The 108,306-nt window shown below is 71.5% G+C and carries 123 protein-coding genes and 1 pseudogene (2 of these 124 only partly in view); 65 read left to right on the top strand and 59 right to left on the bottom strand.

Going from position 1 to position 108,306, the window contains the following annotated elements:
• Window positions 1-440 carry the start of a sensor histidine kinase gene (locus G401_RS0109685; protein WP_027342347.1) on the bottom strand. It extends 1,075 nt beyond the left edge of the window, so 440 of the gene's 1,515 nt are visible here — the first part of the coding sequence; its start codon is at window positions 438-440; its stop codon lies off the left edge, out of view.
• Window positions 437-1,111, bottom strand: coding sequence for a response regulator transcription factor (locus G401_RS0109680; protein ID WP_027342346.1), 675 nt, complete (start codon window positions 1,109-1,111; stop codon window positions 437-439). Before G401_RS0109680 ends, G401_RS0109685 begins: the two co-directional genes overlap by 4 nt.
• A gap of 165 nt (window positions 1,112-1,276) precedes the next feature.
• Here G401_RS0109680 and G401_RS52535 point away from each other — a divergent pair, with 165 nt between their 5' ends.
• Both G401_RS52535 and G401_RS44615 read left to right on the top strand, forming a co-directional pair.
• Window positions 1,277-1,663, top strand: coding sequence for an STAS domain-containing protein (locus tag G401_RS52535; protein WP_051366415.1), 387 nt, complete (start codon window positions 1,277-1,279; stop codon window positions 1,661-1,663).
• Window positions 1,650-2,075: a hypothetical protein gene (locus G401_RS44615; protein ID WP_034591050.1), complete on the top strand. Its 426-nt coding sequence runs from the start codon at window positions 1,650-1,652 to the stop codon at window positions 2,073-2,075. The genes G401_RS52535 and G401_RS44615 overlap by 14 nt, the downstream gene beginning before the upstream one ends.
• A gap of 50 nt (window positions 2,076-2,125) precedes the next feature.
• On the opposite strand, the gene G401_RS0109670 is transcribed toward G401_RS44615, so the two are convergent.
• Window positions 2,126-2,572, bottom strand: coding sequence for a GNAT family N-acetyltransferase (locus G401_RS0109670; RefSeq protein ID WP_027342345.1), 447 nt, complete (start codon window positions 2,570-2,572; stop codon window positions 2,126-2,128).
• A gap of 161 nt (window positions 2,573-2,733) precedes the next feature.
• Between G401_RS0109670 and G401_RS0109665 the strand changes: the two genes are divergently transcribed.
• Window positions 2,734-3,216, top strand: a complete 483-nt coding sequence (locus G401_RS0109665; protein ID WP_027342344.1) for a cation:proton antiporter regulatory subunit — start codon at window positions 2,734-2,736, stop codon at window positions 3,214-3,216.
• 7 nt (window positions 3,217-3,223) lie between these two features.
• Window positions 3,224-4,411: a cation:proton antiporter gene (locus G401_RS0109660; protein ID WP_027342343.1), complete on the top strand. Its 1,188-nt coding sequence runs from the start codon at window positions 3,224-3,226 to the stop codon at window positions 4,409-4,411.
• Here the strand turns inward: G401_RS0109660 and G401_RS0109655 are convergent.
• A complete protein-coding gene (locus G401_RS0109655; protein WP_027342342.1) occupies window positions 4,391-4,804 on the bottom strand; it encodes a VOC family protein in 414 nt (137 codons plus the stop codon). The genes G401_RS0109660 and G401_RS0109655 overlap by 21 nt on opposite strands.
• 71 nt (window positions 4,805-4,875) lie before the next feature.
• On the opposite strand from G401_RS0109655, the gene G401_RS57605 reads away from it, so the two are divergent.
• A complete protein-coding gene (locus G401_RS57605; protein ID WP_245601669.1) occupies window positions 4,876-6,318 on the top strand; it encodes a prenyltransferase/squalene oxidase repeat-containing protein in 1,443 nt (480 codons plus the stop codon).
• Window positions 6,319-6,467: 149 nt separating this feature from the next.
• Here the strand turns inward: G401_RS57605 and G401_RS0109645 are convergent, their stop codons facing one another.
• The 3 genes from G401_RS0109645 to G401_RS0109635 all read right to left on the bottom strand — a co-directional run bounded on the left by G401_RS0109645 (window position 6,468) and on the right by G401_RS0109635 (window position 12,028).
• Window positions 6,468-8,897 (bottom strand): DEAD/DEAH box helicase, encoded by a 2,430-nt coding sequence (locus G401_RS0109645; RefSeq protein ID WP_051366440.1) that lies wholly within the window; start codon window positions 8,895-8,897, stop codon window positions 6,468-6,470.
• 100 nt (window positions 8,898-8,997) lie between these two features.
• On the bottom strand, window positions 8,998-10,854 hold the full coding sequence (locus tag G401_RS0109640; protein WP_027342339.1) for a beta-propeller domain-containing protein: 1,857 nt from the start codon (window positions 10,852-10,854) through the stop codon (window positions 8,998-9,000).
• Between the two features lie 46 nt (window positions 10,855-10,900).
• Window positions 10,901-12,028: a hypothetical protein gene (locus G401_RS0109635; RefSeq protein ID WP_027342338.1), complete on the bottom strand. Its 1,128-nt coding sequence runs from the start codon at window positions 12,026-12,028 to the stop codon at window positions 10,901-10,903.
• A 109-nt stretch (window positions 12,029-12,137) separates the two neighbouring features.
• Here G401_RS0109635 and G401_RS52530 point away from each other — a divergent pair, with 109 nt between their 5' ends.
• Window positions 12,138-15,062, top strand: coding sequence for a BTAD domain-containing putative transcriptional regulator (locus G401_RS52530; protein WP_027342337.1), 2,925 nt, complete (start codon window positions 12,138-12,140; stop codon window positions 15,060-15,062).
• 33 nt (window positions 15,063-15,095) lie between these two features.
• Here the strand turns inward: G401_RS52530 and G401_RS0109625 are convergent, their stop codons facing one another.
• Window positions 15,096-15,938 carry a hypothetical protein gene (locus G401_RS0109625; protein WP_027342336.1) on the bottom strand — a complete coding sequence of 281 codons (843 nt, stop codon included), beginning with the start codon at window positions 15,936-15,938 and terminating at the stop codon, window positions 15,096-15,098.
• 149 nt (window positions 15,939-16,087) lie between these two features.
• On the opposite strand from G401_RS0109625, the gene G401_RS0109620 reads away from it, so the two are divergent.
• Window positions 16,088-16,933, top strand: a complete 846-nt coding sequence (locus tag G401_RS0109620; protein ID WP_027342335.1) for a hypothetical protein — start codon at window positions 16,088-16,090, stop codon at window positions 16,931-16,933.
• Window positions 16,934-17,008: 75 nt separating this feature from the next.
• Entirely contained in the window at window positions 17,009-17,422 is a 414-nt protein-coding gene (locus tag G401_RS0109615; RefSeq protein ID WP_027342334.1) for an acyl-CoA thioesterase, read from the top strand.
• 22 nt (window positions 17,423-17,444) lie between these two features.
• Here G401_RS0109615 and G401_RS44605 read toward each other — a convergent pair whose 3' ends face one another.
• The 3 genes from G401_RS44605 to G401_RS0109600 all read right to left on the bottom strand — a co-directional run bounded on the left by G401_RS44605 (window position 17,445) and on the right by G401_RS0109600 (window position 20,016).
• Entirely contained in the window at window positions 17,445-18,056 is a 612-nt protein-coding gene (locus G401_RS44605; RefSeq protein ID WP_051366413.1) for a histidine phosphatase family protein, read from the bottom strand.
• Window positions 18,057-18,229: 173 nt separating this feature from the next.
• Window positions 18,230-18,895: a response regulator gene (locus G401_RS0109605; protein WP_027342333.1), complete on the bottom strand. Its 666-nt coding sequence runs from the start codon at window positions 18,893-18,895 to the stop codon at window positions 18,230-18,232.
• Entirely contained in the window at window positions 18,892-20,016 is a 1,125-nt protein-coding gene (locus G401_RS0109600; RefSeq protein WP_051366412.1) for a sensor histidine kinase, read from the bottom strand. Before G401_RS0109600 ends, G401_RS0109605 begins: the two co-directional genes overlap by 4 nt.
• A 156-nt stretch (window positions 20,017-20,172) precedes the next feature.
• On the opposite strand from G401_RS0109600, the gene G401_RS0109595 reads away from it, so the two are divergent.
• Window positions 20,173-20,604, top strand: a complete 432-nt coding sequence (locus tag G401_RS0109595; protein ID WP_157545526.1) for a hypothetical protein — start codon at window positions 20,173-20,175, stop codon at window positions 20,602-20,604.
• Window positions 20,601-22,106, top strand: coding sequence for a multicopper oxidase family protein (locus G401_RS0109590; protein ID WP_027342330.1), 1,506 nt, complete (start codon window positions 20,601-20,603; stop codon window positions 22,104-22,106). The genes G401_RS0109595 and G401_RS0109590 overlap by 4 nt, the downstream gene beginning before the upstream one ends.
• Before the next feature lie 39 nt (window positions 22,107-22,145).
• Here G401_RS0109590 and G401_RS0109585 read toward each other — a convergent pair whose 3' ends face one another.
• Window positions 22,146-23,081: a LysR family transcriptional regulator gene (locus G401_RS0109585; protein WP_027342329.1), complete on the bottom strand. Its 936-nt coding sequence runs from the start codon at window positions 23,079-23,081 to the stop codon at window positions 22,146-22,148.
• 136 nt (window positions 23,082-23,217) lie between these two features.
• Between G401_RS0109585 and G401_RS0109580 the strand changes: the two genes are divergently transcribed.
• Genes G401_RS0109580 through G401_RS0109570 form a run of 3 tightly spaced genes read left to right on the top strand, consistent with a single transcriptional unit; the run spans window position 23,218 to window position 26,566 of the window.
• Window positions 23,218-23,883 (top strand): succinate dehydrogenase cytochrome b subunit, encoded by a 666-nt coding sequence (locus G401_RS0109580; RefSeq protein ID WP_027342328.1) that lies wholly within the window; start codon window positions 23,218-23,220, stop codon window positions 23,881-23,883.
• Window positions 23,884-23,888: 5 nt separating this feature from the next.
• Window positions 23,889-25,823 (top strand): fumarate reductase/succinate dehydrogenase flavoprotein subunit, encoded by a 1,935-nt coding sequence (locus tag G401_RS0109575; RefSeq protein ID WP_027342327.1) that lies wholly within the window; start codon window positions 23,889-23,891, stop codon window positions 25,821-25,823.
• The gene (locus G401_RS0109570; protein ID WP_027342326.1) at window positions 25,820-26,566 is read left to right on the top strand and encodes a succinate dehydrogenase/fumarate reductase iron-sulfur subunit; all 747 of its coding nucleotides are present in this window, start codon (window positions 25,820-25,822) and stop codon (window positions 26,564-26,566) included. Before G401_RS0109575 ends, G401_RS0109570 begins: the two co-directional genes overlap by 4 nt.
• 66 nt (window positions 26,567-26,632) lie before the next feature.
• On the opposite strand, the gene G401_RS0109565 is transcribed toward G401_RS0109570, so the two are convergent.
• Window positions 26,633-27,760 (bottom strand): FAD-dependent oxidoreductase, encoded by a 1,128-nt coding sequence (locus G401_RS0109565; RefSeq protein WP_322787721.1) that lies wholly within the window; start codon window positions 27,758-27,760, stop codon window positions 26,633-26,635.
• Window positions 27,761-28,082: 322 nt separating this feature from the next.
• Here G401_RS0109565 and G401_RS0109560 point away from each other — a divergent pair, with 322 nt between their 5' ends.
• The 5 genes from G401_RS0109560 (at window position 28,083) to G401_RS0109540 (ending at window position 31,105) form a co-directional block, all read left to right on the top strand.
• Window positions 28,083-28,502 carry an organic hydroperoxide resistance protein gene (locus tag G401_RS0109560; RefSeq protein ID WP_027342324.1) on the top strand — a complete coding sequence of 140 codons (420 nt, stop codon included), beginning with the start codon at window positions 28,083-28,085 and terminating at the stop codon, window positions 28,500-28,502.
• A gap of 65 nt (window positions 28,503-28,567) precedes the next feature.
• Complete coding sequence (locus G401_RS0109555) at window positions 28,568-28,891, top strand: PadR family transcriptional regulator (RefSeq protein ID WP_034591049.1); 324 nt, start codon at window positions 28,568-28,570, stop codon at window positions 28,889-28,891.
• A complete protein-coding gene (locus G401_RS0109550; RefSeq protein WP_157545524.1) occupies window positions 28,888-29,643 on the top strand; it encodes a hypothetical protein in 756 nt (251 codons plus the stop codon). The genes G401_RS0109555 and G401_RS0109550 overlap by 4 nt, the downstream gene beginning before the upstream one ends.
• A complete protein-coding gene (locus G401_RS52525) occupies window positions 29,640-30,170 on the top strand; it encodes a PDDEXK family nuclease (protein ID WP_169734167.1) in 531 nt (176 codons plus the stop codon). Before G401_RS0109550 ends, G401_RS52525 begins: the two co-directional genes overlap by 4 nt.
• A gap of 17 nt (window positions 30,171-30,187) precedes the next feature.
• The gene (locus G401_RS0109540; protein ID WP_027342320.1) at window positions 30,188-31,105 is read left to right on the top strand and encodes a serine/threonine dehydratase; all 918 of its coding nucleotides are present in this window, start codon (window positions 30,188-30,190) and stop codon (window positions 31,103-31,105) included.
• 33 nt (window positions 31,106-31,138) lie between these two features.
• On the opposite strand, the gene G401_RS0109535 is transcribed toward G401_RS0109540, so the two are convergent.
• Complete coding sequence (locus tag G401_RS0109535) at window positions 31,139-31,831, bottom strand: NUDIX domain-containing protein (protein WP_157545520.1); 693 nt, start codon at window positions 31,829-31,831, stop codon at window positions 31,139-31,141.
• 73 nt (window positions 31,832-31,904) lie between these two features.
• Between G401_RS0109535 and G401_RS0109530 the strand changes: the two genes are divergently transcribed.
• A complete protein-coding gene (locus G401_RS0109530) occupies window positions 31,905-32,732 on the top strand; it encodes a class I SAM-dependent methyltransferase (protein WP_211240705.1) in 828 nt (275 codons plus the stop codon).
• A gap of 51 nt (window positions 32,733-32,783) precedes the next feature.
• On the top strand, window positions 32,784-33,542 hold the full coding sequence (locus G401_RS0109525; RefSeq protein WP_027342317.1) for a MerR family transcriptional regulator: 759 nt from the start codon (window positions 32,784-32,786) through the stop codon (window positions 33,540-33,542).
• A gap of 37 nt (window positions 33,543-33,579) precedes the next feature.
• Here the strand turns inward: G401_RS0109525 and G401_RS0109520 are convergent, their stop codons facing one another.
• Genes G401_RS0109520 through G401_RS52520 form a run of 3 tightly spaced genes read right to left on the bottom strand, consistent with a single transcriptional unit; the run spans window position 33,580 to window position 35,464 of the window.
• On the bottom strand, window positions 33,580-33,984 hold the full coding sequence (locus G401_RS0109520; RefSeq protein WP_027342316.1) for a hypothetical protein: 405 nt from the start codon (window positions 33,982-33,984) through the stop codon (window positions 33,580-33,582).
• Window positions 33,984-34,952 (bottom strand): quinone oxidoreductase family protein, encoded by a 969-nt coding sequence (locus G401_RS0109515; RefSeq protein WP_027342315.1) that lies wholly within the window; start codon window positions 34,950-34,952, stop codon window positions 33,984-33,986. The genes G401_RS0109520 and G401_RS0109515 overlap by 1 nt, the downstream gene beginning before the upstream one ends.
• Before the next feature lie 23 nt (window positions 34,953-34,975).
• Window positions 34,976-35,464 (bottom strand): NUDIX domain-containing protein, encoded by a 489-nt coding sequence (locus G401_RS52520; RefSeq protein ID WP_051366411.1) that lies wholly within the window; start codon window positions 35,462-35,464, stop codon window positions 34,976-34,978.
• A 19-nt stretch (window positions 35,465-35,483) separates the two neighbouring features.
• On the opposite strand from G401_RS52520, the gene G401_RS0109505 reads away from it, so the two are divergent.
• From G401_RS0109505 to G401_RS0109495, 3 genes are all read left to right on the top strand, one after another.
• Complete coding sequence (locus tag G401_RS0109505; protein ID WP_169734166.1) at window positions 35,484-35,921, top strand: DUF3592 domain-containing protein; 438 nt, start codon at window positions 35,484-35,486, stop codon at window positions 35,919-35,921.
• A gap of 64 nt (window positions 35,922-35,985) precedes the next feature.
• Entirely contained in the window at window positions 35,986-37,038 is a 1,053-nt protein-coding gene (locus tag G401_RS44590) for a hypothetical protein (protein ID WP_245601668.1), read from the top strand.
• Window positions 37,035-37,754 carry a hypothetical protein gene (locus G401_RS0109495; protein WP_157545518.1) on the top strand — a complete coding sequence of 240 codons (720 nt, stop codon included), beginning with the start codon at window positions 37,035-37,037 and terminating at the stop codon, window positions 37,752-37,754. Before G401_RS44590 ends, G401_RS0109495 begins: the two co-directional genes overlap by 4 nt.
• Window positions 37,755-37,772: 18 nt before the next feature.
• Here G401_RS0109495 and G401_RS0109490 read toward each other — a convergent pair whose 3' ends face one another.
• The 3 genes from G401_RS0109490 to G401_RS0109480 all read right to left on the bottom strand — a co-directional run bounded on the left by G401_RS0109490 (window position 37,773) and on the right by G401_RS0109480 (window position 40,307).
• Window positions 37,773-38,606, bottom strand: coding sequence for an aldo/keto reductase (locus G401_RS0109490; RefSeq protein ID WP_027342312.1), 834 nt, complete (start codon window positions 38,604-38,606; stop codon window positions 37,773-37,775).
• Window positions 38,607-38,671: 65 nt separating this feature from the next.
• Entirely contained in the window at window positions 38,672-39,955 is a 1,284-nt protein-coding gene (locus tag G401_RS0109485; protein WP_027342311.1) for an FAD-dependent oxidoreductase, read from the bottom strand.
• A gap of 43 nt (window positions 39,956-39,998) precedes the next feature.
• Complete coding sequence (locus G401_RS0109480; RefSeq protein ID WP_034591048.1) at window positions 39,999-40,307, bottom strand: ArsR/SmtB family transcription factor; 309 nt, start codon at window positions 40,305-40,307, stop codon at window positions 39,999-40,001.
• Between the two features lie 113 nt (window positions 40,308-40,420).
• Between G401_RS0109480 and G401_RS0109475 the strand changes: the two genes are divergently transcribed.
• Window positions 40,421-41,362, top strand: coding sequence for a DMT family transporter (locus G401_RS0109475; protein ID WP_027342309.1), 942 nt, complete (start codon window positions 40,421-40,423; stop codon window positions 41,360-41,362).
• A 4-nt stretch (window positions 41,363-41,366) separates the two neighbouring features.
• Window positions 41,367-42,092 carry a class I SAM-dependent methyltransferase gene (locus tag G401_RS0109470; protein WP_027342308.1) on the top strand — a complete coding sequence of 242 codons (726 nt, stop codon included), beginning with the start codon at window positions 41,367-41,369 and terminating at the stop codon, window positions 42,090-42,092.
• A gap of 124 nt (window positions 42,093-42,216) precedes the next feature.
• Here G401_RS0109470 and G401_RS0109465 read toward each other — a convergent pair whose 3' ends face one another.
• A complete protein-coding gene (locus G401_RS0109465; RefSeq protein WP_034591047.1) occupies window positions 42,217-42,762 on the bottom strand; it encodes a YbaK/EbsC family protein in 546 nt (181 codons plus the stop codon).
• Window positions 42,763-42,822: 60 nt separating this feature from the next.
• On the opposite strand from G401_RS0109465, the gene G401_RS0109460 reads away from it, so the two are divergent.
• Window positions 42,823-43,236 carry an HIT family protein gene (locus G401_RS0109460; protein WP_027342306.1) on the top strand — a complete coding sequence of 138 codons (414 nt, stop codon included), beginning with the start codon at window positions 42,823-42,825 and terminating at the stop codon, window positions 43,234-43,236.
• On the opposite strand, the gene G401_RS0109455 is transcribed toward G401_RS0109460, so the two are convergent.
• A complete protein-coding gene (locus tag G401_RS0109455; protein ID WP_157545516.1) occupies window positions 43,233-43,757 on the bottom strand; it encodes a hypothetical protein in 525 nt (174 codons plus the stop codon). The genes G401_RS0109460 and G401_RS0109455 overlap by 4 nt on opposite strands.
• Window positions 43,758-43,801: 44 nt before the next feature.
• A complete protein-coding gene (locus G401_RS0109450) occupies window positions 43,802-44,167 on the bottom strand; it encodes an Hsp70 family protein (RefSeq protein ID WP_027342304.1) in 366 nt (121 codons plus the stop codon).
• Window positions 44,168-44,248: 81 nt separating this feature from the next.
• Between G401_RS0109450 and G401_RS0109445 the strand changes: the two genes are divergently transcribed.
• The gene (locus tag G401_RS0109445) at window positions 44,249-45,064 is read left to right on the top strand and encodes a class I SAM-dependent methyltransferase (protein WP_027342303.1); all 816 of its coding nucleotides are present in this window, start codon (window positions 44,249-44,251) and stop codon (window positions 45,062-45,064) included.
• 20 nt (window positions 45,065-45,084) lie between these two features.
• Window positions 45,085-45,507: a hypothetical protein gene (locus G401_RS0109440; RefSeq protein WP_027342302.1), complete on the top strand. Its 423-nt coding sequence runs from the start codon at window positions 45,085-45,087 to the stop codon at window positions 45,505-45,507.
• On the opposite strand, the gene G401_RS0109435 is transcribed toward G401_RS0109440, so the two are convergent.
• From G401_RS0109435 to G401_RS0109425, 3 genes are read right to left on the bottom strand one after another with little or no spacing between them, the layout of a single operon-like run.
• Window positions 45,489-45,896 (bottom strand): GNAT family N-acetyltransferase, encoded by a 408-nt coding sequence (locus G401_RS0109435; protein ID WP_027342301.1) that lies wholly within the window; start codon window positions 45,894-45,896, stop codon window positions 45,489-45,491. The two genes, G401_RS0109440 and G401_RS0109435, sit on opposite strands and share 19 nt — an antisense overlap.
• 60 nt (window positions 45,897-45,956) lie before the next feature.
• Window positions 45,957-46,880, bottom strand: a complete 924-nt coding sequence (locus tag G401_RS55710; RefSeq protein WP_051366409.1) for a DUF4190 domain-containing protein — start codon at window positions 46,878-46,880, stop codon at window positions 45,957-45,959.
• Window positions 46,881-46,932: 52 nt separating this feature from the next.
• The gene (locus G401_RS0109425) at window positions 46,933-47,748 is read right to left on the bottom strand and encodes a phosphotransferase enzyme family protein (RefSeq protein WP_034591046.1); all 816 of its coding nucleotides are present in this window, start codon (window positions 47,746-47,748) and stop codon (window positions 46,933-46,935) included.
• Window positions 47,749-47,833: 85 nt separating this feature from the next.
• Here G401_RS0109425 and G401_RS0109420 point away from each other — a divergent pair, with 85 nt between their 5' ends.
• The gene (locus G401_RS0109420; RefSeq protein WP_027342299.1) at window positions 47,834-48,319 is read left to right on the top strand and encodes a MarR family transcriptional regulator; all 486 of its coding nucleotides are present in this window, start codon (window positions 47,834-47,836) and stop codon (window positions 48,317-48,319) included.
• A gap of 156 nt (window positions 48,320-48,475) precedes the next feature.
• Here the strand turns inward: G401_RS0109420 and G401_RS0109415 are convergent, their stop codons facing one another.
• Window positions 48,476-51,346: a beta-L-arabinofuranosidase domain-containing protein gene (locus G401_RS0109415; RefSeq protein ID WP_027342298.1), complete on the bottom strand. Its 2,871-nt coding sequence runs from the start codon at window positions 51,344-51,346 to the stop codon at window positions 48,476-48,478.
• 113 nt (window positions 51,347-51,459) lie between these two features.
• On the opposite strand from G401_RS0109415, the gene G401_RS44580 reads away from it, so the two are divergent.
• The 4 genes from G401_RS44580 (at window position 51,460) to G401_RS44575 (ending at window position 53,433) form a co-directional block, all read left to right on the top strand.
• Window positions 51,460-52,101 carry a M50 family metallopeptidase gene (locus G401_RS44580; protein WP_051366407.1) on the top strand — a complete coding sequence of 214 codons (642 nt, stop codon included), beginning with the start codon at window positions 51,460-51,462 and terminating at the stop codon, window positions 52,099-52,101.
• 112 nt (window positions 52,102-52,213) lie between these two features.
• The gene (locus G401_RS0109405; RefSeq protein WP_027342297.1) at window positions 52,214-52,486 is read left to right on the top strand and encodes a GlsB/YeaQ/YmgE family stress response membrane protein; all 273 of its coding nucleotides are present in this window, start codon (window positions 52,214-52,216) and stop codon (window positions 52,484-52,486) included.
• A 33-nt stretch (window positions 52,487-52,519) separates the two neighbouring features.
• On the top strand, window positions 52,520-53,092 hold the full coding sequence (locus tag G401_RS0109400) for a TetR/AcrR family transcriptional regulator (RefSeq protein ID WP_027342296.1): 573 nt from the start codon (window positions 52,520-52,522) through the stop codon (window positions 53,090-53,092).
• Window positions 53,089-53,433: a cupin domain-containing protein gene (locus tag G401_RS44575; protein WP_084556985.1), complete on the top strand. Its 345-nt coding sequence runs from the start codon at window positions 53,089-53,091 to the stop codon at window positions 53,431-53,433. The genes G401_RS0109400 and G401_RS44575 overlap by 4 nt, the downstream gene beginning before the upstream one ends.
• On the opposite strand, the gene G401_RS55705 is transcribed toward G401_RS44575, so the two are convergent.
• The 3 genes from G401_RS55705 to G401_RS0109380 all read right to left on the bottom strand — a co-directional run bounded on the left by G401_RS55705 (window position 53,430) and on the right by G401_RS0109380 (window position 55,112).
• A complete protein-coding gene (locus tag G401_RS55705; RefSeq protein ID WP_157545514.1) occupies window positions 53,430-53,579 on the bottom strand; it encodes a hypothetical protein in 150 nt (49 codons plus the stop codon). The two genes, G401_RS44575 and G401_RS55705, sit on opposite strands and share 4 nt — an antisense overlap.
• A gap of 95 nt (window positions 53,580-53,674) precedes the next feature.
• Entirely contained in the window at window positions 53,675-54,637 is a 963-nt protein-coding gene (gene pip, locus G401_RS0109385) for a prolyl aminopeptidase (protein WP_211240704.1), read from the bottom strand.
• A gap of 16 nt (window positions 54,638-54,653) precedes the next feature.
• Window positions 54,654-55,112, bottom strand: coding sequence for a MarR family winged helix-turn-helix transcriptional regulator (locus tag G401_RS0109380; RefSeq protein ID WP_027342294.1), 459 nt, complete (start codon window positions 55,110-55,112; stop codon window positions 54,654-54,656).
• A 102-nt stretch (window positions 55,113-55,214) separates the two neighbouring features.
• Between G401_RS0109380 and G401_RS0109375 the strand changes: the two genes are divergently transcribed.
• Window positions 55,215-55,631, top strand: coding sequence for a hypothetical protein (locus tag G401_RS0109375; RefSeq protein WP_027342293.1), 417 nt, complete (start codon window positions 55,215-55,217; stop codon window positions 55,629-55,631).
• Window positions 55,632-55,647: 16 nt separating this feature from the next.
• Here the strand turns inward: G401_RS0109375 and G401_RS0109370 are convergent, their stop codons facing one another.
• From G401_RS0109370 to G401_RS58265, 3 genes are all read right to left on the bottom strand, one after another.
• Entirely contained in the window at window positions 55,648-56,793 is a 1,146-nt protein-coding gene (locus tag G401_RS0109370) for an RNA polymerase sigma factor (RefSeq protein WP_027342292.1), read from the bottom strand.
• A 16-nt stretch (window positions 56,794-56,809) separates the two neighbouring features.
• Window positions 56,810-57,220, bottom strand: coding sequence for a YciI family protein (locus tag G401_RS0109365; RefSeq protein ID WP_027342291.1), 411 nt, complete (start codon window positions 57,218-57,220; stop codon window positions 56,810-56,812).
• 84 nt (window positions 57,221-57,304) lie between these two features.
• On the bottom strand, window positions 57,305-58,420 hold the full coding sequence (locus G401_RS58265) for an arginase family protein (RefSeq protein ID WP_084556983.1): 1,116 nt from the start codon (window positions 58,418-58,420) through the stop codon (window positions 57,305-57,307).
• A gap of 119 nt (window positions 58,421-58,539) precedes the next feature.
• Here G401_RS58265 and G401_RS44570 point away from each other — a divergent pair, with 119 nt between their 5' ends.
• The 3 genes from G401_RS44570 to G401_RS0109345 all read left to right on the top strand — a co-directional run bounded on the left by G401_RS44570 (window position 58,540) and on the right by G401_RS0109345 (window position 61,994).
• Complete coding sequence (locus G401_RS44570) at window positions 58,540-59,895, top strand: acyltransferase family protein (RefSeq protein ID WP_051366406.1); 1,356 nt, start codon at window positions 58,540-58,542, stop codon at window positions 59,893-59,895.
• Window positions 59,896-60,044: 149 nt separating this feature from the next.
• Window positions 60,045-60,578, top strand: a complete 534-nt coding sequence (locus tag G401_RS44565; RefSeq protein ID WP_051366405.1) for an HAD domain-containing protein — start codon at window positions 60,045-60,047, stop codon at window positions 60,576-60,578.
• A gap of 450 nt (window positions 60,579-61,028) precedes the next feature.
• On the top strand, window positions 61,029-61,994 hold the full coding sequence (locus G401_RS0109345) for an NAD-dependent epimerase/dehydratase family protein (protein ID WP_027342289.1): 966 nt from the start codon (window positions 61,029-61,031) through the stop codon (window positions 61,992-61,994).
• Between the two features lie 4 nt (window positions 61,995-61,998).
• On the opposite strand, the gene G401_RS0109340 is transcribed toward G401_RS0109345, so the two are convergent.
• The 3 genes from G401_RS0109340 to G401_RS44560 form a co-directional block, all read right to left on the bottom strand.
• Window positions 61,999-62,454, bottom strand: coding sequence for a DUF5990 family protein (locus G401_RS0109340; protein ID WP_027342403.1), 456 nt, complete (start codon window positions 62,452-62,454; stop codon window positions 61,999-62,001).
• A 20-nt stretch (window positions 62,455-62,474) separates the two neighbouring features.
• A complete protein-coding gene (locus G401_RS52515; RefSeq protein ID WP_051366404.1) occupies window positions 62,475-62,714 on the bottom strand; it encodes a hypothetical protein in 240 nt (79 codons plus the stop codon).
• Window positions 62,715-62,823: 109 nt separating this feature from the next.
• Window positions 62,824-63,225, bottom strand: a complete 402-nt coding sequence (locus tag G401_RS44560; RefSeq protein ID WP_051366403.1) for a nuclear transport factor 2 family protein — start codon at window positions 63,223-63,225, stop codon at window positions 62,824-62,826.
• A 102-nt stretch (window positions 63,226-63,327) separates the two neighbouring features.
• Here G401_RS44560 and G401_RS0109325 point away from each other — a divergent pair, with 102 nt between their 5' ends.
• Window positions 63,328-63,879 (top strand): TetR/AcrR family transcriptional regulator, encoded by a 552-nt coding sequence (locus G401_RS0109325; protein WP_211240703.1) that lies wholly within the window; start codon window positions 63,328-63,330, stop codon window positions 63,877-63,879.
• 25 nt (window positions 63,880-63,904) lie between these two features.
• Entirely contained in the window at window positions 63,905-64,426 is a 522-nt protein-coding gene (locus G401_RS0109320; RefSeq protein WP_034591044.1) for a GNAT family N-acetyltransferase, read from the top strand.
• A gap of 162 nt (window positions 64,427-64,588) precedes the next feature.
• Here G401_RS0109320 and G401_RS0109315 read toward each other — a convergent pair whose 3' ends face one another.
• Together G401_RS0109315 and G401_RS0109310 are read right to left on the bottom strand one after the other, a co-directional pair.
• On the bottom strand, window positions 64,589-65,335 hold the full coding sequence (locus G401_RS0109315) for a hypothetical protein (RefSeq protein WP_027342286.1): 747 nt from the start codon (window positions 65,333-65,335) through the stop codon (window positions 64,589-64,591).
• A gap of 123 nt (window positions 65,336-65,458) precedes the next feature.
• A complete protein-coding gene (locus tag G401_RS0109310; RefSeq protein ID WP_245601667.1) occupies window positions 65,459-65,749 on the bottom strand; it encodes a GNAT family N-acetyltransferase in 291 nt (96 codons plus the stop codon).
• A 75-nt stretch (window positions 65,750-65,824) separates the two neighbouring features.
• Between G401_RS0109310 and G401_RS0109305 the strand changes: the two genes are divergently transcribed.
• From G401_RS0109305 to G401_RS0109290, 4 genes are read left to right on the top strand one after another with little or no spacing between them, the layout of a single operon-like run.
• On the top strand, window positions 65,825-66,784 hold the full coding sequence (locus G401_RS0109305; protein ID WP_027342284.1) for a GNAT family N-acetyltransferase: 960 nt from the start codon (window positions 65,825-65,827) through the stop codon (window positions 66,782-66,784).
• A 39-nt stretch (window positions 66,785-66,823) separates the two neighbouring features.
• The gene (locus G401_RS0109300; RefSeq protein WP_027342283.1) at window positions 66,824-67,222 is read left to right on the top strand and encodes a hypothetical protein; all 399 of its coding nucleotides are present in this window, start codon (window positions 66,824-66,826) and stop codon (window positions 67,220-67,222) included.
• Window positions 67,219-67,998 carry an SDR family NAD(P)-dependent oxidoreductase gene (locus G401_RS0109295; RefSeq protein WP_027342282.1) on the top strand — a complete coding sequence of 260 codons (780 nt, stop codon included), beginning with the start codon at window positions 67,219-67,221 and terminating at the stop codon, window positions 67,996-67,998. Before G401_RS0109300 ends, G401_RS0109295 begins: the two co-directional genes overlap by 4 nt.
• The gene (locus G401_RS0109290) at window positions 67,995-68,360 is read left to right on the top strand and encodes an MmcQ/YjbR family DNA-binding protein (protein ID WP_157545512.1); all 366 of its coding nucleotides are present in this window, start codon (window positions 67,995-67,997) and stop codon (window positions 68,358-68,360) included. Before G401_RS0109295 ends, G401_RS0109290 begins: the two co-directional genes overlap by 4 nt.
• Here G401_RS0109290 and G401_RS44555 read toward each other — a convergent pair.
• A complete protein-coding gene (locus tag G401_RS44555) occupies window positions 68,357-68,590 on the bottom strand; it encodes a DUF6959 family protein (RefSeq protein WP_051366402.1) in 234 nt (77 codons plus the stop codon). The genes G401_RS0109290 and G401_RS44555 overlap by 4 nt on opposite strands.
• Window positions 68,591-68,605: 15 nt before the next feature.
• Window positions 68,606-68,794: pseudogene (locus G401_RS44550) on the bottom strand (IS5/IS1182 family transposase); the annotation flags it as partial.
• A gap of 201 nt (window positions 68,795-68,995) precedes the next feature.
• Here G401_RS44550 and G401_RS0109275 point away from each other — a divergent pair.
• Window positions 68,996-69,904: an alpha/beta hydrolase gene (locus tag G401_RS0109275; RefSeq protein ID WP_034591042.1), complete on the top strand. Its 909-nt coding sequence runs from the start codon at window positions 68,996-68,998 to the stop codon at window positions 69,902-69,904.
• A gap of 1,085 nt (window positions 69,905-70,989) precedes the next feature.
• A complete protein-coding gene (locus G401_RS44545) occupies window positions 70,990-71,559 on the top strand; it encodes a hypothetical protein (RefSeq protein WP_157545510.1) in 570 nt (189 codons plus the stop codon).
• 21 nt (window positions 71,560-71,580) lie between these two features.
• Here G401_RS44545 and G401_RS0109265 read toward each other — a convergent pair whose 3' ends face one another.
• From G401_RS0109265 to G401_RS44540, 3 genes are all read right to left on the bottom strand, one after another.
• Entirely contained in the window at window positions 71,581-72,420 is an 840-nt protein-coding gene (locus G401_RS0109265; RefSeq protein WP_027342279.1) for an IS5 family transposase, read from the bottom strand.
• Between the two features lie 259 nt (window positions 72,421-72,679).
• The gene (locus tag G401_RS55700; RefSeq protein WP_157545508.1) at window positions 72,680-72,841 is read right to left on the bottom strand and encodes a hypothetical protein; all 162 of its coding nucleotides are present in this window, start codon (window positions 72,839-72,841) and stop codon (window positions 72,680-72,682) included.
• Between the two features lie 30 nt (window positions 72,842-72,871).
• Entirely contained in the window at window positions 72,872-74,236 is a 1,365-nt protein-coding gene (locus tag G401_RS44540) for a S9 family peptidase (protein ID WP_157545506.1), read from the bottom strand.
• Window positions 74,237-74,404: 168 nt separating this feature from the next.
• Here G401_RS44540 and G401_RS55695 point away from each other — a divergent pair, with 168 nt between their 5' ends.
• Both G401_RS55695 and G401_RS55690 read left to right on the top strand, forming a co-directional pair.
• Window positions 74,405-74,734 (top strand): DUF6401 family natural product biosynthesis protein, encoded by a 330-nt coding sequence (locus G401_RS55695; RefSeq protein ID WP_157545504.1) that lies wholly within the window; start codon window positions 74,405-74,407, stop codon window positions 74,732-74,734.
• Between the two features lie 119 nt (window positions 74,735-74,853).
• Window positions 74,854-75,042 carry a hypothetical protein gene (locus tag G401_RS55690; protein ID WP_027342278.1) on the top strand — a complete coding sequence of 63 codons (189 nt, stop codon included), beginning with the start codon at window positions 74,854-74,856 and terminating at the stop codon, window positions 75,040-75,042.
• A 3-nt stretch (window positions 75,043-75,045) separates the two neighbouring features.
• Here the strand turns inward: G401_RS55690 and G401_RS44530 are convergent, their stop codons facing one another.
• Together G401_RS44530 and G401_RS0109235 are read right to left on the bottom strand one after the other, a co-directional pair.
• The gene (locus tag G401_RS44530) at window positions 75,046-75,837 is read right to left on the bottom strand and encodes a mechanosensitive ion channel family protein (RefSeq protein WP_245601666.1); all 792 of its coding nucleotides are present in this window, start codon (window positions 75,835-75,837) and stop codon (window positions 75,046-75,048) included.
• 91 nt (window positions 75,838-75,928) lie between these two features.
• A complete protein-coding gene (locus tag G401_RS0109235; protein WP_027342277.1) occupies window positions 75,929-77,182 on the bottom strand; it encodes an NAD(P)/FAD-dependent oxidoreductase in 1,254 nt (417 codons plus the stop codon).
• A gap of 68 nt (window positions 77,183-77,250) precedes the next feature.
• On the opposite strand from G401_RS0109235, the gene G401_RS0109230 reads away from it, so the two are divergent.
• Window positions 77,251-77,880 carry a nucleoside/nucleotide kinase family protein gene (locus G401_RS0109230; protein ID WP_027342276.1) on the top strand — a complete coding sequence of 210 codons (630 nt, stop codon included), beginning with the start codon at window positions 77,251-77,253 and terminating at the stop codon, window positions 77,878-77,880.
• 10 nt (window positions 77,881-77,890) lie between these two features.
• Here G401_RS0109230 and G401_RS0109225 read toward each other — a convergent pair whose 3' ends face one another.
• Window positions 77,891-78,946: a hypothetical protein gene (locus tag G401_RS0109225; protein WP_157545502.1), complete on the bottom strand. Its 1,056-nt coding sequence runs from the start codon at window positions 78,944-78,946 to the stop codon at window positions 77,891-77,893.
• 276 nt (window positions 78,947-79,222) lie between these two features.
• On the opposite strand from G401_RS0109225, the gene G401_RS55685 reads away from it, so the two are divergent.
• The gene (locus G401_RS55685) at window positions 79,223-79,531 is read left to right on the top strand and encodes a collagen-like protein (protein WP_027342274.1); all 309 of its coding nucleotides are present in this window, start codon (window positions 79,223-79,225) and stop codon (window positions 79,529-79,531) included.
• 6 nt (window positions 79,532-79,537) lie between these two features.
• Here the strand turns inward: G401_RS55685 and G401_RS0109215 are convergent, their stop codons facing one another.
• Window positions 79,538-79,912, bottom strand: coding sequence for a DUF1304 domain-containing protein (locus G401_RS0109215; protein ID WP_027342273.1), 375 nt, complete (start codon window positions 79,910-79,912; stop codon window positions 79,538-79,540).
• Window positions 79,913-79,967: 55 nt separating this feature from the next.
• On the opposite strand from G401_RS0109215, the gene G401_RS0109210 reads away from it, so the two are divergent.
• The gene (locus G401_RS0109210) at window positions 79,968-80,765 is read left to right on the top strand and encodes a Bax inhibitor-1/YccA family protein (protein WP_027342272.1); all 798 of its coding nucleotides are present in this window, start codon (window positions 79,968-79,970) and stop codon (window positions 80,763-80,765) included.
• Between the two features lie 12 nt (window positions 80,766-80,777).
• Here G401_RS0109210 and G401_RS0109205 read toward each other — a convergent pair whose 3' ends face one another.
• Window positions 80,778-81,566, bottom strand: coding sequence for an SDR family NAD(P)-dependent oxidoreductase (locus tag G401_RS0109205; RefSeq protein WP_245601677.1), 789 nt, complete (start codon window positions 81,564-81,566; stop codon window positions 80,778-80,780).
• Entirely contained in the window at window positions 81,448-82,686 is a 1,239-nt protein-coding gene (locus G401_RS57590) for an MFS transporter (protein WP_027342270.1), read from the bottom strand. The genes G401_RS0109205 and G401_RS57590 overlap by 119 nt, the downstream gene beginning before the upstream one ends.
• Before the next feature lie 45 nt (window positions 82,687-82,731).
• Between G401_RS57590 and G401_RS56680 the strand changes: the two genes are divergently transcribed.
• The 6 genes from G401_RS56680 to G401_RS0109170 all read left to right on the top strand — a co-directional run bounded on the left by G401_RS56680 (window position 82,732) and on the right by G401_RS0109170 (window position 89,390).
• The gene (locus G401_RS56680; RefSeq protein ID WP_034591040.1) at window positions 82,732-83,127 is read left to right on the top strand and encodes a helix-turn-helix domain-containing protein; all 396 of its coding nucleotides are present in this window, start codon (window positions 82,732-82,734) and stop codon (window positions 83,125-83,127) included.
• A gap of 229 nt (window positions 83,128-83,356) precedes the next feature.
• On the top strand, window positions 83,357-83,848 hold the full coding sequence (locus tag G401_RS0109190) for a SigE family RNA polymerase sigma factor (RefSeq protein ID WP_027342269.1): 492 nt from the start codon (window positions 83,357-83,359) through the stop codon (window positions 83,846-83,848).
• Entirely contained in the window at window positions 83,845-85,152 is a 1,308-nt protein-coding gene (locus tag G401_RS0109185) for a TolB family protein (protein WP_027342268.1), read from the top strand. The genes G401_RS0109190 and G401_RS0109185 overlap by 4 nt, the downstream gene beginning before the upstream one ends.
• A 67-nt stretch (window positions 85,153-85,219) precedes the next feature.
• Window positions 85,220-87,577 (top strand): ricin-type beta-trefoil lectin domain protein, encoded by a 2,358-nt coding sequence (locus G401_RS0109180; RefSeq protein ID WP_051366398.1) that lies wholly within the window; start codon window positions 85,220-85,222, stop codon window positions 87,575-87,577.
• Window positions 87,578-87,756: 179 nt separating this feature from the next.
• Complete coding sequence (locus tag G401_RS44515) at window positions 87,757-88,680, top strand: DMT family transporter (RefSeq protein ID WP_051366397.1); 924 nt, start codon at window positions 87,757-87,759, stop codon at window positions 88,678-88,680.
• On the top strand, window positions 88,677-89,390 hold the full coding sequence (locus tag G401_RS0109170) for a PP2C family protein-serine/threonine phosphatase (protein WP_027342266.1): 714 nt from the start codon (window positions 88,677-88,679) through the stop codon (window positions 89,388-89,390). Before G401_RS44515 ends, G401_RS0109170 begins: the two co-directional genes overlap by 4 nt.
• Before the next feature lie 13 nt (window positions 89,391-89,403).
• Here the strand turns inward: G401_RS0109170 and G401_RS0109165 are convergent, their stop codons facing one another.
• Genes G401_RS0109165 through G401_RS44510 form a run of 3 tightly spaced genes read right to left on the bottom strand, consistent with a single transcriptional unit; the run spans window position 89,404 to window position 91,625 of the window.
• Window positions 89,404-90,396 carry a Gfo/Idh/MocA family protein gene (locus G401_RS0109165; RefSeq protein WP_027342265.1) on the bottom strand — a complete coding sequence of 331 codons (993 nt, stop codon included), beginning with the start codon at window positions 90,394-90,396 and terminating at the stop codon, window positions 89,404-89,406.
• A 24-nt stretch (window positions 90,397-90,420) separates the two neighbouring features.
• Window positions 90,421-90,882: a hypothetical protein gene (locus G401_RS0109160; protein WP_157545500.1), complete on the bottom strand. Its 462-nt coding sequence runs from the start codon at window positions 90,880-90,882 to the stop codon at window positions 90,421-90,423.
• A 35-nt stretch (window positions 90,883-90,917) separates the two neighbouring features.
• Window positions 90,918-91,625, bottom strand: coding sequence for an HNH endonuclease family protein (locus G401_RS44510; RefSeq protein ID WP_051366396.1), 708 nt, complete (start codon window positions 91,623-91,625; stop codon window positions 90,918-90,920).
• Between the two features lie 24 nt (window positions 91,626-91,649).
• Between G401_RS44510 and G401_RS0109150 the strand changes: the two genes are divergently transcribed.
• Window positions 91,650-92,615, top strand: coding sequence for a helix-turn-helix transcriptional regulator (locus tag G401_RS0109150; RefSeq protein WP_027342263.1), 966 nt, complete (start codon window positions 91,650-91,652; stop codon window positions 92,613-92,615).
• Between the two features lie 207 nt (window positions 92,616-92,822).
• Here the strand turns inward: G401_RS0109150 and G401_RS0109145 are convergent, their stop codons facing one another.
• A complete protein-coding gene (locus tag G401_RS0109145; protein WP_051366438.1) occupies window positions 92,823-93,773 on the bottom strand; it encodes an SDR family oxidoreductase in 951 nt (316 codons plus the stop codon).
• A gap of 73 nt (window positions 93,774-93,846) precedes the next feature.
• Here G401_RS0109145 and G401_RS0109140 point away from each other — a divergent pair, with 73 nt between their 5' ends.
• Entirely contained in the window at window positions 93,847-95,160 is a 1,314-nt protein-coding gene (locus G401_RS0109140) for a low temperature requirement protein A (RefSeq protein WP_027342261.1), read from the top strand.
• 7 nt (window positions 95,161-95,167) lie between these two features.
• Here the strand turns inward: G401_RS0109140 and G401_RS54570 are convergent, their stop codons facing one another.
• A complete protein-coding gene (locus tag G401_RS54570; RefSeq protein ID WP_084556974.1) occupies window positions 95,168-96,433 on the bottom strand; it encodes a GNAT family N-acetyltransferase in 1,266 nt (421 codons plus the stop codon).
• Between the two features lie 79 nt (window positions 96,434-96,512).
• Between G401_RS54570 and G401_RS0109130 the strand changes: the two genes are divergently transcribed.
• Together G401_RS0109130 and G401_RS57585 are read left to right on the top strand one after the other, a co-directional pair.
• A complete protein-coding gene (locus tag G401_RS0109130; protein WP_027342259.1) occupies window positions 96,513-97,061 on the top strand; it encodes a TetR/AcrR family transcriptional regulator in 549 nt (182 codons plus the stop codon).
• Window positions 97,062-97,159: 98 nt separating this feature from the next.
• A complete protein-coding gene (locus G401_RS57585; RefSeq protein ID WP_245601665.1) occupies window positions 97,160-98,113 on the top strand; it encodes a polysaccharide deacetylase family protein in 954 nt (317 codons plus the stop codon).
• Between the two features lie 100 nt (window positions 98,114-98,213).
• Here the strand turns inward: G401_RS57585 and G401_RS0109115 are convergent, their stop codons facing one another.
• On the bottom strand, window positions 98,214-98,612 hold the full coding sequence (locus G401_RS0109115; RefSeq protein ID WP_027342258.1) for a hypothetical protein: 399 nt from the start codon (window positions 98,610-98,612) through the stop codon (window positions 98,214-98,216).
• A 48-nt stretch (window positions 98,613-98,660) separates the two neighbouring features.
• Here G401_RS0109115 and G401_RS0109110 point away from each other — a divergent pair, with 48 nt between their 5' ends.
• Genes G401_RS0109110 through G401_RS0109095 form a run of 4 tightly spaced genes read left to right on the top strand, consistent with a single transcriptional unit; the run spans window position 98,661 to window position 102,584 of the window.
• Entirely contained in the window at window positions 98,661-99,647 is a 987-nt protein-coding gene (locus tag G401_RS0109110; protein WP_245601664.1) for a DUF2332 domain-containing protein, read from the top strand.
• 42 nt (window positions 99,648-99,689) lie between these two features.
• Window positions 99,690-100,454 (top strand): RNA ligase family protein, encoded by a 765-nt coding sequence (locus G401_RS0109105; protein ID WP_027342256.1) that lies wholly within the window; start codon window positions 99,690-99,692, stop codon window positions 100,452-100,454.
• Window positions 100,447-101,565 (top strand): AAA family ATPase, encoded by a 1,119-nt coding sequence (locus G401_RS0109100; protein WP_027342255.1) that lies wholly within the window; start codon window positions 100,447-100,449, stop codon window positions 101,563-101,565. Before G401_RS0109105 ends, G401_RS0109100 begins: the two co-directional genes overlap by 8 nt.
• Before the next feature lie 29 nt (window positions 101,566-101,594).
• The gene (locus G401_RS0109095) at window positions 101,595-102,584 is read left to right on the top strand and encodes a tyrosine-type recombinase/integrase (RefSeq protein ID WP_027342254.1); all 990 of its coding nucleotides are present in this window, start codon (window positions 101,595-101,597) and stop codon (window positions 102,582-102,584) included.
• 11 nt (window positions 102,585-102,595) lie between these two features.
• Here the strand turns inward: G401_RS0109095 and G401_RS0109090 are convergent, their stop codons facing one another.
• Window positions 102,596-102,997 carry a nuclear transport factor 2 family protein gene (locus G401_RS0109090; protein WP_034591154.1) on the bottom strand — a complete coding sequence of 134 codons (402 nt, stop codon included), beginning with the start codon at window positions 102,995-102,997 and terminating at the stop codon, window positions 102,596-102,598.
• Between the two features lie 87 nt (window positions 102,998-103,084).
• Here G401_RS0109090 and G401_RS0109085 point away from each other — a divergent pair, with 87 nt between their 5' ends.
• Window positions 103,085-103,846, top strand: a complete 762-nt coding sequence (locus G401_RS0109085; RefSeq protein WP_027342252.1) for a helix-turn-helix domain-containing protein — start codon at window positions 103,085-103,087, stop codon at window positions 103,844-103,846.
• A gap of 202 nt (window positions 103,847-104,048) precedes the next feature.
• Here the strand turns inward: G401_RS0109085 and G401_RS0109080 are convergent, their stop codons facing one another.
• The 3 genes from G401_RS0109080 to G401_RS0109070 form a co-directional block, all read right to left on the bottom strand.
• Window positions 104,049-106,250, bottom strand: coding sequence for a midas domain-containing protein (locus G401_RS0109080; protein WP_027342251.1), 2,202 nt, complete (start codon window positions 106,248-106,250; stop codon window positions 104,049-104,051).
• A gap of 49 nt (window positions 106,251-106,299) precedes the next feature.
• Window positions 106,300-106,878 (bottom strand): hypothetical protein, encoded by a 579-nt coding sequence (locus G401_RS0109075; protein WP_027342250.1) that lies wholly within the window; start codon window positions 106,876-106,878, stop codon window positions 106,300-106,302.
• Window positions 106,879-107,036: 158 nt separating this feature from the next.
• Window positions 107,037-108,306, bottom strand: the 3' portion of a protein-coding gene (locus tag G401_RS0109070; RefSeq protein WP_027342249.1) for an ABC-F family ATP-binding cassette domain-containing protein. The gene runs 338 nt beyond the window's last position; only the last 1,270 of its 1,608 coding nucleotides appear in the window; its start codon lies beyond the right edge, outside the window; it ends in the stop codon at window positions 107,037-107,039.

Here is a 108,306-nt window from a genome sequence, read left to right as displayed (position 1 = left end):
GAGTCGATGATGTAGAACTGCGTGCCGTCGGGCAGCGGGATGCCGATGACGATGGCGGCGCCGGTCTCCGTACGCACACGCTGCACCGCGGGTTGCCCGCCGGCCACGGTCGCGCGGAGGGCGGCCGGGATGGATCTGGTGAAGCCGATGTCGACGCTGCGGGCGTACGCGCGGCCGTCCTGGTAGAGCACGGCGTGCCGGGTGGTGCCCGTGTCGAGGGAGCGCAGCACCTCCTGGGCGTTGTCGGCCGGGGCGCCGGTGAGGTTCGCCTGCACCACGCTCGCGTCGAAGTACGCCGCCCGGATCGCCGCGCGCTCGCGCGTGTTGACCAGGGAACGCCGGGTCAGGTCGTAGGACAGGATGCCCATGGCCGAGCAGATGATCAGCGCGCCGGCGGCGAACCCGGCCGTCACCTTCGTGCGCAGGCCCGGGCGTCTCATCGCTGCAGCTTGTAACCGAGACCGCGGACGGTCACGAGGTAGCGGGGGTTGCCGGGCTCGGTCTCGATCTTCTGGCGCAGCCGGCCGACGTGCACGTCGACCAGCCGCTCGTCGCCGAAGTCGTACTCCCAGACGCGTTCGAGCAGCTGCTGGCGGGACAGGACCAGGCCCGGGTGCTCGGCGAACTCGCACAGCAGCCGGAACTCCGTACGCGTCAGGGACACCGGCTGCCCGGCGAGGCGTACCTCACCGGCGAGGGGGCGGACTTCGAGGTCGCCGAAGACCAGACCGGGGATCGCGGCGGCGGCCGCTCGGGCCCGCCGGCGCAGCGCGCGCAGCCGGGCCGACAATTCCTTCACCGCGACCGGCTTCACGAGATAGTCGTCGGCCCCCGCCTCCAGCGCGGCGACGATGTCGTGCGTGTCGGACCGGGCGCTGACCACCACGATCGGCACGTCGTCGCCCCGGCGCAGTTCCCGGATGGCGTCGAAGCCGTCGAGGCCGGGCAGCATGAGGTCGACCAGCACCGTGTCGGCCGGCTCCTGCCGCTGCAGGGCGAGGCCCTCCTCGGCGGACGAGGCGCCGCGGACCGCGTACCCCTCGTCCTCCAGAGCGAGCTCCAGGGACGTGCGGATGCGGTCGTCGTCCTCGATCACCAGCACGGATGCCACCGGTGAATCATGCCCGGCGAGCGCGTGCCCTGCCACCGGCGGCGGCCCGATGCGACCCGGATCGCGAACCTGTCACGAAACTGTCATGAACCCGGGCCACGACCACCACATGCCGGACGGACTCTCGGGGAGATCGTATCGGGGAGATCACCAAGGAGGTGGCGGATGGTCGCGGTGGTGGAGGTGGTCGTCACGCACGACCTCGACCTGGGTGGTGTCTCCCGGCTGTCCGCGCTGCTCGACGACGCGCTGCAGCTGCGGCCCGAGCGCATCGTCGTCGACCTGGCCGGCTGCGAGAACCTCGGCGCCGCCGCGATCGGCCTGCTCGTGGAGGTCCACCGGCAGACCGCGCGGCAGGGCGCCCAGCTCACGCTGCGCTCACCGTCCGAGCGGCTGCGGCGCAACCTCAGCCTGGCCCGGGTGGACCGCGTGCTCTACGTCACGCCGCCGCTCGACCCCGACGACCCGCTGCCCCCGCTCCAAGCGGACGCCGACTTCGCCCAGATCGCCGGCGGCCACCTCGGTACGGAGACGGACGATGCGGCTGCCTGACCTCGCCCGCCACCTGCTGCACTCGCTGGCCCAGGCCCTCGCGCCGCGCCCGGCCGCGCCCCGGCTCACCCGCCAGCGCGCCCTCGTCCTCGCCGTCTCCGCGGTTCCCCATCCCGGCCCCGGTGTACGCCGATGGCGGCACGCCGACGCGGCCCTCGTCGACGGCTCCTGGCTGTGCGTCCTGCGCGACGACCGGGGCGCGTACGTGGCCGAGGTCGACGACGGCAGCGGGGAGGTACGCCTCGCGTTCACGCGTACGCTGCCGGTCGTCGAGCCGCGCCGCCGACGTGTCCCTGGCGCGTACGCCTTCGTGTGCGGCCGGCCGGACGGTTCGATGACCTTTCGGCCGCCCGTCGACGCGCCGCTGACCACGTTGCTGCTGCACAGCCGGATCAGCCGCCGGCGCGGTTGATCCGGCGGGCCAGGACGATCCGGGGCGGGTAAGGACGACGCGGGGCGGGGTCAGGACGATGCGCGGCGCAGCATGAAGACGTCGACCTCGTCCTCGGACTCCGCGACGAAGCCGTGCCGCTCGTACAGCCGCCGCGCCGGGCTGCCGGTGAGGACGTTGAGCCGCACGTCGACGCCGTCGCGGTCGCAGCCGGCCAGCAGCTCGCGCAGGATCGCCCCGCCGATGCCCCGGCCCTGGGCAGACTCGGCCAGGTAGAAGTGCTCCAGCCAGCGGGTGCCGTCCGCGGCGGGCCGCAGCGCGACCGATCCCGCGAACTCCCCGGCGACCTCGACGATCCACGTGTGCTCCGGCTGGTACGCGTCGCGCAGCCGCTGGCGTACGTAGACGGGGTCGTAGCGGCCGAGCCGTTCGAGGTCGGGCCGCATCACGACGGCCCGCATCGCCGCCAGTGGTTCCAGATCCGCCGCCGTGGCCGGTCGCAGTTCCCAGTCCGCCATGATCATGAGCGTACCGGGTGGCTTGTCACGCAACTGTCATGGTTCCGGGCGTATCCCGCCACATGATCCCGGCACGCTCGAAGCCGCTCCGACAGCGTGTCGGAGACAGGCTGCGTGCCGGAGAAGGCCGCGTATCGGAGAAGATGGAAGGCGGACGACTGGTGGACGTCGAGCGTACGGCCCTGCCCGGTATCGGGCTGCGACACGAGTTCCAGACCACTCGCGGACAGCGGGCCGCCGTCGTCTCCCACCACAACGGGCGCCGGGACATCGTCGTGTTCGACCGGCGGGACCCGGACACCACCGCCGCGATCCTGACGCTGACCGCGGAGGAGGCCAACGGCATCGCCGAACTGCTCGGGACGGCCCGGATCGTCGAGCGGCTGACGGAGCTGCAGCGGCAGGTCACCGGGCTGGTCACGATCCAGGTGCAGATCCTCGACGGCTCCCCGTACGCCGGCCGGCCCCTGGGCGACGCCCGCGTGCGTACGCGTACCGGCGCGTCGATCGTCGCCGTCATCCGCGATCACGAGGTGTCCGCGAGCCCCCGCCCCGACTTCCGGTTCGAGGCAGGTGATCTGGTCGTCGCCGTGGGTACCGCGGACGGGACGGCATCCGCCGCCGAGATCTTCACCCGCGGCTGAGGCGCCCGTGCACACCGCTGTCACGCTGATCGAGATCGGCGCGATCATCCTTGCCCTCGGCCTGCTGGGCGCGCTCTCCCTGCGCTGGAGCATCTCGCCCATCCCGCTGTACCTGCTGGCCGGCCTGGCGTTCGGGCACGGCGGGATCCTGCCGCTGACCACCAGCCAGGAGTTCACCGCCACCGGCGCCGAGATCGGCGTCATCCTGCTGCTGTTCACCCTCGGGCTGGAGTACACGGCCCCGGAACTGGTCGGCACGCTGCGGACGAACGCCCTGGCGGGCGTGGTCGACCTGCTGCTCAATGCTGCGCCGGGTGTCGTCGCGGCGCTGCTGCTCGGCTGGGGACCGGTCGCGGCGGTGGCCCTCGGCGGCATCACCTACGTGACCTCGTCCGGCATCACCGCCAAGGTGCTGTCCGACCTCGGCTGGCTCGGCAACCGGGAAGTGCCCGTGGTGCTGTCGCTGCTGGTCTTCGAGGACCTCACCATGGCGGTCTACCTGCCGATCCTCACCGCGCTGCTGGCCGGGGTGAGCCTGCTGGCGGGGGCGCTGACGCTGGCCGTCGCGGCGGGGACGATCACCGTCATCCTCGTCATCGCGCTGCGGTTCGGCCGGCTGGTCGAGCGGCTGGTCGCCTCGCCCAGCGAGGAGGTCCTGCTGCTCAAGGTGCTCGGCCTCACCGTCCTGGTCGCCGGTCTGGCCCAGGCGCTGCAGGTCTCGGCGGCCGTCGGCGCGTTCCTCGTGGGCATCGCCCTGTCCGGACCGTTGGCGCACACCGCGCGCCAGCTGATCAGCCCGCTGCGCGACCTGTTCGCGGCGGTGTTCTTCGTCTTCTTCGGCCTGCACACCGATCCGCGGAACCTTCCGCCCGTGGCGGGCGTCGCCGTCACGCTCGCCGGCGTGGGCATCCTCACCAAGCTCGCCACCGGCTGGTGGGCGGCGCGGCGGGCCGGGGTCGCCCGGCTCGGCCGGCTGCGCGCGGGAGCGGCCCTCCTGCCACGCGGCGAGTTCAACATCGTCATCGCCGGCCTGGCCGTCACCGCCGGGATCAACCCGGAACTGGGGCCGCTGGCCGCCGCGTACGTGCTGATCCTCGCGGTCTCGGGGCCCCTGATCGCCCGCTTGATCGTCTCCCTGACCCGGCGGCGGACCCCGGCACCGGTCCCCGCCGTGTCAGTGGCCGGCGACGAGTAGGCAGAACGGATGGCCGGCGGGGTCAGCGAGCACGTACAGCGGCTCGCCCTCGTCGGCCGTCCGGTCGTAGCGGACCGTCGCGCCGAGCTCCTCGGCCCGCTGCCGCTGCACCTCCAGCTCTTCCACATCGCGTACGCGGAAATCCAGGTGCATCTGCTTCGGCACCTCGTCGGACGGCCAGGTGGCCGGGGCGAGCTCGCGGACGTGGTTGACGGCGATGACGCGGTTGCCGGCGTCGTCGACCAGCACCAGCCAGCCCTCGTCGTCGGGGCCCTCGGCCGGCGGCTCGTCGCCCGGCCGGTAGCGCAGCCCGAGGAACCGCCGGTAGAACTCGGCGAGCCCGCGGACGTCGGTGGCGTCGATCGCGGTGTGCATCAGAATCGGGAAGGACACTCGACCATCCAAGCACCACCCGCCACGAACGCGGGACTGCACAGGGGGAGCGATCCGTGGATCATGGTGTCGTGAGCGTGCGCCTGGACCCCGAGACCCGCGACTGGATCCTTCGTGATCTGTCCACTGTGCCCTGGCGATCGCTGCGCGGCGCGCGGCCCGGCGAGAGCGCGTCCGCCGTGCCGGACCTGCTGACGGCCCTGGTGACGAAGACCGCCGAACCCGCCGACTACCGCCGGATCATCCGCCTGATCTCCGACGAGGTCGTCCACGACGGCATGTACGCCGAGGCGGCCCCGTACATCGTCCCGTACCTGGCCCGGTGGATCATGGTCGAGCCGGCGGAGTCCGCCCGGGCGGCCGCGCTCGGCCTCCTGGAGGCCCTGGCCGAGCTGGAGCCGGAGACCGACCCGGCCGGGCCGGACTGGCTCGCCGAGCAGCAGGTCATGCTGGCGGCGCTGGCCGACGCCCGCGAGGCGCTGCTCGACGTCGCCCAGACCTCGGAACCGTCGAACGCCCGGACGGCCCAGGACCTGGTCGACCGGATCAGCAGCGTCGCCGGTCACGCTGGTCACGCCGATTACGCGGGTGCCGGCGGTTACGCGGGTGCCGGCGGTTCGGCGGCGAACAATACGAGTATGACGCCCGATCTCGACGCCGCCGTCTCCTTCGTCGCGACCCACGGCCGGATCCTCGAACGCCGCCGCCTCGACCTGCTGCTGGGCCGTGGTCCGGCCGACGGGGTCCTGGCCGCGCTGGACGCGTACCGCAACGGCGATGGCGGCTACGGGTGGGGGCTGGAGCCCGATCTCCGGTCCGCGACCAGCCAGCCGGTCGCGGCCATGCACGCCCTGGAGGTCCTGTCCGAGATCCCCGACGCCGGTACGCGTCCGGTCGAGCTGTGCGACTGGCTGGCCCGCTACACCCTGGCGGACGGCGGTGTCCCCTTCGGACTCCCGTTCACCGACGTCGAGGGCTGCGCCCCGCACTGGGTGGCCGCCGACCCGGCCGTGTCCTCGTTGCAGATGACCGCCCAGCTGGCGGCACAGGCGTACCGGGTGGCGCGGGGGCGGCGGGAGGTGGCCGGTCAGCTGTGGCTGTCGCGGGCGACCGCGTACTGCCTGGACGCCATCGAGCGGCTGCCGGACGAGCCGCACGCGTACGAGGTGATGTTCGCGCTGCACTTCCTCGACGAGATCGGTGACCAGCCGCGCGCCCGGACCCTGATCGACCGCCTCGTCCGGCACGTGGTCCAGGACGGGCTGACCCCCGTGGCCGGCGGCGCGCCCGGTGAGGGGCTGCACCTGCTCGACTTCACCCCCCGGCCCGGCACGGCGGTACGCGCTGCGTTCGCCCCTGAGTCGGTCGAGGCCGACCTGCGCCGGCTGGCGTCCGGTCAGCAGCCCGACGGCGGCTGGACGGTCGGCTTCCCGGCCTACAGCCCGGCGGCCGAACTCGAATGGCGTGCGTACGCGACCCTCCAAGCGCTGGCGACGCTCGGCGCAACCCGCTGACGAGCCGCCGCCGCGCCCCGTCCCCTCCCGACGATCGCGCCCCGTCCCCTCCCCACGATCTTGCGCGAATGCCCCGATTTTCGTCCGGCATGCCCGAAAGGCCCGGACATTCGCGCAAGATCGTCGGGAAAGGGGGGGGCGACGGCGGGTTAGAGGCGGTCGACGGCCAGGACCTTCAGCACCGCCGCGCCGGCCTCGTCGGACGCGGCGAGGTCGACCTCGGCGGTGATCGCCCAGTCGTGGTCGTTGTCGGGGTCGTCGAGGATCTGCCGGCACTCCCACAGGCCCGGCTTCTCCTCGATGAGCAGCAGGGCCGACGAGCGCGCGTCGCCGTCGATGCCGACCTCGTAGTGCTCCTCGAAGTACGCCTCCAGCGCGTCCCGCCAGTCGAACTCGGGATCGAGCTCCTCCAGGTCGGCCAGGCGGCGCAGCGCGAACAGCTCGACCCGGCGGAACAGCGCGTTGCGGACCAGTACGCGGAACGCGCGGGTGTTCGCCGTGACGGCGCGTACGCGCTCCTCCAGCGGGCCGGGCTTCTCGTCGAGGTTCGGGTTGCGCAGCTGCTCCCACTCGTCGAGCAGGCTGGAGTCGACCTGCCGGACGAGCTCGCCGAGCCACTCGATGAGATCGGTCAGCTCCTCGGTACGCGCGTCCGGCGGCACCGTCTGCCGCAGCGCCCGGTACGCGTCCGCGAGGTAGCGCAGCACGACACCCTCGGAGCGGGCGAGCCCGTAGTAGCTGACGTATTCGGTGAACGTCATCGCGCGCTCGTACATGTCGCGGACGACGGATTTGGGGGCCACCTCGTGCTCGCTGACCCACGGATGCCCCTTGCGGTACATCTCGTACGCGCTCTCCAGCAGTTCGGCGAGCGGCTTCGGGTACGTGATGTCCTCGAGCCGGGCCATGCGCTCGTCGTATTCGAGCCCGTCGGCCTTCATCTGGGCGACCGCTTCGCCCTTGGCCTTGAACTGCTGGGCCGACAAGACCTGCCGGGGGTTCTCCAGGGTCGCCTCGATGACCGACAGGGCGTCCAGCGCGTACGCCGGAGCCTGGGTGTCGAGCAGTTCGAGCGCGGCCAGCGCGAAGGGCGACAGGGGCTGGTTGAGCGCGAAGTTGAGCTGGAGGTCCTGCGTGACGCGCAGCTGGAGGCCGGGGCCTTCGATGCGCTCGACGACGCCGGCCGCGGACAGGGCCTTGTAGATGGCGAACGCCTTGCGGATGTGCTTGAGCTGCGCGGTGCGGGTCTCGTGGTTGTCGGTGAGCAGCCGGCGCAGGTTGCCGAAGACGTCGCCGCCGCGCTCGATGACGTTGAGGATCATGGAGTGGGTGACGTTGAAGCTGGAGGTCAGCGGCTCGGGCTCGGCCGCGACGAGCCGGTCGAAGGTGGGCTGCCCCCAGGTGACCATGCCCTCCGGCGGCTTCTTCTTCACGTAGCTCTTGAGTTTGCGCGCGTCGCCGGCGAACTTGGCGATCGCGCGCTCGTTGGCGATCGAGTGCTCGGGCGCCTGCACGATGACCCGGCCCAGGGTGTCGAACCCGGCCCGGCCGGCCCGCCCGGCGATCTGGTGGAACTCGCGCGCCTTCAGGTGGCGCTGCTTGATCCCGTCGAACTTCGACAGGGCCGTGAACAGGACCGTGCGGATCGGTACGTTGATTCCCACGCCGAGCGTGTCGGTCCCGCAGATCACCTTCAGCAGGCCCGCCTGGGCGAGCAGTTCGACCAGCCGCCGGTACTTGGGCAGCATGCCCGCGTGGTGTACGCCGATGCCGTGCCGGACCAGTCGCGACAGCTGCTTGCCGAAGCCGGCCGCGAAGCGGAAGTTGCCGATCATCTCGGCGATCGCGTCCTTCTCGGCGCGCGTGCACATGTTGATGCTCATCAGGCCCTGGGCCTGTTCGAGGGCCTGGGCCTGGGTGAAGTGCACGATGTAGACCGGCGCCTGGTGGGTCTGCAGGAGTTCCTCGACGGTCTCCTGCAGCGGCGTCAGCGAGTAGGTGTAGACGAGCGGGACGGGCCGGGTCGCGGAGGCCACGACCGCCGTCGACCGCCCGGTACGCCGCGTCAGGTCCTCGCGGAACCGGGTCACGTCGCCCAGCGTGGCCGACATGAGGATGAACTGCGACTTCGGCAGCTCCAGCAGCGGCACCTGCCACGCCCAGCCGCGGTCGGGTTCGGCGTAGAAGTGGAACTCGTCCATGACGACCTGGCCGACGTCGGCGTCCGCGCCCTCGCGCAGGGCCAGGTTGGCCAGGATCTCGGCGGTGCAGCAGATGATCGGCGCGTCCTCGTTGACCGAGGCGTCGCCGGTGAGCATGCCGACGTTGGCCGCGCCGAACTGCTGGCACAGCGCGAAGAACTTCTCGCTGACCAGCGCCTTGATCGGCGCGGTGTAGAACGTCGTGGTGTCGCTGGCCAGCGCGAAGAAGTGCGCCGCCGCCGCGACCAGGCTCTTGCCCGACCCGGTCGGCGTCGCCAGGATCACGTTGCTGCCCGTGACGATCTCCATGAGCGCCTCGGACTGCGCCGGGTACAGCGTCAGGCCCTGGCCGGTGGCGTACTGCTCGAACCGCTCCATCAAGTCGTCCGGATCGGGCTCCGTCCCTCGGGGCGGCAGCAGTTCCAGAAGGGTACGCGCGGCGGTCGCAGTCACCACCCGAACGTTACTGGAGGGTCGCTCAACGGATCCAGGCGATCCGGCTTCCGGTGAGCGTACTGGCGAGCAGTCCGGAGCCGGAGACCGTCCAGAGCTCGTCGCCGACCACCAGGCTGCGCTGGATCTCGATCGGATACTGGCTGCTGGCGGGGTCCTCGTGCTTGATCCAGCCGAGCTTGGTCAGGCTGGTGGCGCCGACGCGTACCAGCAGGACGCCGCTGTCCGGGCCCGGCCGGCCCTCCTTCGTGTAGGTCGTCGCCGGGATCACGAGCAGGTGCGCGTCCGGCCAGTAGAGGAACGCGTGCGGGTCGTACTCCGCCCCGCTCCAGCCGAACCCGAGGGTCAGCTGCGCCAGCCGCGCGGGCTTGTCCGGGTCGGCGACGTCGAACAGGGAGATCTGCGTACCGGTGGCGACGCCCTTGTCCGTGGCGTCCTGGCCGATCCCGATGAGCCGGCCGCCGTCCACCGGATGCAGGTAGGAGCTGTAACCCGGGACCTTGAGCTCGCCCGCGACGGCCGGGTGCGCCGGATCGCGCAGGTCGATCGTGAACAGCGGGTCCGTACGCCGGAACGTCACCACGTACGCCTGCGGGCCGACGAAGCGTACGGCGTAGATCTGCTCGCCCTTGCCGAGTCCGCCGACGGTCCCCGCGATCTTCAGATTCCCGCCGTCCTGCTTCAACGTGTAGACGCTCGACGAGGAGCTGTTGCCGGTCCACGGCTGCCCGGTCGTCGCGGCGACCCGCAGGACCTGGTCGTACTCGCTGAGCGCGTACTGGTTGAGCAGCCAGCCCGGCACCGTGCCGGAGGCCGTGAACACCGGCTTGCGCCCGGTCACGTCGAACCGGTACAGCTCGGTGCGCGGCTGCGCCGACGCGCCGAGCCAGCGCTGGTCGTGCGCCAGGTAGAGGTTCGGCCCGCTGCCGTAGACGGTCTGCGCGTCGGCGAAGACCGAGGTCACCGCGCCGTCGCCGAGCCGGTCCGCGCCCAGGTCGAAGCTCAGGATGCTCACCAGCGAGGCGCCGCTGAACTTCGGCGGGTGGGTCACGTCCCCGCAGTCCGCCTTCCCGGTCACCCCGTCACTCGTGTACGCGGGCAGCCACGCCTCCAGCGGCGCCTTGTCGATGATCTTCCGGTTGGCCGCGATGAGCTGCTGGCGGCTGCCCTGGGCGTCCGGCTTGAAGACGATCCGGGGCGCGTTCTTGACGACGATCCGGGCCGTCGACCCGATCTGCCGGGCGTCCACCATGGACGCCTCGATCCGGTAGGTCGACAGGACGGTCGGCGTACCGGTGAGGGAGATGAGCTGCACGACGGTGTCGCGCAGGAAGTAGGGCCGCTTGACCATCGGCACGTCGACCAGGTTCGGCACCTCGGAGTCACCGCCGATGGCGAGCACATGGTCGCCGCTGAGCAGCAGCTGATCGGCGTTGTACGCCAGCGGCAGCGACCCGGTCTCGGCGTGCGTCCGCGGATCGATCACCCGCAGGCGGCCCTTGTTCGCCACGACGATCCGGCGCCCGTCGGTCTTGACCAGGTCGGGCTCGTCGACGCCGGCCTCGTTCACGTTCGTCCCCGAGTACGCGACGTCGCCCCCGGGCGCCGCCCCGGGCACGGCCGCCAGGTCGGTGGTCTTCCCCGCCCCGTTCAGGGTCCGGTAGGTGAGCGTCTGATCGCCGAGGCCCCACGGCTGGACGCTCGCCTTCGCGGCCGACCGGACATCATCGACGAGCTGCTCACACGAGTCGTACGCGACCAGGCGCAGTTCCGGCGCGGGACCGGCGGGGGCGGCGGGTGCCGCGGGTGGGACGGTCTCGGGACCGCAGCCGGCCAGCAGGAGGCCGCCGAGCAGCACAGGAACGAGCAGACGTCGGGTCATGACCGCCTTCGACGCGCGCGTCCGCCCGCTGGTTCCCCGGCGGTTCTCAGGCGGAGGGGGCCGGGGTGCCGAGCCGGGAGACCGCGGCGATCAGCTGGCTGACCTGCTCGGCGAGCTGCGCTGCCTGAGCCTGGGCGGCCGTGGCGTCGCGGCGGGCCACCTCCGCGTCGCGGTGGGCGGCGTCGCGTTCCGCCGTCGCGGCGGCGAGGTGCGTGCCGGCCGTGGCCAGCTGCGCCGCCAGCATGGCGGCCTTCTCCTCGGCCGCCGACGCGGCTGCCCGGGCCGTGCCCAGCTCCGTCTCGGCGACGGCGAGGCGTCCGGTCACCCGGGACAGCTCGGCCACGGCGCGCTCGGTCTCCACCGTGGAACGCTGGAGCCCGGCCTGCGCCTCGGTCGCCTGTTCGCGGGCCGTACGCGCTTCCTCGCGGGCCCGGTCGCGTTCGCGTACGGACTCCTCGCGCAGGGCGTGCGCGGCGGCGACGGCGGCGTCGGCCTCCCGCCGGGCGGCGGCCACGTCGGCGGCGGCCCGGGCCACGGCGGCGGTCAGCTCCGCCCGGGCGGCGGCCGCCTCATCGGTCGCCTCCCGGGCCGCACCGCGCGCCGTCTCCGCCTCGGTACGCGCCGCGGCGGCCTCGGTCCGGGCGGCGCTCACCCGTTCGTTCGCGTCCGCGTCGGCGGTGGCCACATCCGCGGCGGCCTGGGCGATCGCGGCGTCGCGTTGGGACAGTGCCTCGGCGGCCGCCGTCTCGGCCTGCCGCCGGGCCGCCTCCGCCGCGGCCGTCGCGGACTGCGCCTGCGCGCGTACCGCCTGGGTCTCGGTGTGGGCGGCGGTGACCTCCGCGCGGGCCGCGGCGATGTCGGCGGCGGTGGCCGCGCGGACCTCGGCGAGCTGGCGTTCGACGCCGGCGGGGGAGAGCTCGGCCTCCAGCGCCTCGGTCAGGGTCTCCACGACCTGGTCGAGCCGGTCGGCGATCTCGAAGGCCTTGGCCACCTGCCCGGCGAGGCCCGGCGTGTTGCGGTGGCGCATGCGCGCGTTGCGCGAGGCGCGCTGGCACTCGCCGTCGTTGTCGCGGCAGTAGCGAAACGGCCGCCCGGCGCCCGCCCGTTGCGGAACCGGCTTGCCGCAGTGCAGGCAGGGCTTGGTCTCGACGGAGGTCTCGCTCGGGCCGGTCACGGGATCACCTTAGCGGTGGCGCGAACACCGCCCCGGCATGGCACGCGCCGGGCTGTCGGTTTTCGGGGGATGTCTTGCCGTATGCGAGTGGCGGGCGCAACCTCGATCCGTGGAAGACGCCGCGCACGAGAGCATTCGGGCGGCGGAACTGGTCGTCGCCGCCGCCGGCTACGGAAAGACCACATTGCTGCGCCGCCGCCATCCCGGGCCGGACGTGGCCTGGTGCACCGGCGCGCAGTTGGCCGCCGGGGACGTCGCCGTCGGCGCCGGGACGCGTACGGTCGTGGTCGACGATCTGCCGCCGCTGACCGGGCCGGCGCTCGCCCGCCTGATCGCCGCGCTGCCGCCGGTCCGCGTCGTGCTCGCCGGCCGCACGCCCGTCGCCGGCGTACGGCTGCCGGTCACCGGGCCCGCCGCGCTCGCGCTGTCGGCCGGGCGGACCGCCGCGCTGCTCGCCGACCACGGCCTGCCCGACCCCGATCTCGCCGACGCGGTCCTGCGGGCCACCGGCGGCTGGCCCGCGCTGGTCCGGCTGAGCGCCGACGCCTGCGCCGCCTGGGATCCCGACCCCGATCTCCTGGTACGCCAGCTCGCCGATCCCGGTGGAGCGCTGGCCGCGTACGTGACGGCGGAAGTGCTCGGGCCGCTGCCGCCACAGGTGCGGTCGCTGCTGGCCGATCTGGTGGACGCCGGGCCGATCGGGCCCGGCCTCGGCGCCGCCCTCGGTCACCCGGCCGCGCCCGGGATCCTGCGCGGTCTGGAAGAGGTGGGCGTCATCGTGGCCGGGGCCGTGGTGCCGGTGGTCGCCGAGATCGTCCGCCGGGGCGTACCGGCCGGGCACCGCCGCCGGGTCGCCGCGGCCGCCGCCGACTACTTCACCCTCGCCGGGCCGCCCATCGCCGCCGTACGCGGATACGCCGCCGCCGACCTCGACGAGCGGGCCGCAGCGATCCTCGACACCGACGGGCCGGCCCTCCTCGCGGCCGGGTACGCGGCCGACATCGTGGCCGTCCTCGACCGCCTGCCCCGCAAGGAGCTGGACCGGTCCCGGCTGCTCCTGCTCGGCGACGCGCTGCGCGTACGCGGACAGGTGCTGCCGGCCGAACACGCGTACGCGGCGGTCGAGGGGCCGGTCGACGCGGGGCTGGCCTGGCGGCGCGGGCTGGTCTGGTACCTGCGCGGCGATGCCCGGCGGGCCCTGGCGACCTTCGGCACGTGCGCGGACACCGGGTCCGGGGCGGACGGTGCGCTGCTCGCGGCGTGGACGGCCGCCGCCCGGTTGCAGCTGGGCGAACTCGAGGAGGCCACCGTCACCGCCCGGCGGGCCGTCGCCCTGGCGAGTGCGGCCGGCGACGACGTCGCGCTGGCGACCGCGTACGTGAGCCTGGCCCTGTGCTCCGAAGTGGCCGGACCGGCGCCGGAGACGGAGGAACTGCTCGTGCAGGCGCTCGCGATCGCCGAACGCTGCGGTGAGGTGGTCCTGCGGGCCCGCATCCTGGTCACCCACACGTACCGGCTGCTGCGGGAGGCGCGGTACGCCGAGGCGCTCGACGCGGCCCGCGACAGCGAGCGGTGCGCGACCGCGGCCGGGCACGCGAACCTGCGCTCGATCGCGCTGTGCAACGAGGGCGACGCGCTGACGATGACGGGCGCCTACGACGCGGCCGTCGCGCAGTACGAGCGGGCGCTGGCGTCGTGCCGCCGCATGGGGTCGCGCCGGTCGGCCGCCGCCCAGCTGGGACTCGGCGAGGTGAGCCGGCGGCGGGGCTGGACCGAACAGGCCCGGGCGGCGTACGAGCAGGCCGCCCAGCTGGCCGAGGAGGCGGGCAACCACCAGGTGCTCGTCGACGCGTACGCCGGACTGGCCCGGACCCTGGCCGCCGAGGACCAGGCCGCCGCGGCGAAGGCCGCCGACCGCTGCGCCTCGCTGGCCCCGGCGGCGACCGGGGTGCTGCTCGCCCGGGGCTGGATCGAACTGCACTGCGGCGAAGGCCGGGCCGCGGCTGGGTACGCCGACGACGCCGCGGCCGCCGCCCGGACGGCCGCCGACCGGGCCGGGCTCGCCGAGGCGCTCGAACTGCGGGCGGCCGCCGACACCGACCCGGCCCGGCGGCGTGCCGCGCTCCGGGAGGCGTACGCGATCTGGGCCGCCGCGGGCGCCGCCGTCGAGGCCGCCCGGATCGCCTGCCGCCTCGGTACGCTGCCCGCCGCCGACACCGACGACCGGCTGAACGCCCTGCTGGGAGCCGAGACGCTGACGGCCGCCGGGGTGAGCGTCCCGACAGGACGGACCGGCGACGGTGCGGCGGTCGCCCTGCACGCGTTCGGCCGTTTCGAGGTCGTGGTCGCCGGCGCGTCCGTCCCACCTGGACAGTGGAAGTCCCGCAAGGCCCGCGACCTGCTCGGCATGCTCGTCGCCCGTCGGGGCCGCCCGGTGCCGCGGGAGGAACTGTGCGAGCTGCTCTGGCCCGGCGACGATGCGGGCCCGACCGGCCACCGGCTGTCCGTGCTGCTCTCGATCGTGCGGGCGGTCCTCGATCCCGAGCGCGTGCTGCCGGCCGACCACTACGTCGTCGCCGACCTGGCGAGCGTGGCCCTCGACACGACCCGGGTCGGCATCGACGTCGAGGAGTTCCTGGCCGACGTCGGGCACGCCCGCCGGCTGCGGGACCGGGGCGCGGTCGCCCAGGCGTACGCGCTGCTCGCCGCGGCCGACCGGCGGTACCGCGGTGAGGTGTTCGCCGACGACCCGTACGCCGACTGGGCCGCCGCGCTGCGCGAAGAGGCCCGCACGGCGTACCTGGGGGCGCTGCGGATGCTGGCCCAGACGAGCCGGGCGCTCGGCGACCCCGCGTCGGCGGTGGGGTACCTGCTGCGGCTGCTGGCCGTCGACCCGTACGACGAAGGCGGCCACCAGGCACTCGTCGAGGCCCGGACCGCGGGCGGCCAGCACGGGGAGGCCCGCCGGGCGTACGCGCGCTACCGGGCCGCGATGGCCGAGATCGGCGTACGCCCGGCCTACACCCTGCCCTGACCCACCTCTGCCTTTCGCTGGAGTCCAGCGGGGTCAGTACCAGGAGCCGATGGTGGCCGCGTAGGTGGTGACGGTGTAGTCGTCGCCGGTGAGGCCGACCACCGTCGTCTCCAGCCGGCTCGCACTCGCCCAGGCGCCGGCGACGTCGGTGGCCGGGTCGAGCCCGTCGAGGAACGCGGTCGCGCTCCCCTCGACCAGGCCGCCCGCGCCGAACGTCCACCGGCCGTGGTCGAAGAGGATGTAGTCCGGCAGCGGCGCGTACGCCTCCTTCGGCGACCCCGGCCCGGCTCCGGACACCCCGTGCGTACGCTCGTACCGGTCCATCCGGCCGGCGCACACCCCGTAGACGACGAGGCCGCCGATGCCCGGCGGGGTACCGGCCGTGTGCACGGTGACGCCGGTGAGGCCCGCGTCCGGCACGACTTCGTCCGCGTAGGTGGCCGCGTCGGCGTTCGGCAGCAGGAAACCGTTGCCGTACAGGACCGTCGCGGTCGGGCACGAGGCCGTCACCGTGTAGCCGGCGCCGATCGCCGCGACGCGTACCGGGGCGAGGCCGCTTTCCGGCAGGCAGACCGCGTACGCGACCAGTCCCCAGGGACCCTTGTGCCCGGGCCGGGCGACCGCGTACGCGGTGACCGAACGCAGGGCGGGGTCGGGCATGATCCCGGTCAGCACCACGCCGCCGAAGCCGTCGACGACCCGGCCGCCGGAACCGAAGACGACCGTCCCGGCGGGACAGTCGACCCGGACGCTTTTCGCCGTCGCCACCGACACCGCGGTGGCCGCGGCGTACCGCCCCGGTGTCGCCGGGGCGTCGAGGGGAGCGGCTCCGCCGGCCGCCAGCGCCGTAATGATCATCAGATGTGTGAGACCCATGCCGCCAGTCTTGGCCGGGGTGTCACGGTCGCGTCATGCCCGCGTCAGCCCGGCCGGGTACGCCGCGCGCTGACGTAGCGCGGAGGCCGGTCCGGAGTCTCGACGGCAGACGCCACCGTCCACGGTGGCCGACGAAGGGACGAGGTCCCGTGAAATCCATCCTCAAACTGGCTCTCTGTGCCGGCCTCGTGGCCGCCGCGGCGCTGGTCGGCCCGGCCGCTCCGGCCCACGCCAGCCTGGGCCTGTACCGGGTGCACAACATCAGCGCCAACGACTCGCTGTCATCGAAGTCGATCACGGTGAGCTGCAACCCCGGCGACAAGCTGACCACGGTCGGCGGAGCGGTCACCGGCAACGGCGACGTCCTGCTCACCAAGGCGTACGCCGACACGGCCACCGGCGCGACCGCCACGGCGTTCGGCATCGAGGCGATCTCGACGACGGCCAACTGGACCGTCGAGGTCTACGGAGTGTGCGCACCCGCCGGTACGCTGTCCGGCCTGACGATCGTGCAGGCGACCCTCGGGCCGGACCCGAACTACAAGACCCCGGTCGCGACCTGCCCGACGGGCAAGTACACGGTCGGCGGCGGCTACTTCCTGGACAGTGCCAACGGCCAGGTGGCCATCGACGAGCTGCGGTTCACCAGCGCGCTCAACCAGGTCTCGGCCACGGCGTACAACTACGGCACGCCCGGGAACTACTCGTTCTCGGTGCAGGCGATGTGCGCGTACAGCCCGGGGTCGATGGCGTACACGTCGTTCCCGAGCGCGAACAACTCCGTGACGCCCAAGACCGAGGACACCTCGATGTGCGGCGGCACCACGCCGGAGCTGTCGGGCGCGGGCGGGGCGATCACGTACGCGCTCGGCGGGGTGTCGCTGGCCACGGTCAACCCCAAGCTCAACGTGGGTACGGCCGAGGTGACGGCCCGCGAGATCGGACCGTTCGGCAGTTCCTGGGAGGTCGAGGTCATGGGGATCTGCATCTCCTGACCCGCACCAGACGAGCGGGCGTGCCGTAGGGCGCGCCCGCTCGTACCGTCATACCCCTCTGGGTAACGTGGGCGCGTGTTCACCGTGCGGATCGTGGTGCGAGGGTACGAACTCGACACCCAGGGGCATCTCAACCAGGCCGTCTACCTCCAGTACGCCGAGCATGCCCGCTGGGAAGCGCTGCGTGCGGCGGGGCTGCCCCAGGACAAGCTGATCGCCGCGGGGGTCGGGCCGGTCGCGCTGGAGGTCACCATCCGCTACCTGCGCGAACTGCGGGGCGGCGACGAGGTCGACGTGTCGCTGAAGTTCCTCTGGGGCGAGGGCAAGACGTTCCGGATCGAGCAGCGCTACACGAAGGCGGACGGGACGGTGGTCGCCGAGCTGGCCAGCGTCGGCGGGCTGCTCGACCTGGAGACCCGGCGGCTGGTCAGCGATCCCGCCGCGCGGTTCCGCGAGCTGTCCACCGACCACGCCCTCCTGGACCTGTGACCGCCGTCGGTTCCTGCTCCGATCAGCAGTCGCTCTTCGTCACGTGTACGGACTTGGTGGTCGTCGTGCCCGTGATGGTCAGGCTCAGGGTCCAGCCCGCCGGCAGCACGTACTCCCAGCCCTCGCGCCACTTGAACGGGGCGTCCACCAGATCCTCCAGGCGGGCGCCCTGCAGCAGCACGTTGAGCGCGTGCCGGGTGGCCGAATGTCCGATCAGGACGATCCGCTCGCCGTCGTGCTTCAACGCCAGCTCCCGCAGCAGGTCCGCCGTCTGCGTGACGACCTCGCGGTAGCTCTGGCCGCCCGGGAACGGCGTGTCGATCCGGGCGGACCGCTCAGCTTCGAGGCGGCTGACCGGCATCCCGTTCCAGTCGCCGTAGTTCACCTCGCGGAGCCGGGCGTCGGTGTGGATCGGAATGCCGCTGCCGTCGAAGGCGATCTCCGCGGTCTCGACAGCGCGGCGCAGGTCGGAGGCGTACACGGCCACGGTTCCGTCGTCGCGGTGGCGCCGGCCGAGGTCGGCGGCGAACCGGCGGCCGGTCTCGGAGAGCTCGCCGGGCAGCCAGCCGGTGGCGTGGCCGGACTCGTTGTCGGTGGTGATCGAGTGGGTCTCGTAGACCAGGTCCACTGCCATCGGCCGAGCATAGCCACGTCCACCTGAGCCGCAGCGCCGATCTTGCGCGAATGTACCGGCATTCCGCGCATTCCCGACGAAATTCGAGACATTCGCGCAAGATCGTCGGGAAGGTGGGGGTGCAAGTCGGACAGTCGCGACAAGAGCTGGAACGTGCGACGGCGGCGGTCGTGTCAGGTGCGGTCGGGCGGGAGGACCAGGCCGGATTCGTAGGCGAAGACCACGAGTTGCGCACGGTCGCGGGCGTGGAGCTTGGTCATCGCCCGGCTGATGTGGGTCTTCGCCGTGGCCAGGCTGATCACCGCGGTCTCGGCGATCTCCTCGTTGGACAGCCCGCGCGCGGCCAGCGCCACCACCTCCCGCTCGCGGTGGGTCAGCACGCCGAGCGCGTCCGCGACCGCGCCGCGCGGCCGGCGTGCCACGAACTCGCCGATCAGCCGGCGGGTGATCGCCGGGGACAGCAGCGCGTCGCCGCGCGCGGCGACGCGGATGCCGTGGAGCAGGTCCGCCGGGTCGGTGTCCTTCACCAGGAACCCCGCGGCGCCCGCGCGCAGCGCGTCGTAGACGTACTCGTCCAGGCCGTAGTTCGTCAGGATCACCACGTGTACGCCGGCCAGCCGCTCGTCCCCGCTGATCAGTCTGGTCGCCTCGATCCCGTCCAGGCCGGGCATCTGGATGTCGAGCAGGACCACGTCCGGCCGGTACGCGACGGCCAGCTCGACCGCTTCGCCGCCGTGGGTACCTTCGGCGACGACCTCGATGTCGTCCTCTTCGGCCAGGAGTGCCCGGAAACCGGCGCGGATGAGGGCCTGGTCGTCGACGATCAGTACCTTGATCATGAGGTTGCTCCGGTGGCGGGGAGGGGCAGCGGCAACACGGCGTGCACGGCGAAGCCGCCGCCGGACATCGGCCCGGTCGCGAGCGAGCCGCCGAGCGCGGTCACGCGTTCGCGCATCCCGGACAGGCCGACGCCGGGGACGACCGGGTCCGCGGCCGATCCCGTGTCCTGCACGCGTACGCCGAGCTGGTGATCTTCGTAGTGCAGCTCGACCGAGGCGGCGGCCGGGCCGGCGTGGCGGGCGGTGTTGGTCAGCGCCTCCTGGATGATCCGGTACGCGGCCTGGTCCACCGCGGCGGGCAGGGTCCGGGCGGCACCGTGGACGGTGAGCTGGACGGGCAGGCCGCCGCGGCGGGCGCCGGCCACGAGCGCGTCGAGCCGCTGGAGGGCGCTCGGGTGATCGTCGCGCAGGACCTCCAGGGTGGCGCGCAGTTCGCGCATGGCGTCGCCGCTGGCCTCCTGGATGGCGAGGAGCGCTTCGGGGACGGGCTGGTCGTGCTTGCGGGCCAGGTGGACGGCGACCCCGGCCTGCACCTTGATGATCGAGATGCTGTGGGTCAGCGAGTCGTGCAGCTCGCGGGCGATGCGCAGGCGTTCGGCGTCGGCCCGGCGGCGCGCGGTCTCCTCGCGGGTCCGCTCGGCGAACTCGGCCCGGCGCCGTTCGGCCTCGACGGTGGCCTCGCGCTGGCGGGCGAACTCGGCGGTCAGCCCGGCCGCGACCATCCAGCCGGCGAGCAGGAACCAGCCCTGGAACACGTCCGGCGCGGGGGCGCTGCGGCCGGTGGCCATCAGCTGACCGGCGAACCCGACCGCCACGGTGATGACGATGGCCAGGACCGAGGCGGCGCGATGGCGCTGCTTCACGGCCGCGTACAGGGCGAACATCATCGGCACCGCGGGCACGACGCCCGGGTAGCCGCGGTCGATGTAGACGACGACCGCCACCGTGGTGACGGCCAGCACGGGCACCGGCGCCCGCCACCGGAAGGCGATCGCGAGGGCGGCGAGGGCGAGCAGCGCGTACGCGAGCCCGTCCAGCGGTACGCGGCCGGGCGGGGCCGCCAGCGCCCCGGCGTACGCGAGCCCGCCCACTGCGGCGGAGATGGCCAGCTGTCTGCGCATACGCCGACGGTAGAGGAACGGTCGGCGGGTCCGCGTCGGGCCACCGGCGTACCGGGGGAGTACGTCCGGGACGGTACGCGTACTGCGCTGGGAGCAGGCGCGATTGCCTTCGCCGGCACGACGACACCGGGCGGCGTACGCGGCATCGTGCCTGGCATGAGACGTGTGTCCTTCGTGCTGAACCGCGTGACCGCCACGACCTTGGTGGTCCTCGCCGCCGGGCAGGCGGCGCTGGCGGGCAGCTTCCTCGACGGCAACTACAACATGATCAGGGTCCACATGATCGGTGCGATGGCCATGCTGGCGGTCTCGCTGATCCAGCTGGTCGTGGTGATCTTCGCCCGGCGGGCCGGGGCGCCGCGCTCGATCCTCGTTCCGGGGATCGTGATGCCGTTCGTCATCGCCCTGCAGGCGTTCCTCGGCGGCTCGCGCATCCTCAGCGTGCACGTCCTGCTCGGCACGCTGCTGGTGTTCGGCCTGGCCCAGGGGGCGCGGATGGCGTTCAGCCGTCCGGTGCGCGCCGCCTCGCCCGGTCCTGAGTCGGCCGTCACGGCCGGTGCGGACGTTGTGACGGGGGAGGCGGCGTGAACCGGCGGAACCTCCTGCGGGCCGGCGTCGGCCTGGCGGGCGCGGCGGTTCTCGGCACCGGCCTCTACGAGCTGCTCAAGCCGGGCAGCCAGACCGGGCAGCTGCTGGGCAGCGAGGCGCCGATCCCGCCCGCGTTCCAGGTCCCGCTGCCGATCCCGGCCGTGCTGACGCCGTCGCGTACGGACGGGACGACCGACTACTACGAGATCACCCAGGGCATCTCCACCCTGTCCGTCCTGCCGGGACTGAAGACCCCGGCGTGGACCTACAACGGCACCTTCCCGGGCCCGACGATCGTCTCCCGCTCCGGCCGCAAGACCGTGGTCAAGCACACCAACCAGCTGCCTGAGGCGTCCGTGGTCCACCTGCACGGCGGTCACACGCCCGCCGACAGCGACGGCTACCCGATCGACCTGGTCATGCCCGTCTCCGGGCACGACATGGCGTCCATGTCCGGGATGAACACCATGCAGCGCGACGTCTCGCAGGGTTCCCGGGAGTACGCGTACCCGTTCGACCAGCCGGCGGCCACGCTCTGGTACCACGACCACCGGATGGGCGCGACCGCCCCGAACGTGTGGAAGGGCCTCGCCGGCTTCCATCTCGTACGCGACGACGAGTCCGACGCCCTGCCGCTGCCGCGCGGGGACCGGGACATCCCGCTCATGCTGGCCGACCGGTCGTTCGCGGCCGACGGCTCGTTCCTGTACAAGGCGCTGATGCCGGGTGTCCTCGGGGACGTGCAGCTGGTCAACGGGGCGCCCTGGCCGGTGCTGGCGGTGGATCCGGCGCGTTACCGGCTGCGGCTGCTCAACGCGGCCAACGCCCGCCGCTACCGGCTCGAACTCGATCCGCAGCCGCCGGGCGGGGACGCCTTCGTGCAGATCGCCGCGGACGGCGGCCTGCTCGCCCGGCCGGTCGGCCACGATGCGGTCCAGCTTGCTCCGGGGGAGCGGTTCGAGGTGGTCGTCGACTTCGCGAAGTACAAGCCCGGCACCCGCGTACGCCTCGTCAACACGTTCGCGTCCGGCCGGATGCGGGAGGTCATGCGCTTCGACGTGACGGGCTCGGATCGCGGCGACGACTCGTCGGTGCCCGCGACGCTCGCCGAGATCCCGGTGCTGGACCCGGCGAAGGCCGTCGCGACGCGGACGTTCCGGTTCCACCAGACGCCCGGCGGGACCTGGACGGTCAACGACCTGGAGTACAAGCCGGGCCGGGCGCTCGCGACGCCGAAGCTGGGCAGCATCGAGGTGTGGCGGTTCGTGACCGACTACCACCACCCGATCCACCTGCACCTCAACCATTTCCAGGTGCTGTCGCGCAACCTGTTCGAGCCGGGGGCGTACGACGCCGGGTGGAAGGACACCATCGACCTGCGGCCGGCCGAGGGCGCCGAGATCGTCACCCGGTTCACCGACTACGCGGGGGCGTTCCTGCTGCACTGCCACAACCTCGAACACGAGGACATGGCGATGATGGCGGACTTCCAGACGTCATGAGCGCTCGTGGCGGGATGGCCGTTCCTGGCGCGGCCGGGCTCAGAGCGGGTCGACGCCGGGCGGCAGCGTGCTCCACGCGGCCGCCTCGGTCAGGTACGCGAGCAGCGTGTCGCGCAGCGCCCGGGCGGCGTGGGTCGGGGTCACGTCCCGGCGGTGGGCGAGCGCCACCGTCCGGTACACGGCCGGCCGGGCCAGCGGAGTGATCCGCAGCCGCGTACGCCCGGCGACCGCCATCGACGGCACGAGGGCGACGCCGAGGCCGGCCTCGACGAACGCGAGGACGGCGTCCATCTCGCCGCCCTCGACGGCGTACGTGGGGGTGAACCCGGCCCGCTCGCAGGCGGCGACGGTCGCGTCGCGCAGGTCGTAGCCGTGCCGGAACATGACCATCGGCTGGTCGCGCAGCTCGGTGATGCGCAACTGCGGCTGCTCGGTCGGCGGGGGCATGCTCAGCGAGGACGCGCACACCAGGCTCTCCCGCAGGATCGGCTCGGTACGCAGACTCGGGTCGGTCCCGCGTTCGGGCAGCACGATCACGGCCAGGTCGAGCTGCCCGGCGACGAGGTGCCGGACGAGGTCCTGCGAGCCGGACTCCTCGATGTGCAGCCGCACCCGCGGGTACGCGTCGGCGTACCGGCGCAGGACGGGGGCCAGCAGGCTGACCGACAGCGACGGCGTGGACCCGAGCCGCAGCCGGCCGGCCCGCAACCCGACCAGCTCCTGGACCTCGACGCGGGCGGTGTCGGCGTCGGCGACGATCCGGCGGGCCAGGGGCAGCAGCGCCTCGCCGGCCGGGGTGAGCGCCACCGCCCCCCGCGTACGCGTGAACAGCTCCGCCCCGAGGTCCGCTTCGAGGGCGTGAATCTGCTTACTCAGTGACGGTTGGGTCACACCGATCAGTTCGGCCGCATGGGTGAAATGCCGGGTATCAGCCACTGCGACGAAGTAACGGAGCTGTTGGAGCTGCACGACGATAGTCTACGGCTATCGAAAATGAGTCCATCATGCATTGGACGGCCCGTTCAGATGGCTCCTAGCGTCACCTGATGTGGCAGTAGCGTCTCCTCCTCGTCCCGTCGCACCGCCGACCGGCGTACCGGCCCGGCCCACCGTGCGGCGCGCGTCCGTCGGCCTGAAGATGATCATGGCGGCCAGCGGCGGCCTGCTCGTGGCCTTCCTCTTCGTGCACATGCTGGGCAACCTCAAGATCTTCGTCGGCGCCGAGGCGTTCGACCACTACGCCCACTGGCTGCGGACCATCGGCAACCCGGTGCTGCCCAACGAGTGGTACCTGTGGATCCAGCGGGCCGTCCTGACCGTGGCGGTCGTCGCGCACATCTGGTCGGCGGCCGTGCTCACGATCCGCGCCCGCAAGGCCCGCCCGGTCCGCTACGCCCACCGCCCGAAGGTGCGCGGCAGCTACGCGGCCCGGACGATGCGCTGGGGCGGGGTCATCGTGCTGCTGTTCATCATCTGGCACATCCTCGACCTGACCACCCGGACGGTGAACCCGGTCTCGGACACCACGCAGGCGTACGCCGCGGTGACCCAGGACTTCGCGCCGAGCCGCTGGTGGGTCACGGCCTTCTACGTCCTCGCGATGGTGCTCATCGGCTTCCACCTGCGGCACGGCCTCTGGTCGGCGCTGCAGACGCTGGGCGTGAGCAACGCCCGCCGCCAGCGCGCCCTCAAGGCGGCCGCGCTCGTGGTGTCGGTGGTCATCAGCGGGGGCTTCCTCATCGTGCCGCTCGGCGTGACCTTCGGATTGGTGGGCTGACAGTTATGGAGTTCTACACGGACGGCGAACCGATCCGCGACACCAAGGCCCCGGAAGGCCCCATCGCGGAGCGCTGGGACACCCGCCGCTTCTCGGCCAAGCTGGTCAACCCGGCCAACAAGCGCAAGCTGACCGTCATCGTGGTCGGCACCGGCCTGGCCGGCGGCTCGGCCGCGGCGACCCTGGGCGAACTCGGCTACCACGTCAAGAGCTACTGCTACCAGGACTCGCCCCGGCGCGCGCACTCGATCGCCGCGCAGGGCGGCATCAACGCCGCCAAGAACTACCGCAACGACGGCGACTCGATCCACCGGCTGTTCTACGACACCGTCAAGGGCGGCGACTTTCGCTCCCGCGAGTCCAACGTGCACCGGCTGGCCCAGATCTCCGTCGAGATCATCGACCAGTGCGTCGCGCAGGGCGTACCGTTCGCCCGCGAATACGGCGGCCTGCTCGACACCCGGTCGTTCGGCGGCGCCCAGGTGTCGCGCACCTTCTACGCCCGGGGGCAGACGGGTCAGCAGCTGCTGCTGGGCGCGTACCAGGCGCTGGAGCGCCAGATCGCGGCCGGCACCGTGGAGATGAACACCCGGCACGAGATGCTGGAGCTCATCGTCTCCGACGGCAAGGCCCGCGGCATCGTCGTCCGCGACCTCGTCACCGGCGAGATCACCACCGAGTACGCGGACGCGGTCGTGCTCGCGTCGGGCGGCTACGGCAACGTGTTCTTCCTGTCGACGAACGCCAAGGGCTGCAACGTGACGGCCTCCTGGCGGGCGCACCGCAAGGGCGCCCTGTTCGCGAACCCGTGCTACACGCAGATCCACCCGACATGCATCCCGGTCTCCGGCGACCACCAGTCGAAGCTGACCCTGATGTCGGAGTCGCTGCGCAACGACGGCCGGGTCTGGGTGCCGAAGGCCAAGGGCGACCAGCGCAACCCGGCCGAGATCCCCGAGGACGAGCGCGACTACTACCTGGAGCGCATCTACCCGGCGTTCGGCAACCTGGTACCCCGCGACATCGCCTCGCGGGCCGCGAAGAACGTCTGCGACGAGGGGCGCGGTGTCGGCCCCGGCGGGCTGGGCGTCTACCTCGACTTCGCCGACGCGATCCGCCGCCTCGGCCAGGCCGCCGTCGAGGAGAAGTACGGCAACCTCTTCGAGATGTACCAGCGCATCACCGGCGAGGACCCGTACGCGACGCCGATGCGCATCTACCCCGCCGTGCACTACACGATGGGCGGCCTGTGGGTCGACTACGACCTCCAGTCGACGATCCCGGGCCTGTTCGTGGTCGGCGAGGCCAACTTCTCCGACCACGGCGCGAACCGGCTCGGCGCCTCCGCCCTCATGCAGGGCCTGGCCGACGGCTACTTCGTGCTGCCCAGCACCATCGGCGACTACCTGGCCGCCGGGCCGTTCCCGAAGCTCGACGCCGAGCACCCCGACGTGGTGGCCGCGCGCCGGCAGGTCGAGGACCGCATCACCCGGCTCCTGGCGATCGACGGGGACCGGACCGTCGACTCCTTCCACCGCGAACTCGGCCACATCATGTGGGAGTACTGCGGGATGGAGCGTACGGACGAGGGTCTGCGCAAGGCGATCTCCCTCATCCGCGACCTCAAGGACGAGTTCTGGCGGCGGGTCAAGGTCCCGGGCGAAGGCGAAGGCCTGAACCAGGCCCTGGAGCGGGCCGGCCGGGTCGCCGACTTCTTCGAGCTCGCCGAGCTGATGTGCATCGACGCCTTGCACCGCACCGAATCCTGCGGCGGGCACTTCCGCGCCGAGAGCCAGGACGCCGACGGCGAGGCCCAGCGCGACGACGAGCACTTCTCCTACGTCGCGGCGTGGGAGTGGGGCGGCGGCGACCGGCCGGTGCTGCACAAGGAAGACCTCGTCTTCGAGTACGTCCACCCGAGCACCCGGAGTTACAAGTGAAGCTCAAGCTGCGTATCTGGCGTCAGAACGGTCCGCAGGACGCCGGGAGCATGGTCCCGTACGACCTCGACGACGTGTCGCCGGACATGTCGTTCCTGGAGATGCTCGACGTCCTCAACGAGCGGCTCACCCTCGACGGGCAGGAGCCGGTCGCGTTCGACCACGACTGCCGCGAGGGCATCTGCGGCATGTGCTCCCTGGTGATCAACGGTACGCCGCACGGCCCGCAGAAGGCGACGACGACCTGCCAGCTGCACATGCGGCACTTCTCCGACGGCGAGACGATCGACATCGAGCCGTGGCGCGCCCGGGCCTTCCCGGTCGTCAAGGACCTCGTGGTGGACCGCGGCGCGTTCGACCGGATCATCCAGGCCGGCGGCTACATCAGCGCGCCGACCGGTTCCGCGCCCGACGCGCACGCCGTCCCGGTGCCGAAGCCCGACGCGGACGAGGCGTTCGAGGCGGCGACCTGCATCGGTTGCGGTGCCTGCGTCGCGGCCTGCCCCAACGGTTCCGGCATGCTGTTCACCGCCGCGAAGATCACGCACCTCGGCCTGATGCCGCAGGGGCAGCCGGAACGGGACTCGCGCGTCCTCGGGATGGTGCACCAGCACGACGAGGAGGGCTTCGGCGGCTGCACCAACACCGGCGAATGCACGGCGGTGTGCCCGAAGGGGATCCCGCTGGCCGCGATCTCCCGGCTCAACGCCGACTTCCGGCACGCCCTCAAGGCGTCGTCCTAAGCACGTAGTCCGGGCGGTCTTCCCTGTCGGGAAGGCCGCCCGTCGTGTCTGCCGCGTCGTTCGCGGTCAGGCGTTCGCGCCGGTGAAGAACTCGATCAGCCCGTAGGGCGCCCGGTCGCCGAGGCACAGGTCCACGATCTCGTGCGCGTCCACGGCCTCCGCGGCGCTCCGCGGGAACATCTTCTCCTCGTACGCGGCCAGGGCGGCCTCGACGTCGTCCGGTTGGGCGGCGATCGCCAGGCCGAGCTCCGCGCCGTCCAGCATCGCGAGGTTCGCGCCCTCGCCCGACGGCGGCATCAGGTGCGCGGCGTCCCCGAGCAGGGTCACTCCGGGTACGCGTGCCCACCGGTGCCCGTCCGGCAGCGCGTAGATCATGCGGGCGACCGGGACGGTGTCGGACTCGGTGATCAGCGCGGTCAGCTCCGGGGCCCAGCCGTCGAACTCGGCCGCCACCCGGTCCGCCGCGCCGGGACGGGCGAAGTCGATCCCGTCGACCCACTCCGTGGACCGGTTGAGCTGGACGTAGGTGTGCAGGACGCCGCCCGCCTCCCGGTGCGCGGTGATGCCCTGGCCGGGGGTGGGCGCGTACATGGCGCCGACACCGACGGCCGCGGCCGCGGCGGGGTGGCGCTCGTCCACGTCGTACAGGTAGGTCTCGACGAAGGTCGTCCCGGAGTACTCAGGCTTCGCATCCGACAGCAGCGGACGGATCTTCGACCAGGCACCGTCGGCGCCGACGAGGATCTCGGCGGTCGCGCGCGTTCCGTCCGCGAACGTGAGCTCGTGCCGGCCGCCGCCGAGCGCCGTGACGTCGGTGATCTTCCGCCCCCACTGGACGGTCCCGGCGGGCAGCGAGTCCAGGAGGATGCGCCGCAGATCGCCGCGCAGCACCTCCGGCCGGGCGCCGGTGCCGTCGTCGGGCTGGTCGAGGAGCACCTTCCCGGCCGGGTCGAGCGCCCGGGCCGCCTCCGCGCCCGCGTGGATGATCGCGTGGAAGGCGTCGGTGAGCCCGGCCGCCGCCAGCGCCACCTGGCCGTTGTGCTCGTGGATGTCGAGCTGGCCGCCCTGCGTACGGGCATCGGGGGAGACATCCGCCTCGTAGACCGTCGCCGGGATGCCGTGCACATGCAGGACCCGGGCCAGGGTGAGCCCGCCGAGGCCCGCACCCACGATCGTCACCGGTGTCGTCATCATGATCCCTACCTATCCGTCTCGAACTGCTGGAACAACGTTCCATGCCAAGCTTGGAACGGCGTTCCACGGATGTCAAGGCGGTCGCGGAGTGAGCTGGCAGACCCTGGCTTCTTCCTTCATACCTAGCGTCCTAGGACGCGTTACGCGATGTGACCGGCTATCCGGGTCATGGGGGAGTGCTCTTCAAGCTTTCATGAGGAGTGCCTTCGGCACCGATTACCAGAAGCCCCCTTGTTGATCTTCATTCGATACCGAGTGCATCCCGCCACATCGGGCCGCAGGGAATGGTTGTGCACAACCGAAATGGGTTAGCGTTTCGGGCATGAAGACTCTCTACACTGCCGAAGCCGTCGCCACCGGCGATGGACGCAACGGCCACGCGCGTACCTCGGACGGCATCTTGGATCTCGACCTGGCCGTGCCGAAGGAGATGGGCGGCGCCGGCGGGGCGGCCAACCCCGAGCTGCTGTTCGCAGCCGGGTACGCGGCCTGCCTGCACAGTGCCCTCAAGGCGGTCGCCCGGCTGGGCAAGGTGCAGCTGCCGGAGACGACGGTGACGGCCCGCGTGTCGATCGGCGGGATCGGGGACGGTCGCTACGGCCTGGCCGTCGAGCTGCTGGTACGCCTGCCCGGCATGCCCGCCGACGACGCCGAGCGGCTGGTGGCGCGGGCGCACGAGGTGTGCCCGTATTCGAACGCGACCCGGGGCAACATCGAGGTCTCGCTGGTGACCGAGGTCTGACGCCGGACTCCTTGACCCTGCTACTACGCCGTGCGTAGCATCGGCGTACGTAGTAGGGAGGCGTGATGACCGGTCTGCCGGGCTTCGGCCGGTTCTCGGAGCCGGCGTTGTTGATCCTGATCAGCCTCGCGAGCGGTCCCAAGCACGGGTACGCGATGCAGGACGACATCGCCGCCGTCGGCGGTACGCGGCCGGGCCCGGGGACGCTGTACGGGGCGATCGGCCGGCTGGAGGAGCTGGGGTTCATCGAGGCGCTGCCGGAGGTGGAGCGCCGCAAGCCGTACGGGATCACGCAGGCCGGCCGGGATGCGCTGGCCGCCGAGCTGGCGCGGATGCGTTCGATGGCGTCGACCGGTTTGTCGCGGCTGGGGCGGGTGGCGCTGTCGTGAGTGTCCGGATTCCGGGTGTGCTGGTGGCCGGTGTGGTGGCCGTCTATCCCCGGCGTGTCCGCGACCGCTACGGCGAGGAGATCGCCGGTCTGCTCGCCGTGTCCCGGCGGCCGGTCCGTGACGCGGTCGATGTGCTGGCGCGGGCGCTGGTGGAGCGTACGCGTTCGGTGGAGGGTGTGTTGCTGGCCGCGTTGCTGGCGGCGCCGGTGCTGGCGAGTGCGGTCGGTGAGGCGATGCGGCTGGCGCGGCCGCGGCGGTTGAGCGGTGGCGGTCTGCCGGTGGCGGTGGTGTTGCTGGCGTTCGCGGTGCTGGTGGCGGGTGCGCTGGCGGGGCATGTGCTGGGGCGGGCGCGGGCGTTGGCGCCGTGGGCGGTGCCGGGGTTGCTGGCGGTGGTGCTGGCTTTGCACAACGCGGCGGTCTATGTGGGGCGGCCGCCGCTGGCGTTGTTGTGGTTGCTGGGTGTGGTGGGGGTCGTCGCGGTGGCGGGGCGCTGGGGTCCGGCGGTGGCGACGCGGGTCTGTCTGGGGGCCGCGGTGCTGGTGTGGCATGTACGCGTGCTGCCGGGGTTGCGTTCGGACGGTGGTTGGCTCGGTTATGTGCGGGCGATGCTGCTGGTGGCGCCGGCGGGGTTGAACCGGGGCGCGGTGGCGGTGGCGACGACGGCGAGTGCGGTGTTGATGGTGTTCGCGACGGCGTTGGGGTTGGCGTTCCTGTGGTCGGTGGGCCGGTTGCCGCGGGTGGTGGCCGGGTGAGGGCGAGTCCGTTGCTGACGGTGGGGCGGGCGCCGGCCGGGTGGACGGTCGCGTACGCGGAGTCGTTGCCGGTGACCGGTTACCGCTATGAGGTGTGCGACGGTGCGTTGTCGTTGTCGCCCCCGCCGCCGTCGTGGGCGGATCGGTTGGCCGAGCGGCTGGTGAAGGTGTTCGAGGCGGGTTTGTGGCCGGCGTTGGCGGGTGCGGGGATCGCGTTCGGTCCGCGTACGGGGGTGGTGGCGGACGTGCTGGCGTTCCTGTCGCCGCCGGTGGCGGGCCGGTTGTTTCATCGGCCGGCGTCGGTGGCCGCGGTGGTGCGGATCGGTGCCGTCGATCCGGATCCGCATCTTCTGCGGTACGCGCGGGCGGGTATCGCGGAGTTCTGGCGGGTGGATCCGGATCCGGTGGATCGGGCGGCGGCGACGGTGACGGTGCATCGGCTGGCGGCGCGGCCGGAGGGTCCGGTGTATCTGGTGGAGCGGGTGCGGGGTCTGGCGGATCTGGAGCGCGACGGCGTCGGGGCGTGACCGGCTAGGCTGGCTCGGTGTTGACCTTTGCCGACGTCGAGGCGGCCGCGACCCGGATTTCCGGGCGTGTACGCCGGACCCCTGTTCTCCCCGCCGCCGACGGTGTGTGGTTCAAGCTGGAGTTTTTGCAGCATACGGGTTCGTTCAAGGCGCGGGGTGCGTTGAACAACGTGCTGGCGGCCGCGGAGCGGGGTGAGTTACCCGCGGCCGGGGTGATCGCGGCGTCGGGTGGTAATGCCGGTATCGCGGTGGCGTGGGCGGCGGCGCAGGTGGGTGTGCCGGCGGAGATCCATGTTCCGGTGACCGCTCCGGCGGTGAAGGTGGCCCGGTTGAAGGCTCTGGGTGCGACGGTGGTGCAGACCGGCACCGAGTACGCGCAGTCGTGGGCGGCGTCGGTGGAGCGGGCGCGGGTGACCGGGGCGTATCAGTGTCATGCGTACGATCAGGTGCCGATGGTGGCGGGTGCGGGGACGGTCGCGCTGGAGCTGGTCGCGGATGTCGAGGTCGACACCGTTCTGGTGGCGGTCGGCGGCGGTGGGCTGATCGGTGGGATCGCGGCGGCGTTGGAGCCCACGGGTGTGCGGGTGGTCTCGGTCGAGCCGCGGACGGCGTCGGCGATGCATTCGGCGTTGGCGGCCGGTGAGGTCGTTCCGGTTTCGGTGAGCGGGGTGGCGGCGGATTCGCTGGGGGCGCCGTCGGTGGGCCGGATCGCGTTCGATGTTGCGTCGCGTACGCGGATGGGTGCGGTGCTGGTGTCCGATGAGGACATTCTGGCGGCGCGGCGGCGGTTGTGGGACGAGTGGCGGATCGTGACGGAGACGGGTGCGGCGGCGGCGTACGCGGCGTTGTCGGGTGGGGCGTATGTGCCGGCGGACGGTGAGCGGGTGGCGGTCGTGCTGTGCGGGGCGAACACCAACCCGGCCGATCTCGCCTGAGTCGCTCGGTCCCTGAGCCCCGGGGCCGGACAGTCACAGGTTGCCGAACACCCGGGTCCGGTCGAGGATTCCGTCGACGAATCCGGCGCGCGTGTACGTCGCGGTGTCGTGGCCGCGTACCTGGTGGAGGTCGGGGTCGGCGGGGAGCAGGACGTCGCGGAGGTAGACCCAGATGACCTGGGTGGCGATGGTGTCGTCGGCGTCGACGTGCACGTGCAGGGTGGTCCCGTCGTAGTCGGCTGTTCCGGCGGGTTTGCCGTCGAGGGTCACCGTCGTGGTGTCGAAGGCGATGTGCGGCAGGTGCAGGTCGGCGCCGCGGGCGAACAGGGCGGTGACCGAGGCGGGGGCGAGCCGGGCGAGGGCCTGGGTACGCGTCGTCCAGGTGTACCGGTCGTGTTCGTGGTCGAGGACGACCGGGGTGGTGGCGGTGATCTCGCAGGCGAACGCGGCCCATGGGCCGGACAGGTCGACGGGGCGGATCTCGACGCCGGTGAGGCCTGCTTCCTCGCCGAGTTCGCGCAGGGCGCCGGTGAGGATGGGTTCGCCGGGCAGGCGGGCGCCGGACGGGGAGGTCCACGCCCAGTCGCCTTCGTAGTCGGGGCCGTGGTGGTGGCGGTGCAGGAGGAGGTATTCGGGGCCGTCGGGGCCGGGGCGGCGGGTGACGACTCCCGCGCCGCGGGGGTGGTCGTCGGCGATCGGCAGTCCGTCCCAGGTCGTTTCCGGCATGTGCGCCAGGCTAGCGGTCCGGGTGCCGTGAAGGGTGCGCGCGTGTGTGGCGGCGGCGGCTACCATGGCGATCATGGGTATCGACCCCGTGCTCAGCGGTGTTCCGGAGACTGCACTGTGGACGTTGTTCCACCGTACGAGTGAGGCCCGGCATCCGCGTACGGTGTTGCCGGATCCGGTGGGGGTGGCGCTGGCGGATCGGCTCGATTTCCCGTTCGCGGCCCGGTTCGGCCGGGGTTTCCCGCATCAGGCGCAGACGATCGCTCTGCGGTCGCGGTGTTTCGACGATGAGATCCGGGCGTTTCTGGCCGACCGTCCGGACGCGACGGTCGTGGCGCTCGGTGAGGGTCTGGAGACGACGTTCTGGCGGGTCGACAACGGCCGGGTGCGGTGGTTGTCGGTGGATCTGCCGGATTCGGCGGCGTTGCGGACGCGGCTGCTGCCCGCGGAGGACCGGGTGCGGGTGCATGCCGGTTCGGCGCTCGACGGGTCGTGGATGGATGAGGTCGACCCGGCGCACGGGGTGATCATCACGGCGCAGGGGTTGCTGATGTATCTGCCGCCGGCGGACGCGGAGGCGCTGATCGTGGCGTGCGCGGAGCGGTTTCCCGGCGCCTGGTTCGTGTTCGACGCCGTCACTCCGCTCGTCGACCGGCAGCTGGTCGTGTCGGCGGGTGGCTCGTCGGGTTATCGGCCGCCGCCGTTGCGCTGGTTCGTCGCGGCCCGTGATCTGCCGCGGCTGCGTACGTTGTCGCCGGCGATCCGGGGTGTACGCGAGGTCCGCAGCCGGTCGGGGCGGGGTGTGGCCGGTTGGGTGGCGGCGCGGCTGCGGTTCGTGCCGGTGCTGGGGCGGCAGCGGCCGATGGTGGTGCGGCTCACTTTCGGCGGGGACGGGCGTTGACTCTCACGTAGCGGCAGGGCGCACGCTCGATGCCGGAAGGAGGGGGACGCCATGGGTTATCCGGTAGGGCGCGCGGCGGAGCTCGCCGGTGTCACGGTGCGTACGCTGCACCACTATGACGAGATCGGGCTGCTGACGCCGGGTGGGCGGTCGGCCGCGGGGTACCGGCGGTATGACGACGCCGATCTGGAGCGGCTGCAGCGGATTCTGCTCTACCGGGAGCTGGGGTTCACCCTCGAGGAGATCGCCGTCATCCTCGACGATCCGGACACCGATCCGCGGGCGCATCTGCGCCGCCAGCATGGGCTGCTGCTGGATCGGATCGCCCGGTTGCGGCAGATGGTGGCGGGTGTCGAGTTTCTGATGGAGGCACACAAGGTGGGCGTCAATCTGACCCCGGAGGAGAAGTTCGAGGCGTTCGGCGATTTCGATCCGGACGCGTACGCGGCGGAGGCGCAGGAGCGCTGGGGGGACACCGACGCGTACGCGCAGTCGGCTCGGCGTACGTCGGGGTATTCGAAGGACGACTGGGTTCGTATCCGGGCGGAGTCGGAGGACCTCAACGCGCGGTGGGTGGCGGCGCTGGACGCGGGTGAGCCGGCCGAGGGCCGGGTCGCGATGGATCTGGCGGAGGAGCACCGGCTGCAGATCACGAAGTTCTACTACGACTGCTCGTATGAGATCCACACGGGTCTGGCGGAGATGTATCTGGCCGACGAGCGGTTCACGGCGAACTACGAGAACCAGCGGGCGGGGCTGGCCCGGTTCGTGCACGACGCGATCCTGGCCAACGCGGTCGCCCGGGCGTGACGTGGGGGCGCCGCGGCCGGGCGACCGGCCGCGGCGCTCAGCGCAGTTCGCGGCGGATGACCAGGCGTAGTCCGCTCCACACGTCGTCGATGGCGCAGACCTTGTTGTCGACGAGGCCGGTCGGCAGGGCGAGGTCGCGTATCGCGTCTTCGGTCATGTCGGTCGGGTCGGCGAGGCCGGCTTTCACGGCGGCCTTCTTCGGCCAGGCGACCCAGAATCCGGCGGCGGGCGCCATCGCGGCGCGTACGCGGGGTAGGTGGTGGGCCAGGTCCGCGCGGGCGGTGACGAACACGACGACGACGTCGAGCGGGCCGGTGAGGCTGTCGACGGCGGTGACGTCGGGTGGCAGGCCGCCGGGGAGCGCGCCGCCGAGGACGGCGACGCGGTGGCCGGTGCGGATGCCGAGTTTGGCCGGTAGCGGGGTGTTCGCGTAGCCGGCCATCACGGGATGAGCAGGAGTTTGCCGCTGGTACGCCGGGCTTCGAGGTCTTCGTGGGCCTGGCGGGCGTCGGCGAGCGGGTAGCGGTGGTGGACGGCGATGTCGAGCTGCCCGGCGGTGATCCAGCCGAACACGTCGCGGGCGCGGCGTTCGAGGTCGGCGCGTTCGGCGATGTAGTGGCCGAGGGTGGGCCGGGTGAGGAACACCGATCCGGCGGCTTGCAGGCGCATCGGGTCGAACGGTGGTACGGCGCCGCTGGCGGCGCCGTAGAGGGCGAGCAGGCCGCGGCGGCGCAGGCTTTCCAGGGAGCCGTCGAAGGTGGACCGGCCGACGCCGTCGTAGACGACGTCCACTCCGGACCCGCCGGTGAGTTCGCGGACGCGGGGCGCGAACGGTTCCTGGTCGTAGCGGATGATCTCGTCGGCGCCGGCGGCGCGGGCGCGGGTCTCCTTGTCGGCGGTGGAGACGGTGCCGATGACGCGGGCGCCGAGGAGTTTGCCGAGCTGGGTGAGCAGCAGGCCCATGCCGCCGGCGGCGGCGTGGACGAGGATCTGGTCGCCGGGGTGGATCTCGTGGACGTCGGTGACGAGGTAGTGGGCGGTCATGCCCTGCAGCATCGCGGCGGCGGCGAGGTCGGGTGCGACGCCGTCGGGAACGTGGACGAGGCTCGCGGCGGGCAGCGCGGCGCGTTCGGCGTAGCTGGCGGCGCCCTGGCCCCAGGCGACGAGGTCGCCGGGGGCGAATCCGGTGACGCCGTCGCCGAGCGCGGTGACCCGGCCGGCGCCTTCGCCGCCGGGGGTCAGCGGCAGCGGCAGCGGGTAGCGGCCTTCGCGGTGGTAGACGTCGATGAAGTTGACGCCGGCGGCCAGCACGTCGACGAGTACCTCACCGGGTCCGGGGACGGGGTCGGGCTTCTCGGCGTAGGTCAGCACTTCGGGACCGCCATGGCGGTCGACCACGATCGCACGCATACCCGCAGCGTACGCGGGGGCGGTCAGGTCAGGCGCGTGAGGCGTTCGAGGCGCAGCTGTTCGGTGATGCGCTCGTAGAGGGGGGAGTCGGCGAACCGGCTGAGGACGTAGCCCGCGGCCAGCGTGTACGCGCGTCCGGTGAGCAGGTCGGGGCCGGACAGGAAACGCGTACGCACCCCCGGCCGGGGGATGATCTTGTCGGTGGCGGACAGGCCGACCTCGGCCGCCACGTCCGCGGGTCCGGCGGTGGTACGCGCCCAGAACGCGAACGTCGGCACCCGGTGCCCGGGCACGAATCCGGCCCAGACCTCCTCGACGTCGCCCTGGATCGGGACGTCGGCCTGTTCCTGCGCGTACCGGCGGGCGGCCGCGGCGGGGGTCTCGCCGGCGGCGACGAGGCCGCCGGGCAGGCTCCACCGGTTCGGGTGCGTGGCGGCCTGCACGTCGTGCATCTGCACGAGGATGCGGCCGTCGTCGTCGACCAGCATGATGAGCGCGATCCGGGCTACCATGCCTTCCAGTCTCCACGCCTTGTCCACCCCCGGGAGGGTTCTGGTGCCGTTCGGGCTGTTCGGGCTGTTCATGCTCGCGGTGACGGTCCTGTTCGGGTATCTGGCGGTCCGCGACGGGCGGCAGGCGTCGGCGGCGGCGCGGGCGCTGCTGTCGCTGCGGACGACGGCCGGTGAGTGCGTGTCGCACCTCGACGGGGACCGCTACTCGTTCGCGTTCGAGACGCCGGCGGGCCGGCGGATCGTCTTCGAGGCGCCGGCGGTCGGCGTGCACGCGGGCGACCCGGTACGCGTGCGCTACGACCCCGCCGACCCGCAGGGCTCCGCCCGGTTCGGCGCCCGCGACGACTGGCACGCCGTGCAGCGCGACGGCGTCCGCGCGGCGGCGTTCCTGCTGGTGTCGGCGTCGTTCGCGCTGCTGCTGATCTGGGCGCTGATCGTGCTGCGCTGGGAGTCCTGAGCGCCGCGGATCCCGGTAGCGGCCGGGATCGCGGCAGGTGCCGGCCTGGGCTACGCTGCCCGCCATGCTTCCCGAGAACGTGGACGCCGAACTCGCCCGGATGGCCGCCGATCCGCGTTTCCCGCACCGGGCCGCCGCCCGCCGCGCGGAACGGTTCCGCGCCCGCGGCGACGTCTCCGACCTGCTCGCGGTCCTCGACGATCCGCATCCGTGCGGCACGACCGAGATCCTGTTCGCGATGGCCGGCGCCCGCCAGCCGTGGCTGAACTGGGTCCCGATGCCGGCCGAGGCGATCTGCCGGATCGCCGACGAGGTCGGTGCCCGCCGCGCGAAAGGCGAGGACGTCGTCCTGACCGGACTCGGGGTCACCGCCGCGGAACCGGCCAGCGCCACGACCGCGTTCCACCGGGTCGCGGGCCCGGTCGCGGTCGAGATCGGCGCGTTCCCGGCGCCGGACATCCGCGTACCGCTGCGGCGGGGGACGCACATGCCGTGGCGCTACGACGGGATCCTGCCCGTGCCGGCGGTCGCGGCCCCGAGCCCGCTCGCGGTCGAGGTGCTGCACCAGGTCGCCGACCAGCCGTGGCCGTCGCCGCTGTCGGGTTACCTGCAGGCCGCGCCGCTCGGCGAGCTGCCGCTGGCGGACCTGCTGGGGCTGCTCGCCCACCTGCCCGGCCCGCCGGACACGGCCCGCTGGCGGCATCTGGCCCAGTCGACGCCGACGTACTGGTACCGGCTGCTGCAACCCTGGGTGTGCCTGGGTTTGCTGCACCACCGGCCCGAGCAGCCGTGGGCCACATCCGACCGCCGCGCGGCCCTCATCGACCTCGCCTTCGGCGTCGAGGACTGGACCACCGACGCCGCCCTGTTCGCCCTCGTCACGGCCGCCTTCCGGGAACCCGGGCACCGCTCCGGCGTACGCGAGCTGGTGCGCGGGCGGCTCGACGCGGCCATCGCGGCACCGCGGCTGGTGACGATCGAGACGTCCCTGGCGCAGCTGATGCTGATCACGCCCGGCTGCCGGGCGGACGACCGCCGGGTCGCCCACGCGGCTCTGGCCCGGGCCGGCCGTTCCGGTGACGAGTCCCGCCGGCGACGGTGGTGGCGGCGCCGGTGACCGCCGAGGAGCTCCTCGCCCGCGGCCGGCGGCTCAGCAGGTCGGCGATGTGGGCGCTGTTCGGCGGGTTCGCGCTCACCGTGGCCGGCTATGTCGCCGTCTGGTACGCGATGCGGACCGGACGGATCGCCGACGATGCCGACCTGCCGGTCCTGCTGCCGATGATCCCCTGTGTCGGTGGGCTGGTGTACATGCTGGTGGTCGCGAACCGGGGCCGGCGGCTGATCGACCGGTCCATCGAGGCGGTCGCCGCGACGGACGTCCCCGGCACCCCGGCCGCGCTGCGGATCGGACCCGCGCACCGGTGGGCCTATGTCGGGTCGATCGGGGCGTTTCTCGCCGTCGGGGCGGGCGCGCTGGTCGTCCTGGCCGACCCGGCGCAGTGGGTGTGCCCCGGGGTCATGCTCGTGCTCGTGTCCACGGCGATCGCGTACAACGGTCCGGCGGCCGCCGGTGTGCACATCGTCGAGCTCGACGCGACCGGGTTGCGGCTGCCGCAGGCGTCCATGGCCGTCCCGTGGACGTCGGTACGCGGGCTGACGGTGGCCGCCGGCCGGGTCCGGTTGCGCGTCAGCGGCCCGGTGACCGTGGCCGGCCGGTTCGGTGAACGGGCCGAGCGGCGGCTGCGCAAGCTCGGTTACGTCGACGTGCAGACGGCCCGGCCGGAGGACCTGGCCCGGGCCGCCCGGCAGTACCTGACCGCCGGCCGTAGCTGACCGCCGGCGGGGACGGGGTCAGCCCATCCAGTTCATGGTGGCGGGGTCGTTGCCGATCCGGCCGCCCGCTCCCCGGTCCATGGCCGTGATCTCGGCGACCTCGTCGTCGCTGAGGGTGAAGTCGAAGACGTCGAAGTTCTCGGCGATCCGGGCCGGGGTCACCGACTTCGGGATGACGATGTTGCCCAGCTGCAGGTGCCAGCGCAGGACGACCTGGGCCGGCGTACGGTCGTGCGCTGCGGCGATCTTGGCGAGTACCGGGTCGTCGAGCAGGCCCTTGCCCTGGCCGAGCGGGCTCCACGCTTCCGTGTGGATCCCGTGCCGGGCGTGGTACGCGCGCAGTTCCGGCTGGCTGAACCGCGGATGCAGCTCGATCTGGTTGACGGCCGGGGCGACGTCGGCGCCGGCGAGGACCCGGTCGAGGTCGGCGACGCGGAAGTTGGACACGCCGATCGCCTTGGCGCGGCCGTCGGCGTACACCTTCTGCAGGGCCTTCCACGCGTCGAGGTAGCGGTCCTGCTTCGGGACCGGCCAGTGGATCAGGTACAGGTCGACGTAGTCGAGGCCGAGCTTGGCGAGGCTGGTGTCGAACGCGCGCAGCGCCTTGTCGTAGTCGTGCTCGTCGTTCCACAGCTTCGTGGTCACGAACAGGTCGGCGCGCGGGACACCGGACTCGGCCAGCGCCCGCCCGACGCCTTCCTCGTTGAAGTAGAGCTTCGCGGTGTCGATGCTGCGGTAGCCGGCGGCCAGCGCGGCGGTGACCGCCTTGTACGCCTCGTCGTCGGGGACCTGCCAGACGCCGAAGCCCAGCTGCGGCATGACCGTGCCGTTGTTCAACGTGACTGTCTGCATGGCCTCCATCCTGCCCCGGCGGGCGCCGCGGGGCAGGGCGAAAGCGGCAGGATGTGACCGACCGGTCAGCGGCGTACGCGCAGCACGCGCAGGACGATCCGGGGCGCGAACAGGGCGGTCGGCGGCAGCAGCATGTGCTGGACGGCGGTGAACACCTGCCGCACGACCGGGTCGTAGGCGACGGTCCGCTGGACGCGGCGGGTGTAGCGGCGGATGAGGGCGTTGCCGTCGGGGCGGGCGCCTTTCGTCTGCGGCCACGCGAAGTCGGCGCCGGCCGCGAACCGCCACGGGACCTTCAGCAGGTCGGCGAGCCATCCGTAGAAGGCGGGCACGTCGAGATCGGTCCCGGTACGCGTCCGCCGGCCGAGTTCGGCGGCCTCCAGGACGCCGATCGTCATGCCCTGCCCGTAGACAGGATTGAAGCTGCACACGGCGTCGCCGAGGGCCACGAACCCGGCCGGTACGCGGTCCAGCTTCTCGAAGTGCCGGCGGCGGTTGGACGGCAGCCGGTGCACGTGCACGTCGGTGATCGGTTCGGCGCGCGACAGCAGCCCGGCGACGTGCGGGTTCGGCAGCAGGCCGGCGTGTTCGGTGAACCCGTCGGCGTCGGTGGGGAAGTCGCCGAACCAGCCGCCCAGGGAGGCGATCCACCGGCCGCCCTCGATCGGCAGGACGACCCCGAGCCGGGTCTCCTGCGGGGCCGCGGGCAGCACGAACACCGCCTTCGCGCCGGGCAGGTCGGACTCGGTACGCCGCAGCAGCCGGGAGGCGTACCCGACGTCGACGGTGACCTCGGTGACCGCCGGGGTGGGGCAGCCGAGGTCGCGCAGCCACCCGTCGGACCGGCTGCCGCGGCCGGTGCAGTCGACGACCAGGTCGGCGGGGTGCGGCATACCGTCGATCATGACGCCGGTGACGCGGGAGGCGTCCCCGGTCAGCGCGGAGACGGCCGTCGCAGACCTGATCGTGACGTTGGGCAGCGCGGCGACGCGGGTCCGCAGCGTGTGTTCGAGCAGCGGCCGGCTGAAGGAGACCAGCCGCAGGCCGCTGGGCGGCCGGGTCCATTCGACGCGCCGGTGCACGATCATGTCGAGGCTGGGGTCGAACGGGACCGCGCCGGCGGCGACGAGTTCGTCGAGCAGGCCGGGGAACAGCTCCGCGAGGGCGCGCTGGCCGGCGCCGAGGAGCACGTGCCCGTGGTGGCCCTGCGGTACGCCGCGGCGTGGTTCGGCGTCGCCGGGCAGAACGTCCCGGTCGGCGACGAGGACCTGGTCGAAGGAGTCGGCGAGGGCGCGGGCGGCGGCGAGTCCGGTGATGCTGGCGCCGACGACGACGGCTGTGGTGGCCATCCGGCCATTGTGTACGGTCGCCGGCGCCCGCCGGGTCAGGGGGTCAGCGATGGGCGGCGGCGTCGGCCAGGACGGTGTCGAGCAGGCCGGGGAAGCGTTGCGCGAGTTCGTCCTCGCGCAGCCGCAGGTACTTCGCGGTGCCCTCGCGCCGCTGCCGGGTCAGGCCCGCCTCGCGCAGCACCTTCAGGTGGTGCGAGCGCGTCGCCTTCGGCAGGTCCGTGCGCAGCGTCCCGCACGGCGTCTCGCCCAGGCCGCGCAGTTCGATGACCATGTCCAGGCGGGTGGGGTCGCTCAACGCGAACAGGACGGCGGTCACCGGCACGTCGGTGAGCTGCGGCTCCTCGTCGGTCACTGTGGGCTCCTTCACAGTACGCGCGAACTAGTTCGACTTTTCTCGAACATCGGCCTAGATTCTCCATTGTTCGAGTTCTACGGAACTATAGCTCGTGGGAAGAGGGAACGGCCATGAAGGGTCGTCTCGCCGCGCTCGGTGCGGTGGTCATCTGGGGCTTCCAGTTCAGCGTGCTCGCGTCCGCCATGCACCACGTGGACGCGTACCATTTCTCCAGCCTGCGGTTCATCCTCGGGGCACTGGTCCTCGCCGGCCTGCTGCTGTGGCGCGAAGGCCGCACGGCACTGCGGTTCGACGGCCGGCTCGGCGCGGTCCTGTTCTACGGGGCGGCCGGCTTCGCGGCGTTCAGCATCCTGCTCAACGTCGCCCTCGGCTACACCTCCCCGCAGAACGCCGCCCTGTTCGTCGCGCTCGCCCCGCTGCTGACCCAGCTGCTGCGCTGGGGGCTCGACGGCGTCCGGCCCCGGCCGGCGATCCTGGGCCTGGCCGTGGTCGCCCTGTTCGGGCTGTTCCTGGTCATCACCCGCGGGCACCTCGACAACCTCGGGCACGGCGGTCTCGGCGACCTGATGTCATTCGTCTCCGTGCTCGGCTGGGCCCTGTACACCTACGGGGCCGGCAAGTTCCCCGGCTGGAGCCCGCTGCGGTTCACCACCCTGACGATGATCGGCGGCGCGATCGTCACCGTGGCCGCCACCGCCGTCGCCGACCTCGTCGGCGCCGCGCACCTGCCGTCGCTGTCGGACCTGGGCGCGGTCACCCCGCACCTGCTCTACATCTCGCTCATCGGCTCGGTCGCCGCGGTTCTGCTGTGGACGGTCGCGGTCCGCGCGCTCGGCGCCTCCACGGCCGTGCTGTTCATGAACCTGCCCCCGATCATCGCCCTGATCATCGCCGCCGTCGGCGGGGCGAAGGTCGAACCGGTCGAACTGCTCGGCGCCGCGATCACGGTCGGCGCGCTGCTCGGCGCCAACCTCGTCAACCGCCGCGCCGCCCAGACCGCCGCCCCGGTCGTTTCCACCCCGCGGATCACGGAGACCGCCCCGGTACGCTGAGATCATGACCGAGCATGCGCTGTCCTTCGGCCCGGCCGCCCACCTGTACGACACGATCCGCCCGACCTACCCGCGGCCGGCGATCGACTGGGCGATCGGGCCGAAGCGCGTACGCGTCCTCGACCTCGGCGCCGGGACCGGACTGCTGACCCGGGTCCTGCAGAACACCGGGCACGACGTCGTCTCGGTCGACCCCGACGAGCGGATGCTGGCCGTCCTCGCCACCCACGCGGGCACCAAACCACTGCTGGGCAGCGCCGAACGGATCCCGCTCCCGGACGGCAGCGTCGACGCGGTGATGGTCGGGCAGGCGTACCACTGGTTCACGCCGGAGCGGGCCCTGCCGGAGATCCGCCGGGTACTGCGGCCCGGCGGCGTCCTGGCTCCCGTCTGGAACGTACGCGACGAACACGTCCCCTGGGTCGCCCGGCTCAGCGCGATCGTCGGCTCCGAAGGACACGGCGCGGCCGGCGGCTGGACCTGGGGCGAGACGGCCCCCTGGTTCGGTACGCCCGAAGGCGCGGTCTTCCAGCACCAGGTGCCGATGACAGCCGACGGGATCGTCGACCTGATCCGGTCCCGGTCGTACTACCTGACCGCCGACCCGCAGACCCGCGCCACCCTCGAACACCAGGTACGCGAACTGCTCGCCACGCACCCCGACGTGGCCGGCCGGGAGACGATCGCCCTGCCCTACCAGACCCGCGTCTTCCGCCTGCGCCCCACCTGACCCGCTGCGCCCCGCTCCGCGCAGCTCCCTGATCCGGTTTGGATCAGGGAAAACACCCGAATCTTGGCCCAAGATCACGTGCGAAAACCTGATCCAAACGGGATCTTGGGAGCGGGTGGGCCGGTCAGTTCGCGAGGTCGGGAACCACTTCGGCGCCGGCGATCTGGGCCAGGACCTTGCCGGCGATCAAGATCTTGCCGCGGCGCCGGCCGCTGCCGATGACCACCCACGCGCTGTCGGCCACCGCCGCGTCGATCCACAACGGCCACCCGGCCGGCAGCCCGATCGGCGTGATCCCGCCGTACTCCATGCCCGTCTCCGACACGGCCGCGTCCATCGGCGCGAACGACGCCTTACGCGCGTTGAGCCGCTTGCGGACCACGCCGTTGACGTCGGCGCGCGTACTGGCCAGGATCACGCAGGCGGCCATGGTCGTGGTCTCGCCGCGGCGGCCCGCGACCACCACGCAGTTCGCCGACAGTTCCGGCGGCACACCGTAGACCTCGCCGAAGACGGCGGTGTCGGCGTTGTCCGGGTCGGTGTCGACGACCAGCACCTGGTCGGCGCCGGCGAACCCGCGCAGCGCCGCGACCACCGGCGGGGCCACGAGATCCTCGCGGTCCAGGGCGGGCCACGCCTGCTCGAAACGGCCGATCGGGGCAGCAGTCATACCGGTGATCGTAGGCATCCCGCGATCGGCGCCCACCGGCGGCTATGCTGCGAAACCGAGATGGCTACCTGTCTGTTCTGCGCGATCACGGCCGGCGACGAGCCCGCCGTCACCGTCTACGCCGACGACCTGCTCGTCGCGTTCCTCGACATCCGGCCGCTGTTTCCCGGGCACGTGCTGGTCGCGCCGCGGCGGCACGTCGTCACCCTGCCGGACCTGCCCGCCGAGCAGATCGGCGCGTACTTCGGGGTCGTGCAGCGGTTGTCGGCGGCCGTGCGTACCGGGATGGACGCGCAGGGCACGTTCGTCGCGATCAACAACGTCGTCAGCCAGAGCGTGCCGCATCTGCACACCCACGTCGTCCCCCGGACCAAAGGGGACGGGCTCAAGGGCTTCTTCTGGCCCCGCACCAAGTACGCGACCCCCGACGACGCGGAGAAGGCGGCCGCCGCGATCCGCGAAGCCCTCGGCTAGCGCAAACGCTGGTAGGTGTGCGCCGGCAGGAAGTTCGTCTGCGACAGCCGGTAGTCGACGGCCAGGCCGCCCTGGTCCTTGCGCAGGAACCGCAGGTGCTCCAGCACCTGACGAGTCGCCAGCGAGGGAATGAGCCACAGGGTCCGCTCGTCGCGGATACGCAGCCTCATCACCTTCAGCAGGTAACTCGACCGGGCGTCCACCAGCGCGTCCAGCGGCACCGCCCCGCGGCCGGACAGCGTACGCCAATGCAGGGTCCGCTCGGTCACGGTGATCTCGCGCGCGGTGTGCAGCACGTGCAACGCCGACCCGCTGAGGGAACCGACGAGACCCAGGCAGAGAAAGCCGAGCTGCACGGGCGGCATCCAGTCGGCGTCGCGTACCAGGAAGATCAGGAGGACGGCCGGGATCGCGGCGAGCGGCAGGATGGTGATCAGCCAGTACATCGGGGTGGGCCGGTAGCGGCCGACCGGGTCGGCCACGTCGCGGCCGTCCGGCGAGAGGTCGAAGAGCACAGCCACGGATCTTGGCACCGCCGGCCGCCCCCGGCCAGCCCCCGAAAAGATCAAAGTCGGCGTACGTCCAGCGCGCGGCCGTGCTCGTCGTAGGCGCCGATCGCGAACGCGCCGTCCTCGCCCACTCCGAACGACACCCGGATCTGCGGTACGCGGGCCGGCCCGGCGTCGGCCAGCACGACCTCGAACCGGCCGAGTTCGTCGCCGCCGGCGGTGAAGTCGCCGTCCGCCGCGTACGCGGAGATCTTGATGAACCGCTGGTGGTCCTCGGCGGTCGTGAACGTGGCCGCGGTCCGGCACGGTACGCGCGTCCCGGCGCTGATCAGCGGCGTGAACCGGCCGCCGGCGGTCTCGATGCCGACGGCGCGGGCGAGGGCGGCGGCGCGCAGGGCGACCGGTCGGCCGGAGGTCTCCATGCCGGGCAGGATATCGACCGCCGGCCACCCGGTACGGTCAGTCAAGATCCAGCGAGGGCGAGCACACCGGGGGGCGATCACGTGACGACGGCGTTCGACGAGCATGAGCGGCGGCAGTGGGCGGGGCGGGCGGAGGCGTACCGGCGCGGGTTCGCGACCCTGTGCGCCTATCCGGCCGGGTCGCTGCTCGACGCGGCCGCGGTCGGCGACGGGGTACGCGTCCTCGACGCCGGGACCGGGGTCGGCACGGTCGCCGCGCTGGCCGTCGAGCGGGGCGCGATCGTGACCGCCGTCGACGCCGAGCCGAGCATGCTCGACGCCACCCGCGTACGCGTGCCCGGGGCGGACGTGCGCCACGCGGTGCTGCCGGACCTGCCGTTCGAGGACGGCCGGTTCGACGCGGCGGTGGCGAACTTCGTCGTCAACCACGTCGGTGATCCCCGGGCCGCGGTCGCCGCCCTGACCCGGGTGGTACGCCCCGGCGGCCGGGTCGCGGTCTCCGTGTGGCCGCATCCGCAGCCGCCGTTGCAGCGGCTGTGGGGCGAGGCGCTGACGGCGGCCGGTGTCGAGCGGCCGGGCGACCTGCCGGGTGTCGAGGCCGGCAAGAACTTCGCCCGGACTCCGGACGGCCTCACCGGGCTGCTGGAACGCGGCGGGCTCGCCGGGGTGTCCTGCACCGAGGTCGCCTGGGTGCACCGGACGGATCCGCAGGACTGGTGGAGCGGGCCGGCCAACGGGCTCGGCGCGTTCGGGACGCTGCTGCTCGCGCTGCCGGCCGACCGGTTCCGGCGGGTCCGCGAGGCCTATGAGGAACTGGTCGGCCGGCATCTCGACGACGACGGGCTGCTGGCGATGCCCACGAGCGCCCTCGTCGCCGCCGGGGCGAAGCCGGAATGAGCCCCAGTAGAGTGCCCGGCATGAAAATGGTGCTGCTGCGCCTCGGGCTCCTGTTCGGCGCGGTGGAGCAGGTCGCCACCGGCACATGGCCGCTGTTCTGGCCGCGCCGGTTCTACGACACGTTCCCGCTGCCGAGCCACCCGTGGGAGACGTGGCTGCCGGCGTACAACGAGCATTTCATCCGGGACTTCGGCGCCCTGAATCTCGCGCTGGCGCTGCTGTTCGCGGTGTCGGCGTACACGATGGACCGGCTGCTGATCCGCACGACCGCGGCGGCGTACCTGGTGTTCGGGGTGTTTCATCTGATCTTCCACGCGAACCATCTGATGGGCGTACCCCGGGTGGATGCGATCGTGCAGATCGTGAGCCTGGTGGTCGGCGTGCTGGGCCCGCTCGCGCTGATCGCGCTGACCCGGGGGATGCCTCAGAAGTCCCAGCCGTAGACGACCTGGTGTTCGGCGGGCCGGCCGCCGCTGCCGCCGTAGGTGGCGCGGGCGGCGTCGTTGTCCTCGTCGGTGATCACCCACTGGCCGTAGCAGCCGCGTTCGCGGGCGAGGTCGGCGAGCGCGCCGACCAGGGCCCGGCCCACACCCCGCCGCCGGTACGCCTTGTCGACGCCGAGTTCGTACAGGAACATCTCGGTGCCCTTGTCGGGATGGGTCATCTCGACGCCGGTGACCATGCCGGCCGGCTGCCCGTCCAGGTACGCGATCAGCAGGTGGTGGCGGTCGTCGGCGAGGAAGCGCGCGGTCGCGGCCGGTTCGGGGGCCTGGTCGAACAGGTGCCCGGCGGCGCGGACGGCCGAAGCGTCGGTGATTCGGCGGATCTCCACAGCCGCAGTGTAGACAGAGGACGCACCCGGTGGATGCGTCCTCTGTCGCGGCGGAAGGGGTCAGCCGTTGAGCGGGCCGACGATCTTGTCGCCCTCGCTGACCGCGAAGCAGGTGATGTCGCGGTCACCGCCCAGCCAGCTCGACCGGGTCGGGTACAGGAAGTAGATCTCGAGCTTGTCGGTCTTGGCCGCGGGGGCGTAGCTGTCGAGCGCGCCGCCGCAGCCGTCCTCGCTCTGCTTCTGCACCTCGGTGTCGCCGGGGAACGAGCCGTCCGCCATGGTGATCACCTTGAACACCTCGCCCTCGTGCGGCGTGGTGCAGGCGACCTTCGGCGGGTTGCGGCTGAACTGGGTGCCGTCCTTGCCGTTGATGCCGTTGACGCAGTCGCCGACCTTCAGGTCGCTGGTCTGCGAGGTGGTGAGGCCGTCGTTGCCGGTGGTGCCGGTGGACTTGTCGCTCAGGGCGCCGATCGCGATGGCCCCGCCGCAGACCAGCAGCCACACCACGGACAGGACCAGGCCGGTGATGGCCAGGCCCTTGCCGCCCTGGTTGCGCTTGGGGATCTGGGTGAGCGCGACGATGCCGAAGATGACGGCGAACAGGACGCCGCCGAGGATGCCGAAGATCAGCGACGCGATCGCGAAGCCGTTCGTGCCCTGCTTCGCCGGGGGCCCGAACACCGGCGGCTGCCCGTAGACGGGCTGCCCGTAAGCCGGTTGACCCGACGCGGGCTGACCGTAGGCGGGCTGACCCGACGCGGGCTGACCGTATGCCGGCTGGGCCGACGTGGGCGGCGGGGTGTAGGCCGGCTGCCCGTACGGCGGCTGGGCCGGCGGCGGCTGCTCGGTGCCGTAGGGCGGCGGGGTGCCGTAGCCCGCGGGCTGGGTGCCGTCGCCGTACGCCGGCGGGTAGCTCGGCGGTGGACCGTAGGGAGAAGCGGGCTCCTGTGGGTCGTTGTTGGAGGGGTATCCGGGGTAAGCCACGGTCCCGCACGCTACCAGGGCCCGCCGACACCGACGATCATGACGGGACGCCTCACGTCCACCGCTCGGCCTCGTCCAGCCAGAAGTCGACGTCCGCCGGTCCGTGGTGGCGGATGCTCCAGTCCACCAGGCGCAGGCCCATGTGCATCGCGTACGCGAGCCGGGGCAGGTCGCCGACGGCCGCCAGCCGCTCGTCGACCGGCCCGGTCAGGTGCGGTGCCTTCAGCGCGAGGTCGTAGCGCAGCGTCATCAGGTCGATCGCCCGGTCGCCGCGCCCGGCCCCGTCCCAGTCCACGATGCCGGTCAGCCGGCCGTCCTCGGTCAGCACGTTGCCGCAGTGGAAGTCCAGGTGCACCAGATCGTCGCCGTACGCGGTGTCGTACACCTCGCCGACCTCGCGTACCCGGTCGAGCAGCCGGCGCGTCCGCGGACTGTGTCCGGCGAGGGTCTCGTGCAGGCAGAACCCCGGCCCGCTGGTACGCAGGTACAGCGTCACCGGTTCACCCGTACCGGCCATGAGCCCGGCGAATCCCTCGTGCACGGCCAGCATCCGGGCGACGAGCCCGGCGTCGGGGTGCTCCGGCGGTCGTCCCGGCAGCAGTTCCTGGACGATGACGGTGTGCGGGCCGCTGTCGACGATCAGCCCGTACGCGGGGACCGGCAGTCCGGCCGCCTTCGCGATCGCGAGAAACGGGGCGGACCGGGGGTTGCCGGAGCTCAGCACGGCCCGGGTGCCGTCGGGGTGGCGGACGTAGGCGGCGCCGACCTCGCCGCCGGGGCAGGGTCCCTCGAACGTGAGCCGGACGCCGTGGACCTGCTCGATCCGGTCGAGGGCGGCGGGGACGTCGAGCCGCGGTACGCGCTGCATCCGGGAAAGGATAACGGCTTCCTGATACGCTGACGGCGTAGATACGACACGAGGAGCGTAACATATGAGTTCCGTATCGTCTGGCGTGCGGGCCGGGGGATCGGACGCGCGGCGCCGTCGGCGGCTGACCAACGACATCAAGGAGAACCTGCGCGAGTTGAGCGTGCAGCTGTCGTTGCTCAACCACCACGTGGGCGTCCGCGCCGAGCTGAAGGACGTCGACCTCGACTGCCTCGACCTCATCGTCCGGCACGGCCCGTTGAGCCCGAGCGCGCTGGCCCGCCGGGCCGGCCTGCACCCGGCGACGATGACCGGCATCCTCGACCGCCTGGAGAAGGGCGGCTGGATCGCGCGTGAACGCGACCCCGACGGCCCCGACCGGCGGGCGGTGTCGCTGCGCGCGCTCAAGGACCGCAACGGCGAGCTGTTCGAGCTGTTCGCCGGGATGAACGCGGCCATGGACACACTGTTCGCCGACTACAGCGACGAGCAGCTGCAGACCATCCAGGACTTCGTGCGGCGCACGACCGTCGCCGGCCACCACGCCACCGAAGCCTTGGCCGCCGACTAGCTCGAAGATCCCGTTTGGATCAGGGAAATCACCCGAATCTTGGGCCAAGATTACGTGCGAAACATGATCCAAACGGGATCTTCAGGCGGCCCCGCTGCGACACGGGGCGCCATTCCGCCGCCGGGGCGCCACCCGGCGGCGGGGGGTGAAGGTCTGTCAGAGCAGCTTCCACCGGTGGTCGGCGGTGCCGTTGTCCTCGAACTGGACGACCTGCGCGCTGTCGGCCGTCGACATCCCGGACACGCCGAGCACCAGGCCGCTGTTGAGGTTGCGGACGCGCAGCCACCCGCCGCCGTCGCCGACGAGCGTCCACAGGTGGTCGCCGGTCCCGTTGTCGTGGTACTGCTGCACGTTGACGCTGTTGAGCCGGGACGCGCCGCTGACGGCGAGGAGCAGGCCGCTGTTCTGGTTGACGATCTTGTACCAGTTGTCGCCCTGGTGGTCGAAGCGCCACAGGTGGTCGGCGGAGCCGTTGTCGGCGTACTGCACGACGTTCGCGCTGTCCGCGGTGGACATCCCGGCCACTCCGAGCACCTTGCCGCTGTTGGCGTTCTGCACGCGGTACCAGACCCCGGCCTTGGCGGCGGCCGGGCTCGCGTTGGTCACCACCTGCAGGATCCCGCCCGACACTCCGGCCTGCAGCTGCACGACCACCCGCAGCGCCGTCGTCGTCACCGCGGTGAAGGACACGTTGTTGTACGCGTTGACGCTGCGGTTGTACGCCGAAGCGCCCCCGACCGCCGCCCAGCTGCCCGAGCTCGTCAGGTACTCCAGGTGCCACGACGCCGGTACGCGGCACGACCCGTGGCCAGTGTCGTCGTACCAGTAGACGCCGGCGGTCGAGACGGTCACCGGCAGCGCGTACGACAGCTGGGCCCATTCGGCGGTGCCGAGGTGGTCCCACCAGGTCAGGCGGCGGTGGGACTGATCGTAGGAGCTCGACGGGTCGTAGCCGCTGTTGATCCCGGTGACCGTGTCGCCGCCGAAGCAGTAGGACGCCGACGGGGTGCTCGGCAGCTGCCAGGTCCGGCTGCCGCCGACGGTCGGGAACGCGGTGATCCGCAGGCTGGCCGCCCCCATCGGGATCAGCCGGACGCTCTGCTGCGGCTCGCTGGTCGCGGCCGGGCTCGGTTGCAGGGTGGTGACGACGTTCTCCGGGTCGGCCTGCCAGTTCGGGATCGCCCTGGCCTGCGCGGTCAGGGCGATCGGCGTACCGGCGGGGGTGAACGGGTTGCCGGTCGCGCCGGTGTTCACCACCGACAGGGCGCCGCCGGGCACCAGGCCGTAGTTCCAGGCCGAGGTCGCGTACACGCTGTATTCGGGCCAGGCGCTGTTCGGGTCGTTGCTGCGCAGGAAGTTCTGGTCGACGGCCAGCGAGTAGGTCAGCGGCCCGTTGCTCACCGACACCGCGCCGGAGTTCGCGGTCCACGTCGTCGTCTTCGGGGTCATCGGGAAGGTCAGCACGACGGTGTCGCCGTTGTTCCAGGTCCGGTTGATCGCCGTGTACCGCGCCCCGGCCCCGGTCGCGACGGCCGACCCGTTCACGGTGATCGACGGGTTGGCGCACCAGCCGGGGATCCGCGCGTACAGGGGGAAGGAGATCGGACCGGAGGTCGTGACGCGCAGGGTGACCGTGCCGGTGAACGGGTAGGTCGTGTCGGTGGTGATGGTGACGTTCGCGGCCGCGGCGCCGGCCTGGGCGCTGACGGTACTGGGCGCGTACATGGTGACGGCGAGGCCGCGGTCGGCGGTGGCCTGCCACAGGTTGTCGGTGAAGAACGACCAGCCCTGCCCGTAGTTGTGCGGGCAGCACCGGTACTGGTCGACGCCCAGCAGGTACGCCTGCATCGCGAAGCCGTTCTGGTACTGGCCGGCGGTCTTGGCCCGGTTGTCGAGCTGGACGCTGTTGGCGCTGGTGATGTAGTGCAGCGCGCGGTGCGTGCCCGGTTCCAGGGCGGCGGGCAGGCTGTTGAAGGCGAGGTTCTCGCAGCCGTCGGCCCAGCCGGGGTCGCCGGTCAGCCGGGTCATCGTCTCGAAGCTCTGCATGTACTCGACGATCCCGCAGGTCTCGAAGCCCTGCCGGGGGTCGTGCTGGTCGGTGCGGATGTTCTCGTCGCCGGCGAATCCGCCGCCGGGGAACTGGCCCCAGTTGTTCTGGATGTTCGCGTAGTCGTTGTAGGTCGCCTGGGTCAGCGAGGTGTTGCCGCGCAACGCCATCAGTGCCGGTTCGGTGAACCCCTGCGCGAGGTCGACGTTGTGGTAGCTGGGCAGGTTGTTCACGTAGTTCTTCGCGTACTGGTGGATCTTGTCGGCCAGGCTGAGCAGGAACGCGTCCCCGGTACGCGCGTACAGCCAGAAGACGCTGTAGAGGTTGGTCGCCCAGCGGACCGAGCCCCACGACTGGTTGAACGCCGAGGCGCCGAACTGGTTCTGGTACTGGAGGAACTTCGTCAGCATCGGCACGATCCGGCTGTCGCCGGAGTACTCCTGGTAGATCGTCAGCGCCTGCAGCAGCGGCATGAACGGCCAGAAGTCGGGCCCGCCGCCCAGCGACGTACGCAGCGAGGCCGGTCCGAAGAAGCCGTCGGACTGCTGGGTGGCCACGATGCCGTTGACCCAGGTGCTCACCTTCGAGCGCAGTCCGGCGTCGCCGGTGACGGCGGCGAGCCCGGCCAGGCCCCGCAGCCAGTAGGGCAGTTCCTCCCAGCCGGCCTTGGCCGGGTTGACCCAGCCGCAGTCGGCGTAGACGAGGAAGTGCGACACCTGGTCGTACTGCCCGGCGATGCCGTTGGAGTCGAGCCCGAGCTGCTGGGCGAGCCAGCCGTTCGCGCGTACGCTCCCGGCGGGCAGCTTCAGGAACGGGGTGCGGGTCAGGCCGGCGGGGTAGGGGTGGTAGATGCCACCGCTGGAGGTGTCGCCGACGAGTACGACGGGGCTGGCCGCCCACGCCTCGGTGACCGCGGTGCCCGCGAGGGCCAGACCTCCGGCGACGGCCAGGCTGCCGCGCAGGACGGTGCGACGGAGCATGATGCCTCCTCGACATCGCCGCTCCGACCCAGCGGCATCGATAGATATAACGTTATAGAGGACCCTACTGTGCCGTCCGGCGGTTGTAAACGCCGGCGGTGTAGGTTCGCCGGATGGATCGCCCCCTCGCCCTCGCCACCGCCGTCGCCGCCCTGGTGGTCGTGTTCGTGCCCGCGATCTGGCGGTACGCGCGCACGATGATCACGATCGTGCACGAGGGCGGTCACGCGCTCGTGGCGGTGCTGACCGGCCGGCGGCTGCGCGGGATCCGGCTGCACTCCGACACGTCCGGGCTGACGGTGGCCCGCGGCAAGCCGCGCGGGCTGGGCATGGTGCTGACCCTGATGGCCGGCTACCTGGCCCCCTCGCTGATCGGCCTGGCGGCGGTGTTCCCGCTGGCGGCCGGGCGGATCACGCTGATGCTGTGGATCACCCTGGTCCTGCTCTTCCTGGTCCTGGTGATGATCCGCAACTGGTTCGGCCTGTTCGCCGTGCTCGTCGTCGGCGCCGGCGTCTACGCCGTCACCCGGTACGCGTCCTTCGACACGCAGACGATCGTCGCGTCGCTCGGGGTGTGGTTCCTGCTGATCGGCGGGGTCAAGCCGCTGTTCGAGCTGCGCGGGCGGCGGCTGCGCAGCTCCGACCCGGCCCAGCTGGCCTCGGTGACCGGGGTGCCGGCGCTGTTCTGGCTCGGGCTGATGATCCTGGTCAATGGGGGATGCCTGGCGTACGGGGCCTGGCTGCTGCTCGCGTAGAGCGTTATACGTCCCGACCCGATCTTCGGCATTCGCCGGTGATGTCCGGTCGCCGCGGTTTACCGTGACGCTGCGGACCTCGACCGGCGGTACGCGGACGGAAGGAGCGGGAATGAGTGTCGGCGGCATCATCTCGGCGATCATCGTGGGTCTGATCATCGGCGCGCTCGGCCGCCTGGTCGTGCCGGGCAAGCAGGCGATCCCGATCTGGCTGACCATCGTGATCGGCATCGTCGCGGCCCTCGTCGGCACGGCCCTCGCCCAGGCGTTCGGGGTGGCCGACACCAAGGGCATCGACTGGTGGGAGCTGGTCTTCCAGGTCGTGCTCGCGGCGCTCGGCGTCTGGCTGGTGGCCCGCCTCTACGGCCGGTCGCGGCAGGGCTAGACCTCTGTACCTATTGGTATGTACAGTGCTGGCGTGGACACCCGCGAGAGCCTGATCGAGACCACGCGTGCCCTGCTGTGGGAACGCGGCTACGTCGGCACCAGCCCGAAAGCCATCCAGCAGCGCTCCGGCGCCGGCCAGGGCAGCATGTACCACCACTTCGCCGGCAAACGCGACCTGGCGCTGGCGGCGATCACGCGTACCGGGGAGGAACTGCGGGCGGCCGCCGAGGCCCAGTTCACGGCGCCGGGCAGCGCCTACGACCGGATCGAGGCGTACCTGCGACGGGAACGGCCGGTCCTGCGCGGCTGCCCGGTCGGCCGGCTGACCCAGGACCCCGACGTCATGGCCGATCCCGAACTGCGCGCGCCGGTCGAGGCGACCCTCGCCGCGGTACGCGTCGCCCTCGCCCGCGTCCTGGACGAGGGCCGGGCCGCGGGGGAGTTCGACGACCGGCTCGACAGCCCGGCCGTGGCCGCCGCGATCGTGGCCACCCTGCAGGGCGGTTACGTGCTCGCCCGGGCGGCCGGCGACGAGGGCCCCTTCGACGACGCCGTCGGCGGGATCCTCACCCTTCTGCACACCCACCGGAAAGGCACCGCATGAGCACCCCCGACAGCTCTGTCACGCGTACCGTCGTCCTCGACCAGACGCTGCCCGCGCCGCTTGCCACCGACCGGGTCGAGGTACGCCGGATCACCATCGCCCCCGGCCAGGCCGCCGGTCTGCACGTGCACAACGGTCCGGTGTTCGGCAGCGTCGAGACCGGCTCGGCGGTCTACCAGATCGAGGGCGGACCCGAGACCGTCCTGCGTCCCGGCGACACCTTCCACGAACCCGCCGGCGTCCGCGTCGCCAAGTTCGACGCGCAGGCCGACGGCGTCACGTTCCTGGGCTACTTCCTGCTGGAGGCGGGCCAGACCGCCGAGATCGCCTTCGTGGACTAGTCCGCGGCCGGCTCCAGGCGCGACGACGAGGCCAGCGCCGCCGACAGCCGCTCCTCGGTCACCGGATCGTCACTGAAGATCCACCGGTCGAGCGCGTGCGGCCACGCCTCGTCGTCGCGGCTCTCCGTCTGGTTGCGCCGGTCCATCGCGCTTCACCCCTCACCGTCGCAGGCAGAACTCTCATGCAAGCAGACGCCGCAGTTGCGGGGAAATGACACGGTGCCCGCTCACGGTGTGTGATTCACGCTTTCGCGTACCGGTCGAGGCGCTCCAGGACGACGTCGGAGATGCCGCCGTAACCCGCGCCGTGGCCGGCCCCGCCGACGATCACCAGGTCCGCCGCCGTCCAGCGCTGCGCGACCTGCCACGCGACGTCGGCCGGGCCGCTGACGTCCATCCGGCCCGTACACAGCAGGCCGGGGATGTCGTTGAGCCGGTCGGCGTCGCGTACCAGCTGCCCGTCGAGCAGGAAGCCGGCGTTGCTCCAGTAGTGGGTCACCATCCGCGCGAACAGGTAGCGGAAACCCGGGTCGGCGAACCGCGGGTCGGACTCGATCCGCCCGGCCGAGGCCACGGCCACGTGCACGTCCTCCCAGTCGCACCAGGCCCGCGCGGCCCGCTCGCGCACCGCCGGGTCGCCGTCCTCCAGCATCCGGTTGTACGCGGCGGCGAGGTCCCCGTCGCGTTCAGCCTCAGGGACCGCGGCGAGGAACCGGGCCCACTCGGCGGGGAAGACCCGGCCCATGTCCCGGGTGACCCACTCGACCTCCCGCCGGGTCGTGGTGACCACGCTGAACAGCACCATCTCCGAGACCCGCGCCGGGTGCGCCTGCGCGTACGCGAGCCCGAGCGTGGAGCCCCACGAGCCGCCGAAGACGAGCCACCGCTCGATGCCGAGGTGCTCGCGCAGCCGCTCGATGTCGCCGAGCATGTGGGGGGTGGTGTTGACCGACATGTCCGTCGCGGGGTCGCCGGCCCACGGCGTGCTGCGGCCGCAGCCGCGCTGGTCGAACAGCACGACCCGGTACAGGTCCGGGTCGAAGTACCGGGCCCAGCCCGGACCGAAGCCCGAACCGGGGCCGCCGTGGAACACCACGGCCGGTTTCCCGTCGGGGTTGCCGCACGTCTCCCAGTAGATGTGCTGGCCGTCGCCCACGTCGAGGCGGCCGGAGGCGTACGGGACGGTTTCGGGGTGCAGGGGCATGACGCGTACTCCTGAATCAGTCGCGGTGGTACGCCAGCAGCCGGCGCAGCAGGTCGGTGAGCACCTCGCGCTCGGCGGGGGCGAGCGGGGCGAGCAGGTCGTCCTGGATCCTCGCCACCCGGTGGGCGAGGATCTGCAGCTGGTGCTGGCCGGGTCCGGTGAGGGTGATGACGTTGCGCCGGCGGTCCTTCGGGTCGGGGGTCCGTTCGACGTGGCCCTGCTCGGCCAGCTCGTTGACGGTCGCGACCATGTCCGACAGGTGGATGCCGGCGCGGCGGCCCAGGTCGGCCTGGCTCATCGGGCCGTCCTCGGCGAGCGCGGCGAGGACGCGGTAGTGGTAGCGGCGCGCCCCGATCTCGGCCAGGCCGTCGCCCACGAGCCGGTGCGCGTACGCGGCGGTCTGGGTGAGCAGCCAGCTGGGCAGGTCGCGGACCAGCTCCGGCAGGTCGCCGGCGACGGGCGGGGACGGCTCCATGTGATCATCCTAACGCAATCGTTGGTGACGCTAACGTTGCCGAAATATCGTTCGGGGCTCTAACGTTAGTGCCATAAACGATTCTTCACGAAGGGGAACACCATGAGCACCTTCTCGCCCCGGATGCTCGGCGAAGCCGAGAACGCCGTCCGCGCCCTGCTCAACCGCACCCTGGCCGGCTCCGGCATCGGCTACCACGAGTGGGTCCTGATCAACGTGACCGCGCTGAACGGGGGAGAGACCGACCGGGCCCGCGTCACCGACCTGGCCGTCCACGCCCTGAAGATCACCGCCGCGGACGTCGACGCGTCCCTGGCCGCCAGCAGCGCCTACCTCGACACCACCCCGGACACGATCCGCCTGACCGACCACGGCCGCACCTGGTACGCCGACCGCAGCGAGGCCATCGGCGCCAACGCCCGCGTCCTGTTCGCCGACCTCGACGAGCACGACCTCGACGCGACCGCCCGGGTCCTCACCGCCCTCACCGAACGCGCCAACCAGCTCCTGGCCGCCTGAACCCGACACGATCACCTCACCCGCGCAGCCGAGCGTTGAGACGGGCGGCCTGCCGGGTGAGATGGTCGCGTTCGAGAAGGTTGGACGCGACCCGGGCGGCCCGCGCGTACAGCCGCGCCGCCACCGCCACGTCCCCCGCCTGCTCATGCAGGTACGCCAGCGCCGCGGTATGGCGCGGCAACGCCGGATCGAGCCCGGCCAGCGCCGCCAGACCCGCCCGCGGACCGTCGGCCGCCCCGACCGCGACCGCCCGGTTGAGCCGCGCCACCGGACTGCCGGTCAACCGCACCAGCTCGTCGTACCACTCGACGATCTGGACCCAGTCGGTCTCCCGCGCCGTCCGGGCGTCCGCGTGCAACGCCGCGATCGCCGCCTGCGCCTGGAACTCGCCCAGCCGGTCGCGGGCCAGCGCCGCCTGCAGCACCTCGACGCCCTCCGCGATCAGCCGCGTGTCCCACCGGCCCCGGTCCTGCTCGGCCAGCGGCACCAGGCTCCCGTCCACCCCCGTACGCGCCGCCCGCCGCGCATGGTGCAACAGCATCAGCGCCAGCAGACCCGCCGCCTCCTCGTCGCGGGTCATGACCGCCACCTGCCGGGCCAGCCGGATCGCCTCGGCGGCGAGGTCGACCGCACCGGAGTAGCCCTCGTTGAACACCAGATAGAGCACCCGCAACACCGTGGCCACGTCACCGGGCCGGTTGAACCGGACCCCCGACACCATCCGCTTCGCCCGGCTGATCCGCTGCGCCATCGTCGCCTCCGGCACCAGGTACGCCGTCGCGATCTGACGCGTACTCAACCCGGCGACCGCGCGCAACGTCAACGCAACCGCCGACGCCGGGGTCAGCGACGGATGCGCGCACAGGAAATACAGCCGCAGCGTGTCGTCGACCGCCGGACCCGGCAGCGCGGGCGGCTCGGCGAGGACGGCGTCCTCCCGCTGCCGCCGCGACGCCTCCGCCCGCGTGGTGTCCAGGAACTTGCGCCACGCCACCGTGATCAGCCAGCCCCGCGGATCACGCGGCCGGCCCCGCGGCCAGACGCGTACCGCCTCGATCAAGGCCTCCTGGACGGCGTCCTCGGCCGTGTCGAAATCCGCGCCCCGGCGTACCAGAACCGCGATCACCGTCGGCGTCAGCGTCCGCAGAGCGACCTCGTCCACCGCCGCCCTCCCGCCGTCATTCCGTGACAGCCGGGGGATAGGCCATGAACGGGCGCAGCTCCAGCCACTCGCGTACCGGCTCGCCGCCCGCACCCGGCGCCGCCGACAGCTCACCCGCGAGCTCCAGCGCCCGCTCACGGCTGTCGACGTCGATCACCATCCACCCGGCGATCAGATCCTTCGTCTCCGCGAACGGACCGTCGGTGACCGGCGGCCGGCCCGGGCCGTCGGACCGGACGAACGTGCCCTCCGGCAGCAGCGCCTGGCTGTCGACGAACTCGCCGGTGTCCGTCAGCCGCGCGGCGAAGTCCCGCATGTACCGCACATGCGCGTCGACCTCCTCAGGCGTCCACTGGTCGATCGGCACGTCGCCGCCGGCCGGCGCCGGACCACCCCGGTAATGCTTGAGCAGCAGATACCTGGCCATGTCGGCTCCCTCCTCGCCGGACGCCACGGGAGCGTCCCCGCATCAGAGACGGAGCCGGCACCGGATTCTCGACATCCCCGGCCGTCACAGCGCGTCGAGAACCGCCCGGACCACCGAAAGGTCGACCTCGGGGGAGTCCGGCATGAACTCCGTGACCGCCGCCCCCACCAGCCCCGAGCGCTCCCGCAACCCGCGCAGCGCCCCGGTCAGCTGGGCGACCGACAGCCCGCCCGGCTCCGGAAAACCGACGTGCGGGAACGCCGACGGATCCAGAACGTCCAGGTCGACGTGCGCGTACACGGCCGGCCGGTCCACGGTCACCGGCTCACCCGGACCCAGCACCCGGATACCGCGCCGGCGGATGAACCGCTCCTCCTCGGGATCCAGCGACCGCGTACCCACGAGGGTGATCTGATCCGGGGTCAGCGGCGTACCCGCGACCAGCCCCGCCGGCCCCTCACCGAGCAGCGCCCGCAGCACCATCCCGTGGAACGCGCCCGACGGGGAGGACTCCGGAGTGTTCAGATCCCCGTGCGCGTCGAACCACACGACCGCCAGATCCTCACCGAACCGCTCCCGCGCCGCGGCCACGGGGGAGAGGTCCACCGAACAGTCCCCGCCGATCGTGACCGCGTACCCGCCCGGCAGCTGCGCGCGTACCGCGCGGGCCGTACCGGGCAGATCCGTCACCTCGACGGTGCGGGGGAGTTCGGTGAGCATCCGCGCCATGAGCCGCGCGCCGGTCGCCAGGCGCCGCGGCTCGCGGGCACCGGAACCCTGCCACTGCGGCACCTCGACCACCGCCGGCTCCACCGGACGAAATCTTCCTAGGATGTCCGCGTCCTGCGGAACGAACGGCCGGCCGTCCCACGTGGACGCCTCCAACGCCGCGAACTCCAGCGCCGCACCCTCACCCGGCACCAGCCGCGACTCGTCCGCCGACGTCCGGCCCCAGAACACGAAACGCTCCACACCGGACGACACATGATGATCCACAAAACGCAAGTCGCCCTCAGGTTCCAGGCCCGTCTCCTCGGCCAGCTCCCGCCGCGCCGCCACCAGCGGCGTCTCACCCGCCTCGACATGCCCACCCGGCAGACACCACAGGCCCGGCGCCACCCGCGCATCGGGCGCCCGCAACTGCACGAGTACGCGACCAGCGGCATCCACCAGAATCACCAACGCCAGACGAACCGTCACACCCGCCGACCCTACCGGCCGTCACCTCGGCGTGCCGAAACAGCGGCCCCGCTGGAAACACCCCGAAGCGTCCAGTAGTGTGCGGATTTCGTGTGCCGTAGCTGAGATCTGGATGTGCGATGCCTCACCCGTCCGCGACCGACACCACCAGTGCCGGTCAAAGCCCGCTGAAGACCGCCTCCCAGCCCACCGAGCCGGCCCGCACCCAGTCCCGCCTCGGCTGGCTCGACGCCTTACGCGGATTCGCCGCCGTCGTCGTCCTGTTCTCCCACTACGAACCGCGCGCCTTCGGCGCCGTCCTCGACCCCGCCCTGTCCCACCTGCACATCGGGCTCTACGGCGTCCTCGTGTTCTTCTTCGTCAGCGGCTACGTCATCCCCATGTCGCTCGAACGCAAGGAAAGCCTGCGCGGCTTCTGGATCGGCCGCGTCTTCCGGCTCTACCCGGCCTGGGCCCTCAGCATCCTCCTCTGGGCCGCCGTCACCCTCGCGACCCAGTCACACCTGCCGGCGTACGCGACCGACCACGCGGCCACCTCCGCCGTCGCCCACCTGACCATGCTCCAGGAAACCCTCAACGTACGCGGCTACACCGTCGTGCTGTGGACCCTGTCCATGGAGATGATGTTCTACCTGATCTGCTCCGGACTGGCCGCCACCGGACTGCTCCGGTTCAGCCCCACCTGGCTCGTCACCCTGTGCGGCCTCGCGCTCGCCGCCGGCTGGACCCTCCCGGCGCACTACCTGACCCACGACCCCGCCCTGCGCCGCGACATCGTCCTCGTGGTCGCCACACTGCTCGCCGCCGTCCTGGCCGCCTTCCTCACCGGCCGGCGTACGCTCGCCCTGCCCGCGGGCATCCTCGGCCTCGGCGCGCTGGCCCTGCCGATCATCAGCTACCTGCCGACCTCCAACTTCCTCCTCTGGTTATCGATCATGTTCGGCGGCATGGTCGTCTACCACGCCCACCACGGGAAGATCTCCCGGCGGACGGCCGCGATCGCACTCTTCGCGCTGGCCATCGCCGGGACCGTCGACCGGTGGCGGCCGGACTTCCCGAAGGACTGGCAGATCCAGGTCGCCACCTTCTGGCTCGCCGCAGCCACGTTCGCGGTCGGCTTCCTGCTACGCCACCGGCAGCCGACCCGCGTACTGCGCTGGCTCGGCCGGATCAGCTACTCGGTCTACCTGCTGCACATCGTGGTCCTCCAGCCGTTCGACGCGACCATCCTCGGCTGGGGACCCGGCCCGCGCTCCGTCCTGGCCGTCCTCGGCCTCGCCGCCGCGACCCTGCTGCTGGCCGACCTGTCGTACCGGTTCGTCGAGCTGCCCGGCCAACGACTCGGCGTACGCCTCACCCGGTGGTTCGAACAGCGCTTCGGACCCGACCGGGGCCTCCCGCGTACGCCGAAGGTGACGATCATCAGCCAACCGGCCGTCCGATCCGCCCCGGAAGACAGCAAAATGCCGGTTTGACCCTGGTGTTACCCCTCGGTCAGGCCCGTTCGGCGCTCTCCGTCCATCTCAGGGCGTTTATGCAGGTCAGAGGCCCTTTTTGAGCTGGTCTGACGTTCGGGACGCCCTCACCGGCGGTCCGGACGGCCCCGATCGGCCATGATGGCGGAATGCCGCGCCCACCTGTCTGGCTCCTCGACGTCGACGGCGTGATCAACACCCGCCGGCCGGTCTGGGGACCCGACCTGTCCCGCGGCACCGTCCACTCCGACGGCGAGGACTATCCACTGCGCTGGGCGCCGCGACTGATCGCCCGCATCCGACGTCTCCACGAGACCGGCATCGTCGACGTCGCCTGGTGCACGACCTGGTGCCCGGACGCCGGCGCCCTCGAACAACTCTTCGGCCTGCCCCCGCTCGGCATCGCCCTGGACGCGGAAGCGCTCGCCGGCGACTCGGACTCGGCGAAGCTCGCTGCGGCGCGCCGCGTACGCGCGTCCGGCCGACGGCTCGTATGGACGGACGACACGGCGATCCCCGACGAGGCGCCGGTCCGCCGCGAGCTCACCGAGCGGGGCATGGGGCTGCTCATCCGGCCGCATCCACGACGGGGACTGCGGCCGGGCGACGTCGACCGCATCGAGTGGTTCGCCCGGGCGCCTCGCCGGGAGTGGATCATCTCGCGATCCTGGGATCGGTCCTAGGGTTTTCCCTCGGGTCGGGAGCGCGGCGGCGCACGCGGCTTCTCAGGGCGTTTTGCCTGTTCAGAGGCTATGCGGCAGGGCAGGAGAGGCGCCTGGAGCCGTCCGGCCGGACGGCGGGGTGGTTCTCGGGTCCCCCGGGCGTGGTCCTGCCGGGCTTCCCGGGCCCGTATTCGGTAATTCACGGCGCCGGTTCCAGCTGATTTTCTGGGCGCACCATAACGGTCATTATGATGTACGCAGAATATGAGAGTGGCTCTACGTTTCCGGCCCGTTCAGGTATTAACTAATTACAAATATCGGTAATCCAGTAATTAATGCCGAGACGCGATGAAGGCGGGAACGCGCGGCGAGCCGGACGCGGGAGCGCGAAATGAGCGCGGCGGGCGGCGTACCGGCGGCTACTACCCCGCTACCCCAGCGCGTACCAAGATCATCCAATAATGTGCTCCCATGCGGATTCTGATGATCGGTGGTACGCGCTTCGTCGGCTGGCACATCACCCACGCCGCCCTGGCGGCCGGGCACGACGTGGCGCTCCTGCACAGGGGCAGCTCAGGGGCGCAGGAGTTCCCGGAAGCGGAGCACATCCTCGCCGACCGGGACGGGGACCTCGGCGTGCTGTCGGGGCGGGTGTTCGATGCCGTGATCGACGTGTGCGCGTACCGGCCGGTGCAGGTGGAGCGGTTGGCGGCGGCGCTGGACGGGTCGCCGCGGTACGTGTTCGTCTCGTCGACGTCGGTGTACGCGCCGCCGGCCGCGCCCGGGTTCGACGAGTCGTCGCCGGTCCTGGCGGTGCCGGAGCCCGTGCCGGACGAGGTGACCGATGTGACGTACGGGCCGCTGAAGGTCGCGTGCGAGCGCGCGGCGTACCGGTTGTTCGGGCCGTCGACGCTGGTGGTGCGGCCGACGTACGTGGTGGGACCGCGCGACCGGCTGGCCCGGTTCGACTACTGGGTACGCCGGATCGCCGACGGCGGTGAGGTGCTGGCACCCGGTGATCCGGACACGCCGATGCAGCTGATCGACGTACGCGACCTCGGCACGTTCACCGTCGGACTGTTGGGTCGGGTGGACGGCGGGACGTTCCACGCGGTCAGTCCGGCGCCGCCGTTCACGTTCGGGGCGATGCTGGACGCGATCGTGGCGGCCGTCGGTCCGGCGGGGACGTCGTTGCGATGGGTGCCCAGCGCGTACCTGAAGGAGTTGGGTGTGACCGGGGACGATCTGCCGCTGTGGACGACGGATCCGGATGAGGCGGCGGTGGACACCGCGAGCCCGGCGGCCGCGGAGGCGGCGGGATTGGCGCCGCGCCCGCTGGCGCAGACGGTACGCGAGACGCTCGCCGCGCTGGATCCGGCGACGCTGACCGCCCGCCTGAGCCGCGAGCGGGAGCGGCAGATTCTCGCGGGACTGTAGGGGGTCAGGCCGTCCAGGTGATGACCGGTGGCCGGACTGATGCGCAGAGCGGATGTCCGTGCCGGTCGGTGAGTCCCAGTGTGCCGGTGAGCAGGCCGGTGTCGAGGGCGGTGCGGGCGGTGTCGGGATCGACTGCGTCGAGCTGGAGCTTGGCGCGTCGGAACATCCCGAACCCGCCCGCACTGTCCAGGGATCCCCAGGACAGGTAGATGAACCGGCCGCCGGGTGCTCCGGAGATGTAGGGACCGCGAACGTCGAGCCGCCCGTCGAGCATGGTCGCCGCGGTGGTGTCGAGGTCCCAGGTCACGTGGCCGGCGTCGCCCGGCTGCGGGTCGAGGAGGTCGCCGGGTTTGTCCTTGCGCTGGACTCCGACGTGGATGTTGTCGTAGCCGGGGAAGTTGTTCGTGCCGGGGCCGCAGTTCAGGCCGGGCAGGTCGTGTCCTTCGATCCGGATGCGCATGCGTTCGACGATAAGCCGGTTCAGGGAGATCCGTAGTCCTGCAGGAGGCGCCGGCGCAGGATGTCCGTGCGTACGGTGAGCGCGCCGAGCAGTTCTTCGTCGTTCATGCCGCCGGCGGTGCGGAACGCCCAGCTGGGGTGCCCTTGGTCGTCGAGGCATTTGACGAGGACGATGCAGGTGAGCGCGGTCCAGCCGTCGGGCAGCGGGTGCAGGCTGAGTCCGGTGAGCGCCTCCCCCACCGGTACGCGATCTTGCGCCATGCGTGGTTCTCCCGTCAGACGGCGTCCCTGTCGACGCTACCGCCCGGAACGCGACTTTATGCCCACTTCAGACGGACGGTGCCGTCCTGGCGGGGAGGGAAAGCGCTGGTCAGGCTGCCAGCGCCCGGCGCATCGCTGCATGGTCAACATAGTCCCGGGATTCGACGATCTCCCCGTCGCGTACGCGCAGGACGAAGATGCCGGGTACGCGCATCGGTTCTCCGGTGGCGAGGACGGTTCCGGCGTACGTGAACTCGCCGACGATCACCTCCGGGTCGGCGGTCTCGTGGACGACGATGTCCACCGGCTCGAATTTCACTTTCGGTGCCACGTATCCGCGGGCTCGACCGAAATGGGCGGCCAGTTCGGCGCGGGTGGTCAGGGCGGGTGCCCGGTCGGGGTCGAACGGGTGGCTGACGTCGGTGTGCTCGGCGTACAGGGCGGGCAGGTCGTCGTAGCGCTGGTCGCAGACGCCGTGCAGCAGTGCGAGGAATACGTCGCGGGGTTCCATGGTGTTCCTCCTGAACTTGACCCGAAACTCCGGCCCGGAACTCGAAACGGAGTGGTCACTCCGAAAATACGGAGTACCGACTCCGTATGTCAAGATGGGCCGGTGAGCAGAAGCGACGCACAGGCCAACCGGGCGAAGATCCTGGTGGTGGCCGAAGAGGTGTTCGGCGCGGGCGGCGAGGGCGCCTCCACCGAGGAGGTCGCCCGGCGCGCCGGGGTCGGCATCGCGACGGTCTTCCGCCACTACCCCACCAAGGCCGCGCTGCTGGAGGCCGTGCTCACCGAGCGGTTCACGCGGCTCGCCGGGCGGGCCAAGGCCGAGGCGGGCGCGCAGGATCCGGGGCGGGCCTTCTTCGACTTCTTCGCGTACATGGTGGCGGACTCGGCCAGCAAGATCGCCATCGCGGAGGCCCTGGCGGAGGCCGGCGGCGCGTTGGACGGTCCGGCCGCGGTCGCGTCGCGGGAACTGCACGACACCGTCGGCGTCCTGCTCGCCCAGGCCCAGGCCGCCGGCGCCGTGCGCACCGACGTCGACCTGCCTGAGGTGTACGCGTTGCTGATCGGCGCGTCGCGGGCGGCGTACGCGGGGGTCGGGCCGGAGGTACGCGACCGATCCCTGAAGATCATCTTTGACGGCCTGGCGACCCGCCCGTAGGACGTCGGCCGGTACGCTCGCCGCCATGGCAGAGATCGTCCAGGCGGACGCCACCATGTTCGCCGCGGCCGTCCCGGACCTGGCCGAGGTGCTCGCCGACGCCGTCGAGGACGGTGCCCCCGTCGGTTTCGTGCTCCCCTTCACCGTTGCCGACGCGGCCGCGTGGTGGCGTGGCGAGGTAGCCGGATCCGTGGCCGACGGCGGTGCGCTGCTGTGGCTCGCGCGTACGCCGGAAGGGGTGGTCGGCACGGTCCAGCTGCACCTGACCCGGACCTATACGAACGGCCTGCACCGCGCGGAGGTCGCGAAGCTGCTCGTGCACCGCAAGGCGCGCGGTCAGGGGCTGGGCCGGCGGCTGCTCGCGACGGCGGAGGCGGCCGCCGCGGAGCGTGGGATCACGGCGCTGATGCTGGACACCATGACCGGCAGCCCCGCCGAGACCCTGTACGCGACCGCGGGCTGGACGCGCTACGGCGTGATGCCCGACCACTCGGCCGACGCGTTCGGCGTGCTCCAGCCGACGACGTTCTTCTACAAGCTGCTCTGACGGGCCGCGCGCCGCGCGCAAGATCCCGCCGCGCAGCCCTCAAGATCCCGTTTGGATCAGGGAAATCACCCGAATCTTGGTCCAAGATTACGTGCGAAACCCTGATCCAAACGGGATCTTGAGGCCGGAGCCGGCGGCGCTGGAGCCGCGAGAGGCGCAGGGTCAGCCGGCGTTGCCGAAGTAGGTGACGGCGTGCGCCTTGCCGAGCGCCCCGTGCACGGTCACGATCCAGTACTCGCCGGTGGCGGTGAACTGGGCGTTGAACGTCTTCGCGTCGTCGGGCGCCTTGGTCAGGTTGTAGCCGGCCGGCGGGGCGTCGACCACGACGCTGTCCACGATCGACTGCGACGCGAGGGCCACCATGCGCGGCTTGTTGTGGTTGGTGAACGCGTCGAGGAACTCGCGGGCGTACTTCTCGGCGTCGGTGTAGTAGACCGTCGCGTCGAGCTTCACCTCGGCGATCTTGTTCGTCTCGTTGTGCAACTTGATGATCATGTCCGAGCCGAGCTTGTTGCGGTAGGTGCAGTAGGACGAGCCCATCGCCCCGTCACAGCCGACGTAGGACCACGTCATGTCCAGCTTCGGTACGCCGATCGCCTGCACCTGCGCGTACGCGCCGGCCTCGGTGAGCGACTTCTCGGTCGCCGCGTCGCACTTCAGCCACGCCTTCATGAACTGCGCCGCCGGTCCGGAGCCGCCGGACGCGGTACCGCTCAGCCCGCATCCGGCGGGCGAGGCGGACGCCGCCGACGACGGTGCGACGGGCGCAGGAGACTCCGCGGACGCCGAGGAGCTGGCGGACACGTCGGTCTGCGCCGACGCCGCGGTGCTCGGCGTACCGGACTTGTCGCAGCCGGCCAGCAGGGCGAGACCGGCGAACAGGGTGACGGCGGTCGCGGTGATACGCATCGGGGTTCCCTCTGTGATCGGGGTGGTTCGGACCCCCATCACAGTAGGAACCGGCGGGCCCGCGGGACATCGGGCAACGTACGGATCTTTACCCGTACCCGCGGCTCCGTACCGGCCTGCGTATCAGCGGACCTTGCGCGTCGTCCGGGCGACGATCGGCTCGTACTCCGGGTGCTTCTCCAGCCACTTCGCGATGTAGGGGCACACCGGCACCACGGTCCGCCCGCGGTCCCGCGCGTCGTCCATGACGGCCTTGGCCAGCTGCGACGCGATGCCCTGGCCCTCGTACTGGGGGAAGACCTCGGTGTGGGTGTAGACGATGATCGTCCCGGTGAGCTGGTAGGTGACGAACCCCGTCAGCTCCCCCTCCGCGGTCCGCGCCTCGAAGCGCTCCTTCTCCGGCACGTCGGTCACGCTGATCTCCATACCCTCCATCTAAGCCCAAAACCCGGTGGCCCGGCCCGGCGGCTCCGCCTAGCCTTCCGTTCCATGACCTTCCGCTTCTCTCCTGTACGCGTAGACGACGCCACGGCGTGGGCGCAGCTGATCTCCGAGGCGGAGGTCGTCGACCAGACCGGTGAGTACTACAGCGCCGAGGACCTCACCGAGGAAATCGAGTCGCCCATGATGGACCTCGAGCACGGCACCCGGGCGGTGTGGGACGGCGAGCACCTCGTCGCCGTCGCGATCCTGCACCTCGGTACGAGCGGCGAGCCCTATCACCGGATCTTCTTCGACGCCCTGGTGCATCCGGCGTACCGGCGGCAGGGCGTGGGGGCGCAGCTCGTCGAGTGGGCCGTCAGGGTCGCCCCGGACCTGCACGCCGCCCGCTTCCCGGGCGCGCCGCTGCAGCTGCACGCCGAGGCCGCCGAGCTCAACACCGACAAGGGGAAGCTGCTGGCGCGGGCCGGGTTCGCCGAGCGCCGCTACTTCTTCACCATGGTCCGCGACCTGCACACCGACGTCACCCCGCCGGCGCCCGTCGACGGCGTACGCGTGGCGCCGTTCGACTTCGCGTACGACGAGGCGACCCTGGAACTGCGCAACACGACGTTCGCCGACCACTGGGGATTCACCCCGATGAGCGCCGAGTCGTGGAAGCAGTGGGCCACCGGTACGCGTACCTTCCGGCCGGACCTGTCCTACCACGCGTTCGACGCGGCCGGCGTACCCGTGTCGTTCCTGCTCGCGCACTACTTCGATGCGAACACCGAGGCGACCGGGAAGCGGGAGGCGTACATCGGGACCATCGGGACGGTGCGCGACTGGCGCCGCAAGGGCGTCGCGAGCATGCTGATCGCGCGCTGCCTGACCGACGCGAAAGCGCAAGGGTACGACGAGGCGTCGCTGGGCGTGGACGCCGACAGCCCGACCGGTGCCGTCGGCGTGTACGAGGCGGCGGGGTTCACGGTGAAGCAGCGCCGCAGCCGCTGGGTGCTGGAGTTCTGACGCTACGATGCCGACCTGCCCACTCTTGCGGAGGAATCGTTGAGCGTCCGCTACGCCCTGCTGTCCAGCATCTCGGGGATCGTCTCCCTGCTCTTCTACATCGGCGTCCTCGTCGTCGTCCTGGTACGCCGCCGCCGGCTCAGCCCGCGCGCGTCCCGGCTGGCGGTGTGGGGCGCGGTGCTCCTGCTGACCGGCGTGGTGCTGAGCCTCGCCCTTCCGGTGATCCTCGGCGGCGTGCTCAGCCAGGTCGACACCTCCGTGGACTTCGTCAGCCTGTTCCTCCTGTCCGGCGTGGCCACAGGCCTCATCCATCTCGGCGCGATCGCGCTGCTGCTGATGGCGCTGTTCGGCAACGAACCCCAGCCGGTCTGGGCCGGCCCCTTGCTGGGTGGCGAGACGCCGCAGGGACCGACGGCAGGCCCTAACCTGTCTGCATGACCTTCACACCCGCCCTGCCCCGGTTCGACGTACGCGACCAGGTAGCCCTCGTCACGGGCGCCGCCCGGGGCCTGGGCCGGGCCATCGCCCTGGCGCTCGCCGAGGCGGGCGCCGATGTGGCCCTGGGCCTACGCGACATCTCCGCGGACGCGGGTGTGGCCGAGGAGATCGAAGCCCGCGGCCGCCGCGCCCTGAAACTCCAGCTCGACGTGGCCGACACCGCCCAGATCGCCCCCGCGGTCGACGCCACCGTACGCGAGTTCGGCCGCCTCGACATCCTCGTCAACAACGCCGGCATCGCCCCGGAGAACCTGGCCGAGAACGTCACCGAGGCGGACTTCGACGCGACCCTCGGGATCAACCTCAAGGGCACGTTCTTCGCCAGCCAGGCCGCCGGCCGCGTGATGATCGAGCAGGGCTACGGCCGGATCGTGAACCTCGGCTCCCAGGCGGGAGCGATCGCGCTGCCCGGCGAGTCGGTGTACTGCATGACGAAGGCAGCGATCGCCCACCTGACGAAATGCCTGGCTGTGGAGTGGGGCGGCTACGGGATCACGGTGAACGCCGTCGCCCCCACCTTCATCCGTACGCCCGGTACGTCCGCTGTTCTCTCCGACCCGTCGTTTCATGCGGATGTCGTCGAGCGGATCGCGGCGCTGCACCGGATCGGGGAGCCGATCGAGGTCGCGGGCGCGGTCGTGTTCCTGTGCTCGCCGGCGGCGTCGCTGATCACCGGTGAGACGCTGCTGATCGACGGAGGGTGGACGGCGCGATGAGCACTCTTCTGTCCCAGGTGGACGCGATCTGCTCGCGGTTTCCCGAGGTGAACCAGCGGCTGTCGCACGGCTCCCCCGGCTGGTTCGTACGCGACAAGAAGAACTTCGTCATGCTCTGGGACGGTGGGCATCACGACCACGACTTCCCGCACCTGTGGGTGGCGTCTTCCTTGGAGGAACAGGCAGCTCTGATCGCCTCGAATCCGGCGGTGTTCTTCCGGCCGCCCTACGTGGGACATCGTGGGTGGGTCGGGGTACGCCTGGACGGGAAGGTGGATTGGGCGGAGATCGGGGAGCTGTGCGAAGAGGCGTACCGGATGGTCGCGCCGAAGACGCTCAGCGCCCGGCTCGATCGGGACTAGCCGTCTTCTCCGCGGTTGTCGGCGGGTTTCGCGTAGGGCAGCGTGATGCCGTGCTTGTCGAGTGCGTCCTCGTAGCAGTGAAGCCACTCGTACACCGTGGAACGGGCCTCCGCCAAAACGTCGGCGCCGTCCCCGGAGTCCGCGGCGGCATCGAGAAGGTCTCGGAGCGCGGACAGCGTGTCGCCCTGAACGAAGAGGCCGGGGAACCGCCGCCCGGGCAGCCGCAACACAGCCAGTCGGTGTGGTCATGTGGTGCGGCCGTGTTCGATGTGCAGCAGGACGAGGGCGGCGGTGACGATGGCGCCGATGATGTCGGGCGACAAGCTGACCCGGCGTACTGCCTTGAAGGTGGTCTTGAGCAGCGAGTTGGCTTGTTCGGCTCGGGCTCGGGCGTACGCCTGAAGCCAGTTGAGCTGGCGTTGGTCGTCGGTCAGAGCGCCGTCACTCACGTCAGCGCAGACAGCCTGCGCCCTACGGGCCCCAGTCGAAGCGCACGGAGTGCCGGCGCAGGCCGAACAGGTCTGCCTGGACAGGCATAATCAGGCCACCCGCATCGGCGTGATCGCGGCGACCTTATGCTCAGCGCCGAGCGCGGACATCGCGTTGTCTTGGTGCATCGCCCGAATGGAGAGCTCATGACCACGGCCTCGTCCACCAGCTACGCCCCCGCGGTGCCCGAGAAGCACGGGATGACGCCGATCGCCATCCCCGCACAGCCTGACGCCATCGAGCTCGGAACCGGGCAGCCGCCGAACGCCTCGGCACCAGAGGCCTGGCACAGCGAGTACGGCAGCATGTTCGCCCGCAACGTCGGCATCGCCACGCTCACGCCGTTCCTGCCGGATCCGGCCAAGGCCACGGGCACCGCCGTGATCGTGGCTCCGGGCGGAGGATTCATGTCCCTGTCCATGGAGAACGAGGGCTGGGACGTTGCGCGCGCGCTCGCGAACCGCGGCGTAGCTGCCTTCGTGCTGAAGTACCGGCTCAAGCCGACCCCGGAGGACCTTGACGACTTCGCCGTAGCGATCAGGGCGATGCTGGCCGGACCACGTCCATCGGACTGGCATGACCCAGCCACCGCGCTCCGCGCCCTGGACCCGCAGATCGCCGACGCCCGCGCAGCGTTCGCGCTCGTGCGCAGCCGAGCGTCCGAGTGGACAATCGATCCCGAGCGCGTCGGCATGGTCGGCTTCTCCGCCGGTGCCATGCTCACCGTCGCCACCGCCCTTGTCGGTGAGGATGCGAAGCCGGCCTTCATCGGCGACATCTACGGTCCGCTCACGGCGTTCGAGGTACCCGACGACGCGCCGCCGCTGTTCATCGCACTTGCCGCAGACGATGGCCTGATCGACCCGAGCGGGTTCCCCCTAGTGGAGAACTGGCGCGCTGCCGGGCGGCCCGTGGAGCTCCACTTCTACGAGCAGGGCGGGCACGGATTCGGCATGTACCCGAAGGAGACGACCAGCACCGACTGGTTCGACTCCTTCGTGAGCTGGATGAGGATGCACGGTCTGCTCGAGCACCCTGAGGCGACATCCCCCTGAGGCGACCTGCTCCTGCGAAATGGCCCCGAAAGGCAAGCTCAGGTTGGCCGGTGGCCAATCGCGCGTGTCCGCGGTGATTGAAGGCATTGAGCCCTTCGCAGTAACCGCCCGTCGCGCTGGGCGAGTGTCCTGGTGCGACACGCCGCAAGGGTTGCGGTGCAACGGAAAAGAGTGAAGCCCCTGTAGAAGTGGTCTCGACCAAGAGATCAAGCTGCACATCGAACACGGCCGCACCACATGACCACACCGAGTTACGAACCGTTACTGGGAAAGGCTCACTGAATACCCGCCCGGGCCTAGATCGATGACGAGGCAGTCAGGTTCGTCTACTGAGGGACCGAACTGCGTAGAATCAAACAATAGGCTCAGTCCTGCACAGTTCCAGACGGCGCTGTGGCTCCATGTCACGCCAGAGAGCGGCCCGGGGAGATCATCTTCGGGCACTGGCGCCGCGGCCGAACCCAAGAGGCTCAATCTTGCATTTGGCAATCAGCTTCTTTACGCTACGCCCATGTCACTATTCGGCGAGCGCTCCGTCGCCAGATGGACCGTAATTGCCGGCATGTGTGCCGTGGCCAGTGTGGCCGTCGGTCTCGTGCAGATCTATTCCGCCGGGCCCAACAGCTCAGAGGCGAACACCGGCCGTACAGATGTATACACTCCGCCTGCGACATCCGCCGTCTCGGCGATGCCGACACCTTCGGTGTCACCTTCGCTTGCGCCTTCGGCTTGGCCGAGCTCATGGGATCTTGATTGGACTGGAGAGATCGTGGTGACCTCCCCCGCCCTGGGTGAAGAGGTCTATTTAGAGCTCGACGACACTCCTCCCTGGAGCATTGCGCTAAGAGATTCGACTGTGAGTCAGATTAGTTATGCAGACCTCAAGTTTATGAGCGGTAGACTGCAAACGCCATTTGTTTCGTCCTCATTGGTCGCCTTTCCCTACCAGACCGACCTGGCAACTGCGGCGGAGTGCGTCAAGATCCTTGCGACAGAAGCAACCGGACGCGGGGTTTCCCTAAGTGAGTGTTTGAGAAGCCGCGGTAATGCCCGCTACACCTCTGGACGCGCGTGGTTGGTGCGACATGATGTTCGACATGTCAGCGTCGTCGAACGATGAACTGCTGGAGCGGGCAGCTCGTGAGCAATTGGCGTCTGGAGCCGCAGCTCCTGACGCCTTTGTGAAGCTTCTCGTTGCTGGGTTTGCTCCCGCTGAGGCTGCCGTCGCCGTGTGCGTTGCTGCCGGATCGCCGCGAGCGGATGCCCAAAGGCGTCTTGAGGAGTTCGGTGGTCTGTGGGATCTGATCGAGGCGGATGAGGAAGCCGACGCGGCGGACCTGCTTGCCAGGCACGGCTATTTCGATCCGGATGTCACGCTCAACGAAGACCAGCAAGAGATCGCCTCCCGTTTGCGCGCCGTGCTCGGCACGGTCGAGGGAGTTCCGAGCGGCTATGCGGTGACGCTGTTCAATGACCTACGAACGGGACGCTTGGTGAAGGCGTTCCTGCGGTTGGAGTCGTTGGGCAGCATGCGCTGGAGGGAGAACAGGGCTTTCTGGATTGCAATGTGTCGAGCCGGCGAGGCGTTCGAGGATGATCATGCCAACCTGGATGCGGCACGCCAGCGTTGCCACGAGTGCGTGGCCGATCTGTGAATGCCTTTGGGCTGCTGCGATTCACATCCTGAGATCATCGAGCGTCCAGGCCCGTTGACGGGTGGCGGGTTTGCCGCGGGACAGGCGACGGACCATGCCGTTGATCGCGGCCCAGCGGATCATCGCTTCGGAGGTGGCTGGATGGCGTTCGTAGTCGCGGGCCAGCCGCCGGTGGGCGGTCAGCCACGCCAGGGACCGCTCCACCACCCAGCGGCGCGGGATGACGGCGAACCCCTTCTGGCCGGGCGCCTTACGTACCACCTCAAGCACCGTGTGCAGGATGCGCCGGCACCAGTCGACCAGCATTCCGGCGAAGCCTGCGTCGGCGTAGACGAACCGGACCGGGGTGAACAGGTACAGGCTTAGCAGGGTGGTCTTGGCGCCGTCGCGGTCTTGCACGGACGCAGCCATCACGCACACGATCAGCAGCAGGCCGAGGGTGTCGGTGACGATGAACCGCTTGCGGCCGTTGATCTTCTTGCCTGCGTCGTAGCCGCGGGTCTTGCGCGGCACGGTGTCGGCGCCTTTGACGCTCTGGGAGTCGATGATCCCTGCCGACGGTTCCTCGTTGCGGCCCTGGGCAGCGCGTACCCGTCGGCGCAAGACCGCCAGCATCCGTTCGGTGAGGTTGTCTTCCTCCCAGCGCACGAAGTACCAGTACACGGTCGGCCACGGCGGGAAGTCGACCGGCAGCTGCCGCCACGAGCAGCCGGTGCGGACCACATACAAGATGGCGTCGACGATGTCACGGCGTCGGTGTTTCTCGGGCCGCCCGCCTGTGCGCGGGGGCGGCAGCTGTGGTTCGATCAGCGCCCACTGGGCGTCGGTCAGGTCGGAGGGGTAGCGACGCTCGCGCGGCATCCGACCACTATGGACGATCCACTACGACATGCGACCACGACACGCGAAGCGTCATGAGAACTTCTCAAACACTCACTAAGGGTTGGCCAGCTTGTCTGTGTGTCAACGAATAGGAGGGAAGAGACCCCGGAGCGACTTGCGCTATTGCGCGTGATCGCAGTATCGGATACTTCGGTCACGCTTAGCGTGACGCGGTGGCACGCGTCCTGAACGTTTCCGTTCGGGACACCCCACGGTAGACCCGTACCTGATACGAGATTCAAGCCCGAGGGAGACAGTCGAGTTCGTCGTGGAAGGCCGGCAGGAACTCCACGGCCATGCGCAGCATCTCGTCCACCTCCAGCAGTCCGGCGAACTCCGGCTCGCCCATTGCCAGGCGGAGGAAGGCTTGTCCTTCGCGGATCGGCACCCGCGCGGCCATCCGCGGATCATTTCCTTCACGCCCCACCCGTCAGCCTCCTAAGCAAGTGCGCTGGAGGAAGGCGAGCTGCTGTTCGAGTACCCCTTCGCTGCCGGCCAGGCCGATGACCGAATGTCCCATCCCTTCGATCATCGACACCTCGTGTTCGATGCCCGCCGACCGCAGCGCCGCCGCCATGCGTTCCGTGTTGGACGGATGCACTGTCGTGTCCTCGGTCCCGTGCATGAGCAGCAACGGCCGCCGTAGCTCCGGCGCGAGCGCGACCAGGTCCGCGGCCGCGTACCGGTCCGGGAAGGTGGCGGGATGCCCGAGGTGGCGTTCGCGGACGTAGGCGTGGAACGTTCGCTGGTCGGTGATCGGGGCGCCCGCGACCGCCGCGTGGAACAGGTCCGGCCGACGCAGCACCGCGTACAAGGCGAGCGTGCCGCCGAAGGACCATCCCCGAATCCCGACTCGCTGTCGATCGAGGAACGGGTACATCGAGGCAACGCACTCCAAGGCTGAGATCTGGTCGGCGAGGACCGGGCCGAGGAGGTCGCCGTGGATCTCCCGTTCCCACGCCGGTCCCCGGCCGGGCGTACCGGCGCCGTCGGTGACGAGGACGGCGAAACCCGCTTCGGCGAACCATTGGGAGACCGGGTCGTGCCAGTCGAAGGCGTCCGTGACCCGCTGGCGGCTGGGGCCCGCGTACGGGTCGAGGAGCACGGGCAGTCGCTCGCCGCGATGCCAGGAAGGCAGGAACAGGTGCGCGCGCAGCGCCCGAGGTCCGAGCACCAAGCGCTCCCGGCGCAACTCCAGCACCGGCGCCTCTCGCTCCTTTTCCGCGAGTACGCGTAAAGCAGTCCCCGATCCCGGGGAGTAGCTCCAGCCCCGCAGGGCCGTCGGGTCGGACCAGCCGGTGAAGTGCACGGTCTCCCCGTCGACGCCGGTCACTTCCTTGACGAACAGCCCGTCCGGTGTCACGGGTGTCCCGTCGACGGTCAGCCGGCGTCCGGCGTGCCACAGCAGTGCCCCGGACGGCGTACGCGCGGGCAGGCCGGGCACCACGGTCGTCCAGCAGGGGTCGGTGTCCTCGGCGAGGATCCGGGTCGTGCCGTCGTCTTCGATCGCGAGGATGCGCAGGCGGCGCTGGTCGCGGGTCTGCACGACGGCGTACGGGCCGTGGTCGTCCCAGCCGGCCGCCGGGATGTAGGGGAACTCGGGATCCCAGTGCACCTCGACGGCGGGATCCGTCAGCCGCATCGTCACGACGGGGATGGGGCGGCCCGCGGACGCGTACCGGAAAGTGTGGTGGGGGACGTGCCAGAGGTCGACGCCGGAGTCGTCGGTACGCACGACGAGCCGACGGTTCCCCTGCGGTGAGGAGTAGGCGACATCGGAGGGTTCCGACGTCATCACGGAGGGTGATTGCCCGAAGCGACGGGTGCGGATGAGTTGCTGCGGCAGCGATTCCGGCACAACCGGACAGCGTGCCGGGAAGGACCATGGTTGTCTAGCGCCTTCGGCCACATCGGGCCGGAATGTGTAGCAGAGCGCGGCCGGGCCGACGTAGCCTGGCCCGTCATGAGGATGGTGACGGAACTGGCCGCGCAGCTCGCCCCGGAACCCGCGGCGTTCCTCGCCGTCGTCGACCGCGAGGCCTCCGACCCGGCTCCCCCGCCCGGCCTGGTCGCGATGGTCGACCAGCACGCCGCCGCCGTACGCGACACGCTCAGCCCCGGCGTCGGCGAGATCCACCCCGGCGACCTGGCCGGGTACGCGCGCGGCGTCGTCACCGTGGCGGCCGGCTGGGACTGGCCCAACGTGGCCCCGGAGACGACGCACTGGCTGCGTTTGCGCCTCGCGTCGGTGGGCTGGCTCGCCCGGCAGTTCGGCTACCTGCCGACCGCCTGACCTGCCCCGGCCGGTACGCTCGCCGCCATGAGCGCCGAACCCGGGACCGGCCGGCATCGGTCGACCGTGCCACGGCCGCGCCTGTACCGGCTGCCGCCTTTCCTGGTCCGCCTGACTTCGTGGCGCTGAACGGCGAGGTCTACGCGACCCGCTGGCTGGTCGGCGCCAACTCTTTCGACGTCGTGTTCTTCGGCTGCCTGCCGCTGACCGTGATGATCATTATCTTCGTCGTCCAGTGGAAAGATGACGAGGAGTACCGGCACTACGAAAGGGCGGACCGCCCAATGGACGGCCCGCCCGAACCCTAGGACTCAGCTTCCCATCGGGTGCTGTTCGCGGGCCGCCTCGGCCGCCGCACCCGTCATCTCCTTGGTCTTCTCCTGCCCCGCGTACGCCTGTTCGGCGTCGCGCATGCCGGCCGCGTGCGCCGAGACGTGGTCCTTGATCGAGGCGGATTCGTTCTCGACGCGGTTGAGAGCCCGTTCCCAGCGGTCCTGCATCGGCTTGATGAGGCCGCCGCCGACGCCGACGATCAGGATGCCGGCCGCGGTCGCGAGCGTCGCCACGAGCAGCGGCGTCGTGATGGCGGTGGCCACGCCGATCTGGTTGAGCGCGGCGATGATGCCCAGGCCCAGGATGAAGGCGAACGCGACGTTCGCCAGGATCCGGCTGTAGGACAGCCCGGACAGGGCGTTGCTGATCAGGTCGCGGACCGCGTTCGCGATCGCGATGGCCACGACCATGATCACGATGGCCACGACGGCGCGCGGCAGCCAGGCCACGATGCCCTGGATCAGGTCGGAGACCGCGTTCGGGCCCCACAGGCCGAAGCCCAGCTGCAACGTGAACAGCAGGACGGCCCAGTAGACCAGCAGACCGACGATCACCGACGGTGTGTACTTGCTTCCCGACATCGCCCGCGCGACGGGTCCCCGCTCGACCGCGCTGTCGAAGTGCAGGCGTACCAGCAGCTTCTGGACGAGGCTGCGCAGCGCCCGGGCGATGAGCCAGCCGACGAACATGATCACGATGAACCCGAGTGCCTTCGGTATGAAGAGCAGCACCGAGCGCCACATGTCCGTCAAGGCAGATCCGATGTCCATTTCGTCCCCCTGGTGGTGTCTTACACCTACAGGGACGGTATACACAGCGGTCCGGCCGATGCGGGTAAATCAGGCAAACCCGTCCCGAAGATCAGGTCAGCAGCTCCCCCAGCGGCACCTGCGGATCGGCGAGCCGGCCGAGGTCGACCGGTTTGCCCTCGTAACCGGCCCGGACCAGGGCTTGGATGTCGTCCTGCACGTCCCAGACGTTGATGTTCATGCCGGCCAGGACGCAGCCGTTGCGTACCCAGAAGACCACGCATTCGGGCGCCTTGCCGTCGGCCACCGCCAGATCGCCCCGGGTCACGATCTGGTCGTAGCCGTGCCGGGCGGCCCAGCCGGCGTACTCCATGCCGAGGTCGTACTGGTCGGAGAAGAAGTAGGGCACCGGGTCGTACGGCTCGCCGGGGCCGATCATGTTCTTCGCCGCCGCCGGGCCGCCCTTGAGCGCGTTGCCCCAGTGCTCGACCCGCAGCCGGGTACCGGTCAGCTTGCTCGGCCACGAGGCGACGTCGCCGCACGCGTACACGTCCGGGTCACTGGTACGCAGCATCTCGTCGACGGCCACCCCGTTGTCGATCGTCAGGCCGGCCGCCTCGGCGAGCTCGGTCGCGGGGCGGATGCCGACGCCGACGATCACCACGTCGGCCGGGATCTCGACGCCGTTCTCGAGGACCACGTCGGTCACGCGGCCGTCGAGACCGCCGAACTCGCGTACGCCGACGCCGAAATGGAAGGTGACGCCGTGGGCCTGGTGCAGGTCGCGGAACATCGCCGCCACCTCGTCGCCGAGGACCCGCAGCAGGGGCAGTGGTTCGACCTCGACGACGTGCACCGTGCAGCCGTGCTCGCGGGCGGCGGCCGCGGTCTCCAGCCCGATCCAGCCCGCACCGACGACGACCACCTGGGTGTCCCGCTTCAGCACGGCCTTGAGTCTGTCCGCGTCGGCGACCGTACGCAGGCTGTACACCCCCGCGTTGTCGATCCCGCCGATGTCGAGTGTGCGTACGCGCGACCCCGTCGCCAGCAACGCCTTCGTGTACGGCAGCGTGGTTCCGTCGTCCAGCGTCACCGTGTGCGCCGCGGTGTCCAGAGTGGTCGCCGTGCGGCCCAAATGGAGATCGACGTGCTGGGCGGCGTACCAGTCGGCGTCGTGGACCTGGCCGCCCTCGCGGGGATCCTTGCCCAGCAGGTAGCCCTTGGACAGCGGCGGCCGCTCGTAGGGCAGCTCGTTCTCCGCGCCGATCAGGGCGATCTTCCCAGTGAACCCGGCCTCGCGCAGCGCCTCGGCCGCCTTGGCGCCGGCGAGGGCCGCGCCGACGATCACGATCTGGTCCGTCTCCATGCGGGAGAGTCTGTCACCGTTGCGGCCCGCGGGCATGGGGAACCGGCGGGCGCTTTAAGCTCGATCTTGTGCCTGCCGCCCGCTTCCGGCCCGTCTCCCCCGCCGTCCTCGCCGGGGAGCTGGTCGAGCGGATCGACGCCCTGGCGGCACCGTGGCCCCGGATCGCGATCGACGGCGCTCCCGCGGCCGGCCCCGGCACGCTCGCCGACGCTCTCGTCGAACCCCTGCGCGTACGCGGGCGCGCCGTCCTGCGTATCGGAACCGCCGATTTCCTGCGGCCGGCGTCGCTGCGGTACGAGCGGGGGCGTACCGACCCGGACTCGTTCTACGACGACTGGCTCGACTCCGGCGGGCTGCTGCGCGAAGTCCTCGACCCGCTCGAACCGGGCGGCTCCGGCCGCGTACTGCCGACCCTGTGGAACACCGTGACGGACCGGGCGACCCGGGCGCCCTACACGACGCTGGCCGAGGGGTCGGTCGTGATCGTCGACGGGACGCTGCTGCTCGGCCGCTGGCTGCCGTTCGACCTCACCGTGCACCTGCACCTGTCGGCGAGCGCGCTCGCCCGCCGGACGGCCGACGAGGAGCGGTGGCGGCTGCCGGCGTACGCCCGGTATGAGGAGGAGGCGGACCCGCAGGCGGCCGCCGACGTGGTGGTACGCGTCGACGACCCGCGCCACCCGGCGATCCAGCTGTAGAGGGACGGGTTTAGAGCGACTTGAGCAGGTCGCGCGCGACGTCGAGGTCGGCGAGATGGCGGCCGCCGAGCACCTCGTAGATCTCGACCGCCTCGCCGGCCAGCAGGTACGCCTCGTCGCCGCGGCCCAGCGCCCCGGCGACCAGCACTGCCGCCCGCGCGACGTCGCCGCGGGCGTCGACCCGCAGGCGGGCGATCTTCAGCGCCTCCCGGGCCGGTGCTTCGGCTTCGGTACGCCGGTCGAGGCGCAGCAGGCATTCGGCCTTGGTCGCCAGCGCCTGGCCGAGCCCGTCGCGGTCGTTGTCGGCGAGGGTGGCGCGTTCGGCCTCCTCGGCGGTCCGCAGGGCCTGCTCGTCCCGGTCGGCCAGCAGCAGGTACGCGGCCTGTTCGGTGAGCACGCGGCCGATCGCCGTGCGGGCCCGGCGCCGGTGGTCGGTACGCCCGTACGCGTCGGCGTCGACGATGGAGCGCAGCCCGGCGAGGGCTTCGTGCGCGGCGGCGAGGGCTTCGCTGACCCGGCCGATGCCGGCGAAGTGCCGGGCTTCGCCGGCGAGGCAGGAGTAGAGCGGCAGCTCGTGGGTGACCGGGTCGTCGGCGGCCAGCGCGCGCCAGATCGGCAGGGCGAGCCCGTCGTAGCGCAGCGCGTCGGCGTACGCGCCGAGTTCGGCTTCGGCCGCCGCCCGGGTGGTGTAGAGGGCGGCCAGCTGCGGCCGGAACCGGGCGGAGTCGACGCGGGCGCGTTCGGCGAGGACCACCTCGGCGGCGGTCAGCTGGGTGATCGCGGCCTGGTGGGCGCCGGCCTCGGTCAGCAGCCGGCCCAGTTCCGCCGCGGGTACGCCGAGCGCGGGCGCCGGGCCGATCTCGGTCCACAGTGCCAGGGCGTCCCGGCCGGCGGTCTCCGCGGCGGCGGTCTGCCTCGACCGGGCGAACCGCAGCCCGTCCGCGTACGCCTCCGCGGCGGTGCGCAGTTTTCGCTGGCGGGGCGAGTTGCGGTAGAGGTGGCGCGCGATTCCTATCAGGCCGAGCAGCAGCAGTGCCACCCCGACGGCCAGCCACACGCGCGTCACAGTTCCTCCCCGAACCCTGAACATGCCGAACTCGGAACATGCTCCACCGGGACCTGAGCGTGTCCCGGTGTCACCACATTCGAACGAAGCCCGACGTGCGACTGCGGTTGCCGAGACAGTACCGGGCTCGCGCGAGGGTCGCCCACCGGGGACGCCCGTCAAGATCGTGCATTGAATGCCGCCTTCCGGGCGATTTCCGGGTTGACCGACATATCCCATAATTGCGGGAAGGGCCGCTCACCCCGCGACCCGCACCCCTAGCGAGAGGTGGCTCCCGTGGACGCCATCGGTGGTCTTCTCGGCGCGGTCGGCGCACTGCTCACCGGCCTGCTCGGCATCCTGTTCCCGGCGCTGCCCGTGCAGCCGCCCGGCCTGCCGGTCTCCCCGCCCTCGATTCCCGGCGCGCCAGGCCTGCCGGGGACTCCGGGCCTGCCCGGCGTACCGAGTGCTCCTGGTGTGCCGGGCCTCCCCGGTGTTCCCGGTGTTCCCGGGCTGCCGAGCACGCCGCCGTTGCCGGGTGGCGGCCTGCCCACGGGAGTGCCGAGCCTGCCGGCCGGCGTACCGAGCGTGCCGCCGGTCAGCTGAGCGGCGTCAGAGGACGAGGAAGACGACGGTGATGAGCGGCGCCACGCCCTGGATCAGGGCCGAGCGCAGCATCCGCCGGTCGCTGCCCGCGAGCACCAGCGCGGCCCCGAGCATGCACAGGCAGGCGAAGCCGACCAGCGTACGCCCGGCGGTCCGGTCTCCGGTGTGGACGACGAGCACCCCGGCCAGCGCGCCGACGGCCAGGAAGAGGTTGTAGAAGCCCTGGTTGAAGGCCCAGGGCCGGATGGCGGGTACGTCGTGCGGGTCGGCCCGGAACCGCCGGTAGACCTCCGGCCGGGTGAACAGCAGCGCCTCCATCGCGAAGATGAGCACGTGGATCAGGCCCGCGATCACGGCGAACAGCTGAGCGACCAGGTTCATACCGATCAGTATCGTTCACGGGTCGTCACGGCGGTGGCGTGCCACCATAGGTGATGTGCGTAGTTCGAATCCGGCCCTGAACCGGCTCGCCCCGGCCCAGACGGCGACCAACGCCTACGGCGAATCCGGCTGGTACGCCCCGGGCGCGACCGGTGCCCCGACGGCCGGCCCGGTGGTCGAGGCGGCCCGGTCGGCGAGCATGACCGTCGACGACGTCACCGTCCGCACGATCGGCCTGCTCGTGCTGCTGGCCGCGGCCGGTGGCATCGCGTGGGGCGTGGTGCCCGCGCAATGGCAGGGAGCGGTCCTGCTCGTCGGCGTCTTCGGCGGCCTGATCCTGGGCCTGGTCATCAGCTTCGGCCGGACGACCAACCCGCTGCTGATCGCCGCGTACACGGTGCTGCAGGGGGCGGCCGTCGGCCTGATCAGCAAGCAGTACAACGACTGGTACAACGGGATCGTGGTGCAGGCGGTGGCCGCCACGTTCGCCGTCTTCTTCGTGATGCTGATCCTCTACCGGTTCAAGGTCCTGCGGGCCACGCCCCGGTTCACGAAGGGGCTCATCGGCGCGCTGATCGCGGCCGTGGTCCTGATGTTCGGCGACCTGATCCTGAGCCTGTTCGGCGTCCACACGGGACTGCGGCAGAACGGGCTCGTGGGCATCCTGTTCAGCATCGCGATGATCGCGCTGGGCGCGCTGACGTTCATCCTCGACTTCGACGCCGTCGAGCAGGGTGTGCGCGCGCAACTGCCCAAGCGGTACGCCTGGTACGCGGCCTTCGGCATCGTCGTCGGGCTGATCTGGGTCTACCTGGAGATCCTGCGCCTGCTCGGGTACGCCCGCGACCGCTGAACCGGGCCGCGGTCAGGGCAGGATCGAGTCCACGTAGCCGCCGTCGACGCGCAGCGCCCCGCCGGTGCTCGCCGCCGCGAGCGGCGAGCTGAGGTAGACCACCATGTTGGCGATCTCCTCGGGTTCGATGAGCCGCTGGATCAGCGAGTTCGGCCGGTGGTGGACCATGAACTCGTGCTGCGCCTCGTCCCACGGCAGGTCGTCGCCGACGAGCTGGCGGGCGAACTCCTCGACCCCTTCGGTGTGGGTCGGCCCGGCGATCACCGAGTTCACCGTGACGCCGGTGCCGGCCATGGCCTTCGCGTACCCGCGGGAGACGGCGAGCAGGGCGGTCTTGGTGACGCCGTAGTGGACCATCTCTGCCGGGATGGCGACCGCGGAGTCACTGGCCAGGAACAGCACCCGGCCCCAGCCCCGGTCCCGCATCCCCGGCAGGTACGCGCGGCTCAGGCGTACGCCGGACATGACGTTGGTGTCCCAGTAGCGCTGCCACAGCTCGTCGTCGACGTCGAGGACCGGCACCGCGCCGAAGATGCCGAGGTTGTTGACCAGGATGTCGACCTCGGGCAGCGCGGCGAGCAGCGCGGCGACCCCTTCGGCGGTGGCGACGTCCGCGGCCGCGCCCTCGAAGGCGGCGGCCGGGTCGGCGGCGCGCAGCTCGGCGAGCACGGTCTCGACGCGCTCAGGCCGCCGTCCGTTGATCACCGTGGTCGCTCCCGCCCGGGCCAGGCCCGCCGCGATCACCCGGCCGATCCCCTGCGTCGATCCCGTGACGAGCGCGCGGCGCCCCGACAGGTTGATCTCCATGCGTTCCATCCTGCCCCGCCGGCGCGGCGTCGGGGCGCAGAAGCGCGGTGAGGGCGGCGACGCCGAGGATCGCCGCGCTCAGCACCCGCTGCGCTCCGCCGAGCCCGAACCCCGCGACCAGCGCGGGCGCCAGCACCGCTCCGGCGACCGCCGCGAGGGCGTCACTCGCGCCGAACGCCGCGGCCACCCGTCCGCGCAGCCCGTCCGGGGTCGCGGTCTGCATGCGGTGTCCGGTCAGGACGGTCGCGACCGCCCCCGGCACGCCCGCCACGGTCACCGCGGCCAGCGCCACGACGAACGCCGGGGCCGTGAACATCACCAGGAAGCACAACCCCACCATCGTGTACGCGAGAGCGAGGACGCTGCGCGTCGCGTACCCGGAAAGGAAGATCTTGGAAAGGGCGGAGCCGGCGAGGTAGCCGGCGCCGAGCCCGGCGATCAGCAGGCCGACGTGGCCGCCGAAGCGCGGGATGAGCAGGACGGTGAGCCCGGCGTTGGCGGTCCAGTACGCCCAGCTCGCGAGGATGAGTCCGCGCAGCAGCGGGGTACGCGCGACGAACCGCAGCCCGGCGCGGATCGACGGCGGCCCGGCGCGCGCCACGGCCGGGACCACGACGGTGGAGAGCAGTGCGGCGGAGACGAGGTAGCTGACGAGGTCGGCCGCGACGGCGGTCCCGAACGGCAGCAGCGTCCCGGCGAGCGGCCCGACCATGCGGAAGGCGCTGCCCGCGAACGCCGAGTACGCGTTCGCCGAACCGAGCCGCTCGGGCGATCCGGCCAGCACCGGGGTGACCGAGCGCAGGGCGGGCTGGAGCAGGCAGACGGCCGCGCTCTCCACGAGGATGCCGAGGTAGAGGGCGTCGGTGAGCAGCAGGGCGACCCCGGCGGCGGCGACGAGATTGGCGGCGACCAGCAGGCGGCGGCGGTCGAACCGGTCGACGACGGTGCCCGCCCACGGTCCCCAGAGGACGGCCGGCGCCGCCTGCAGCGCGAGCGTCACGCCGGTGGACATCGCCGACCCGGTACGCCGGTAGACCTCCAGCGGGAGGGCGAACACGAGCAGCCACGAGCCGAAGGAGTCGATCGTCGTCGCGGCGAGGAGGCGGCGCAGCACGGCCCGACACTATTCCGACAGAACACTTCGTGGCAAGATGCTTCCGTGGAGATAAACGAGCTCGGCGCCCGCCTGCGTACGCGTCGCCAGGCGGCCGGCCGCACGATCGCCTCGGTCGCGGCGGACGCCGGGTTGTCCGTCCCCTACATCGCCAACCTGGAGAACGGCCGGGGCAACCCGACGCTGACCGCGGTCAACAGCCTCGCGGCCGCCCTCGGCGTACGCCTGACGGTGCAGCTCGACCAGCCGGGCACGCCGCTGCCGCCGGGACTGCTGGAGTTCGCGGGCGCTGCGGCTTTCGCCCGCGTCACCGGCGACCTGGTCCGCGCCGACGTCCTGGCGGCGATGGCGGCGCTCGGGGCGCTCGCCGGCCGCGACCTGACCGCCACGGACTGGCAGCGCATCCTCGACACCCTCCACCTCCTCCGCACCGCCGCCTGATCCGTCGAGGGCCTCCGGCCCCTCGGCCGTCCGGACGCTCGCAGCTCCCGGACGGTCGGGGGCCTCCGACGATCTTGCGCGAATGTCCGGGCTTTCCGGGCAAAGGGCGCGGAATTCGAGGCATTCGCGCAAGATCGTCGGGACGGCGGAGGGAAAGGCAGGCCCGAACAAGGTGCGACGGCGGCCCCTCCAAACGAGGTGTGCCGTGCGTGTACACAATGTGCGGGCGATGCGGCAGGAGACACGAGAGACGTTCCAGGAGTACGTGCGGACCCGGTCCGACGCCCTGGGGCGCGTCGCGTACCTGCTGACGGGCGACATCCACCAGGCCGAGGACCTGGTCCAGCAGACGCTGATCAACGTGGCGTCCCGGTGGGAGAAGCTGCGCGGCGATCCCGAGCCCTACGTGCGCCGGGCCCTGTATCACCAGCACATCTCGTGGTGGCGGCGGCACCGGCGCGAAGCGGTCCCGGTCGCCGACCTGCCGGACGTGGCGGCCCGCGAGTCCGACCCGTCGCTCACCGTCGCCGTCCGCGACGCGCTCGCCCGGCTCGCCCCCGGCCAGCGCGCGGTCCTCGTGCTGCGGTACTTCGAGGACCTCACCGAGGCCGAGGCCGCCGCCGCGCTGGGCGTCTCGGTCGGCACGGTGAAGAGCCAGACCCGCGACGCGCTCGCCCGGCTGCGCACGCTCGCCCCCGACCTGCTGGAGGTGTCGCGATGACCGAACGCCTGTCGGCCGCCCTCACCGAGATCGCGGACGAGACCCCCGGCGTACGCCTGCCCGACGACCTGTGGGAACAAGGCCGTCGCCGGCGCCGGACCCGCTGGTGGCAGCGTCTCGCCGCCGCGCTCGCGGCCCTGCTGACGGCCCTGTTCGTGCTGCCCGGGCTGGGCGCACCCCAGTTCGCCGACACCGGCGTACGCCTTCCGTCCAGCGTGGCCGAGCCGTACCTGTGGCAGCGCACGGTCGACGGCGCCCCCGACCGGCCCGTGCTGATATGGTTTCCGACCCAGCACAGCCTCAACTTCGAGACCGCCCAGGTCTACGTCGGCCGCGACGGTTCCTACCGCATCGACTACATGTTCAGCGGCGAGGACCCCGGCAGCCTGTCGCCGGACGGACGCTACTTCCTCGGCCCCGCACTGACCGACCTCACCTCCGGCCGGCAGGTCGCCCTGCCCACTCCGCACAGCGTCCTGTGGTCCTGGTCGGACGACAGCCGGCACGCCGTCGCGGTGATCGATCACGACGAGGGCGTCATCGCGTACAACGCGGCCAACGAGCAGATCAACGACCCGGAGCGGCCCGCCGAGATCGTCGTGGCGGACGTCCCCTCCGGGAAGGTCCGCTCGATCGGCCTGGTCGATGCCGAGTTCCGCAGCGTGGCCGCCCTGTCGCCGGACGGTACGCGGGTCGCGCTGGTCGAGGGCCGGTACGACAAGCCGCAGACACTGACGGTCCGGGACACCGCGACCGGCGCGGTGCTGCGGGCGTTCACGATCACCGCGGCGCAGCGGCTCGGCGGTCCGGCCGCCTGGACTCCCGACGGCAGCCGGATCCTGCTCGCCGCCGCCGAGCGGTGCGACTGGCTGCGCATGTGCGATCAGCCCTGGCACCTGCAGTACGCCGACCCGGCCACCGGCCGGATCACCGACGAGCCGGCCCGGGGAAGGTCGGGCGATCCGACCGTCGTGGGCTGGCGGGACGGCCGGCCGGTCGCCGCGCTCTCGGGCACCCGATGTGTTCTGACGTCGCTGGATCCGACCGGCGAGCACGCGCTGCCGGTGGCCATCCCGGTCCGCTACGGCTGCCCGGAGATACCGCGGGCGCTGCTCGCCGAGGCGGAGTTCGGCGGGCCGCCCGTGTCGCCGTCGTTCTGGGCGGCGCAGTGGTGGTTCTATCCGCTGCTGGCCGGGGCCGCCGCGATCGGCCTCCTGGTGATCCGCCGGATCGCCCGCCGCATCAGCCGCCGAGCGGTCCGGCGCCGGAGCACCCCGGGCGAACCTCCGGTTACGGACGCGTGACGAGGCTGTTGCCATCTACGTTTGTCAGTGTTTATATGTCTCCATGTATGTGTATCGACGTTCGGTCATGGTGGCTACGCTCGCGCTGGTCGCGGCCGCCACCGTGCTGGGGCCCGCCGCGCCAGCGGCCGCCGCGACGACGGTCACCATCAACGGCTCCGCCACCGGGCGTACGCTCGACGGCGTCGGGGCCATCAGCGGTGGCGGCGGCAACAGCCGGCTCCTGTACGACTACGCGGAGCCGCAACGCTCGCAGATCCTCGACTACCTGTTCAAGCCCGGCTACGGCGCCGCCATGCAGATCCTCAAGGTGGAGATCGGCGGGGACACGAATTCCACCAGCGGCGCGGAGCCCAGCCACCAACACAGCAGCACAGATCTGGACTGCAACCGAGGCTACGAGTGGTGGCTGATGGAGCAGGCCAAGGCCCGCAACCCGAACATCAAGCTGGCCGCCCTGTCCTGGGGTGCCCCGGGTTGGATCGGCAACGGCAACTTCTGGTCCGCCGACATGGTGAACTATCTGATCGCGTGGCTGGACTGCGCCAAGAACTCGCACGGCCTGACCATCGACTACCTCGGCGGCTGGAACGAGCGCGGCTACAACAAGGGCTGGTACGAGAGCCTCAAGGCCGGTCTCAACAGCCACGGGTACGCCGCCGTCAAGGTGGTCGCCGACGACACCAGCTTCTCCGTCGCCGACGACGTCGTGGCCGACTCGACGTTCGCCGCGAGCGTGGACGTCCTCGGCTCGCACTACGTCTGCGGGTACCGGGGCAGCCAGTCCAACTGCCCGTCGTCGAGCAACGCGCTCGCCTCCGGCAAGACGCTGTGGGCCAGCGAGAACGGCTCCGACGACTACAACGCCGGCGCGGTCGCCCTCGCCCGGGGCATCAACCGCGACTATATCGACGGCAAGATGACCGCGTACATCAACTGGCCGGTGATCGCGGCGATCACGCCGAACATCCCGTTCCCCACCATGGGCGTCGCGGTCGCCGCGCAGCCGTGGTCGGGCAACTACTCGGTCGGCAAGAACGCCTGGGTCATGGCGCAGACGACGCAGTTCACCGCGCCCGGCTGGCGCTACCTCGACTCCGCGTCGGGCTACCTCGGCGGCAACCGCGCCAACGGGAGCTACGTCACCCTGCGCTCGCCCAGCACGAGTGACTACAGCACGGTGATCGAGACGATGGACGCGACCGCGTCGCAGACCTTCACCGCCACGGTCACCGGCGGGCTTTCCACCGGGACCGTCCACGTGTGGTCGACCCGCGTCGGCGCGACCAGCTCCTCGGAGTACCTCGTGCACGCCTCCGACGTCACGCCGTCGGGCGGCAGCTACACGGTCACCCTCCAGCCCGGCTACGTCTACACCATCTCGACCACCACCGGGCAGGGCAAGGGCACCGCGACCAGCCCGGCTTCGGCCACCATGGCGCTGCCGTTCAGCGACAACTACGACGCGTACGCGACGGGGCGCGAAGCGAAGTACCTCGCCGACATGCAGGGCGCCTTCGAGGTGACCGCCTGCGGCGGCGGCCGCGGCGGCAAGTGCGTACGCCAGATGTCGCCCCGGGCGCCGATCACCTGGGACACCCTCTCGGATCCGTACGCGCTGCTCGGTGACACCGGCTGGTCCAACTACAAGGTGTCCACCGACGTCCTGCTCGAACAGGCCGGGTACGCCGAGATCATCGGCCGCGCCTCGTGGCAGCACGCGTTCGGGCCGGCCGGGTTGGACGCCTACTACCTGCGGCTGTCGAACACGGGCGCGTGGACGATCTACCGCAACGACACCAACAACACGATGACGTCGATCAGGAGCGGCACGGTCACCGCGCCGGGCACGGGCACCTGGCACAATCTGGCGCTGACGTTCTCCGGCACGACGATCACCGCCCAGATCGACTCGGCGACGGTCGCCACGCTCACCGACACGACGTGGAGCGTCGGGCAGGTCGGCGTCGGCACCAGCCAGGGCGAGACGGCCCAGTTCGACAACATGTCGATCGCGGCGGTCTCCGGTCCCCCGCCGCCCACCAGCGGCCCGATCGTCGGCGTCGGTTCGAGCCGCTGCCTCGACGTGCCCGGGGCCGTCACCACCAACGGCACGCAGCTGAACATCTGGGACTGCAACGGCGGCACCAACCAGCAGTGGACCCAGGCGTCCGGCGGTGCGCTGCAGGTCTACGGCACGAAGTGCCTGGACGTCGCGAACCACAGCACCACCGCGGGCGCGATCGTCGAGATCTGGGACTGCAACGGCGGCAACAACCAGAAGTGGACGCTCAACTCCGACGGCACGATCGTGGGCGTCGAGTCGGGCCTCTGCCTGGACGTCACCGGGGCGGGCACGGCCAACGGCAGCAAGATCGAGATCTGGACCTGCAACGGCGGCGCCAACCAGAGGTGGACGCACTGACCACCGGCCGCTCCTCATGATCCCGTTTGGATCAGGGATTCGCACGTAATCTTGGCCCAAGATTCGGGTGATTTCCCTGATCCAAACGGGATCTTCGCGGCCGCGCGATAGGCGGGATCTCGCGCATACGTGGCCGGAGTTCGGCGTTGGCGGGCCGGCCCGCGTGGCAGCATGATCGCGTGTCGCGTAAAGGCTGGGTCCTGTTCGTCGCCCTCGGGGTCATCTGGGGCGTGCCGTATCTGTTCATCAAGGTCGCCGTCGGCGGGGTGACCCCCGCCTCGCTCGTGTTCTTCCGGTGCGCCGTCGCCGTCCTGCTGCTCATGCCGATCGCCGTCTACAACGGCGGGCTGCGCGGGCTGCACCGGCACTGGAAACCGCTGCTGGCCTTCACCTGCGCCGAGATCGCCCTGCCCTGGTTCCTGCTGTCGCGCGCCGAGCAGCAGCTGTCCAGCTCGCTGACCGGCCTGCTCATCGCCGGCGTACCGCTGGTCGGCGCGCTCCTCGGCTGGGCGACGGCACGCACTTCTGGCGGCTCGGGCAAGCCCTCCCCGGCAGGCGAGAAGCTCGGCCCGCGTCGGATCAGCGGCCTCGCCGTGGGTCTGGCCGGTGTCGCGGCGCTCGTCGGCCTCGACCTGTCCGGCGGCGACACGTGGGCGGTGGTCCAGGTCGGGATCGTCGCCATCGGGTACGCGCTGGGGCCGTTCATCCTGTCGCGTCACCTGGCCGAGCAGAACGGGACCGCCGTCATGGCGGTCGCGCTGGCGCTCACAGCCGTCCTGTACGCCCCGGTCGGCATCGCCCAGCTCCCCGACCACTGGCCGGCGGGCAAGGTCGTGGTGTCCCTGATCGTGCTGGGCGTCCTGTGCACGGCGATCGCCCTGGTCACCTTCAACGCCCTCATCGACGAGGTCGGCCCGGTACGCGCGACGGTCATCACGTACGTGAACCCGGCCGTGGCGGTGGCGCTGGGCGTACTGCTGTTGCACGAGAAGTTCACGGCCGGGATCGCGGTCGGCTTCGTGCTCGTGCTCGCCGGTTCCGTGCTCGCCACCCACCGGTCCCCCGGAAACTCCGCGCCCGAACAGGTAGCGTCGGCCGAATGACGTACGCCGCCGCCGGGGCCTCGCAGACCGGCAACCGCTACGACGCCGACTACGACGTGTACGCCGTCGAGCAGACCGCCGACGGCTGGCCGCTGCTCGTCGTCGCCGACGGGATGGGGTCCGGCCGCGGCAGTGCGTTCGCGGGGCGTACCGGCGTGGACACGTTCGTCGAACGGACCCGCGACGTCCGGCCGGACGCCGATGTCCTGCGCGCGGCCGTCGGCGAGGCCCAGCGGCGCGTCGGCGAGGGCGGCCGGGGCTGGCCCGACCTGACCGGTTGCACGCTGACGGCCCTGGTCGGCGACGCGCACCAGGCGTGGATCGCGCACCTCGGCGACTCCCGCGTCTACCGGTGGCGGGGCGGCCTGCTCGAACAGCTGACCAGCGACCACACGGAAGCGTGGCTCGGGGCGGTCAACGGCTGGTGGTCGCACAACTCGCCGCAGGCGCACACCGCGCGGTACCACCTGCTGCGCTACCTGGGTCACCCGGACGCACCCGAGCCGGACGTCCTGAACGTGAACCTGCGCCCCGGCGACGTCCTGCTGCTGTGCACCGACGGCATCGCCGAGGAGGTGCCCTACCGCCGCCTCGCCGAGGTGCTCGGTTCGGCCGCCGCCCCCGCGGAGATGGCGGCCTCGCTGCTGGCGGACGCGCTGGCCGTCGGCGGCAACGACAACGCCACCGCCGTCGTCCTGCGCGTCCTGTGACGGCCGGCGTCTCCTACACGTGCTCCTCGCCCGGGTAGGAGACGCCGATCTGCGCGCGTACGCGGTCGAGGAGCGTCATCACCTCGATCGAGTCCTGCCAGGTGACCAGCGGGCTCTCGGTCAGCCCTTCGCGCAGGCAGCGCATCGCCTCGACCGCCTCGTGGCCCATGCCGTTGCCCGCGTACGGGACGTCGATGACCTGGGTCTGCTCGCCGGCCCGGTGCAGGCGGATCGCGTCGGGGCGGAAGAACAGCGGGCCGAGCTCCACGTGCCCGGTGGTGCCGGAGACGAGCGCGTTGACCGGGCTGACCGACGTCATGCCGCAGGTGAGCGCCGCGACCGCGCCGTAGTCGTAGCCGAAGACCATGCCGGTGGTCTCGTCGACACCCTCGGGGGTCATCGCCGCCCAGGAGGTGACCGCGTCGGGCATGCCGAGGACGGCGTGCGCGAAGGTCACCGGGTAGACGCCGAGGTCGAGCAGGGCGCCGCCGCCGAGCTTCGGGTCGCGCATCCGGTGCTCGGGCGCGAACGGGCCCGGGATGTGGAAGTCGGCGTGCACGGACTTGATCTCGCCGATCTGGCCCTCGTTGACGATCTCCAGCATCCGCCGCATGGCCGGGTTCGTCCGCATCCACATGGCCTCCATCAGGAACAGCTCGCGCTCCCGGGCCAGGTCGATGAGGGTCAGCGTCTCGGCGAGATTGATCGTGAACGGCTTCTCGCAGAGCACGTGCTTGCCCGCGCGCAGGCACAGCTCGGCCGCGGCGAAGTGCGCGTTGTGCGGGGTCGCCACGTAGACGATGTCGACCTCGGGGTCGTCGGCCAGCTCCTGCCAGCTGCCGTACGCGCGCGGGATGCCGAACCGGTCGGCGAACGCCTGGGCGCCGGCGGGCGTACGCGAGCCGACCGCCACCACCTCGGCGTCGGGGAGGGTGAGCAGGTCCGTGGTGAACGTGGCGGCGATGCCCCCGGTGGCGAGGACACCCCATCTGATCTTTTCGGCCATGGATGACATCTAACCGCCGACGGGTCAGGGCCCGATGCGCAGGGCCAGGTCGCCGTGCCCGGCGGTGTTCGACACCCGCAGCGTCCAGCAGCCCGCGGCCGGGAAGGTGAAGCCCACTCCGAACTCCCCGCCGGGATGCTCGAAGGTGCTGCCCCCATGCCATTCCGGTCCCCAGGCCGGCGTGAGCGTACGCCCGCCGGGGCCGGTCGCGCCGACGCTGACGTCCGCGGGCCCGGTGATCCGTACGACGATCTTGAGTTCCCTGCCGGCGCGCAGGTCGGACTCGGTCGGGAACAGCAGCGCCCACATCTCGACCCCCACCCCGTACGCCTGACGCGTGTCGGGTGCGGCGGTGGCGGTCGGCGGGCACTGCGCGGGCGGCCCGAACACCGTGGGCGACGCCGCCGGCGAAGGTGCCGGGTGCGCGGACGGAGTGCAGGAGGATGCCAGGAGCACGAGAGCGGTCATCGCGAGGGAAAGCTTCACGACCACAAGACACTCCGCGTACGCGAATGGTTCCCTCAGGAGCACGTCGACAGCATCCGACCGAGCGCGTCTCCTTCGGCCGTGGTGACCGTCAACGCGTACCGGGACTTGGCGGTGACGTAGCGCTTCGCGTAGTCGCACCAGGCCGCGGCGCGCGGTGGCTTCCAGTTGTCCGCGGTCTGGCTGCGCTTGTCCTGGTTGGTGGTCTTGTCGGCGGCGAGGAGGTTGTCGGTGTCGTTGGCGAAGGCGCGGCGGCGCTGCGGCGGCCAGGCCCAGGCGCCGGAGCGCCAGGCCGCGGCGACGGCGACGACGTGGTCGATCTCGATCTCGGAGGCGCGGCTGCGGTCGTAGGGCAGCTTCCGGCCGGTGTACGGGTCGGCGAGCACACCGGAGAGCACGACGCACGGGTTGGTGGTGCCGAGCCGCACGCCGGTGAGGTCGCGGCGCAGGACGTCGTCGCGGGTGTCGCAGCCGTTGTGGCCGCCCGGGGCGTCGGTGTCGTCCGTCCACAGGGGATCGCCGAACGACAGCCGGTCGTAACTGTCCCAGTGCGACTGGGCTTCCCGCGGTAGCTTCCCGAGCAGGGTGACGGCCTGGGCCTTGGTGGCCACGCCGCTTTTCGGCAGGGTGGGCGGCTGCGCCGCGGGCTCTTCCTGATGCCCGGTGTCCCAGAACCAGGCGACGGCCGCGGCGACCAGGACGAGCACCACCAGCGTGATGATCTCCCCCCGGTAGCGCTTCATCAACCATCACCGTACGCTGTCGGCGTGAAGTCTGAGCGGCTGATCGCCCTGCTCTTCACGTTGCAGGCGCGCCGCAGCGCCACCGCCGCGGAGCTGGCGGCCGTCCTGGAGGTCTCCGAGCGGACGATCCTGCGCGACGTGACCGCGCTGCAGGCGGCCGGTGTTCCGTTGTGGTCGGAACCGGGCCGTGGCGGCGGGATCCGGCTGCTCGACGGCTGGCGTACGCGCCTGGACGGGCTCACCGCCCCGGAAGCGGCGGCCCTGTTCGTCAGCGGAGTGCCGACCGCCCTGGCCGACCTCGGTCTCGGCGCGGCGATCGTGACCGCCCAGTCGAAGCTGCTCGCCACCTTGCCGTCGGGAGCGCGGGAGCGGGCGGCCCAGCTCGCCGAGCGGTTCCACCTCGACGCGCCGGGCTGGTTCCACCGCGCCGAACCCCCGACACATCTCGCCGACATCGCCACCGCCGTGTGGGAGCAGCGCCGGACGAAGATCGCGTACCGGCGGGGTGAGACGGTCGTCGACCGCGTCCTCGATCCGCTCGGGCTCGTCCTCAAGGCCGGCGTCTGGTACCTCGTCGCCGGGGTGGACGAGACCACGCGTTCGTACCGCGTCGCGCGGATCGTGTCGGCGGAGATCACCGGCGAGGTCTTCGAGCGGCCGGCCGGATTCGACCTCGCCGGATTCTGGACCGAGTCCTCGGCCGCGTTCGACCGGACCCTGTGGCGGGAGCGCGTCCGCCTGCGGGTCAGCGGCCGGGCCCTCGTCTACCTGCGCCACCACACCGAGATCGGGGCGGTCGAGGAGGCGCTGGCGCACGCCGGGCCGCCCGACGCGGAAGGCTGGATCGAGCTGGACCTGCCGGTCGAGAGCCTGCACGTCGCCGAGCACCAGCTCGTGGCGCTCGGCGACCAGATCGAGGTGCTCGACCCGCCGTCCTTGCGGGCGGCGATCGCCGCGGTCGGCGCCCGCATGGCCGCCCGCAACGCGTAACGGTCCGCCGCCCGCCTGCGGCGCTCCGCCCGCTCCGCGCGCCCGGCCCGGGCCCTGGGGGCCGGGCCCATGATCCGGTTTGGATCAGGTTTTCGCACGTAATCTTGGGCCAAGATTCGGGTGATTTCCCTGATCCAAACGGGATCTTGGGGTGGGGCGCGACCCGGGTAGGACCCGGGCGCGGCCCCGGGGGCGAGAAGGGACGGGTCAGCGGTATTTGGCGTCGTCGACGGCGCCGGGGGTGTCCAGGTTGTTCTCGGCCGCGTATTGCCAGAAGTCGGGCTGGGTGCCGTCGGCGTCGCGTACGTTGTAGCGCTGGGCGAGTTGTCCGCTCGTCAGGACCTGCCCGGCGAACCGGCCGACCTCGGGGTCCGCGGCCAGCGCCGCCACACCCCGGGCGAGGTAGCCCGGCGTCTCCGACAGGCTGAAATGCCGTCGCTCCTCGTTCACCGCGTCCCGCCAGTTCGCCTCGGTCACCCCGAAACCGTCGAGCATCGCCTCCGAGCGCAGGAATCCCGGCGTCACCCCGAGCGCCACGCAGCCGACCTCCGCGAGCTGCTTGGCCTGCGTCATCGCGATCCGGTTCACCGACGCCTTGGTCAGGTCGTAGAAGAACTCCCCCCGGTAGTCGGCGTTGAACTCGTTCGTCCCGTCGGTCACCTCGATGACCAGCCCACCCGGCCGCTCGGTGAGCAGCTGCTGCGCGTAGTGGCTGGTGATGATGTGGCTGTGCAGGCCCACGTCGAGCACCTTCAGCCCGTCGCCGAGGTCCTGCTTCCACAGCGGCTCACCCCAGTGCGAGTACGGGTCCCCGCCCCAGATGTCGTTGACCAGGATGTCCAACCGGCCGCGCTCCGCGCGGATCCGCTCCACCAGCGCGCGTACCTGGTCGCGGTCCAGGTGGTCGACCGCCACGGCCACACCCTCCCCGCCGCCGTCGTGGATCAGCTCCGCGGTCTCCTCGATGGTCTCCGGCCGGTTCATCTCCGATCTGGCCGTACGCGTGGAGCGGCCGGTCGCGTACACGAAGGCACCCGCGTCGGCGAGGGCGATCGCCAGTGCCCGCCCGCACCCGCGCGTGGCCCCGGCGACCAGGGCGGTCTTCCCCGTCAACGGCTTGGTCTGCGTTGTCTTGCCCGTTGTCTTCTCCGCTGTCATGGTGCTCAGCTTCGGCGGCAAACCGGACACCCGCGGTCAGGTTTCGCGACGGCGATCTGCGATCATTCCGATCATGACGATCCCCTCCGTCGACGAATCCCCCGCCGAGGAGTCCCCAGCCGAGGAGTCCGCTGCCGACGGGTCCCCCGCGCGGACCGCCGCCGAGGAACGGCACGCGACCTGGCTGGAACTGTTCTTCGACCTCGTCATCGTGGCGGCCGTCGCCCAGCTGGCGCACCTGCTGCACGAGGACGTCGGGCCGCGCGAGATCTTCCTGTTCGCGATCCTGTACTACGCGATGTGGAGCGTCTGGACGTCGTTCACCCTGTACGCGAACGTGCGCGGCGAGCGTACGTTGCAGTGGACGGTGCTGACGGCGATGTTCGGGATCGCCGTGATGGCCGCGTCGATCCCCCAGTTCGCCGAGGGCGGCGCCGGTTACAAGTACTTCGTCCTCGCGTACATCGCGTGCCGGTTCCTGGCCGTGAAATCATGGCAGCGGGCGAGCGCGGTGATGGCCGAGTGGCCGGCGGCGCAGCAGTTCGTACCGGTGATCCCCTGGGTGTCGAGCCTGTGGGACGGCGGGGTCGGCATGCACTGGCACTACTTCCAGTGGGGCCTGGGCATCGTGCTGGACATCGCGTTCGCGGTGGGCCTGTCCCGCCGCCCGGACAAGATGCTCAAGGACGCGCAGAAGGAACGCGAGCAGGAGCGGCGCCGGTGGACCCGCCGGTTCGCCAACCGCCGCGGCCCGCAGCCGGTCGTCCCGCAGCTGCCCGACATGCAGATCGTCCACGCGGACCGGTCGCACCTCGGCGAGCGCCTCGGCCTGTTCGTCATCATCGTGCTCGGCGAGGCGGTCGCGCAGGTCGTGAACTCGGCCGCGGGCGCGGACTGGCACTGGCCGCTGGCGCTGGCCGGCTTCTCCGGCTTCGGCCTGCTCGTCTGCATCTGGTACCTGACCCTGCAGTACGGGGCGAGCGCGGTGCCGAACGCGACCACCCGCACGTACGGGCTGCCGCTGACGCTGCCGACGCACTACCTGATGACCGCGTCCGTCGTCGTCATCGCCGCCGGCCTCGGTACGCTCGCCGCGCACCCCGACGGCGAACTGTCGACCGCCCACCGGTGGGTGCTGTGCGCCGGGGCGGCCGTGTACTTCCTGACGGCCTCGTTCATCGGCGCGCGTACCGGGGCGCCGCTGCGCTGGATGCTCGGCTGGGGCGTCCCGTCGGTGACGGTCACCCTGCTGCTCGGGGTGTTCGGCGGGCCGCTGCCGGGCTGGGGCGTGTCCGGGGTGCTCGTCCTCGTGGCGGTGTGGCACATCCTCTACCGCCGAGACGTTCGCGCCGCCCGCGTCCGCGCCGCGGTTCCCCGGCAGGGCTGACCGGCCGTCAGCGGGGGTCGCCGCGCTCCAGGTACGCCGTCGAGCCCGCCGCCCGGGCGCGTACCGCCGCGGCGACCCGTTTGGTGAGGATCGGCGGCAGCAGTCCGGCGGTCTCGTTGACCTCGTCGTCGACGACGCAGAACCGGTAGCCGCGCAGTTCCTCCGTCTGCAGCCGGATCTGGTCGATGTCGTCGCGGCTGAGTTCGCCGCCGTCGAAGACGAACGCGAGGATGTCGTTCGGGCGGCTGCCGCGCGGCGGGGACCAGTCGACGACGAGCAGCCTGCCGATGGCCCGGTCGAGGCCGAGCTCTTCGAGCACCTCGCGGTGCGCCGCCTCGGCCGGGGGCTCGTTGGTCTCGGCCACGCCGCCGGGGATCTCCCAGTGGTCCTTGTAGACCGGTTCGACGATCAGTACGCGGCCGAGCTCGTCGAAGAACAGCGCCCCGGAACCGGTGATCTTGGCGGGGAGGGTGGCGTAGTGGCCGGGCTGGGCTCGGCGTACCGGGATCTCGTGGTGCAGTTCCTGACCGTACGCGATGAAGCCGGCCTTGCGCAGGATCGGGCTGGAGGTGCCGGTGCGGGCCTTGACGAGCGCGAAGGAGGCGCCCTGGTCGACGGCGACGCGCAGCCGGGCCGCGAGCAGCGCCCGGTACACGCCCCGCCCCCGGTACGCCGTGAGCACCCCGCCGCCCCACAGCTTGGCGACGTCGCCCTCGACCGTGACTCCGGCGGAGCCGACGACCTGGCCGTCGACGCGGGCGAGGTAGCGCACCGCGGGGTTGCCGGGGGCGAACAGGGTGGCGCGCTCGGCGGCCCGGAACTCGGGCGACGCCGGGGGCTGGTTGAACGCGCCGGCCGAGACCGGGTAGACCTCGTCGAGCTGTTCGGGCGTGTCGACCCGCTCGATCACGACGTCGTCGGGGACCGGCAGCTCCGGCATCCCCTGGCCCAGGTCGTACGCGCTGATGTCGAGTTCCTCGACCACGGCCGAGCCGTGCCGGGCCAGCGCCTCACCGAGGTCGGCGGGTTCGGTGTCGGGGTGCACGGCCCAGCGCAGGTGCAGGGCGCCCCTCGGGTTGGCCAGCCGGAGCGCGGCGACGATCAGCCGCTGCGGGTCGTGGCCCTCGGCCCGCTGCACGGTCGCGGTCTCGCCGACGATCGTGAGCGTGACCTCGTCGTTCTCGGCCACGACCGCGTCGTACGGTATCCATGTCCAGGCCGCCGCGGCGGCGAGGACACGCGTACGCAGATCTCCGGTGGTCCCGTCTCCCATGAGCGTGCATGGTGCCACACGCGGACGGGAATCGTCGGCCGCAACGGTCTGGTCAACAAGTGTTGTCTAGACTCGGCGCATGCGTACCCCCGGTTCGGTCACCAAGCAGGCGATCCTCGTGGCCGCCCGTGAACGGTTCGCCGCCGACGGTTACGAGCGCGCGACGATCCGTGCCATCGCCGCCGACGCGAGCATCGACCCGGCCATGGTCATCCGCTACTTCGGCTCCAAGGAGAAGCTGTTCGCCGCGGCCGCGGACTTCCAGCTGCTGCTGCCCGACGTCGGCACGCTGCCGCGCGAGGAGCTCGGCGCCCGGCTCGTCGGCCACTTCCTGACCCGCTGGCAGGAGGACGAGACGCTGCTCGCGCTGCTGCGCGCCGGGGCCACCAACGACGCCGCCGCCGCGCGGCTGCGGGAGATCTTCGCCGATCAGGTCGGGCCCGTCGTCGCGCGGCTGGTGCCCGATCCGCGCGAGGCCGCCCGCCGCGCCGGCCTCGTCGCGACGCAGATCCTGGGCTTCGCCCTCTGCCGGTACGCGCTCAAGCTGCCGCCCGTCGTCGCGCTCAGTGATGCCGAGGTGCTCGGCTGGCTCGGACCGACCGTCCAGCGGTATCTCCTCGGGGACTGATCTCCTTAGATTTGATCTCCTCAGGAGAAGATCAAATCTACCTGGACGCTGCATGGGTGAGGTATGGTCGGGCCGCCCCCGCACCCCCGGAGCCCATTGTGACGCTGCGATCTTTCGCACCCCTGCGCCGTGCCGTGACCGCGGCCGCCGTCCTGCTCCTCGCGGCCGGCGCGGCCGCGGGCTGCAAGAGCACCCCGACCGCGACACCCACCCTCGTACCGGAGTCCTCGGCGGCCGCGCCCGCGTCGCCGTCGCCCGACGATTCCCCGTCGCCTGAACCGTCCCCTTCGGACTCGCCGGAGCCCTCGGTCTCCCCGTCCCCGTCGGTGGCGCCCAGCAAGTCCGCGAAGCCGCCGGCGACGCCCGGCAAGGCGATCAACTGCACCGGCAAGGCGACGCTGTCGCGGGCCGCCGCGAAGGGCACCGGCCCGGGCGGTTCGATGATGACGACCGGGTCGCCGGCCGTCGCGCTCACCTTCGACGACGGGCCCGACCCGATCAACACCCCGAAGATGCTCGACATGCTCAAGCAGTGCGGCGTGAAGGCGACCTTCTGCCTGGTCGGTTTCCGCGCCCGGGACCGGCCCGACCTCGTACGCCGGATCGTCGCCGAGGGGCACACGGTGTGCAACCACTCGTGGCAGCACCTGCTCGACCTCGCCGACCCGGCCAAGCACAGCGACGCACAGGTACGCCGCGACCTGCAGATGACGATCGACGCCATCCACGCGGCCGCACCGGATGCCAAGGTGCAGTACTTCCGGGCGCCCGGCGGCAACTTCACGCCGCGGCTGGTCCAGATCGCGCAGTCGCTGGGCATGAAGTCGATCTACTGGTCGGTGGATCCCCGCGACTGGGACAACTCGGCGTTCGGCCGCGGCTCGTCGATGATCAGTCACGTCATCGGCTCGGTCGAGGGCGGCGTACGCCCGGGGGCGATCGTGTTGTCGCACGACAACGGCAAGCCCGACACGATCGTGGCCTACCGGACGCTGCTGCCGTGGCTGAAGGCCCGGTTCACGCTGGAGGCGCTGCCGCTCACCGACGGCTGAGCCGCGTACGCCGACGGCGGAGAAAAGACGCAGAAAAGGCGACGGCCGCGGGGATGACCCCGCGGCCGTTCGCTGTTCGGCTGGCGTTCTGCGGTGCGGCTCAGTAGTTGGAGGAGCTGTTGCTGAACGCGCTGAGGATGGCCGAGCCACAGCAGCAGACGATGATCAGCGCCGGGAGGCCCAGCGAGATGATCAGCGCGAGCACCTTGTTCGGGGGCTCCTGCGGCGTGACGCCGACGGCGCCGGACCCGAAGGTGAACGCCGGGGCGGCGTAGTAGACCTGCGCGCTACCGGCGGCCGTGGTGTCGACCGTGAAGGTCGCCTGACCGATCTTCCACAGGTAGGGAACCCAGATCGTGAGCTGGTGCACGCCCGGCGCGGCCGGGATGTCGTTGTCGCCCCAGTTCAGCCGAACCTGCTGGCCGTCGATGATCAGCCACGGCTTGAAGAAGGCGAACATGAACGTCAGCCAGAAGTACTTGGTCGAGATGCGAATCATGGTCGCAAACCATAGTGCATCCCGGTGACTCCGGCCTACCGTGCTCACATGGAAGGACGTTCACCTGCGGCAATCGCGGTATCCGAGGCGTACGAGCAGTTCGCCCGGCGGGAACTGGCCGGCTTCTCGGCCGCGTACGAGCGGATCTGCCTGGCCGTCGCGGCCGACGACGAGCTGCTCGACCGGCTGTCCACACTGCCCGTGCCCAAGCGCCAGCCCAATCTCCTGCTCGGCGCCGTACGCTGGCTCGACGGCCCGATCGGCGGGTACGAGCCGTTCCGGGAGTTCGTCCTCGGCCGCTGGGAGCTCGTCGAAGAGGTCGTGCTGCGCCGGCGTACGCAGACCAACGAGGCCAACCGGTGCGCCGCCGTGCTGCCGCTGCTCGCCCGGGTGCACGCGGAGACCGGCAAGCCGCTCGCGCTCATCGAGGTCGGCACCTCCGCCGGTTTGTGTCTGCTTCCCGACCGTTACGGCTACCGCTACGGTGATCGTCGCGTCGGCGATCCGGCCGCGCTGGTCCAGCTCGCCTGCGACGTCCAGGGTCCTGTGCCGGTCCCGGCGGCGGTCCCGCCGATCGCCTGGCGGGCCGGCATCGACATCAACCCGCTCGACGTCACCGACCCCGGCGACATGCGCTGGCTCGAATGCCTCGTCTGGCCCGAGCAGACCGACCGGCGTGAGCGGCTGCGCGCGGCGGTGTCGATCGCCCGGCTGGACCCGCCCCGGATCGTGTCCGGCGACCTCAACGAGACCATCGAGAAACTCGTCGAGGAGGCGCCCGCCGACGCGACGACGGTCGTGTTCCACACGGCTGTGCTCGCGTACCTGGACGAGGAGGGGCGGGCCGCGTTCGCCCGGAAGATGGCGAGCCTGCCGGTCCGGTGGATCGCCAACGAGTCCCCGCAGACGTTCCCGGAGATCGCCGCGCGGGTGACCGCCCCGCCGCCGCCCGGGCCGTACCTCACCGTCCTCGCGCTGGACGGGCGCCCGTACGCGTACGGCGCCCCGCACGGGCAGAGCTTGTACTGGCTGTAAAACCGCTGGCACAAAGGGATTTCCGGGCCGTAGAACGATTCGGTGTTCAAGTATCCGCGTACGCCGCATCTGGCCGGGTCGCGCCTGCAGCCGGGCGACCACGATCTCGCCCAGGTGCCGTTCGAGCATGTCCGCGGCCGGCATCTCGTCGTCGAGGAGAAGCTCGACGGGGCCAACGCCGGCATCAGCTTCGACGCCGACGGTACGCTGCGCCTGCAGTCCCGCGGCCACTATCTGGCCGGCGGGCCGCGGGAGAAGCAGTTCGCGGTGTTCAAGTCGTGGGCGGCGACCCTGGCCGACCGGCTGCGCCCGGTGCTCACCGACCGTTTCGTGCTCTACGGCGAGTGGCTGTACGCCCTGCACACCGTGTACTACGACGCGCTGCCGCACTACTTCTGCGAATTCGACGTGCTGGATACGCGTACAGGGGAATTCCTGTCGACCGACCGGCGCCGTGAGTTGCTCGCGGGCCTGCCGGTCGCGAGCGTCCCGGTTCTGCGGGCGGGCCGGTTCACGGCGGCGGGTGAGCTGACCGGGCTGATCGGACCCTCGACGTGCCGGACCGTCGCGTGGCGCGGGTCGCTGGCGGCGGCGTGCGCGGCCGCGGGGGTAGAGGTGCACACGGCCGACACGGCGGACGACATGGAGGGGCTGTACATCAAGGTGGAGGAGGACGGGCGGGTGGTGGAGCGCTACAAGTGGGTCAGGGCTTCGTTCCTGACCGCGATCCTCGACTCCGGTACGCATTGGGCCGACCGCCCGATCGTCGCCAACGGCCTCGCGGACCCGGGGGTGCTCTATGTTTGAGAAGCTCTGCCCGGAAGGTCCGGAGTGGACGGTCGACTGGGCCGCGATCCGGGGCGCCTTCGGCTGGATCCGGCGCCTGGAGGGCGTCGGGCAGGACGCGGTGCATCACGCCGAGGGCGACGTGGCGACCCACACGCGGATGGCCGCCGAGGCGCTCGCCGGGCTGGCGGAGTGGCGGGCACTGCCGCGCGAGCGCCGGGTACGCCTGTTCGCCGCGGTCCTGCTGCACGACGTCGCCAAGCCGGACTGCACCCAGCACCAGCCGGACGGATCGGTGACCGCGCACGGCCACTCGCGGCGCGGCGAGCTGCTCGCCCGGCGGATCCTGTGGGAGTCCGACGCGCCGATCGCGTTCCGGGAGCACGTCGCCGCCCTCGTACGCCACCACCAGGTCCCGTTCTGGGCGCTCGAACGGCCCGATCTCGAACGGATCGTCCTGCGGGTCTCGCAGGTGGCGAGCAATCTCGACCTGGCGCTGCTGGCGACCGCCGACATCCTCGGCCGGATCTGCGGCGACCAGCCGGAGGTCGTCGCCAACATCGGGCTGTTTCGCGACTACTGCGCCGAACTCGGCGTCCTCGACGCGCCCTGGCCGTTCGCGAACGACCACGCCCGGTACGCGTACTTCGCCACCGAGGGGCGTGATCCCCGCTGGGCGGCGTACGACGACACGAGCTTCGAGGTCACCGTCCTGTCCGGACTGCCGGCCGCCGGCAAGGACCGCTGGATCGCCACGCACCGGCCGGGCCTGCCCGTCGTCGGTCTCGACGCGCTGCGCGCCGCCATGCGGGTCAAGCCCACCGACGACCAGGGCGCCGTCATCGCCGCCGCCCGCGAGCAGGCCCGCGTCCACCTGCGCGCGCGGCAGCCCTTCGTGTGGAACGGCACCAACGTCTCCCGCCAGCTGCGCTCCGCGTCCGTCTCGCTCGCCGCGTCCTACGGCGCCCGCGTCCACGTGTACGCGCTCGAAGCGCCACCGGACGTGCTGGCGGCCCGCAACCGGGCCCGGGTGGCGCCGGTGCCCGACGCGGCGATCGAGCGGATGGTGCGCCGCTGGGAGACGGCCGACGTCACCGAGGCCCACCAGGTGACGTGGGTGGACACCCGGTAACTGTCACATCCGCCCACTATCCTGGGCGGATGGAGATCGTTCCCCGGTCCGCCCCCGGAACCGTCGCGGTTGCCGTCCAGGAGTACGTCGACTTCACCGACGCCTGGCTGACCAACCGGCGGCTGTCCGCGCACACCCGCGAGGCGTACCGGCGGGACGTCACGTCGTTCCTGGCCTGGTGCGCCGCCACCGGCATCGAGCCGCTGCAGGCCAAGTTCACCCACATCAACGAGTACGCGCGGGCCCTCGAAGCGACCGTCGACCCGCGTTCGGGCCGGCCGCTCGCGCCGACGACGGTCGCCCGGAAGCTGTCCGGGCTGTCGAGCTGGTACGACTTCCTCGTCAAACTCGAAGCGGTGCCCAGCAACCCGGTCGGCGGCGCGGACCGGCCGAGCGTGTCCCGCGACCACTCCGCGACGATCGGCATGAGCCCGGCGGAGGTCGACGCGATGCTGCGGGCCGCCGAAGCCGACTCACCCCGCCACCACGCGATCATCGCCCTGCTCGCCGACCTCGGCCTGCGCGTCGGCGAGGTGTGCAGACTCGACCTGGCCGACCTCGGGCACGAACGCGGGCACCGGACGGTCCGCTTCGTCGGCAAGGGCGGCAAACCCCGGCGGCGGGCCCTCGCGCCGGGGACGGGCGTGGCGCTCGACGCGTACCTGGAGCACCGGGCCCGGCTCGCCGGGGTCGCCGTCGAGGACCTCACCGGCCCGGTCTTCGTCACCACCGCCGGCGGCCCGGTCGACCGCAACGCCGTCTTCCGCCTCGTGCGCCGGCTCGCCGTCAAGGCCGGCATCCCGTCGGCGGAACACCTGTCACCGCACTCGCTGCGGCACGCGTTCGCGACCACGGCCCGGTCGGAAGGCGTACCGCTGGAGGACGTGCAGGACGCGATGGGGCACGCGGACCCGCGCACGACGCGGCGCTACGACCGCGACCGGCACAACCTCGACCGCGACCCGTCGTACGCGATCTGGGCGGCCCGCGCCCGCCGCGGGACCCCGGCCGAGGGCTGATTCGGCGCGGGTCAGGCCGCAGGATTCCACCAGCTGAGGTGGCGGGCGGCCTCGGCGAGCGGTTCGATGATCTCCCAGCCTTCGGCGACGAGTCCTTCGTGGACCCGCCAGATGTCGACGACGGCGACCTCCGGGCCGCCGTCCGGCAGGGCACGGTGGGAGTACATGATGACGTGCTCGCCGTCGGCCAGCAGGAGCTTGACGTCGACCCGCTGGTCGGCGAGCGGGACGAAGGCGGCCCGGACGGCGTCGAGCCACTCCGCCTTGCCCAGGTCGTACGCGTCGGGCCGGTGATGGACGAAGTCCTCGCTCAGCCTTCGCCCGAGTGCGTCCACGTCTCCCGTCGCGACGAGGTCCGTGAGCGCCTGCTGGACGATGGCCTTGTTGTCGGTGTCAAGCGATCGTGTGGTCATGCCGGCAGTCTGCTGACCGCCGCGCCGGCTGTCGATGACATGGCATTTCATGGCGGACCCGGTCCACGCGACGTAGCCTCGACGATCATGCACACGGTGGGTGAACTTCTGCGCGAGTGGCGGCATCGGCGGCGGATCAGCCAGCTCGACCTCGCGATCGCCGCGGACGTCTCCGCCCGGCACGTGAGCCTCGTGGAGACGGGCCGGTCGCAGCCGAGCGCCGACATGGTCGTCCGCCTCGCCGAGCACCTCGACGTGCCGCTGCGGGAACGCAACCGGCTGCTGCTGGCCGCCGGCTTCGCCCCCCGGTACGCCGAGCAGCCCCTCGACGCGGACCGGCTGGCCGTGGCCTGGGAGGCGATCGGCAGGCTGCTGCGCGCCCACGAGCCCTTCCCGGCCCTCGTGGTCGACCGGGCGTGGAACATCGTGCTGGCCAACCGGGCCCTCGACGCGTTCCTCGCCGGGGTGGCGCCCGACCTGCTGCGCCCGCCGGTCAACCTGGTACGCCTCGGCTTCGACGAACGCGGCCTGGCCGGGCACATCGTCAACCTGTCCGAAGTCCGTTCGGTGCTGCGTACGCGCATGGCCCGCCAGCTCGCCCGCGCCCCGTCACCGGAGCTGGTGGCCCTCTACGAGGAGTTCCTCGCGTCCGGCGAGGCGACCGCGCCGGGGGCGGCCGAGGTCGCCGTCCCGATGATCTTCCGATTCGGCGGCCGGGAGCTGCGCCTGTTCTCCACGACCACCTCCTTCGGTACGCCGATGGACATCACCCTGGACGAGGTGTCGATCGAGTCGTACTACCCGATGGACGACGAGACCGCGGCGTACTTCCGGAACCAAGGAACCTGATCGCCCCTCACCCTTACCCTCACCCTCACCCTCACCCGCCCCAAGATCCCGTTTGGATCAGGGAAATCACCCGAATCTTGGGCCAAGATTACGTGCGAAACCCTGATCCAAACGGGATCTTGGGGGGCGCGGAGCGAGGCGGGCGCGCAAGAAAACGACCGGCGCCGTCCAGAGTGGACGACGCCGGTCGGGTGGAACCGGACTACTTCGTGAGGACGAACTCGAACAGCTTCCGGTAACGCTGCACCGACTGCCGCAGGGCTTCGGTGTCGTCGCCGTCCGCGACCTCGACCAGCTGCTGACGGCGCTCCTCCAGGGCGTCGATCAGGGCCTGCAGGGCCTCGCCGGCCAGTCCCTTCGCCTCGGCGGCCGCACCGGCCGGGTCGTCGACGAAGCGTACCTGGACCTCGCGCCAGCGCGACCGCAGATCGTCGGCGGTCTCGGCCGTCACCAGCACGCCCGTCGGCACGACCTCGGCGGACGCCACCGCGACCGGTTCGGCGCTGTACGCCTCGGGGACCACCGGCTCCTCGTCGGCGGCGGATTCGGCGGCCTCCGAGAAGTCCACGTACGCGGGCTCCTCGGCGATGTCCTCCGCCGCGGCGCTGGCCTCGGGCTCGGTGTCGGCCTCGTCGGCGGCGGCCGTCTCGTCGGCTTCGGCCGTCTCGTCGGCTTCGGCTTCGGCGGCGACCTCGGCGACGGCGGCTTCCTCGGCGGATTCGTCCACCGCGGACTCCTCAGCGGCCGGCTCTTCCGCCACCGCTTCCTCGACCACGGTCTCGCCGACCGCGGCTTCCTCCACGGCGTCCGCCTCGGCGGCGGGCTCCTCGGCGGCAGCCTCGGGCTCGTCCTCCTCGCCGAGGGAATCCTCGACCAGGTCCTCGTCGGACAGGTCCTCGTCCGCGGCCTCGAGCGCGACGGCGTCCTCGACGGCGGCCGCGTCGGTGGCGGGCTCGACGGCCACGCCCTCCTCCTCGGCGAGGTCGTCCTCAGACTCGGCGACATCGGCCTCGCCGCCCGCGACACTCTCCGGGGCGTCGGACCCGTCGCCCTCGGTGACCGCTTCCGGCTCGCCCTCGACCGCGACGCTCTCGGCCGGCTCCGCGGCGAACTCGGCGGGCTCCGCGGCGAACTCGTCGCCGACGGCGGATTCCGCGACCGCGTCGTCCGCGTTCACGGCGGGCTCCTCGGCGCTCTCGTCGCCCGCATCGTCGGCCGGCTCGGCAACGGCGTCCGCCGAAGCCTCCTCGCCCGGCTCGGCAACGGCGTCCTCTTCGGTGCTGGTCTCCTCGGCAACGTCCGCCGCGGCTTCCTCGCCCGCCGTGTCGGCCGGCACGTCACTCTCCTCGGACTCGTCGCCTTCCGCGGACTCGTCGTCCGCCGCGTCGACGACCTCACCCTCGACCGCGGTCACGCCCGCACCGTCGACGGCCTCGTCCGTGATGGCTTCGTCTGTGGTGGCCTCGTCTGTGGTGGCCTCGTCCGTGCTCTCGCCCTCGGGGGTGGCGTCGGCGGCCGCCTCGGGCTGGGTCTCCTCGTCGGTCGCTGTCATCGCTTCCCCGTCCTCGGCCTCGTCCTCGGTGGCGGTGTCTTCCGGGAGGTCCACCACGGCGTCGCCGGTGGCTTCCTCGACGGCGTCCGCGGGCGCTTCGCCGGCTTCCGCCTCAGCGTCGGCTTCCGCGTCCGATTCCTCGTCCGCCGAGCCGTCCGCCGCATCGTCTATGTCGTCGGCGCCTTCGCCGTCCGCCGCGGGGGCGTCCGGGTCGGCGTCGGAACTCTCGTCAGTGGTGGCCGCGTCCGCCGGTGCATCGTCGGTTTCGCCGACGGCGTCCACACCGGACTCCGCATCGTCTTCGCTCTCGTCCGCGACAGCCTCGGGAGTGCTTTCCTCCGCGGCCTCGTCGGTCTCTTCGTCGCCTGCCTCGTCCGTCGGTTCTTCCGCGGCGTCGCCCTCCGGCGACTCTTCGGCGAGCGCGTCGCCTGCGGCCGGTTCCTCCGTCGCCGAGTCCGCCGTGGCCGATTCCTCGGCGGCGGGGGCGTCTTGCTCATCGGACTGTTCGTCCGACGACTCCGGTGCCGCGTCCTCGGGGCCTTCGGGCGCGTCAAGGGTGCCGTCCACCGCGCCTTCCCCCTCGGTCGCCTCTGCCTGCGCCTCAGGCAGGTCCGCATCGGTCTGCTCGGTGTCCTCCGGGTCGCCGGCCCCGGCGGTCGCCTCGGCGGCGTCGGTCGGCTCGGCCGTCTCGTCGGCCTCGATAGCCTCCTCCGCCTCGGCGGGCGAGTCGTGGACGATCGCCTGGTCCTCGAGGACGGGCGCGTCCCCGGGCAGATCGTTCTCGACCCGCTCAGCGTCGTCGCGGGCATGCGGCGGGACGGCGCCGAACATCCGCAACTGGTCCTGGTTCATGCTTCACTCCTTTCGGCGCCGCGTTGTCTGCCGCGGCGCTATGCGTACCTCATGGGTGGGGTGTTTCGTCCTTCGGTGTTTCGTCCACGGCCGGGACGGGTGAGGCGCCGAGCAGCGCGGCGACGAGTTCGCGGTAGTCCACGATGGCCTGTCGCAGCTGATCGGTGTCCACTTCGTCGGCGTCCGCCCGGACGGCGATGTCCTTCGCCCGCCGGTAGGCCGAGAGGGTCTGGCTGTGGTCGACCGAGAGTTGCGCCTCCTTGTCGGCGTCGTCCTCGGTCGGGTAGCCGATGTCGCCGGCGATCTCGGTCACGAGCGCGTCGGCCTGACGCACCGCTTCCCTCGGCTCGTCCACGAAGAGCGCCTGCACGTCCTGCCAGCGCTCGCTGTAGCGATCCTTGACCTCCGGCGAAAGCTCGCGCAGCTGGAGTTCCGCGTGGCGACGCTCGCGCTCACGCAGTTCCTTCTCCGCGGCCGACTTGCTGTGGTGCTCATCGACGAGCCGCTCGTACTCGTCGCCGAACTTCTCCTGCAGCGCACGCCGTCGCGCCGACCCGAAGACGACGACCGCGACCACGGCGATCACGACGATGACCAGGATGAGAAACAGTGTCTGTACCGATGACATGGTCACCTCCTCTTCGGCGGCGCCATACCCGAGCCCAGCCACTTTTACGCACGCCGAAGAAGCCTCGGCCGCACGGGAGCGCGTGGGAGATGGAGAGGTCCGGGAATCCGGACCCCATCATCCGTCCTCGTCACCGCCCACGTAAAGGGGCTGTTTCGTCAAGCCAGCGAAAGTTCCGATCCCGTCCACCGGCGGCGCAACCACCGGTCATGCGAGGCGATCACGACCGCTCCCGGAGCCGTACCGATCGCCTCCTCCAGTTCGTCGGCGAGGCCCAGCGACAGATGGTTCGTCGGCTCGTCCAGCAGCAGGACGTGCGGCGGTCGCGCCAGCAGCAGCGCCAGCGCCACCCGCCGCCGCTGGCCCACGCTCAGCGCCGCGACCGGCCGGTCCAGATCGCGCGGTGCCACCAGCCCCAGCTCCACCAGCGGTACGCGGGCCGTCTCGCCGTACAACTGCCGGGGCGTACGCGTCGGGTCGGGGAAGTGGTCGTCCTGGGCGAGCAGTCCGATCCGCAGCCCCTGCCGCCGCAGTACGCTTCCCTCCGCCGGATCGAGCTGTCCGGCGAGGACGGCCAGCAGGGTGGACTTGCCGGTGCCGTTCGCGCCGGTGACGAGCAGCCGGCCGCCGGACTCGACGTCCACCCGGTCGACCGAAAGCCGCCCGGGTACGCGTACCTGCCGGGCGGCGAGCAGCGTCCCGTCCTCGGCGTCGGCGGTCATCGCGGGCGCCTGGAAGTTCAGCGGGGCGGGCGGTTTGCGGATCTGGTCCCGTTCGAGGATGGTCAGCCGCTGCTCGGCGTTGCGTACGCGTCGCGCGATGGTCGTCTCGACGGCCCGGGCCTTGAAGTAGCCGATGAACTTGTCGTTGTCGCGCGGCGGGCGGTAGCCGTGGCCGACCTGGCGGCCGGTCACCTTCACGGTGTGGCGCAGCAGGTTCATCTCCTCCTGCTGGGCCTCGAACGCCTGCGCCCACCGGACGCGTTCGGACTTCTTCGCCTCCCGGTAGTCGCTGAACGATCCGTGGTAGCGCGTCGGGCCGCGCCGCGTCGGGTCGTGCCGGCTGGGATCGAGGTCCACGATGTCAGTGCACACCTCGTCGAGGAAGACGCGATCGTGGCTGGCCACCACGACGACGCCCGGCATCGAGCGCAGCTGCGCCTCCACGAAGGCCACCGCCTGGTCGTCGAGGTGGTTGGTCGGCTCGTCGAGCAGGAGCGCCGCGGGTCGGCGTACCAGCAGGGCGGCGAGGGCGACCCGGGAACGCTGTCCGCCGGAGAGGGTCCCCAGCGGGCGTGCGCGGCCGACCGCGGCCAGGCCGAGGCCGTGCAGGACCTCGCCCGCGCGGCGGTCGGCGTCCCACGCGTCGATCTCCTCGGCCCGCGTGAGCACCTCCCCGTACGCGTCGAGCGCGGCGGGGTCGTCGGCC

The sequence above is a fragment of the Hamadaea tsunoensis DSM 44101 genome, from assembly GCF_000428945.1.
GTDB classification, from domain to species: Bacteria; Actinomycetota; Actinomycetes; order Mycobacteriales; family Micromonosporaceae; genus Hamadaea; species Hamadaea tsunoensis.
This window is presented reverse-complemented; position numbering and strand designations above follow the sequence as displayed.

Bases quoted from the DNA above. Each gene is read 5' to 3' on its own strand.
- G401_RS52535 (WP_051366415.1), top strand. From the start codon at position 1,277: ATGGTCGCGGTGGTGGAGGTGGTCGTCACGCACGACCTCGACCTGGGT.
- G401_RS44615 (WP_034591050.1), top strand. From the start codon at position 1,650: ATGCGGCTGCCTGACCTCGCCCGCCACCTGCTGCACTCGCTGGCCCAG.
- G401_RS0109670 (WP_027342345.1), bottom strand. From the start codon at position 2,572: ATGGCGGACTGGGAACTGCGACCGGCCACGGCGGCGGATCTGGAACCA.
- G401_RS0109645 (WP_051366440.1), bottom strand. From the start codon at position 8,897: ATGGAGCGGTTCGAGCAGTACGCCACCGGCCAGGGCCTGACGCTGTAC.
- G401_RS0109640 (WP_027342339.1), bottom strand. From the start codon at position 10,854: ATGACCCGACGTCTGCTCGTTCCTGTGCTGCTCGGCGGCCTCCTGCTG.
- G401_RS0109625 (WP_027342336.1), bottom strand. From the start codon at position 15,938: ATGGGTCTCACACATCTGATGATCATTACGGCGCTGGCGGCCGGCGGA.
- G401_RS44605 (WP_051366413.1), bottom strand. From the start codon at position 18,056: ATGGCAGTGGACCTGGTCTACGAGACCCACTCGATCACCACCGACAAC.
- G401_RS0109605 (WP_027342333.1), bottom strand. From the start codon at position 18,895: ATGATCAAGGTACTGATCGTCGACGACCAGGCCCTCATCCGCGCCGGT.
- G401_RS0109600 (WP_051366412.1), bottom strand. From the start codon at position 20,016: ATGCGCAGACAGCTGGCCATCTCCGCCGCAGTGGGCGGGCTCGCGTAC.
- G401_RS0109595 (WP_157545526.1), top strand. From the start codon at position 20,173: ATGAGACGTGTGTCCTTCGTGCTGAACCGCGTGACCGCCACGACCTTG.
- G401_RS0109575 (WP_027342327.1), top strand. From the start codon at position 23,889: ATGGAGTTCTACACGGACGGCGAACCGATCCGCGACACCAAGGCCCCG.
- G401_RS0109565 (WP_322787721.1), bottom strand. From the start codon at position 27,760: ATGATGACGACACCGGTGACGATCGTGGGTGCGGGCCTCGGCGGGCTC.
- G401_RS0109560 (WP_027342324.1), top strand. From the start codon at position 28,083: ATGAAGACTCTCTACACTGCCGAAGCCGTCGCCACCGGCGATGGACGC.
- G401_RS0109555 (WP_034591049.1), top strand. From the start codon at position 28,568: ATGACCGGTCTGCCGGGCTTCGGCCGGTTCTCGGAGCCGGCGTTGTTG.
- G401_RS0109535 (WP_157545520.1), bottom strand. From the start codon at position 31,831: ATGCCGGAAACGACCTGGGACGGACTGCCGATCGCCGACGACCACCCC.
- G401_RS0109530 (WP_211240705.1), top strand. From the start codon at position 31,905: ATGGGTATCGACCCCGTGCTCAGCGGTGTTCCGGAGACTGCACTGTGG.
- G401_RS0109525 (WP_027342317.1), top strand. From the start codon at position 32,784: ATGGGTTATCCGGTAGGGCGCGCGGCGGAGCTCGCCGGTGTCACGGTG.
- G401_RS0109520 (WP_027342316.1), bottom strand. From the start codon at position 33,984: ATGGCCGGCTACGCGAACACCCCGCTACCGGCCAAACTCGGCATCCGC.
- G401_RS0109515 (WP_027342315.1), bottom strand. From the start codon at position 34,952: ATGCGTGCGATCGTGGTCGACCGCCATGGCGGTCCCGAAGTGCTGACC.
- G401_RS52520 (WP_051366411.1), bottom strand. From the start codon at position 35,464: ATGGTAGCCCGGATCGCGCTCATCATGCTGGTCGACGACGACGGCCGC.
- G401_RS44590 (WP_245601668.1), top strand. From the start codon at position 35,986: ATGCTTCCCGAGAACGTGGACGCCGAACTCGCCCGGATGGCCGCCGAT.
- G401_RS0109490 (WP_027342312.1), bottom strand. From the start codon at position 38,606: ATGCAGACAGTCACGTTGAACAACGGCACGGTCATGCCGCAGCTGGGC.
- G401_RS0109485 (WP_027342311.1), bottom strand. From the start codon at position 39,955: ATGGCCACCACAGCCGTCGTCGTCGGCGCCAGCATCACCGGACTCGCC.
- G401_RS0109475 (WP_027342309.1), top strand. From the start codon at position 40,421: ATGAAGGGTCGTCTCGCCGCGCTCGGTGCGGTGGTCATCTGGGGCTTC.
- G401_RS0109470 (WP_027342308.1), top strand. From the start codon at position 41,367: ATGACCGAGCATGCGCTGTCCTTCGGCCCGGCCGCCCACCTGTACGAC.
- G401_RS0109465 (WP_034591047.1), bottom strand. From the start codon at position 42,762: ATGACTGCTGCCCCGATCGGCCGTTTCGAGCAGGCGTGGCCCGCCCTG.
- G401_RS0109460 (WP_027342306.1), top strand. From the start codon at position 42,823: ATGGCTACCTGTCTGTTCTGCGCGATCACGGCCGGCGACGAGCCCGCC.
- G401_RS0109450 (WP_027342304.1), bottom strand. From the start codon at position 44,167: ATGGAGACCTCCGGCCGACCGGTCGCCCTGCGCGCCGCCGCCCTCGCC.
- G401_RS0109440 (WP_027342302.1), top strand. From the start codon at position 45,085: ATGAAAATGGTGCTGCTGCGCCTCGGGCTCCTGTTCGGCGCGGTGGAG.
- G401_RS0109425 (WP_034591046.1), bottom strand. From the start codon at position 47,748: ATGCAGCGCGTACCGCGGCTCGACGTCCCCGCCGCCCTCGACCGGATC.
- G401_RS0109415 (WP_027342298.1), bottom strand. From the start codon at position 51,346: ATGCTCCGTCGCACCGTCCTGCGCGGCAGCCTGGCCGTCGCCGGAGGT.
- G401_RS44580 (WP_051366407.1), top strand. From the start codon at position 51,460: ATGGATCGCCCCCTCGCCCTCGCCACCGCCGTCGCCGCCCTGGTGGTC.
- G401_RS0109405 (WP_027342297.1), top strand. From the start codon at position 52,214: ATGAGTGTCGGCGGCATCATCTCGGCGATCATCGTGGGTCTGATCATC.
- G401_RS44575 (WP_084556985.1), top strand. From the start codon at position 53,089: ATGAGCACCCCCGACAGCTCTGTCACGCGTACCGTCGTCCTCGACCAG.
- G401_RS55705 (WP_157545514.1), bottom strand. From the start codon at position 53,579: ATGGACCGGCGCAACCAGACGGAGAGCCGCGACGACGAGGCGTGGCCG.
- pip (WP_211240704.1), bottom strand. From the start codon at position 54,637: ATGCCCCTGCACCCCGAAACCGTCCCGTACGCCTCCGGCCGCCTCGAC.
- G401_RS0109380 (WP_027342294.1), bottom strand. From the start codon at position 55,112: ATGGAGCCGTCCCCGCCCGTCGCCGGCGACCTGCCGGAGCTGGTCCGC.
- G401_RS0109375 (WP_027342293.1), top strand. From the start codon at position 55,215: ATGAGCACCTTCTCGCCCCGGATGCTCGGCGAAGCCGAGAACGCCGTC.
- G401_RS0109365 (WP_027342291.1), bottom strand. From the start codon at position 57,220: ATGGCCAGGTATCTGCTGCTCAAGCATTACCGGGGTGGTCCGGCGCCG.
- G401_RS44570 (WP_051366406.1), top strand. From the start codon at position 58,540: ATGCCTCACCCGTCCGCGACCGACACCACCAGTGCCGGTCAAAGCCCG.
- G401_RS44565 (WP_051366405.1), top strand. From the start codon at position 60,045: ATGCCGCGCCCACCTGTCTGGCTCCTCGACGTCGACGGCGTGATCAAC.
- G401_RS0109345 (WP_027342289.1), top strand. From the start codon at position 61,029: ATGCGGATTCTGATGATCGGTGGTACGCGCTTCGTCGGCTGGCACATC.
- G401_RS0109340 (WP_027342403.1), bottom strand. From the start codon at position 62,454: ATGCGCATCCGGATCGAAGGACACGACCTGCCCGGCCTGAACTGCGGC.
- G401_RS52515 (WP_051366404.1), bottom strand. From the start codon at position 62,714: ATGGCGCAAGATCGCGTACCGGTGGGGGAGGCGCTCACCGGACTCAGC.
- G401_RS44560 (WP_051366403.1), bottom strand. From the start codon at position 63,225: ATGGAACCCCGCGACGTATTCCTCGCACTGCTGCACGGCGTCTGCGAC.
- G401_RS0109320 (WP_034591044.1), top strand. From the start codon at position 63,905: ATGGCAGAGATCGTCCAGGCGGACGCCACCATGTTCGCCGCGGCCGTC.
- G401_RS0109315 (WP_027342286.1), bottom strand. From the start codon at position 65,335: ATGCGTATCACCGCGACCGCCGTCACCCTGTTCGCCGGTCTCGCCCTG.
- G401_RS0109305 (WP_027342284.1), top strand. From the start codon at position 65,825: ATGACCTTCCGCTTCTCTCCTGTACGCGTAGACGACGCCACGGCGTGG.
- G401_RS0109295 (WP_027342282.1), top strand. From the start codon at position 67,219: ATGACCTTCACACCCGCCCTGCCCCGGTTCGACGTACGCGACCAGGTA.
- G401_RS0109290 (WP_157545512.1), top strand. From the start codon at position 67,995: ATGAGCACTCTTCTGTCCCAGGTGGACGCGATCTGCTCGCGGTTTCCC.
- G401_RS0109275 (WP_034591042.1), top strand. From the start codon at position 68,996: ATGACCACGGCCTCGTCCACCAGCTACGCCCCCGCGGTGCCCGAGAAG.
- G401_RS44545 (WP_157545510.1), top strand. From the start codon at position 70,990: ATGATGTTCGACATGTCAGCGTCGTCGAACGATGAACTGCTGGAGCGG.
- G401_RS0109265 (WP_027342279.1), bottom strand. From the start codon at position 72,420: ATGCCGCGCGAGCGTCGCTACCCCTCCGACCTGACCGACGCCCAGTGG.
- G401_RS55700 (WP_157545508.1), bottom strand. From the start codon at position 72,841: ATGGCCGCGCGGGTGCCGATCCGCGAAGGACAAGCCTTCCTCCGCCTG.
- G401_RS44540 (WP_157545506.1), bottom strand. From the start codon at position 74,236: ATGACGTCGGAACCCTCCGATGTCGCCTACTCCTCACCGCAGGGGAAC.
- G401_RS55695 (WP_157545504.1), top strand. From the start codon at position 74,405: ATGAGGATGGTGACGGAACTGGCCGCGCAGCTCGCCCCGGAACCCGCG.
- G401_RS44530 (WP_245601666.1), bottom strand. From the start codon at position 75,837: ATGGACATCGGATCTGCCTTGACGGACATGTGGCGCTCGGTGCTGCTC.
- G401_RS0109235 (WP_027342277.1), bottom strand. From the start codon at position 77,182: ATGGAGACGGACCAGATCGTGATCGTCGGCGCGGCCCTCGCCGGCGCC.
- G401_RS0109215 (WP_027342273.1), bottom strand. From the start codon at position 79,912: ATGAACCTGGTCGCTCAGCTGTTCGCCGTGATCGCGGGCCTGATCCAC.
- G401_RS0109190 (WP_027342269.1), top strand. From the start codon at position 83,357: ATGCGGCAGGAGACACGAGAGACGTTCCAGGAGTACGTGCGGACCCGG.
- G401_RS0109185 (WP_027342268.1), top strand. From the start codon at position 83,845: ATGACCGAACGCCTGTCGGCCGCCCTCACCGAGATCGCGGACGAGACC.
- G401_RS0109180 (WP_051366398.1), top strand. From the start codon at position 85,220: ATGGTGGCTACGCTCGCGCTGGTCGCGGCCGCCACCGTGCTGGGGCCC.
- G401_RS0109170 (WP_027342266.1), top strand. From the start codon at position 88,677: ATGACGTACGCCGCCGCCGGGGCCTCGCAGACCGGCAACCGCTACGAC.
- G401_RS0109165 (WP_027342265.1), bottom strand. From the start codon at position 90,396: ATGGCCGAAAAGATCAGATGGGGTGTCCTCGCCACCGGGGGCATCGCC.
- G401_RS44510 (WP_051366396.1), bottom strand. From the start codon at position 91,625: ATGAAGCGCTACCGGGGGGAGATCATCACGCTGGTGGTGCTCGTCCTG.
- G401_RS0109145 (WP_051366438.1), bottom strand. From the start codon at position 93,773: ATGACAGCGGAGAAGACAACGGGCAAGACAACGCAGACCAAGCCGTTG.
- G401_RS0109140 (WP_027342261.1), top strand. From the start codon at position 93,847: ATGACGATCCCCTCCGTCGACGAATCCCCCGCCGAGGAGTCCCCAGCC.
- G401_RS54570 (WP_084556974.1), bottom strand. From the start codon at position 96,433: ATGGGAGACGGGACCACCGGAGATCTGCGTACGCGTGTCCTCGCCGCC.
- G401_RS0109130 (WP_027342259.1), top strand. From the start codon at position 96,513: ATGCGTACCCCCGGTTCGGTCACCAAGCAGGCGATCCTCGTGGCCGCC.
- G401_RS0109115 (WP_027342258.1), bottom strand. From the start codon at position 98,612: ATGATTCGCATCTCGACCAAGTACTTCTGGCTGACGTTCATGTTCGCC.
- G401_RS0109110 (WP_245601664.1), top strand. From the start codon at position 98,661: ATGGAAGGACGTTCACCTGCGGCAATCGCGGTATCCGAGGCGTACGAG.
- G401_RS0109100 (WP_027342255.1), top strand. From the start codon at position 100,447: ATGTTTGAGAAGCTCTGCCCGGAAGGTCCGGAGTGGACGGTCGACTGG.
- G401_RS0109095 (WP_027342254.1), top strand. From the start codon at position 101,595: ATGGAGATCGTTCCCCGGTCCGCCCCCGGAACCGTCGCGGTTGCCGTC.
- G401_RS0109090 (WP_034591154.1), bottom strand. From the start codon at position 102,997: ATGACCACACGATCGCTTGACACCGACAACAAGGCCATCGTCCAGCAG.
- G401_RS0109085 (WP_027342252.1), top strand. From the start codon at position 103,085: ATGCACACGGTGGGTGAACTTCTGCGCGAGTGGCGGCATCGGCGGCGG.
- G401_RS0109080 (WP_027342251.1), bottom strand. From the start codon at position 106,250: ATGAACCAGGACCAGTTGCGGATGTTCGGCGCCGTCCCGCCGCATGCC.
- G401_RS0109075 (WP_027342250.1), bottom strand. From the start codon at position 106,878: ATGTCATCGGTACAGACACTGTTTCTCATCCTGGTCATCGTCGTGATC.